The sequence below is a fragment of the Gordonia metallireducens genome, assembly GCF_021245825.1.
Classification (GTDB): domain Bacteria; phylum Actinomycetota; class Actinomycetes; order Mycobacteriales; family Mycobacteriaceae; genus Gordonia; species Gordonia namibiensis.
On the sequence record NZ_JAJQJP010000022.1, the window covers coordinates 1 to 102,056 of the forward strand.

Annotated in this window: 92 protein-coding genes, 1 tRNA gene, 2 rRNA genes, 1 pseudogene and 1 riboswitch; of the genes and pseudogenes, 45 read left to right on the forward strand and 51 right to left on the reverse strand. The window is 68.1% G+C overall.

All coding sequences use genetic code 11. The annotated features are described in order from the left end of the window. Both recC and LQD00_RS06935 read right to left on the reverse strand, forming a co-directional pair. The coding region (recC, locus tag LQD00_RS06930) for an exodeoxyribonuclease V subunit gamma (RefSeq protein WP_232716334.1) at window positions 1–3,097 on the reverse strand (3,097 nt) is incomplete at its 3' end. Between the two features lie 9 nt (window positions 3,098–3,106). Beyond that, window positions 3,107–3,571, reverse strand: a complete 465-nt coding sequence (locus tag LQD00_RS06935) for an acyl-CoA thioesterase (RefSeq protein ID WP_232716336.1) — start codon at window positions 3,569–3,571, stop codon at window positions 3,107–3,109. A 182-nt stretch (window positions 3,572–3,753) separates the two neighbouring features. On the opposite strand from LQD00_RS06935, the gene LQD00_RS06940 reads away from it, so the two are divergent. After that, the gene (locus tag LQD00_RS06940) at window positions 3,754–4,362 is read left to right on the forward strand and encodes a GNAT family N-acetyltransferase (RefSeq protein WP_232716338.1); all 609 of its coding nucleotides are present in this window, start codon (window positions 3,754–3,756) and stop codon (window positions 4,360–4,362) included. Window positions 4,363–4,579: 217 nt separating this feature from the next. Continuing rightward, a complete protein-coding gene (locus tag LQD00_RS06945) occupies window positions 4,580–6,103 on the forward strand; it encodes an NAD(P)/FAD-dependent oxidoreductase (protein WP_232716340.1) in 1,524 nt (507 codons plus the stop codon). 36 nt (window positions 6,104–6,139) lie between these two features. Here the strand turns inward: LQD00_RS06945 and LQD00_RS06950 are convergent, their stop codons facing one another. From LQD00_RS06950 to LQD00_RS06980, 7 genes are all read right to left on the reverse strand, one after another. Continuing rightward, the gene (locus LQD00_RS06950) at window positions 6,140–6,883 is read right to left on the reverse strand and encodes an urease accessory protein UreD (RefSeq protein ID WP_232716342.1); all 744 of its coding nucleotides are present in this window, start codon (window positions 6,881–6,883) and stop codon (window positions 6,140–6,142) included. Between the two features lie 2 nt (window positions 6,884–6,885). After that, complete coding sequence (gene ureG / locus LQD00_RS06955; RefSeq protein ID WP_232716344.1) at window positions 6,886–7,572, reverse strand: urease accessory protein UreG; 687 nt, start codon at window positions 7,570–7,572, stop codon at window positions 6,886–6,888. Between the two features lie 54 nt (window positions 7,573–7,626). Next, the gene (locus tag LQD00_RS06960) at window positions 7,627–8,298 is read right to left on the reverse strand and encodes an urease accessory protein UreF (protein WP_232716346.1); all 672 of its coding nucleotides are present in this window, start codon (window positions 8,296–8,298) and stop codon (window positions 7,627–7,629) included. Then, window positions 8,298–10,016 (reverse strand): urease subunit alpha, encoded by a 1,719-nt coding sequence (locus LQD00_RS06965; RefSeq protein ID WP_232716348.1) that lies wholly within the window; start codon window positions 10,014–10,016, stop codon window positions 8,298–8,300. Before LQD00_RS06965 ends, LQD00_RS06960 begins: the two co-directional genes overlap by 1 nt. Before the next feature lies 1 nt (window position 10,017). Beyond that, entirely contained in the window at window positions 10,018–10,407 is a 390-nt protein-coding gene (locus tag LQD00_RS06970) for an urease subunit beta (RefSeq protein ID WP_232716350.1), read from the reverse strand. A gap of 45 nt (window positions 10,408–10,452) precedes the next feature. Then, on the reverse strand, window positions 10,453–10,755 hold the full coding sequence (locus LQD00_RS06975) for an urease subunit gamma (protein WP_006360919.1): 303 nt from the start codon (window positions 10,753–10,755) through the stop codon (window positions 10,453–10,455). Between the two features lie 193 nt (window positions 10,756–10,948). Continuing rightward, entirely contained in the window at window positions 10,949–11,371 is a 423-nt protein-coding gene (locus LQD00_RS06980; RefSeq protein WP_232716352.1) for a PaaI family thioesterase, read from the reverse strand. 321 nt (window positions 11,372–11,692) lie between these two features. On the opposite strand from LQD00_RS06980, the gene LQD00_RS06985 reads away from it, so the two are divergent. From LQD00_RS06985 to LQD00_RS07025, 9 genes are all read left to right on the forward strand, one after another. Further along, window positions 11,693–12,091 (forward strand): BlaI/MecI/CopY family transcriptional regulator, encoded by a 399-nt coding sequence (locus LQD00_RS06985; RefSeq protein WP_006360917.1) that lies wholly within the window; start codon window positions 11,693–11,695, stop codon window positions 12,089–12,091. 47 nt (window positions 12,092–12,138) lie between these two features. Continuing rightward, window positions 12,139–13,089 (forward strand): M56 family metallopeptidase, encoded by a 951-nt coding sequence (locus tag LQD00_RS06990; protein ID WP_232716354.1) that lies wholly within the window; start codon window positions 12,139–12,141, stop codon window positions 13,087–13,089. A 94-nt stretch (window positions 13,090–13,183) separates the two neighbouring features. Next, window positions 13,184–14,641, forward strand: a complete 1,458-nt coding sequence (gene gndA, locus LQD00_RS06995) for an NADP-dependent phosphogluconate dehydrogenase (protein ID WP_006865019.1) — start codon at window positions 13,184–13,186, stop codon at window positions 14,639–14,641. 16 nt (window positions 14,642–14,657) lie between these two features. After that, the gene (gene guaB1 / locus LQD00_RS07000; protein ID WP_232716356.1) at window positions 14,658–16,091 is read left to right on the forward strand and encodes a GMP reductase; all 1,434 of its coding nucleotides are present in this window, start codon (window positions 14,658–14,660) and stop codon (window positions 16,089–16,091) included. 1 nt (window position 16,092) lies between these two features. Then, window positions 16,093–17,544 carry a hemolysin family protein gene (locus LQD00_RS07005; RefSeq protein ID WP_232716358.1) on the forward strand — a complete coding sequence of 484 codons (1,452 nt, stop codon included), beginning with the start codon at window positions 16,093–16,095 and terminating at the stop codon, window positions 17,542–17,544. Continuing rightward, a complete protein-coding gene (locus LQD00_RS07010) occupies window positions 17,537–18,610 on the forward strand; it encodes a hemolysin family protein (RefSeq protein WP_232716360.1) in 1,074 nt (357 codons plus the stop codon). Before LQD00_RS07005 ends, LQD00_RS07010 begins: the two co-directional genes overlap by 8 nt. A gap of 5 nt (window positions 18,611–18,615) precedes the next feature. Then, window positions 18,616–19,497 carry a 3-methyladenine DNA glycosylase gene (locus LQD00_RS07015; protein ID WP_269784758.1) on the forward strand — a complete coding sequence of 294 codons (882 nt, stop codon included), beginning with the start codon at window positions 18,616–18,618 and terminating at the stop codon, window positions 19,495–19,497. 75 nt (window positions 19,498–19,572) lie between these two features. Further along, the gene (locus tag LQD00_RS07020; protein ID WP_232716364.1) at window positions 19,573–21,765 is read left to right on the forward strand and encodes a malate synthase G; all 2,193 of its coding nucleotides are present in this window, start codon (window positions 19,573–19,575) and stop codon (window positions 21,763–21,765) included. A gap of 135 nt (window positions 21,766–21,900) precedes the next feature. Next, window positions 21,901–23,133, forward strand: a complete 1,233-nt coding sequence (locus LQD00_RS07025; RefSeq protein WP_232716366.1) for a hypothetical protein — start codon at window positions 21,901–21,903, stop codon at window positions 23,131–23,133. Between the two features lie 304 nt (window positions 23,134–23,437). Here the strand turns inward: LQD00_RS07025 and gcvP are convergent, their stop codons facing one another. From gcvP to secA2, 8 genes are all read right to left on the reverse strand, one after another. After that, window positions 23,438–26,308, reverse strand: a complete 2,871-nt coding sequence (gcvP, locus tag LQD00_RS07030; RefSeq protein ID WP_232716368.1) for an aminomethyl-transferring glycine dehydrogenase — start codon at window positions 26,306–26,308, stop codon at window positions 23,438–23,440. A gap of 172 nt (window positions 26,309–26,480) precedes the next feature. Continuing rightward, a riboswitch (glycine riboswitch) is annotated at window positions 26,481–26,580 on the reverse strand. A 95-nt stretch (window positions 26,581–26,675) separates the two neighbouring features. Further along, window positions 26,676–27,317, reverse strand: coding sequence for a MerR family transcriptional regulator (locus LQD00_RS07035; RefSeq protein WP_232716370.1), 642 nt, complete (start codon window positions 27,315–27,317; stop codon window positions 26,676–26,678). Between the two features lie 254 nt (window positions 27,318–27,571). Next, window positions 27,572–28,084: a bifunctional nuclease family protein gene (locus LQD00_RS07040; protein WP_232716371.1), complete on the reverse strand. Its 513-nt coding sequence runs from the start codon at window positions 28,082–28,084 to the stop codon at window positions 27,572–27,574. 157 nt (window positions 28,085–28,241) lie between these two features. Further along, window positions 28,242–28,928 carry a transcriptional regulator FtsR gene (gene ftsR / locus LQD00_RS07045; protein WP_006865029.1) on the reverse strand — a complete coding sequence of 229 codons (687 nt, stop codon included), beginning with the start codon at window positions 28,926–28,928 and terminating at the stop codon, window positions 28,242–28,244. 42 nt (window positions 28,929–28,970) lie between these two features. Then, on the reverse strand, window positions 28,971–29,423 hold the full coding sequence (gene garA / locus LQD00_RS07050) for a glycogen accumulation regulator GarA (protein WP_005199386.1): 453 nt from the start codon (window positions 29,421–29,423) through the stop codon (window positions 28,971–28,973). Window positions 29,424–29,772: 349 nt separating this feature from the next. After that, on the reverse strand, window positions 29,773–30,177 hold the full coding sequence (gcvH, locus tag LQD00_RS07055) for a glycine cleavage system protein GcvH (RefSeq protein WP_232716372.1): 405 nt from the start codon (window positions 30,175–30,177) through the stop codon (window positions 29,773–29,775). A gap of 20 nt (window positions 30,178–30,197) precedes the next feature. Beyond that, window positions 30,198–30,824: a CDP-alcohol phosphatidyltransferase family protein gene (locus LQD00_RS07060; protein ID WP_232716373.1), complete on the reverse strand. Its 627-nt coding sequence runs from the start codon at window positions 30,822–30,824 to the stop codon at window positions 30,198–30,200. Further along, on the reverse strand, window positions 30,821–33,193 hold the full coding sequence (gene secA2, locus LQD00_RS07065) for an accessory Sec system translocase SecA2 (RefSeq protein ID WP_232716374.1): 2,373 nt from the start codon (window positions 33,191–33,193) through the stop codon (window positions 30,821–30,823). Before secA2 ends, LQD00_RS07060 begins: the two co-directional genes overlap by 4 nt. Window positions 33,194–33,374: 181 nt before the next feature. Between secA2 and LQD00_RS07070 the strand changes: the two genes are divergently transcribed. After that, window positions 33,375–34,916 (forward strand): hypothetical protein, encoded by a 1,542-nt coding sequence (locus tag LQD00_RS07070; protein WP_232716375.1) that lies wholly within the window; start codon window positions 33,375–33,377, stop codon window positions 34,914–34,916. Window positions 34,917–34,919: 3 nt separating this feature from the next. Here LQD00_RS07070 and LQD00_RS07075 read toward each other — a convergent pair whose 3' ends face one another. After that, window positions 34,920–36,134, reverse strand: a complete 1,215-nt coding sequence (locus tag LQD00_RS07075; RefSeq protein WP_232716376.1) for a hypothetical protein — start codon at window positions 36,132–36,134, stop codon at window positions 34,920–34,922. 56 nt (window positions 36,135–36,190) lie between these two features. Here LQD00_RS07075 and LQD00_RS07080 point away from each other — a divergent pair, with 56 nt between their 5' ends. From LQD00_RS07080 to LQD00_RS07095, 4 genes are read left to right on the forward strand one after another with little or no spacing between them, the layout of a single operon-like run. Then, window positions 36,191–36,679: an META domain-containing protein gene (locus tag LQD00_RS07080; RefSeq protein WP_406566974.1), complete on the forward strand. Its 489-nt coding sequence runs from the start codon at window positions 36,191–36,193 to the stop codon at window positions 36,677–36,679. Beyond that, complete coding sequence (locus tag LQD00_RS07085) at window positions 36,676–37,659, forward strand: malate dehydrogenase (protein ID WP_232716377.1); 984 nt, start codon at window positions 36,676–36,678, stop codon at window positions 37,657–37,659. The genes LQD00_RS07080 and LQD00_RS07085 overlap by 4 nt, the downstream gene beginning before the upstream one ends. Before the next feature lie 27 nt (window positions 37,660–37,686). After that, window positions 37,687–38,517, forward strand: coding sequence for a polyphosphate kinase 2 (gene ppk2 / locus LQD00_RS07090; RefSeq protein ID WP_232716378.1), 831 nt, complete (start codon window positions 37,687–37,689; stop codon window positions 38,515–38,517). 10 nt (window positions 38,518–38,527) lie between these two features. Beyond that, a complete protein-coding gene (locus LQD00_RS07095; RefSeq protein WP_232716380.1) occupies window positions 38,528–38,824 on the forward strand; it encodes a DUF503 domain-containing protein in 297 nt (98 codons plus the stop codon). A gap of 197 nt (window positions 38,825–39,021) precedes the next feature. On the opposite strand, the gene LQD00_RS07100 is transcribed toward LQD00_RS07095, so the two are convergent. Together LQD00_RS07100 and LQD00_RS07105 are read right to left on the reverse strand one after the other, a co-directional pair. Continuing rightward, on the reverse strand, window positions 39,022–39,585 hold the full coding sequence (locus LQD00_RS07100; RefSeq protein ID WP_006865040.1) for a mismatch-specific DNA-glycosylase: 564 nt from the start codon (window positions 39,583–39,585) through the stop codon (window positions 39,022–39,024). A 30-nt stretch (window positions 39,586–39,615) separates the two neighbouring features. After that, window positions 39,616–39,972, reverse strand: a complete 357-nt coding sequence (locus tag LQD00_RS07105; protein ID WP_232716382.1) for a VOC family protein — start codon at window positions 39,970–39,972, stop codon at window positions 39,616–39,618. Between the two features lie 114 nt (window positions 39,973–40,086). On the opposite strand from LQD00_RS07105, the gene LQD00_RS07110 reads away from it, so the two are divergent. The 11 genes from LQD00_RS07110 (at window position 40,087) to LQD00_RS07160 (ending at window position 53,201) form a co-directional block, all read left to right on the forward strand. Further along, a complete protein-coding gene (locus LQD00_RS07110; RefSeq protein ID WP_232716385.1) occupies window positions 40,087–43,299 on the forward strand; it encodes a BTAD domain-containing putative transcriptional regulator in 3,213 nt (1,070 codons plus the stop codon). 119 nt (window positions 43,300–43,418) lie between these two features. After that, complete coding sequence (locus LQD00_RS07115) at window positions 43,419–44,846, forward strand: FAD-binding oxidoreductase (protein ID WP_232716387.1); 1,428 nt, start codon at window positions 43,419–43,421, stop codon at window positions 44,844–44,846. 75 nt (window positions 44,847–44,921) lie between these two features. After that, window positions 44,922–45,317 (forward strand): PIN domain-containing protein, encoded by a 396-nt coding sequence (locus LQD00_RS07120; RefSeq protein WP_232716389.1) that lies wholly within the window; start codon window positions 44,922–44,924, stop codon window positions 45,315–45,317. A gap of 110 nt (window positions 45,318–45,427) precedes the next feature. Further along, window positions 45,428–47,059, forward strand: coding sequence for an FAD-dependent monooxygenase (locus LQD00_RS07125; protein ID WP_232716391.1), 1,632 nt, complete (start codon window positions 45,428–45,430; stop codon window positions 47,057–47,059). Between the two features lie 61 nt (window positions 47,060–47,120). Beyond that, a complete protein-coding gene (locus tag LQD00_RS07130) occupies window positions 47,121–48,425 on the forward strand; it encodes a polysaccharide pyruvyl transferase family protein (RefSeq protein WP_232716393.1) in 1,305 nt (434 codons plus the stop codon). A 76-nt stretch (window positions 48,426–48,501) separates the two neighbouring features. Continuing rightward, window positions 48,502–49,677, forward strand: coding sequence for a serine hydrolase domain-containing protein (locus LQD00_RS07135; RefSeq protein WP_232716396.1), 1,176 nt, complete (start codon window positions 48,502–48,504; stop codon window positions 49,675–49,677). A gap of 25 nt (window positions 49,678–49,702) precedes the next feature. Next, window positions 49,703–50,188 (forward strand): PPOX class F420-dependent oxidoreductase, encoded by a 486-nt coding sequence (locus LQD00_RS07140; protein WP_232716398.1) that lies wholly within the window; start codon window positions 49,703–49,705, stop codon window positions 50,186–50,188. 69 nt (window positions 50,189–50,257) lie between these two features. Next, window positions 50,258–50,770, forward strand: a complete 513-nt coding sequence (locus tag LQD00_RS07145; protein ID WP_232716400.1) for a GbsR/MarR family transcriptional regulator — start codon at window positions 50,258–50,260, stop codon at window positions 50,768–50,770. After that, window positions 50,767–51,750 carry an ATP-binding cassette domain-containing protein gene (locus LQD00_RS07150; protein WP_232716402.1) on the forward strand — a complete coding sequence of 328 codons (984 nt, stop codon included), beginning with the start codon at window positions 50,767–50,769 and terminating at the stop codon, window positions 51,748–51,750. Before LQD00_RS07145 ends, LQD00_RS07150 begins: the two co-directional genes overlap by 4 nt. After that, the gene (locus tag LQD00_RS07155) at window positions 51,750–52,553 is read left to right on the forward strand and encodes an ABC transporter permease (RefSeq protein WP_232716404.1); all 804 of its coding nucleotides are present in this window, start codon (window positions 51,750–51,752) and stop codon (window positions 52,551–52,553) included. The genes LQD00_RS07150 and LQD00_RS07155 overlap by 1 nt, the downstream gene beginning before the upstream one ends. Before the next feature lie 21 nt (window positions 52,554–52,574). Beyond that, entirely contained in the window at window positions 52,575–53,201 is a 627-nt protein-coding gene (locus tag LQD00_RS07160; RefSeq protein WP_232716406.1) for a GyrI-like domain-containing protein, read from the forward strand. Here LQD00_RS07160 and LQD00_RS07165 read toward each other — a convergent pair. Then, window positions 53,192–53,629, reverse strand: coding sequence for a MarR family winged helix-turn-helix transcriptional regulator (locus LQD00_RS07165; RefSeq protein ID WP_232716408.1), 438 nt, complete (start codon window positions 53,627–53,629; stop codon window positions 53,192–53,194). The two genes, LQD00_RS07160 and LQD00_RS07165, sit on opposite strands and share 10 nt — an antisense overlap. Before the next feature lie 71 nt (window positions 53,630–53,700). On the opposite strand from LQD00_RS07165, the gene LQD00_RS07170 reads away from it, so the two are divergent. Then, complete coding sequence (locus LQD00_RS07170; protein ID WP_232716410.1) at window positions 53,701–54,324, forward strand: maleylpyruvate isomerase family mycothiol-dependent enzyme; 624 nt, start codon at window positions 53,701–53,703, stop codon at window positions 54,322–54,324. Here the strand turns inward: LQD00_RS07170 and LQD00_RS07175 are convergent. Further along, window positions 54,282–55,163: a helix-turn-helix transcriptional regulator gene (locus tag LQD00_RS07175; RefSeq protein WP_232716411.1), complete on the reverse strand. Its 882-nt coding sequence runs from the start codon at window positions 55,161–55,163 to the stop codon at window positions 54,282–54,284. The two genes, LQD00_RS07170 and LQD00_RS07175, sit on opposite strands and share 43 nt — an antisense overlap. 222 nt (window positions 55,164–55,385) lie before the next feature. Here LQD00_RS07175 and LQD00_RS07180 point away from each other — a divergent pair, with 222 nt between their 5' ends. Both LQD00_RS07180 and poxB read left to right on the forward strand, forming a co-directional pair. Beyond that, window positions 55,386–56,240: an SDR family NAD(P)-dependent oxidoreductase gene (locus LQD00_RS07180; RefSeq protein WP_232716413.1), complete on the forward strand. Its 855-nt coding sequence runs from the start codon at window positions 55,386–55,388 to the stop codon at window positions 56,238–56,240. A gap of 229 nt (window positions 56,241–56,469) precedes the next feature. Further along, on the forward strand, window positions 56,470–58,206 hold the full coding sequence (gene poxB / locus LQD00_RS07185; RefSeq protein WP_232716472.1) for a ubiquinone-dependent pyruvate dehydrogenase: 1,737 nt from the start codon (window positions 56,470–56,472) through the stop codon (window positions 58,204–58,206). A 13-nt stretch (window positions 58,207–58,219) separates the two neighbouring features. Here the strand turns inward: poxB and LQD00_RS07190 are convergent. Together LQD00_RS07190 and LQD00_RS07195 are read right to left on the reverse strand one after the other, a co-directional pair. After that, a pseudogene (locus LQD00_RS07190) lies at window positions 58,220–59,814 on the reverse strand (DUF222 domain-containing protein). Between the two features lie 103 nt (window positions 59,815–59,917). Beyond that, window positions 59,918–60,562 (reverse strand): MBL fold metallo-hydrolase, encoded by a 645-nt coding sequence (locus LQD00_RS07195; RefSeq protein WP_232716415.1) that lies wholly within the window; start codon window positions 60,560–60,562, stop codon window positions 59,918–59,920. A 141-nt stretch (window positions 60,563–60,703) separates the two neighbouring features. Here LQD00_RS07195 and LQD00_RS07200 point away from each other — a divergent pair, with 141 nt between their 5' ends. Both LQD00_RS07200 and LQD00_RS07205 read left to right on the forward strand, forming a co-directional pair. Further along, window positions 60,704–61,975, forward strand: a complete 1,272-nt coding sequence (locus LQD00_RS07200) for an oxygenase MpaB family protein (RefSeq protein ID WP_232716417.1) — start codon at window positions 60,704–60,706, stop codon at window positions 61,973–61,975. An 84-nt stretch (window positions 61,976–62,059) separates the two neighbouring features. Continuing rightward, a complete protein-coding gene (locus tag LQD00_RS07205; protein ID WP_232716419.1) occupies window positions 62,060–63,112 on the forward strand; it encodes a fused (3R)-hydroxyacyl-ACP dehydratase subunits HadA/HadB in 1,053 nt (350 codons plus the stop codon). Between the two features lie 61 nt (window positions 63,113–63,173). Here the strand turns inward: LQD00_RS07205 and LQD00_RS07210 are convergent, their stop codons facing one another. From LQD00_RS07210 to LQD00_RS07220, 3 genes are all read right to left on the reverse strand, one after another. Beyond that, window positions 63,174–63,638, reverse strand: coding sequence for a phage tail protein (locus LQD00_RS07210; protein WP_232716420.1), 465 nt, complete (start codon window positions 63,636–63,638; stop codon window positions 63,174–63,176). A 95-nt stretch (window positions 63,639–63,733) separates the two neighbouring features. Next, on the reverse strand, window positions 63,734–64,156 hold the full coding sequence (locus LQD00_RS07215; protein WP_232716421.1) for a nitroreductase family deazaflavin-dependent oxidoreductase: 423 nt from the start codon (window positions 64,154–64,156) through the stop codon (window positions 63,734–63,736). A gap of 28 nt (window positions 64,157–64,184) precedes the next feature. Next, window positions 64,185–64,799 (reverse strand): TetR/AcrR family transcriptional regulator, encoded by a 615-nt coding sequence (locus tag LQD00_RS07220; RefSeq protein ID WP_232716422.1) that lies wholly within the window; start codon window positions 64,797–64,799, stop codon window positions 64,185–64,187. Window positions 64,800–64,949: 150 nt separating this feature from the next. Between LQD00_RS07220 and LQD00_RS07225 the strand changes: the two genes are divergently transcribed. From LQD00_RS07225 to LQD00_RS07235, 3 genes are all read left to right on the forward strand, one after another. Further along, entirely contained in the window at window positions 64,950–65,996 is a 1,047-nt protein-coding gene (locus LQD00_RS07225) for an aldo/keto reductase (protein ID WP_232716423.1), read from the forward strand. Between the two features lie 101 nt (window positions 65,997–66,097). After that, complete coding sequence (locus tag LQD00_RS07230) at window positions 66,098–66,622, forward strand: methylated-DNA--[protein]-cysteine S-methyltransferase (RefSeq protein ID WP_232716424.1); 525 nt, start codon at window positions 66,098–66,100, stop codon at window positions 66,620–66,622. A 73-nt stretch (window positions 66,623–66,695) separates the two neighbouring features. Then, the gene (locus LQD00_RS07235; protein ID WP_232716425.1) at window positions 66,696–67,253 is read left to right on the forward strand and encodes an LppP/LprE family lipoprotein; all 558 of its coding nucleotides are present in this window, start codon (window positions 66,696–66,698) and stop codon (window positions 67,251–67,253) included. A gap of 9 nt (window positions 67,254–67,262) precedes the next feature. Here the strand turns inward: LQD00_RS07235 and LQD00_RS07240 are convergent, their stop codons facing one another. Genes LQD00_RS07240 through LQD00_RS07255 form a run of 4 tightly spaced genes read right to left on the reverse strand, consistent with a single transcriptional unit; the run spans window position 67,263 to window position 72,605 of the window. Beyond that, window positions 67,263–68,984: a dipeptide ABC transporter ATP-binding protein gene (locus LQD00_RS07240; protein ID WP_232716427.1), complete on the reverse strand. Its 1,722-nt coding sequence runs from the start codon at window positions 68,982–68,984 to the stop codon at window positions 67,263–67,265. After that, window positions 68,981–69,922, reverse strand: coding sequence for an ABC transporter permease (locus tag LQD00_RS07245; protein WP_232716429.1), 942 nt, complete (start codon window positions 69,920–69,922; stop codon window positions 68,981–68,983). Before LQD00_RS07245 ends, LQD00_RS07240 begins: the two co-directional genes overlap by 4 nt. Next, window positions 69,919–70,941 carry an ABC transporter permease gene (locus LQD00_RS07250; protein WP_232716431.1) on the reverse strand — a complete coding sequence of 341 codons (1,023 nt, stop codon included), beginning with the start codon at window positions 70,939–70,941 and terminating at the stop codon, window positions 69,919–69,921. Before LQD00_RS07250 ends, LQD00_RS07245 begins: the two co-directional genes overlap by 4 nt. Then, a complete protein-coding gene (locus LQD00_RS07255; RefSeq protein WP_232716433.1) occupies window positions 70,938–72,605 on the reverse strand; it encodes an ABC transporter substrate-binding protein in 1,668 nt (555 codons plus the stop codon). The genes LQD00_RS07250 and LQD00_RS07255 overlap by 4 nt, the downstream gene beginning before the upstream one ends. 231 nt (window positions 72,606–72,836) lie before the next feature. On the opposite strand from LQD00_RS07255, the gene LQD00_RS07260 reads away from it, so the two are divergent. The 10 genes from LQD00_RS07260 (at window position 72,837) to LQD00_RS07305 (ending at window position 82,896) form a co-directional block, all read left to right on the forward strand. After that, window positions 72,837–74,219, forward strand: a complete 1,383-nt coding sequence (locus LQD00_RS07260; RefSeq protein ID WP_232716435.1) for an LLM class flavin-dependent oxidoreductase — start codon at window positions 72,837–72,839, stop codon at window positions 74,217–74,219. Further along, complete coding sequence (locus LQD00_RS07265; protein WP_232716437.1) at window positions 74,216–75,427, forward strand: acyl-CoA dehydrogenase family protein; 1,212 nt, start codon at window positions 74,216–74,218, stop codon at window positions 75,425–75,427. Before LQD00_RS07260 ends, LQD00_RS07265 begins: the two co-directional genes overlap by 4 nt. Before the next feature lie 370 nt (window positions 75,428–75,797). Then, a complete protein-coding gene (locus tag LQD00_RS07270; protein ID WP_232716473.1) occupies window positions 75,798–76,373 on the forward strand; it encodes a recombinase family protein in 576 nt (191 codons plus the stop codon). Then, window positions 76,370–76,672 carry a hypothetical protein gene (locus LQD00_RS07275; RefSeq protein ID WP_232716439.1) on the forward strand — a complete coding sequence of 101 codons (303 nt, stop codon included), beginning with the start codon at window positions 76,370–76,372 and terminating at the stop codon, window positions 76,670–76,672. The genes LQD00_RS07270 and LQD00_RS07275 overlap by 4 nt, the downstream gene beginning before the upstream one ends. Before the next feature lie 23 nt (window positions 76,673–76,695). After that, window positions 76,696–76,983 (forward strand): cupin domain-containing protein, encoded by a 288-nt coding sequence (locus tag LQD00_RS07280; protein ID WP_232716441.1) that lies wholly within the window; start codon window positions 76,696–76,698, stop codon window positions 76,981–76,983. Window positions 76,984–77,080: 97 nt separating this feature from the next. Next, on the forward strand, window positions 77,081–78,169 hold the full coding sequence (locus tag LQD00_RS07285; protein ID WP_232716475.1) for an ATP-binding protein: 1,089 nt from the start codon (window positions 77,081–77,083) through the stop codon (window positions 78,167–78,169). 357 nt (window positions 78,170–78,526) lie between these two features. After that, window positions 78,527–78,958, forward strand: a complete 432-nt coding sequence (locus tag LQD00_RS07290) for a chorismate mutase family protein (protein ID WP_232716443.1) — start codon at window positions 78,527–78,529, stop codon at window positions 78,956–78,958. 1 nt (window position 78,959) lies between these two features. After that, window positions 78,960–81,074: an aminodeoxychorismate synthase component I gene (gene pabB, locus LQD00_RS07295; protein WP_232716445.1), complete on the forward strand. Its 2,115-nt coding sequence runs from the start codon at window positions 78,960–78,962 to the stop codon at window positions 81,072–81,074. After that, complete coding sequence (locus tag LQD00_RS07300; protein ID WP_232716447.1) at window positions 81,071–81,952, forward strand: prephenate dehydrogenase/arogenate dehydrogenase family protein; 882 nt, start codon at window positions 81,071–81,073, stop codon at window positions 81,950–81,952. Before pabB ends, LQD00_RS07300 begins: the two co-directional genes overlap by 4 nt. Beyond that, complete coding sequence (locus LQD00_RS07305) at window positions 81,949–82,896, forward strand: diiron oxygenase (RefSeq protein ID WP_232716449.1); 948 nt, start codon at window positions 81,949–81,951, stop codon at window positions 82,894–82,896. The genes LQD00_RS07300 and LQD00_RS07305 overlap by 4 nt, the downstream gene beginning before the upstream one ends. Window positions 82,897–82,946: 50 nt before the next feature. Here LQD00_RS07305 and LQD00_RS07310 read toward each other — a convergent pair. The 20 genes from LQD00_RS07310 to LQD00_RS07405 form a co-directional block, all read right to left on the reverse strand. Further along, window positions 82,947–83,020: transfer RNA gene (locus tag LQD00_RS07310), tRNA-Pro, on the reverse strand. 129 nt (window positions 83,021–83,149) lie between these two features. After that, window positions 83,150–83,416: a GlsB/YeaQ/YmgE family stress response membrane protein gene (locus LQD00_RS07315; RefSeq protein WP_232716451.1), complete on the reverse strand. Its 267-nt coding sequence runs from the start codon at window positions 83,414–83,416 to the stop codon at window positions 83,150–83,152. Between the two features lie 140 nt (window positions 83,417–83,556). Then, the gene (gene der / locus LQD00_RS07320) at window positions 83,557–84,996 is read right to left on the reverse strand and encodes a ribosome biogenesis GTPase Der (protein WP_232716452.1); all 1,440 of its coding nucleotides are present in this window, start codon (window positions 84,994–84,996) and stop codon (window positions 83,557–83,559) included. Next, a complete protein-coding gene (gene cmk, locus LQD00_RS07325; protein WP_035752244.1) occupies window positions 84,993–85,688 on the reverse strand; it encodes a (d)CMP kinase in 696 nt (231 codons plus the stop codon). Before cmk ends, der begins: the two co-directional genes overlap by 4 nt. Next, the gene (locus LQD00_RS07330; protein WP_232716453.1) at window positions 85,685–86,620 is read right to left on the reverse strand and encodes a pseudouridine synthase; all 936 of its coding nucleotides are present in this window, start codon (window positions 86,618–86,620) and stop codon (window positions 85,685–85,687) included. Before LQD00_RS07330 ends, cmk begins: the two co-directional genes overlap by 4 nt. A 36-nt stretch (window positions 86,621–86,656) precedes the next feature. Next, a complete protein-coding gene (scpB, locus tag LQD00_RS07335) occupies window positions 86,657–87,478 on the reverse strand; it encodes an SMC-Scp complex subunit ScpB (RefSeq protein ID WP_232716454.1) in 822 nt (273 codons plus the stop codon). Continuing rightward, complete coding sequence (locus LQD00_RS07340; protein WP_232716455.1) at window positions 87,475–88,437, reverse strand: segregation and condensation protein A; 963 nt, start codon at window positions 88,435–88,437, stop codon at window positions 87,475–87,477. Before LQD00_RS07340 ends, scpB begins: the two co-directional genes overlap by 4 nt. Next, entirely contained in the window at window positions 88,434–89,375 is a 942-nt protein-coding gene (locus LQD00_RS07345) for a ParA family protein (protein ID WP_232716456.1), read from the reverse strand. The genes LQD00_RS07340 and LQD00_RS07345 overlap by 4 nt, the downstream gene beginning before the upstream one ends. A gap of 168 nt (window positions 89,376–89,543) precedes the next feature. Next, complete coding sequence (xerD, locus tag LQD00_RS07350; protein WP_232716457.1) at window positions 89,544–90,461, reverse strand: site-specific tyrosine recombinase XerD; 918 nt, start codon at window positions 90,459–90,461, stop codon at window positions 89,544–89,546. Between the two features lie 22 nt (window positions 90,462–90,483). Further along, on the reverse strand, window positions 90,484–91,104 hold the full coding sequence (locus LQD00_RS07355; protein WP_232716458.1) for an NUDIX domain-containing protein: 621 nt from the start codon (window positions 91,102–91,104) through the stop codon (window positions 90,484–90,486). A gap of 5 nt (window positions 91,105–91,109) precedes the next feature. Beyond that, window positions 91,110–92,894, reverse strand: a complete 1,785-nt coding sequence (locus LQD00_RS07360; protein WP_083876356.1) for a CTP synthase — start codon at window positions 92,892–92,894, stop codon at window positions 91,110–91,112. Window positions 92,895–93,057: 163 nt separating this feature from the next. Beyond that, window positions 93,058–93,993 (reverse strand): copper transporter, encoded by a 936-nt coding sequence (locus LQD00_RS07365; protein ID WP_232716460.1) that lies wholly within the window; start codon window positions 93,991–93,993, stop codon window positions 93,058–93,060. A 3-nt stretch (window positions 93,994–93,996) separates the two neighbouring features. Continuing rightward, window positions 93,997–95,184, reverse strand: a complete 1,188-nt coding sequence (steA, locus tag LQD00_RS07370; protein ID WP_154884069.1) for a putative cytokinetic ring protein SteA — start codon at window positions 95,182–95,184, stop codon at window positions 93,997–93,999. A gap of 101 nt (window positions 95,185–95,285) precedes the next feature. After that, window positions 95,286–97,040: a DNA repair protein RecN gene (gene recN / locus LQD00_RS07375; RefSeq protein WP_232716462.1), complete on the reverse strand. Its 1,755-nt coding sequence runs from the start codon at window positions 97,038–97,040 to the stop codon at window positions 95,286–95,288. A gap of 2 nt (window positions 97,041–97,042) precedes the next feature. Then, window positions 97,043–98,062 carry an NAD kinase gene (locus LQD00_RS07380; RefSeq protein WP_232716464.1) on the reverse strand — a complete coding sequence of 340 codons (1,020 nt, stop codon included), beginning with the start codon at window positions 98,060–98,062 and terminating at the stop codon, window positions 97,043–97,045. Window positions 98,063–98,145: 83 nt separating this feature from the next. After that, a complete protein-coding gene (locus tag LQD00_RS07385) occupies window positions 98,146–99,006 on the reverse strand; it encodes a TlyA family RNA methyltransferase (protein ID WP_232716465.1) in 861 nt (286 codons plus the stop codon). A gap of 25 nt (window positions 99,007–99,031) precedes the next feature. Next, a complete protein-coding gene (locus LQD00_RS07390; protein WP_232716467.1) occupies window positions 99,032–99,364 on the reverse strand; it encodes a hypothetical protein in 333 nt (110 codons plus the stop codon). Between the two features lie 11 nt (window positions 99,365–99,375). Continuing rightward, window positions 99,376–101,595 (reverse strand): HAD-IIA family hydrolase, encoded by a 2,220-nt coding sequence (locus LQD00_RS07395; RefSeq protein WP_232716469.1) that lies wholly within the window; start codon window positions 101,593–101,595, stop codon window positions 99,376–99,378. Between the two features lie 129 nt (window positions 101,596–101,724). Then, a 5S ribosomal RNA gene (gene rrf, locus LQD00_RS07400) occupies window positions 101,725–101,841 on the reverse strand. A gap of 113 nt (window positions 101,842–101,954) precedes the next feature. Then, window positions 101,955–102,056, reverse strand: a 23S ribosomal RNA gene (locus LQD00_RS07405); the annotation flags it as partial.

Sequence of the window (102,056 nt, forward strand, 5' to 3'; positions counted from 1 at the left end):
GAWMGAGCAGCGGCACCGGGTCCTCCGGGCGTCGGAGCGTGAGCGTGGTGGTGCCGCCCCCGCGGGCGGCGCGACCCACCGACACCGCGGAGCCGACCCGGGCCGCGCCGGCATTGCCCTGGGTCGCGGCCGCCGCGACGGCGAGGAGCGTGATCCAGGCGCTCAGTTGCTGTTTGGCCTTGAGTCGCGAATACGTGGCGCGGACGAGGCGGGCCTGTCCGTCGTCGGCGGTGAAGACGTCGCCGACGGTGCCGTGCACGCGTCGACCGTCGGGCAGCGTGACGAGGATGTCGAGGGTCTCCGGCGTTCCCGGACGCAGTGGCGCGAGGACGCCGTGCAGTCGGGTGACCGCGCGCGAGATGGCCTGCAGCTCCCGGGTGCCGAAGGTGAAGGGCGGCAAGGTACCTCGACGGAGTTCGGCGGCCTCACAGTCGCCGATCGGAACACCCGAGAGCATCCGGGTGAGGAAACGGTCGCCGATCCCCCACTTGTCGAGCGGGTCGAGCTCGACGTCGAGCTGGTCGTCGTGCGGCGTCTCGTCGTCGGGGATCCGGGCGCCGAGCCGTTGGCGGACGAAGGCGGTGATCGGGTCGACGTGGAAGTCGATGAGTGACGCGAGGTCGATGTCGGCGAGCTCGGGGCTCGGCTCGGGTGCGGGGAGGGTCTCCCGGGCCGCGGGGACGACCGGATCGGCCGGACGGCGCAGTGCCTCGGCACCGGCGAGCAGCGATGCGTCGTGGCTGAACGGTCCGGTGATGCCGGGGACACCGCCGTCGACGAAGTTGCGGGCATCGAAGCCGTGCAGGGAATGTCGACGCACGATCGTCGGCCGGTCCGGCCCGGTGAGCCCGTCGAGGGTGTCGATCAGTTCGCTGACCACCACGGCGGGCGGGATGTGCCGCCCCGACACCGGGTCGGCGCCGCTGTAGAACACGAGCAGGTTGTCCTGCGCCGCACCGATCGCGTCGAGGAAGCACTGCCGGTCCTCGTCCCGCGGGTTGCGTTCGCCCACCAGCGGATCGACACCGAGTACGTCGTCCCCGTCGATGCGCTGGACACGCGGGAAGACCTCGGCGTCGATGCCGAGCAACACGATGACGCGGTGGGGCACCGAACGCATCGGGACCATCGTGCACACGGTGAGCTCGCCGGTCCGGAAGTTCGACCGGGTGGGACGTCCCGCGATCAGGGCGGACAGCAGGTCGCGGACGTCGGCGAGACGCAACACCTCCTCGGTGTCGCCGAAGGCGTCCTCGAGCATCCGGATGGCCTGTGCGCGTTGCCAGTCGTCGGCGGGTGCGGTCGCGGTAAGCGAGCCGACCGCCTCGACGAGGGTCTGCGCCCACCGATGAGCGGGTGCGGTGGTGGTCAGCTCGGCGAGTACGCGTCCGAGGCGGTCGAGGAACTCGTCGAGTCGGCCGACCAGGTCGATACCGGTGCTCTCCACACCTGCGAGAGGCAGTGCGGTGCCGAGCCATTCGTCGTCGGTCTCCTCGGCGACCACGCCGAGCGCGATGCGGTCCAGACCGGCGTCGAAGGTCCCCTGACGGAAACGCTCGAGACCGAACCGGGCGCGTTCGGCCGTGCCGAGTCCCCAGCGGACATTGCTGTGGCCCAGCCATTCCCGGACCAGATCCAGGTCGTCGTCGGTCATCGCGAATCGGGTCCGGACGGGTTCGGTGTCGAGGAGATCGAGGACGTCGCCCGCGGTCACCCGGCCGGCCGCGAGTTCGACCACGCCGACGACGGTGTCGATGACCGGGTTGACGTGACGAACCCCGCGGTCGGCGAGGCGCACACGCAGGTCGAAGGCCGGGTGCGGCAATCCGGCCTGACCGAAGGCACCCCGGATGAGCGGGGCGAAGGTCTCGACGTCGGGGCACATGATCAGGACCTCGCGGGGTTCGAGGGTCGGGTCGTCGGCGAAGAGGTGCAGCAACCGGTCGCGGAGCACCTCGATCTGGCGCTCGGGACCGTGGCATGCGTGCACCTCGACGGACCCGTCGTCGGCGAACTCGGCCGACGGTGCCGCACCCGAGTCGTCGACGGTCCCCGCGTCGTCGCGGATACCCGCCTGCAGGGCACCCAGCAGCGTGTCGGGCAGCGGTGTGTCGGGTGGATGGTGGACGTCACGGTCGACGATGTCGTCCAGCCGCAGCTGCAGTTCCTGCAGGTCGCGGGACAGCCCGGCCAGCAACGGGTTCCGGAGTTCGGGGACCGGGCGTTCGCGTCGACGCGGCGGTACGCTCACGCCGGGCGTTGCCCCGGCGGACTCGCCCCCGGAGGCGGCTCGGAGTTCGTCCCAGAGATGGGGACTCGCGTGCGGGACGAACAGATGGACGTCGTGATGCACGCTCACCGCGGAGACGATGTTGCGGAACGACTCGGTGATCCGGGTCGGGCCGAACACCGACAGGCGGCCGGGAAGGTCGGCGACCCCGGGGTCGGACCGCAGCCGGTCGCACACTTCGCCCAGGACCTCCGCCGGATGGGGCTGCCCGATCTCCGCTCGGACGGCACGCCAGAACCCGGCCTGCCAGGCCAGGTCGTCCCGCAGCGGTCCACCCGCGCCGTCGAGATCGTCGCCCGCCGCCCAACCGGCGATCATCGAGGGACGGGACCGCCCGTATCGCTCGAAGAGTTCGGCCAGGTGTCGCGCGGTGGCATAGCGGCGGCCGATCCGGGGTGACGCGTCGTCGCCCGCACCGATGTGCCGCGCGATGACCGTCAGTTCCGGGTCGTCGATCCGTTCATCGAGGACCCGGAGGACCGGCCAGGTCAATTCCGCAGCGCGCCATGGATTTCCGGTCGACAACGGGGTGTCGCCGGTGAAGCGTTCCCCGGCGAGGACCGCCGCCGAGATCGCGTCCGCCAGCCGTCCCGGACCGGTGAAGTCGATGTTGGCCGCGATGCCGTCGGACAGCGCGGGGCCGGAACCGAGCCGGCGGGCGAGGTGCTGGGCGAGCCAGCGTTCGACGCCGGCTGCCGGCACCGAGATGATCTCGGTACGCATCGGATCGTCGAGCGGCGTGGCCAACACCCCGGCCAACGCATCGGCGAGGGTGTCGGTGCGCTCGGCGCGATGAAGGATGAGCACCAGACGCGGTCAGCCCGCGGTGTCGGCGCGTGCCGAATGGAACTTCACCGGTTCGCCCAGGCTGTTGTGGAGGACCTCGCGCAGCTGATCCGGGATCGGGGTCGGCCGACCGACCGCGGGGTCGACGACCACCAGCGTCGTCTCCGCCGTCGCGCAGAGGACACCCTCCTTGTCGAACAGGCGCAGCGCCATCGTGAACGACGAACGACCGACCCGCCCGATGCACGAACGGATGATCACCGGGTGGGTGGAGTAGTGGACGGGCGCGGAGAACTCGATGTCCTGGCGTGCCACGAGGAAGGAGAAGTTCCGCGGCCCGTCGGAGATCCATTCGTGGAAGGAACGGACGCGCGCCTCTTCGAAGAGGCGCGAGATCTGCACGTTGTTGATGTGATTGTTGATGTCCATGTCGCCCCATCGGAGATGGACGGGGATCTCGAGGACGTAATCCGGTGCAGAGGGTTCAGAAGCCACGGCAGCAACCTTAACGGCGGGACACGCCCACCGCGTACTGCGGTACCGACCGTGTCGAGACCGTAGACTCGCCCCCGGGGGAACGGCAGAGATGCGCAGGCAGGCAGTCGCCGCGGGTGTGTCTCGCCAGAGGGTGTGCCCGCGCGATTCGCGGGCTCGAGTCGGGCAGTGAGGGGCCTCGGGTGAACATCGACACGGCACGGGCACGTCTGCGCCCGGTGTCTGCGATGGACATCGACGACCTCGTCCACCTCGACAGCGATCCCGAGGTCATGCGCTTCGTCAGCGGTGGCACCCCGACCCCACGGACCGTCATCGAGGACTGGGTGGTCCCGCGCGCCGAGTCCGAGCGTCGGATGTACGGAACCGGCACCTGGGTGCTGTGCGATCCGGCCACCGAAGCATTCCTCGGCTGGGCGTCGTTGCGGACCCCGCGACACAGCCGACGCCCCGAACTCGAGCTCAGCTACCGCCTCCGCCGAACGGTATGGGGCCGGGGCCTGGCCACCGAGGCCGCCTTCGCCCTCATGGCCTTCGCCTTCGACCATCTCGACACCGAACGCGTCTTCGCCAGCACCGTCGCGGGCAACATGCCCTCGCGGCGGGTCATGGAGAAACTCGGCATGACGCTGTCGGGAATCCATGTGGGTGACGAAACCGTTGGAACAGGCATGCCGACACACCCACTCCATCTCGGTCCCGATCGGTACGAGGTGGAGTACCAGATCCTCAAGACCGAATGGCAGCGACGATCTCTGCGCTGGTCATCGGCGAGCGACCTGACCGCCTGACCGTGGGGCGGCACCATCGGGGCGGCCGTGACCCCGCTCATGGCATCGCGCCACGCCGTCCTGGTCGCGCCCGGTCGCGCATCATTGACTACCGTTGTGGGCAAGTACGGTTTTGCCTCGATCCCCGTCGCACGCGGTTCGGCCACGTGACGACACGAACCCGCACGGTATCGGAGCACAGTCCGTCCCCCATCGAGCGAGAAGGAGATGTCTGGAGATGAGCAGCCCCGCCGCCCAGGCCCCCGCCGTAGCAGCCACCGACCGCAGGAAAGTGGTCATCATCGGCTCCGGCTTCGGCGGATTGTTCGCCGCCCAGCGTCTGGCGAAGGCCGACGTCGACGTGACGCTGATCGCCAAGACCACCCACCATCTCTTCCAGCCGATGCTCTATCAGGTCGCGACGGGCATCGTCGCCGAGGGCGAGATCGCCCCGGCGACTCGCGTCGTCCTGCGCAAGCAGAAGAACACCTCGGTTCTCATGGGCGACGTCTTCGACATCGACCTCGAGGCCAAGACCGTCTCCTCGCGACTCCTCGAGCGCATCACGGTCACCCCGTACGACGACCTGATCGTCGCGGCCGGTGCCGACCAGTCGTATTTCGGCAACGACCACTTCGCCGAGTACGCGCCGGGTATGAAGACGATCGACCACGCCCTCGAACTGCGCGGCCGCATCCTCGGTGCCTTTGAGCAGGCCGAGCTGTCCCACGACCCCGCCGAGCGCGCCAAACTTCTCACCTTCGTGGTCGTCGGTGCGGGCCCGACCGGTGTCGAGCTCGCCGGCCAGATCGCCGAGATGAGCGACAAGACCCTCAAGGGCGCGTTCCGCAACATCGATCCGACCGAGGCGCGGGTGATCCTCCTCGACGCCGCGCCGGCAGTGCTTCCCCCGTTCGGCCCCAAGCTCGGCGGCAAGGCCGCAGCCCGTCTGGAGAAGATGGGCGTGGAGATCCAGCTCAACGCGATGGTCGTCGACGTCGACTACGACGGCCTGGTCGTCAAGGAGAAGGACGGCACCACCCGCCGTATCGAGTCGCAGTGCAAGGTGTGGTCGGCCGGTGTCCAGGCCAGCCCGCTCGGCCAGCAGCTCGCCGAACAGTCCGGCGTCGAACTCGACCGCGCCGGCCGCGTCAAGGTCGGACCGGACCTGACGATCCCGGGTCACCCCGAGGTCTTCGTCGTCGGCGACATGATGGCCGTCGACGGCGTGCCCGGTGTCGCCCAGGGCGCCATCCAGGGCGGTCGGTACGCCGCGGACGCGATCAAGGCCGAACTCAAGGGTCAGACGCCGGACCAGCGCAAGCCGTTCAGCTACTGGGACAAGGGGTCGATGGCCACCATCTCGCGGTACTCCGCGGTGATGCAGGTTCCGGTCCCGGGCTTCAAGAAGCCGTTCGAGACCGAGGGCTACTTCGCGTGGCTCGGCTGGCTCGCGCTGCACCTCGTGTACCTCGTCGGGTTCCGCAACCGCCTGAACACGCTGATCAACTGGTTCTTCGCCTTCACCACCCGAGGCCGCTCGCAGCTCGCCGTCACCGAACAGCAGGTGTACGCGCGCACGGCGATCGGACAGTTGTCGGCGCTGGAGAAGCAGGCCGCGGAGGGCAACGGCAGCGAGCCCGACGCCGAGGCCGCCAAGACCGACACCGGAACGGTCGACTCGAAGGCCACCGACGCGTCGGGATCGGTACCCACCGAAGGCAAGGACGCCGTCGGCAAGGAGTCCGAAGCGGCCAGCTGACGCCGACACCGACAGACCTACAACAGCGCTGGTCCCCTATCCGTTGGGGACCAGCGCTGTTGCGTCCAGCGCGTCGGTGAGGCGGCGCGTGGCCGTCACCGACGCACCGAGCGCACTGGTGAGGGTCGCTTCGCCCGTCAACCGCAGGCGGGCCGCGAACTCGCTCGGGAGTACTTCCTCGGCGCGATCGTCCGGGTAGCGGAAGACGCTGCTCATGGCACGATGACCGATCGCGGCGGCCGGGGTCGACGCACCCAAGGCGACGCGATGGGCCAGCCACACCTCACCGCCGACCGAGACCCGCAGACCGCCGGTCCAGCCGCCGGTGCGGTCACGCTCGATCCGGTCGAGATCCGTGGTGGTGGCCCCGTCGATCTGGTTTGACCGGCCGATCTGCACATGTTCGTACAGATCGAGAACCGCGCTCGGGTCGACGTCGGCGACGATGTCCGAGGTGTGGATCGCGCCGCCGGCGACCACGGTCGGCTGCGGATCGAGGCGCAGGCGGCCACCCGCACCCACCTCGATCTCCCAACGCGCGCGGGAGTCCGGCCGGTCGCGTGCGGGCAACGCGATGGTCGCGGCGACGCTACCCACGCTCAGGTGCGCACCGGGCTCCACCCGGATGCGGACCGTGATCTCGTCGCCGCCCAGCGGTGTGGCCGCGGTGCCGATCAGCTGGGCGTGGCCGGGCGAGGTCACCCGGACGGCGAGACCACCGGTCGCGCTGTGCCGCACACCGCGGTCGGCGGTCGCGATGATCTCGACGTCGGTGCGCATCGCTACCCGGTCGTCACGGGTGCGGCGAGTTGCTCGCGAACCCAGGCGAGCACGTCGGTCGCCGCCGGGTCCTCGGTCAGCGAGATCATCGCCGTCGGCCGCCCCTCGCGAACCTTGTCGGCATCGCGCCGCATGACCCCGAGGTCGGCGTTGACGCGCTCGGCCAGGTCGGTCTTGTTGATCACCAGCAGATCCGAGAAGGTGACGCCCGGACCGCCCTTGCGGGGGACCTTGTCGCCGCCGGCCACGTCGATCACGAAGATCTGGACGTCGATCAGGCCCGTCGAGAAGGTCGCGGTGAGGTTGTCACCACCGGATTCGACGAGGATGAGGTCGAGCGGCGGGTTGGCCTCGACGAGGTCGTCGATGGCGTCGAGGTTGGCGGTGATGTCGTCGCGGATCGCGGTGTGCGGGCATCCGCCGGTCTGCACGGCGGTGATCCGCTCGTCGGGCAGAACCGCGTTGCGGCGCAGGAAGTCCGCGTCTTCGGTGGTGTAGATGTCGTTGGTCAGCACGGCCACCGACAGTTCGTCGCGCAGCTGGCGGCAGAGCGCGGCGACCAACGCGGTCTTGCCGGACCCGACGGGACCGCCGACGCCGATGCGCAGCGCCTCACCGGGTTCGCGTTTACGCCGGGGCCGGTCGTGGTCGTGGCTGTGGGGCTGCCCGTCGATGAGATGCGGGGGCATCGTTGACTCCTCTTGATCGGGACGTGCAGGCAGGTACCTGCAGAACTGGGTTGGTCAGGACATGAAGAGCGGCATCGGTTGCCGCTCATGGCGTTCGGCGAAGATGTCGAGGATCGGGTCCGACAGGTCGGCGAGGCCCACCGCCGCCTCCGCCGCAACGCGTTCACACTCGGCGCCGAGTTCGGCGATCATGATCGAGACATCCGCCGGGTCGAGCGCGAGCAGGCGTTGGCCGGCGGTCGCCGACCCGCTCATCGTCGTGTACACGAGGACCAGTGCGGTGTGGAATCCCGACAGCGACGACGCCGCACCGATCGATCCGCTGATCACCGGAAGATGCGTCGTCGGCTTGTGTGCCGACCAGTCATGGTCGGGGAACATCCGGCGGGCGAGCCGGACCATTCCGCGACCCTGCGCGAGCGACGCCTTCCGGGCTGCGGCCGACGGTGTGCGGGCATCCATCTCACGTTGTGCCGCAGCGACTTCGAGTACCCCGTCGGTCACCGCGGCGGCAATCGAGGCCGCGACGAGACCACTCGTCGTCACACGGCGGTACAGAAAATCCGCGAGATCGGCTGCCGTACGGATGAATCCGTCGGCGATCGCCTGCTCCACACCGCCGGAGTGCACGTGCCCGCCGACAGGCAGCCGGGAGTCGGCCAGCGACAACATCATCGCCAGTGGAGCGTGCGCGGGCGAGGACTGCATCGGAGGACGGTCGGACATCAGAACAGGAAGTATCGCTGCGCCATCGGCAGTTCGGACACAGGCTCGGCATCCCACACCTCGCCGTCGACCTTCACCGTGAACGTGTCGGGGTCCACCTCGATCGTCGGGCACGCGTCGTTGTTCACCATGTCGGCCTTGCCGACGCCGCGGGTGTTCTTGACCGGGACCAGACGACGGTCGACGCCGATCCGCTCGGCGAGGTCGGGGTCTGCGCCGGGAGCGACGAAACTCACCGACGTGGCGGCCGCCAGTTTCGGTGCGGCGCCGAACATCGGGCGCGGCAGGACCGGCTGCGGGGTGGGGATCGACGCGTTCGCGTCGCCCATCGCCGCCCACGCGATCGCGCCGCCCTTGATCACCAGATCGGGCCGGACGCCGAAGAATGCCGGGTCCCAGAGGACCAGGTCGGCCAGTTTGCCGACCTCCACCGAGCCGATCTCGTCGTCGAAGCCGTGCGCGACAGCCGGACAGATCGTGTACTTGGCGATGTACCGCTGGGCACGATTGTTGTCGGCGCGTCCGTCACCGGGAAGTGCACCGCGCTTGCGCTTCATGACGTGTGCGGTCTGCCAGGTCCGCAGGACCACCTCGCCGATCCGCCCCATCGCCTGCGAGTCCGAGCCGATCATCGAGATCGCACCGAGATCGTGGAGCAGGTCCTCGGCAGCGATCGTCGACGGACGGATCCGACTCTCCGCGAAGGCCAGATCCTCCGGCACCGTCGGGTTGAGGTGATGGCACACCATCAACATGTCGAGGTGTTCGTCGAGAGTGTTCACGGTGTGGGGCCGGGTCGGATTCGTCGACGACGGAAGCACATTCGGGTACGCCGCGACCGTGATGATGTCGGGCGCGTGGCCGCCGCCGGCACCTTCGGTGTGGTACGCGTGGATGCTGCGTCCGGCGATCGCGCCGAGCGTGCTCTCCACGAAGCCCGCCTCGTTCAGGGTGTCGGAGTGGAGGGCGACCTGCACCCCGGTCTCGTCGGCGACCCTCAGGCAGGCGTCGATCGCGGCGGGGGTGCTCCCCCAGTCCTCGTGCAACTTGAAACCCGAGGCGCCCGCGCGGATCTGCTCGTGCATCGCGGCCGGGCTGACCGTGTTGCCCTTGCCCAGCAGAGCGATGTTCATCGGCCAGTGGTCGGTCGCGGCGAGGATCGATGCGAGATGCCAGGCGCCCGGTGTGACGGTGGTGGCCTTGCTGCCCTCGGCCGGACCGGTACCGCCGCCGATCAGCGTCGTGATGCCGTTGCCGAGCGCCTCGTCCATGATCTGCGGGCAGATGAAATGCACATGGCAGTCGATGGCACCGGCGGTGACGATCTTGCCGTTGCCGGCGATGATCTCGGTCGACGGCCCGATGACGAGGTCGGGGTGGATGCCGTCCATCGTGTCGGGGTTGCCGGCCTTGCCCATCGCGACGATGCGTCCGTCCCGGATTCCCAGGTCCGCCTTGATGATTCCCCAGTGGTCGAGGATCACGACGCCGGTGATTATCGTGTCGGGCGCCCCGTCGGCGCGGGTCGCCCGGCTCTGGCCCATCGACTCGCGGATCACCTTGCCGCCGCCGAAGACCGCCTCCTCGCCCGCACGGCCGGGGCCGCCCGAGAGGTCGTCGGTGACCTCGATGAGCAGATCGGTGTCGGCGAGCCGGATCCGGTCGCCGGTCGTGGGACCGAAGAGCTGCGCGTAACGGTCGCGTCCGAGTATGGCCATCTCACTTGCTCCCGTCGGCGTCGGTTCCGGGTGCCGACGAGCCCACCGGCCCGCATGCACCCGGCGGATCCATCGAGATCCCGTACACCTCACGTGTTCCCCCGAGCGGCACCAGACCGACGGTCATCTCGATGCCCGGCTCGAACCGCACCGCGGTGCCGGCCGGGATGTCGAGGCGTCGTCCGTGTGCGAGCGCGCGGTCGAAGTCGAGCGCGGGGTTGGACTGCGGGAAGTGGACGTGGCTGCCGACCTGCACCGGGCGATCACCCGAGTTGACGACGGTCAGCTCGACGACGTCGGCGCCGGCGTTGAGCTCGATGGTGCCCTCGGCGGGGATCACCTCGCCCGGGACGAGCGAGGAGCGTGTGGCGGTGGGTGGCGTACCCGACATCTCGGCCTCTCTTCGGCAGCTGGAGATCGGTTGGCGGAGCGGTGTTCAGGCGATCGGGTCGTGGACGGTCACCAGTTTGGTGCCGTCCGGGAACGTCGCCTCGACCTGGACGTCGTGCAGCATCTCGGGCACGCCGTCCATCACGTCGTCGCGTCCGAGCACTTCACGGCCGGAGGTCATGAGCTCGGCCACCGACCTACCGTCGCGGGCACCCTCGAGGACGTGGTCGGTGATGAGCGCGACCGCCTCGGGATGGTTGAGTTTGAGGCCGCGGGCCTGCCGCCGTCGCGCGAGTTCGGCCGCGTAAGAGATCAACAGCCGTTCTTGTTCATGCGGCGACAGTCGCACCGGGTTCGCTCCTCGCAGATGGCCGACGGGTGGTCGTGGTTGTTGGTGGAGTCATCCTGCCACGCCGAGCGGACCTCGGCTCGCCGACGGATGACGGTGGACCGGTGACCGTGTGGCTCAGTCGTCGGGGGTCAGACCGTGCCCACTCGAACGGCGCACGGGAGCCGGGGCCCGGGAGCCGGAGACCGACCGTTTACCGGGCTTCGATGTTCTGGAGACGCACCTGCGTCTTGGCCAGCAGCGTGCCGTTCTGGTCCACCATGTCGACGGCCCACAGCTGCTGACGCCGACCGCGGTGGATCGGCGTCGACGTCGCGGTGACCGTGCCGGCGCTGACCGACTTGAGGAAGTCGGTGTTGTTGTTGACGCCGACCGCGGTCCCTCCGATACCCGTGTCCTGGAGCCAGAGAAATCCGCTCATGCTCGCCACGCTCTCGCCGACCGCGCAGTAGACACCGCCGTGGACGATCCCGAACGGCTGGTGGTGGCTCTCGGTGATCTCCATGGTGGCGACGATCCGATCCGGACCCGCCTCGACGACCTCGAGTCCGAGCACGCCGTCGAGTCCCTTGCCGAAGGAGTTCTGGAGGATCTCGTCCGCACTGTTCGCAGTCATGGCGTCAAGATTGGCACGCCCGTCCGGCCTTGGCGATACCGACCCGGGAACACCGATGCCGCCCCCGACGTTGTCAGTCCAGACAAACCGAAAGGCCCCGCACCTCGATGAGATGCGGGACCTTCCGTGGCGTGGACCGGGGGTCTCTGCAGCCCTCAGGACTCTCGCGCGGTCCGACGTGACACTTAATGTAGGCTAGCCTTACCAACGTGTCAAGGGCTCGGGTGAAAGGCCACGTGAGAGGCGAGGTCGCCGGCGCGGACGCGATAATCGAAGCAATACGTGAGCCGAGGGGCGCACAACGGGAGGCACAGCAGTAAAATGCGAAAGATGAATGGGCTTGGCGACCTCGAGCGCGCGGTGATGGACACGTTGTGGGCGGGCTCCGAACCGAAGACCGTCCGGCAGGTACACGCCGAGCTCTCCCAGGATCGCTCCCTCGCCTACACGACGGTCATGACCGTCCTGCAGCGTCTCGCGAAGAAGAACCTCGTGACCCAGATCCGCGACGACCGCGCCCACAAGTACGTCCCCACCCACCCCCGCGAGGACCTCGTCGCGAGTCTGATGGTCGACGCCCTCAGCGAGGCCGACGCCCCCGGCTCGCGGCACGCGGCCCTCGTCTCGTTCGTCGGACGGGTCGGTGCCGACGAGGCCGCGGCCCTACGTCATGCTCTCGATGAACTCGAAGCCGCACGAGGAACCCGCGACACCGGTTAGATTCGCGGCACAACCCCCAACAGCCCACCCCTGAGGAAGCCCACCGGATGACCGCCCTGCTCTTCGGCATCGTCAGCCTGGTGCTCGCCGGACCCGTACCCGAGGCACTGTCCCGGGCCAGATGGCCGATCCGAGCGCCACGCGCGGCGATGACGCTGTGGCAGGCCATCGCACTCGCCGCCGTGCTGTCGGCGTTCAGCTGTGGCCTGGCGATCGCCGCCAACCTGCTGGTGATCGGGGCCGACGGCACGCCGACGACGCATCCGCTGCACGAGATCGACCGCCTGGGTCTCCCCCTCTGGCTGGCCTGCGTGGGCGTCTTCATCCTCACCCTGCTGGTCGGCGCCCGCCTCTTCTACACGACGATCCGCGTCGGACTGCGCACCCGCGCCCGCCGCAAGGCCCACCGCCAGCTGATCGACATCCTCGATCGCTGCGACCGGACCGACGCCGACGACCCGCTCTATGCCCGCGACGTCCGGATGATCGACGTCGAACAACCGCTCGCCTACTGCCTCCCCGGCCTGCGCCAGCGCGTCGTCGTCAGCGAGGGCGTCGTCCACCGGCTCACCCGCGACGAGCTCATCGCCGTCATCGCCCACGAACGCGCGCACCTGCGGGCCCGGCACGACCTCGTCCTCGAGGCGTTCATCGCCCTGCACGAGGCATTCCCGCGGTTCGTCCGCTCGAGTTCCGCTCTCGGCGCCGCCGAACTGCTCGTCGAAGCCCTCGCCGACGACCAGGCCGTCCGAGCCACCGCTCCCACCACCCTCGGCCGTGCGCTCGTCGCCTGCGCCGACGCGGTCGCTCCCCGCGGCGCGATGGCCGTCGGCGGGCCGACCACCCTCACCCGCGTCCACCGTCTGCGCGACGACCGTCCCGCCCGCTGGATCGCGGTCAGCGCCTACGCGACCGCCGCCGCCATCCTGGTGCTGCCGACCCTCGCGGTCGCGATCCCCTGGCTCACCGAGCTCAACCGCCTGATGTCGGCGTTCTGAGTCGTCCGAACCGGCCGGGTGAACACTTTTCGCGCGTGGCCCGAACGGTGAGGCAGATCGCCCTATCGGATCGTGAGGCAATAGGCTGTCGGGCATGAACAACGTCGAGGCATCGTCACCTTCCGGGAAAGCTCAGATCGGCGTCACCGGTCTGGCCGTCATGGGTTCGAACATCGCGCGTAACTTCGCCCGCAACGGGTACACGGTCGCGCTGCACAACCGCAGCGTCGCCAAGACCGACGCACTGCTCGCCAACCACGGCAGCGACGGCAACTTCATCCGCACCGAGACGGTCGCCGAGTTCGTCGCCGCCCTCGAACGCCCGCGCCGCGTGCTGATCATGGTCAAGGCAGGCGACGCCACCGACGCGGTGATCAACGAGCTCGCCGACGCGATGGAGCCCGGCGACATCATCATCGACGGCGGCAACGCCCTCTACACCGACACCATCCGGCGCGAGGCCGCGATGTCGGCACGTGGACTGAACTTCGTCGGCGCCGGCATCTCCGGCGGCGAGGAAGGCGCCCTCAACGGCCCGTCGATCATGCCCGGCGGACCCGCCGAGTCCTACGAGTCGCTCGGCCCGCTGCTCGAGTCGATCGCGGCCCAGGTCGACGGCGAACCCTGCTGCACCCACATCGGCCCCGACGGCAGCGGCCACTTCGTCAAGATGGTCCACAACGGCATCGAATACGCCGACATGCAGCTCATCGGCGAGGCCTACGACCTGATGCGCAAGGCCCTCGACATGCCCGTCGCCGAGATCGCCGACGTCTTCCGCGAGTGGAACGGCACCGAGCTCGAGAGCTACCTCATCGAGATCACCGCAGACGTGCTCAGCCAGGTCGACGCCGAGACCGGCAAGCCCCTCGTCGATGTCATCGTCGACGCCGCCGGCCAGAAGGGCACCGGCCGCTGGACCGTGAAGTCCGCACTCGACCTGGGCATCCCGACCACCGGCATCGCCGAGGCCGTCTTCGCCCGCGCCCTGTCCAGCGCCACCGACCAGCGCGTCGCGGCCCGCGGCCTGTCCTCGGGCAACCTCGGTGACGCGCCCACCGACAAGGCGCAGTTCATCGCCGACATCAAGACCGCGCTCTACGCCTCCAAGGTCGTCGCCTACGCCCAGGGCTTCGACCAGATCGCCGCCGGCAGCGCCGAATACGGCTGGAACGTCGACCGCGGATCGCTGGCCACCATCTGGCGCGGCGGCTGCATCATCCGCGCGCAGTTCCTCAACCGCATCCGCGAGGCCTACGCCGACGATCCCGAGCTGCCCAGCCTGCTGCTCGCCCCCTACTTCCGCGAAGCGGTCGAGGTCGGCATCGACAGCTGGCGCCGCGTGGTGTCCACCGCCACCCTGCTGGGCATCCCGGTGCCGGCCTTCGCCTCGTCGCTGTCCTACTACGACGCCCTGCGCGCCGAGCGCCTGCCCGCCGCCCTCACCCAGGGTCTGCGCGACTTCTTCGGCGCCCACACCTACCAGCGCGTCGACAAGGAAGGCACCTTCCACACCCTGTGGAGCGGCGACCGCTCGGAAGTGACCGAATAGGAGCCTGCGAGAACCGGTGCGATTCATCGAAGGCCATCGGCCGACCCACGACCTGACCTACGACGATGTCTTCATCGTCCCCAACAGGTCTGATGTCAGTTCGCGATTCGATGTCGACCTGTCGACGTCGGACGGCAGCGGGACCACCATCCCGATCGTCGTGGCGAACATGACCGCCGTCGCGGGCAAGCGCATGGCGGAGACGGTCGCGCGCCGCGGCGGACTCGTGGTCCTCCCGCAGGACCTCCCCATCGAGGCCGCCGCGTCGTCGATCGCGTTCGTGAAGTCGCGCCACCTCGTGGCCGACACCCCGGTCACGCTCACCCCGTCGGATTCGGTGACCGACGCGGTCGCGTTGATCCCCAAGCGATCCCACGGCGTCGCGGTCGTCGTCGAGGACGGACGCCCGGTCGGTGTCGTCACCGAGAAGCGCTGCCGCGACGTCGACCGTTTCGCCCGGGTCCGTGACGTACTCGATCCCGACATCGTCACGCTGCCCGTAGATACCCCGCCGCGCGAGGTGTTCGACGAGCTCGGCGATCTCCACCTCGGAGTCGCAGTTCTCGTCGACGCCGACGGCAGGCTGGCGGGTGTCCTGAACCGCGTGGGTGCGCTGCGCCACGCGATCTACGAGCCGAACGTCGACGCGTCGGGCAAGTTGCGGATCGCCGCCGCCGTCGGGATCAACGGTGACGTGGTCGGCAAGGCCCGAGCCCTCGTCGCCGCAGGCGCCGATGTGCTCGTCATGGACACCGCGCACGGCCACCAGGAGAAAATGCTCACCGCGCTGAGATCGGTCGCCGACGCGGACCTCGGTGTCCCGATCGCGGCGGGCAACGTGGTCTCCGCGGAGGGCACCCTCGACCTCATCGCCGCCGGCGCATCGATCATCAAGGTCGGTGTCGGTCCGGGCGCGATGTGCACCACCCGCATGATGACCGGCGTCGGTCGGCCCCAGTTCTCCGCGGTGGCCGAATGTGCCGGGGTGGCAGCAAGTCACGGTGCGTCGGTGTGGGCCGACGGCGGTGTCCGTCACCCGCGCGACGTCGCCCTGGCCCTCGCCGCCGGCGCGTCGAACGTGATGGTCGGATCCTGGTTCGCCGGCACCCATGAGTCACCCGGCGATCTCCTCGAGGACGAACAGGGCCCGTACAAGGTGAGTTTCGGCATGGCGTCGAAGCGGGCGGTGGCGGCCCGTTCGACCGGCGACAGCCCGTACGACCGCGCCCGCAAGAGCCTCTTCGAAGAAGGCATCTCGACGTCCCGGATCCGGCTCGACCCCGAGCGTCCCGGCGTCGAGGACCTCATCGACCACATCTGTGCCGGGATTCGCAGCACCGCAACCTATACCGGGGCCAGGAACCTGCGGGAGCTGCACGACAAGGTCGTCCTGGGAGTCCAGTCGCCCGCCGGTTTCGCCGAAGGGCGTCCCCTGCCGGGCGGGTGGTGACGTGGAGATCCTCATACTCGTCGCGAGTCTGATCGGCTTCATCGCCCTCACGCTGGGCACCGCGTTGTTCGTCGCGGCCGAGTTCTCACTGACCGCTCTGGAGCGGTCGACGATCTCGGCGGATGTCGCCAAACGCGGAGACCGGCGTGCCCGGCTGGTGCAGCGCGCGCATTCGACGCTGTCGTTCCAGCTGTCCGGCGCCCAGCTCGGCATCACGATCACCACCCTGATCACCGGCTACATCGCCGAACCCGTTCTCGCCCGCATCATCAAGCCGCCACTGGAGGCGGCCGGCGTGAGCCCGTCGGTCGCCTCGGCGACCTCACTGATCCTCGCGCTGGTGATAGCCACCTCGCTGTCGATGGTCCTGGGCGAGCTGATCCCGAAGAACCTCGCGATCGCCAAGTCGCTGGCCGTCGCCCGGGCCACATCGGGCCCCATGACGGCGTTCTCGGCGGTGTTCCGCTGGGCGATCCGGGGACTCAACGGCACCGCGAACTGGATCGTCCGCCGGCTCGGCATCGAACCGACCGACGAGCTCGCCTCCGCCCGATCACCGCAGGAACTCGTGTCGCTGGTCCGTAACTCGGCCCGACGCGGGGCGCTGGACGAGCAGACCGCGACGCTGGTGGACCGTTCCCTGCGGTTCGGTGAGCTCACCGCCGAGGATCTGATGACCCCGCGGGTCACCATCGACACCCTCGACCGCGAGGACACCGTCCGCGACCTCGTGATCGCGTCGTCTCGCACCGGGCACTCGCGCTTCCCCGTCGTCGTCGACGGCGACCTCGACGACCTCGTCGGCGTGGTCCACATCAAACAGGCCTTCACCATCCCGCCCGAGCGTCAGGCCACCACGCGGGTCACCTCGATCGCGCGCAGCGTGCCGCGCGTCCCGGCCAGCCTCGACGGAGACGCGCTGATGCAGCGCATCCGGGCCGACGGCATGGAACTGTGCGTCGTCATCGACGAGTACGGCGGCACCGCGGGCATCGTCACCACCGAGGACCTCATCGAGGAGATCCTCGGCGACGTCACCGACGAGCACGACGACGAACGCGCCGACGTCGCCATCGACGGCAACGGATACCTCTGCGCGGGCCTGCTACGCATCGACGAGCTCTACGACGCGACCGGCTATCACGCACCCGACGGCCCCTACGACACCCTCGGTGGCCTGATCATGTACTGCCTCGGACGCATCCCCACGGTCGACGACGTCGTCGACCTTCCCCGCCGCTCCCCGGTCGGCGACGGCGACGACGACTCACCCGAGATGCCCGAGACCCGTGACGACATCACCTGGCGGGCCACGGTCGCCCAGATGGACGGCCGACGCGTCGACGTCGTCGCACTTCGACCGGCCCCGGCCGGCGAGTTCCTCGGCGACAAGCCCCGAGACGGCGAGTCACGAGACGACGAGCCACGAGACACGGAGGCCGGAAATGGGTGACCTCTGGGCTGTCGTGCTGGCCTTCGCACTGCTGGCCGGCAACGCCTTCTTCGTCGGCGCCGAGTTCTCGCTGATCTCGGCCCGCCGCGACCGGCTCGAGGCGTTGGCCGAGAGCGGCAAGACTCGCGCACGGACCGTCATCAAGGCCGGCGAACACCTGTCGCTGATGTTGGCCGGCGCCCAGTTGGGCATCACGATCTGTTCGATCCTGCTCGGTCGCGTCGGCGAACCGGCGGTCGCACACCTCATCGAGAAACCGCTCGAACTCGCGCACGTGCCGCACGCACTGCTGCACCCGATCTCGTTCGCCATCGCATTGTCGCTGGTGGTGGTGCTGCACATCCTGCTCGGTGAGATGGTGCCGAAGAACATCGCACTCGCCGGACCCGAGTCGGCGGCCATGCTGCTGGTCCCGATGCACCTGATGTTCATCCGCCTGGTGCGTCCGCTGATCTCCTTCTACAACTGGCTCGCCAACATCTCGCTGCGCCTGATGCGTGTCGAACCGAAGGACGAACTCGAGTCCACCGTGTCGCTGGGTGAGCTGGCGCAGATGCTCGGCGAGTCCAAGCAGGAAGGCCTCATCGACGCCGAGGAGCACGAGCGCCTCACCCGTGCTCTGCAGTCCATCGGCCGTACCGTCGCCGAGGTGATGATCCCCCTCGAGAAGATGCGCAGCGTCAAGGTTCAGGTGTCGGCGACCGGCGGGATCGGCCCGACGCTCGGCGCCGTCGAGAAGGCCGTCAGCGAGACCGGGTTCTCCCGCTTCCCGGTCCGCGGATCCGACGGCACCTTCACCGGCTACCTGCATCTGAAGGACGTGCTGGACGAGATCCTCGACGAGCACATCGGCCCGGACACCATCATCGGTGTCGACAAGATCCGTCCGCTGCCGGTCATCGCGTCCACCACGCCCCTCGACGAGGCGACCACCGTGCTGCGCCGCACCAGCTCGCACCTGGGCGCCGTCGTGGACGACAACGGCCGCACGATCGGCATCGTCCCGCTCGCCGACCTCGTCGAGGAGTTCGTCGGCAACGTCCGGGACGAGACCCACCGGGTGTGAGCACCATGTCCGTGCACGTGGAAGAACAGACGGTGTTGACGGGCCAGGAGTGGCGCGCCAGCCGTGACGCCCATCAGCGTCGCGTCGACGCGCTCATCGGCCCGTACCTCGAGGCGCGCCGCAACGGCGGCAAGCACCCCGTCATCGACTTCCTGTTCACCTACTACTCGTCGCGGCCGTCCCACGTGCTGCGCTGGCATCCGGGTTTCGGCGTGCAACTCGAGGACGCCGACGAATTCCTGCCCCTGCGCGGTTACGAACGAGCCGACTCCGGCGTCCACGTGGGCCTCGACTACGTCCTGCGACGACGCGACGCCTTGCAGGCAACCGTGGATCTCTTGGGAGCGACCGCCGCGCGACCGGCCCGGCTGGGCTGCTTCGGACTCCACGAGTGGGCCATGGTCTACCGCACCGACGAGACCCGGCACGACATCCCCCTGCGTCTGGGTGCTGCCGGTACCGACCGGGTCGTCGAACAGATGCCGTTGCGCTGTACCCACTTCGACGCGTACCGCTTCTTCACCGAGCCGGCCCGGCCGCGCAACGAGCACGAATTGAGCCGCGCGTCGCAGATCGACCACGAACAACCGGGCTGCCTGCACGCCACCATGGACCTCTACCGGCACTGCTTCACCCTGGCGCCGCTGCTGCCCGCCGACCTCACCGTCGACTGCTTCGAGCTGGCCCTGCGCGCCCGTGACCTCGACATGCGGGCGAGTCCGTACGACCTACGCCACCTGGGATACGAGCCGGTCCCGATCGAGACCCCCGCCGGACGAGCCGAGTACGTCCGCGAACAATCGGCGATCGCCGACACGGGAACACGACTCCGCGCGGAGGTGTTGGGGCGGTGTACGCACCTGGCCGAGATCGCCCGCCACGCCTAAACAGGACGCCTGTACGGTTCGGCCTTACCGGCTAGTAGCATGGATGTCGTCTTCATTCGCTCGAGAAAGGCAATCATGTCGGACCGGATCACCGTCAACGGGTTGCAGGTCGCTTCCGTCCTGTACGACTTCATCAACAACGAGGCGTTGCCCGGTACCGGTGTAGAGGCCGACGCCTTCTGGTCGGGCGCGGCATCGGTGATCGCCGATCTCGCCCCGCGCAACCGCGAGCTGCTCGCCGTCCGCGACGATCTGCAGACCAAGATCGATGCCTGGCACCGCGACCACAAGGGCGCCGACCTCACCCCCGGCTCCGCCGACTTCGACGCCTACAAGAGCTTCCTGACCGAGATCGGCTACCTCGCCGAGGTGCCCGCCGATTTCCAGATCACCACCGACAACGTGGACCGCGAGATCGCCGAGACCGCCGGCCCGCAGCTGGTCGTGCCGGTCCTCAACGCCCGCTTCGCGCTGAACGCCTCCAACGCCCGCTGGGGTTCGCTGTACGACGCGCTCTACGGCACCGACGCGATTCCGGAGACCGACGGCGCCGAGAAGGGTTCGTCGTACAACAAGGTCCGCGGCGACAAGGTCATCGCCTACGCCAAGGACTTCCTGGACAAGGCCGTCCCGCTCGAGCAGTGCAGCTACACCGACGTGCGGTCCTTCGCCGTGGTCGACGGCGCCCTGCAGGTCACCCTCGACGGTGACGCAACCTCGACGCTGGCCGATCCGGCCGCGTTCGTCGGCTACCGCGGTGAGGCCGGTTCGCCGACCTCGATCCTGCTGCGCAACAACGGACTTCATCTCGACATCGAGATCGATCCGTCCTCGCCGATCGGTTCCACCGACCCGGCCGGCATCAAGGACGTCGTCGTCGAGTCCGCGATCACCACGATCATGGACTTCGAGGACTCGGTCGCCGCGGTCGACGCCGAGGACAAGGTCACCGGCTACCGCAACTGGCTGGGCCTGAACAAGGGCGATCTGTCCGAAGAGGTCACCAAGGGCGGCAAGACCTTCACCCGTGTGCTCAACGGCAACCGCGAGTACACCGCTCCCGACGGCACCGCCTTCGACCTCCACGGTCGTTCGCTGCTGTTCGTGCGCAACGTCGGTCACCTGATGACCAACGACGCGATCCTCGACGCCGACGGCAACGAGGTCCCCGAGGGCATCCTCGACGGCCTGGTCACCTCGCTGATCGGCATCCATGGCCTGAGCAGCGAGGGTCTGCAGAACTCGCGGACCGGTTCGGTGTACATCGTGAAGCCGAAGATGCACGGCCCCGACGAGGTCGCCTTCACCGTCGAGCTGTTCGGTCGCGTCGAGCAGGTCCTCGGTCTGCCGAAGAACACCCTCAAGGTCGGCATCATGGACGAGGAACGCCGGACCACGGTCAACCTCAAGGCCTGCATCAAGGCCGCCTCGGAGCGCGTGGTGTTCATCAACACCGGCTTCCTCGACCGCACCGGCGACGAGATCCACACCTCCATGGAGGCCGGCGCCATGGTGCGCAAGGCCGAGATGAAGAAGCAGAAGTGGATCGCGGCGTACGAGGACTTCAACGTCGACACCGGTCTGCACGCGGGACTGCAGCACAAGGCGCAGATCGGTAAGGGCATGTGGGCCATGCCGGATCTGATGGCCGACATGCTCGAGCAGAAGATCGGTCACCCCAAGGCCGGTGCCACCACCGCCTGGGTGCCGTCCCCGACCGCCGCGACCCTGCACGCACTGCACTACCACCAGATCGACGTCTTCGAGCGTCAGGACGAGATCGCCAAGCGCGACCCGGCCTCGGTCGACGACATCCTCACCGTGCCGCTGGCCGCGAAGACCGACTGGTCCGACGAGGAGAAGCAGCAGGAGCTCGACAACAACTGCCAGTCGATCCTCGGCTACGTGGTCCGCTGGATCGATGCGGGCGTCGGCTGCTCGAAGGTGCCCGACATCCACGATGTCGCGCTGATGGAGGACCGCGCCACCCTGCGTATCTCCAGCCAACTCCTGGCGAACTGGCTGCGTCACGGCATCGTCTCCGAGGCCGACATCGTCGCCTCGCTCGAGCGGATGGCCCCGGTCGTCGACCGTCAGAACGCCGGCGACAAGGCCTACAAGCCGATGGCCCCGGATTTCGACTCCAACATCGCCTTCCAGGCGGCCAAGGAGCTGATCCTCGAGGGCACCACGCAGCCCAGCGGTTACACCGAGCCGATCCTGCATCGCCGTCGCCGCGAGTACAAGGCCGCCAACGCGGCCGGCTGACACCTCGGCCACGACGCACTGATACGACCGTGCCGGTCCCTGATGGACCGGCACGGCGTATCGTCGTACCCTGCGCTGCACATCGACCGGGTGGAGCCTGGGGACAGCACGCTCAGAGCAGGGAGGGCATCGGCGTTGGCACATCATCGGAACCGCGGGGAGAGCATCCGCAACCGTGGCGTCAGCCGAGGTGTCGTCTTCGCAATGCTGTCGATCCTGCTCGTCGCCGCCATCGTCGTCACCTGGCGCGACCTCGGTGATCGCATCAACCGGCAGGCCGACGACGCCGCCGCCCAATGTGTCGAAGGTGCCACATCGGTACCGATCATCGCCGACCCGGACATCGCACCCGGTCTCGCCGCTATCGCGACCTCGTTCGCGAACACGAAGCCGGTGGTCCGCGACCATTGCATCACCATCGCCGTCCGGCCCGGCGACGCGAAGATCACCCTCGACGGTCTGACCGGAGAGTGGGAAGCCGACTCCATGGGCGCCTACCCCGCCGCCTGGGTGCCGCAATCGTCGGTGTGGTCGGCGGATCTCGCCTCGGCCAAACCCGATCTGATCGAGGGCAACTCCCGTTCACTCGTCTCGACGCCTGTCGTTCTCGCGGTCTCGCCCGAACTGGCCAAGGCCGCCGGCGACCAGCTCGACTGGTCGCAGGTCCCGCTCCTGCAACAACGGGACGCCTCGCTCACCGAGTTCGGCCTGCAGGGCTGGGGCTCGTTGCGTATGGCGATGCCGATCGGCGCCCAGTCCGACGCGAGTGCACTGGCGGCACAGGCGGTCGCCACCCGCGTGACGCGGACGACCGGCCCGCTGACCACCGCCGACGCCGAGTCACCGCGCGTGACCTCGAGCGTCAAGGCGATGCTCGGCGGCGCCCCGCTCTCGCCCGACGGAACCCCGCAGGGCGCGGCCACCGCCATCGCCAATGCCGCCGACCCGGCGAAGGCCGGAATCCACGCCGTGCCGATCACCGAGCAGCGGCTGTACCAGATGACCAGGACCGACCAGCCCGCGAAGTTGGCCGAGGTGATCCCGTCCGGGCCGACGCCGATCGCGGATTACCCGATCGTCCGTCTCTCCGGACCAGAGGTCGGCGACGTCGCGGCCGACGCGGTCGCGGAGTTCATCTCCTACGCCTCGCAGCCCGAACAGCTGCAGCTGCTCACCGAGCTCGGCTTCCGCGGCGACGCCCCGATGCCGGCCGCCACCGCCACGGTCACCTTCCCGCGTACCCGCGACCCGATGCCCACGCCGGAGGACGGCGCGATCGTCGCGATCAACCGCGTCGTCTACGGACCGACGAGTGTGCCGGCGAGCTCTGCGGCCTCGCCGGCACCTTCGGGAACCGCGGGCGGATAGCAGACGCCCGAGTCGTTTCGATACGGCTCGTCGCTGCGCTCCTCACCTACTCAACGAGCAGGTGGATGACCCGACGCTGCGCTCCTCACCTACTCAACGAGCAGGTGGATGACCCGACGCTGCGCTCCTCACCTACTCAACGAGCAGGTAGATGACCCGACGCTGCGCTCCTCACCTACTCAACGAGCAGGTAGATGACCCGACGCTGCGCTCCTCACCTACTCAACGAGCAGGTAGATGACCCGACGCTGCGCTCCTCACCTACTCGACGAGCAGATGAGGAGCGGAGCCACGTGCACTCAGGTCAGCTGCTGTAGGCCTCGATCGGCGCGCAGCTGCACACCAGGTTCCGGTCGCCGTACACGCCGTCGATACGACGCACCGAGGGCCACACCTTGGCCCGGGCGCCGGCCGACGGGAGTCCCTGCGGGTAGACCGCGACCTCGCGCGAATACGGGTGGTCCCATTCGCCCACCAGCGCCTCCGCGGTGTGTGGTGCCCCGCGCAGCGGGTTGTCGTCGACCGGCCACTCACCGCTGCCGACGCGATCGATCTCCTCGCGGATCGCGATCATGGCGTCACAGAACGCGTCGATCTCGTCGAGGTTCTCGCTCTCGGTGGGCTCGACCATCAGCGTGCCGGCCACCGGGAAGCTCATGGTCGGCGCGTGGAAACCGTAGTCGGCCAGGCGCTTTGCCACGTCATCGACCGTCACGCCGGTCTCCTTGGTGAGCGCCCGCAGGTCGAGGATGCACTCGTGGGCGACGAAGCCGCCCTCGCCGGTGTAGAGCACCGGGTAGTGGTCGCCGAGACGCTTGGCGACGTAGTTCGCCGCGGTGATCGCCGTGAGCGTCGCCCGACGCAGTCCGGCCGCACCCATCATCGCGATGTAGGCGTAGGTGATCGGCAGGATCGTCGCCGAACCGTACGGGGCCGCGGCGATGGTCGCCGTGCCGGGCAGCTCGTCGGCGAGGGGGTGTCCGGGCAGGAACGGCGCGAGATGTTCGCGCACCGCCACGGGTCCGACGCCGGGCCCGCCGCCGCCGTGCGGGATGCAGAAGGTCTTGTGCAGATTCAGGTGGCTGACGTCGCCGCCGAAGTGCCCCGGACGCGCCACGCCCACCAGGGCGTTGAGGTTCGCGCCGTCGACGTAGACCTGCCCGCCGGCATCGTGGACGGCACCGCAGATCTCGCGGATGTCGTGCTCGAACACGCCGTGGGTGGACGGATAGGTGATCATGATGGCGGCGATCCGGCCCTCGTTCGCGGCGATCTTCGCGCGCAGGTCCTCGAGGTCGACGTCGCCGTTCTCCCGGCAGCCGACCACGACGACGCGCATGCCCGCCATGACCGCCGACGCGGCGTTGGTGCCGTGGGCGCTCGACGGGATCAGGCAGATGTCGCGGTCGAGGTCGCCCCGGCTGCGGTGGTAGCCGCGGATCGCGAGCAGTCCGGCGAACTCGCCCTGGGAACCCGCGTTCGGCTGCAGGCTCACGCGGTCGTAGCCGGTGACGGCGACAAGCCAGTTCTCGAGGGTGGAGATGAGCTCGCGGATGCCGACGGTGTCCTCGACGGGTGCGAACGGGTGGAGGCCCGCGAACCCAGGCCACGTGATGGGTTCCATCTCCGTGGTCGCGTTGAGCTTCATGGTGCAGGAGCCGAGCGGGATCATGCTGCGGTCGAGCGCGATGTCCTTGTCGGACAGGGCCCGCAGGTAGCGCAGCATCGCCGTCTCGGTGCGGTACCGGTTGAATGCCGGATGCGTCAGGTACTCGCTCGTGCGGTTCTCGATGGGCCGCGCGAAGTCGAGCGGCTCCACGCCGCCGGCGCCGAACGCCCGCAGCACGCCGTCGAGGTCGGCCTCGGTGGTGGTCTCGTCGCAGGCGATCGAGACGGTGTCGGCGTCGACGCGGCGGAGGTTGATGCGCTCGCGACGGGCCTGGGCGACGATCACGTCGGCCTGGCCGGGCGTGTGGACCTCCACGGTGTCGAAGAACGAGGCGTGCGCGACCGAGAACCCGCCCGCGGCCAGCGAATTCGCCAGGCGGACCGCGGCGTCGTGGGTGCGGCGCGCGATGGCCCGGAGACCCTCCGGTCCGTGGTACGACGCGTACATGGCGGCCATCACGGCGAGCAGGACCTGTGCCGTACAGATGTTGCTGGTGGCCTTCTCGCGGCGGATGTGCTGCTCTCGGGTCTGCAGCGCCAGGCGGTAGGCGAGGTTGCCGTCGGCGTCCTTGGAGATGCCGACCAGGCGACCCGGCAGCTGACGCGCATGCTTCGAACCGACGGCGAGGTACCCGGCATGCGGACCGCCGAAGCCCATCGGCACGCCGAAACGCTGGGTGGTGCCGAAGCACGCGTCGGCGCCCTGCTCCCCCGGCGGCGTGATCAGCGTCAACGCGAGGAGGTCGCCACCGACGGCGACCAGAGCGCCGCGCTCGTGGGCGGCGTCGATGATCGGGGCGGCGTCGACGATACGTCCCGACGCGCCGGGCACCTGCAGGACGACGCCGAAGAAGTCACCTTCGGGCAGACCGCGGTCGGGCAGCTCCGGGTTGAGGGACGCTTCGACGACCTCGATGCCGAGCGGCTCGGCGCGGGTCTCGATCACCGCGCGGGTCTGCGGGAAGAGGTCGGCGTCGACGACGACACGCGGCGACTTCGACTTGCCCGCGCGCCGCAGCAGCGTCATCGCCTCCGCGGCCGCGGTGGCCTCGTCGAGCATCGACGCGTTCGCCACCTCCATGCCGGTGAGGTCGGCGACCATGGTCTGGAAGTTCAGCAGCGCTTCGAGGCGTCCCTGGCTGATCTCCGGCTGGTAAGGCGTGTACGCGGTGTACCAGGCCGGGTTCTCCAGGACGTTGCGCAGGATGACGCCGGGCGTGTGGGTGCCGTAGTAGCCGAGACCGATCATGGAACGGGCAACGGTGTTGCGGGCTGCGAGTCCGCTGAGTTCGGCGAGCACCTCGCTCTCACCCTGCGGCTGCGGCAGTGCACCCAGGACGTTCGAGTCGAGTTCGTCCGCGATGACCGCGGGGATGACGCGATGAGCCAGCTCGTCGAGGGACGACACACCGATCACCGAGAGCATGCGCTGCGTCTCGTCGGGGTCGGGTCCGACGTGGCGGTCCACGAAGGTGACTGGCGCTGACGACGTGTCGGCTGAGGGCATGGTGAGGGCAACCTCTCGCAGGCGCCGGCGCGGTGCCGGCTGGTTCGCCCTCCCCCTCTGTCATGTCACCGACCGGTGGCCGGGAGACGCCTGAGAGATTCGGTGTCACGCGGCGCTGCGTGACGACCTTTCACCGTGGGCGGACGACGAGTCGTCACTTTCCAGAGACGCCGTCACCACCACGGTCCGGGTGCCTGAGAGTTTGACGGAGAGGTGTTGCTCCTTCGGCGGTCACCTTGGACTGCTCGGTGACGCTCTCCCGCGGCGTAGCGACGCGCGCACCAGTGTACGCAGGTCGACATCGCGTTGGTCCAGACGACATCGGGAGAGTCGTGAGGATCACGTGCCGGTGCCGTGAGGATGCGGTCTAACCGGTGCGGCGGGTGCGGTTCTTGCGGCGTGCCGCGAGTTCGTCCTCGGGCGCCGCCTCGCTGACGCCGCCGTCGGCCCGTTCACCCGGGAAGTCCGCGATGGTGCCGGTGAGTTCGCGCATGGCACCGCTGACGGCGATACCGAAGACGCCCTGTCCGCCCTGGAGGAGGTCGACGACCTCTTCGGCGGAGGTGCACTCGTAGACGGTGGTGCCGTCGGAGAAGAGCGTGATCTTGGCGAGGTCCTCGACGCCGCGCTGGCGGAGGTGGTCGACCGCGACACGGATGTTCTGCAGCGAGATGCCGGTGTCGAGGAGACGCTTGACGATCTTGAGGACGAGGATGTCCTTGAACGAGTACAGACGCTGGCTGCCCGAGCCCGCGGCGCCGCGGATCGACGGGACGACCAGCGAGGTGCGTGCCCAGTAGTCGAGCTGGCGGTAGGTGATGCCGGCGATCTGGCAGGCACTCGGCACGCGGTAGCCGACGAGTTCGTCGGGCACGGTGTCGTCGGGGAATAGACCCGGTGCGATCTCCTCGAGGCTGCCCTGGGTGGGGCCCGCAGGGCGATCGGTCACAGCGTGGTCGGGTGACGGGTCGCTCGACGTCACTTCACTGTCGACCGGACGATCGCCCACTTGATGTCTCCCTCGCAAAGCTCGGACCGGATGCCGCATCAGATGCCTGACATCCACGTCCACAGTACGCGGTCCAGGCCCTGCTCGGGTCAGCCGATCACATCTTCATCGGCCCCTGAGTGGTGCGCGATGTCGAGTTCGACGCTATGCCGAGCGGGACACCGGATCAATGCGACGCGCCATGAGGCTCAACCTCAAGTTGAGATTGAGACAAACGGTGACCTTCCGGTTGCCGTTCCGTGACCGGAACCGCGTCAGGCGCCGCTGGCCTTGAAGTCGTCGGGCGAGACGTTGTCGAGGAATTCCTTGAACTTCTCGACCTCATCCTCTTTGGTCTCGTCGACCGACCCGACGGTGGCGTCCTCGGGCTCTTCTTCCGGGATCAGCAGACCGGCCTCGGCGAGGACCTCTTCGTCGGCGATGATCGGCACCTCGGCACGCATCGCGACGGCGATGGAATCCGACGGCCGCGCGGACACACGGAGATCGCCCGAGAAGATCATCTCGGCGTAGAAGGTGCCCTCTTGCATGTCGACGATCCGCACCTCGAGGAGCGTCTGGCCGAACTCCCGGATGAGATTCACGATCAGATCGTGGGTCAGCGGGCGCGGCGGCTCGATCCCCTTCTGCCGCAAGGCAATCGACGCCGCCTCACTCTGCCCGATCCAGATCGGCAGGTAGCGCTCGCCGTCCACCTCACGGAGCAGGAGCACGGGCTGACTCTGCGGGGGCTCGACCCTGATGCCCACCACACGCATCTCGCTCATCTCGCACCTCCCAGACGCCTCGTAGGGCGATCGATTGATGTCCTCGACGCTACACCGCTCGGACGACGGACGACGGCCGACTCGCTGCTGGTTGATACGACAACTCCAGGCCGCCGGGAACACCCGAGGGCCTGGAGTGCGCTGGTCGAGAAGGAGTTCAGTCGAGCACGTCGCGAACGGCCGCCTTGACCAACTGCGTGTGCAGGGTCACCGACAGCGCGGCGATCTCGCGGACGAGTTCTTCGGCACGGTCCCGCGCGCCGGTCCCCTTGCCCTTGGCGATGGGGTTGGCGATCTGGGCGACCAGGCCGGCCTCCCGGTCCGCGGACACCTTGAAGGCACGCAGATGGCGTGTCTCGAGGCCGTAGCTGGCGAGCGCCGCGGCGGCCTCGACGAGGCGCACCGCGTCCTCGTCGAAGAAACCGGCCGGCCCCGGGGTCAGCAGCCCGTTGCGCTGCAGTTCGGTGACGAACGCCGAGTCGACGCCCGTCCGCTCGATGAGCGTCTCCCGGGACACGCGACCGGCGCGCGCGCCGAAATCGGTGGCGGGTGCGACGGTGCCGCGGGCCGTGGACAGAGCCACGGTCCCGCCGGAACCGAAGCCACCGTTCCCGTTGTCGATCGCGTCGAGTTGTTCCTTGATGACCTTCAGCGGGAGATAACGGTCCCGCTGCGCAGTCAGGACGAAGCGCAACCGTTCACAGTCGGCTTCGCTGAATCGCCGATAGCCGGACGGCGCCCGCTCCGGGGTCACCAGACCCTCCGATTCCAGGAACCGGATCTTCGAGATCGTGATGTCCGGGAAGTCATCACGCAACTGGGCGAGGACCGTGCCGATGGACATCGATCCCTCGCCGCGAGGGGCCGTGGACGCCGTCACGACTTATCAGGCGTCGGCTTCGTCGCGCGGGCCACTCAGAAAGACCAGACGGAACTTGCCGATCTGGACTTCGTCGCCGTTGCTCAGCGATGCGGTGTCGACGGGCTCCCGGTTGACGTAGGTGCCGTTGAGGCTGCCCACATCGACCACCTGAAACTCGTTGTCGCCGAGTCGGAATTCGGCGTGACGACGGCTGACCGTCACATCGTCGAGGAAGATGTCGCTGTCGGGGTGCCGACCCGCGGAGGTCGTCGGCTGGTCGAGGAGGAACCGCGATCCCGCGTTGGGTCCCCGCTTCACGACAAGCAGCGCGGTCCCGGGAGCGAGTCGCTCGACTCCCGTCTCGGCCGGCTCACTCGAGGTGCTGGTTCCGGCATCGAGTTCATTGATGAACTCCTCCCGGAACACCGAGGTGGTCTCCACCGGCGCCTCGAAGTCCCTGTCGTTTTCGCTCACCACTTCTCCTTCGTCGTCGTCAGTGCAATCGCACTGTCAGTGCACACCGCACTGTTCGGCCAACCGCACTGTCCGGCCGTCCACGTCTCCGGACCCGATCGCGGTCTCGCGTCGGTTCGGAATCGGCTCTCGCCACGATGGCCGGTTGAATCTACATGACATGTGCGGACGGGTAGATCTCGGAGCGTGATCGCGAAGTTGGTTCACGTCACGCCTCTTTCCCACTGCCGTAACCGTACCGGTCATGTCGATCGCACCGGCGAGCGAGTCGACTCCGGCACGGTCGATCATATCGTCACCGGGGCGATCAGCCAGGTCGATCAGAGCCACCGGGGCGGATCGGCGGGAACTCTCACCCTTCGATGACGGCGCGGTAGCCCGCGGCGTCGAGAACATCACCCAGTTGCTCTTCGAGGGTCGCCTCGTCGGCGGCCTCGATCTCCACCAGCCAGCCCTCACCGTACGGATCCGAATTGACCAGTTCCGGCGAGGCGTCCAGTGCGTCGTTGACCGCGCTGACGGTACCGGCCAACGGCCCGAAGATGTCGGAGACACTCTTGGTCGATTCCACCTCGGCGAAGGATTCGCCGACGGCGACCTCTGCACCGGAGTCGGGCAGCTGCACGAACACCACGTCGCCGAGTGCATCCTGGGCGAAGTCGGTGATGCCGACGCGCACGGTCGTCGGTCCGATCTTCTCGATCCACTCATGTTCTGCGGTATAGCGCAGGTCTTCTGGCACTTTGCTGTCGGTCACAAGGGCCCCTTTCGTTCCCGTCAGACTCTACTGTCTGGCGAGGTGTCGGCCTGACGGCGCGACGGCATGTGTCGCATCACCAGGATCGTCTGATACCAGTACAGGACGAAGGACCACAGGTAGAGCCCCACACCCCAGATCATGAACGCCCACCCGATCGGGTAGGCGAAGCCGCTCACCGGTTCGAGTTGTCCGGCGAGCAGCCAGGGGAACGCGCTCATCAGCGCGAAGGTCGCCGCCTTGCCGATGTAGAGCACCGGCAGGGCGAACACACCGCGCGAACGCAGCAGCGGTGCCGTCGCGAACAGCAGCACGTCGCGCCCGATGATGATGCCGATGAGCCACCACGGGATGAACTCCCGCACGCCGAAGGCCAGCGGGATGATCACGATGTACAGCCGGTCCGCCGCCGGGTCGAGCAGCGCCCCGATCCGCGAGGACTGATCGAGCAGGCGGGCGAGTTTCCCGTCGAGCCAGTCGGAGACCCCCGAGAAGATCAACACCGCGAACGCCCACCCGTCGGCCTTCTCGACGAGCAGCAGCCAGAGGAAGACCGGGATGAGGACGAGCCGGAGCACGCTCAGCGCGTTCGGCACCGTCACGATCCGGTCCGGAGCCGGCGTGGGTGCCGCCTCCGGTTCGGTCACCGGAAGATCCCGATGATGCCCTGCAGCGTCTTCGCCCCGCCCGAGGAGAAGAGGTTGTCGTGGACCATGTAGGTCCACGTCGTCGTCGAGCGGTGCAGATCCGAGGAACCGAGGTCGACTCCGTCCGCGGTGATCTTCGCCTCCCGGAACGTCTCCCGCGCCTTCTCGAGCGCCTGGGCGGGTAGATCGGAGAACTCCGCGAGGATCATCCGGTGGAACTCGTCGAGCGGGCTCTCCTTGCCCAGCGACCGCAGATGGATGCTGGCCCGGACATCGGAGACGAACGCGAGATGGTCGGCCCACGCACGGTCGAGGTGGTAGAGCACGATCTCGCGGGCCGCCTGGCTCAGCACCTCGCGCGGGACGGCGTCGACGGCGACCTCGCTGTCGGCCTTCGCCGGTTCGTCCGCCTTAGCCGCGTCGCCCGACTCCGCGGGCTTCTCCCCCGCCAGTTCGGCGTAGCGCTCCGGTTCGAGTTCGGCGAGCTCGTCGAGGGCGGTGTCGGTGGTGAGGATCTTCATCCGCCGGTCGACGATGATGTCCCGCTGCTGGTTGACCAGCTTGTTGTAGCGCCAGGTGTTGGCGTGCAACTCCAGGCGGACTCCCTCGGCGATCCGCTGTGCCTGCTCGATGAGGTCGATGCCCTTGCTGCCCATCGAGCCGTCCTCATTGGGCGACACCGGATCACGCTTGAACGCGAGGTTCTTGGTGACGACCGGGTCCTCGAGGCTGGAGAAGAAGACCGACGTGCCGGGGTCGCCCTGGCGTCCGGCGCGACCCCGCAGCTGGCTGTCGAGACGCTCGGTGTCGTGCCGTCCGGTGCCGACGACGCACAATCCACCCAGTTCGACGACCGCGTCGCGGGCGGCGGCGTCATCGGCCGAACCGCCCAGCCGGATGTCGGTACCGCGGCCGGCCATCTGCGTCGAGACCGTCACCGCGTTGCGTGCACCGGCCTCCGCGATGATCTTCGCCTCCTGCGCGTCGTTCTTGGCGTTGAGGACCACCGACTGGACACCCGCCTTCTCCAGGAAGTACGCGAGTTCCTCGGATTCGGCGACGTCGTGGGTGCCGATGAGGACCGGCTGGCCGGTCTCGTGGATCTCCTTGACGTAGGCCACGATCGCCTCGACCTTGTTGGCCTTGGTGTCGTACACCCGGTCGGGCAGGTCGGTGCGGATGTTCTCGGTGTTCGGCGGGATCTGCGACACCCGGAGGTCGTAGAACTGCCGGAACTGTTCACCGGCGGCAAGGGCCGTACCCGTCATGCCGCACACCTTCGGGTAGCGGCCGATGAGCGCCTGCACCGTGATGGTGTCGATGACCTCGCCCGAGTCGGTCTGGGCGAGACCCTCCTTGAGCTCGACGGCCGCCTGGACGCCGTCCGGCCAGCGCTGCAGCTGGGCCACCCGGCCGCGCGAGGCGTTGATCAGGTGGACCCCACCGTCGCGGACGATGTAGTGGATGTCGCGTTCGAGCAGGTAGTGGGCGTGCATCGCGATACTGACGTGCACGAGCGTCGAACCGACGTGCTCCTCGCTGTAGAGGTTGATGCCGCCGAGCTCCTCCTCGACGAAGGCCGCACCCTCGTCGGTGAGCGTCACGTTGCGACCCTCGGCGTCGACCTCGTAGTGCTTCTTCTTCATCCGCGACACGACATCGTGGATGGCCTGGTCGGGAACCTCGGTCTCGGTCGATCCGGCCAGCACCAGCGGAACCAGTGCCTCGTCGACGAGTACCGAGTCGGCCTCGTCGATGATCGCGACGTCGGGCTTCGGTGAGACGAGGTCGGCCTCGGACAGGGCCAACTGGTCGCGGAGGACGTCGAATCCGATCTCGTTGACCGAACCGTAGGTGACGTCGCCGGCGTAGGCGCGTCGACGCTCCTCGCGGCTGGAGCTCTCCGAGATGGCATGCACCGCAATGCCGAAGACGTCGAAGAGAGGCTTCATCCACTCGGCATCGCGGGTGGCGAGGTAATCGTTGACGGAGATGACGTGGACCTGGTGTCCTTCGAGGACGTGCCCGATCGCGGCGATCGCGCCGGCAAGCGTCTTGCCCTCACCGGTGGCCATCTCGACGATGTCGCCCTCGAGAAGACGCAACGCGCCCTGCAGCTGGACGTCGAAGGGGCGCAGGTTGATCGAGCGGTCCGCGGCCTCACGGACGAGCGCCAGGAACTTCGCCCGGTCGCCGGGCTTGGACCCGATGTCGAGCTTCTCGGCCTCACCGACGAAGGCGTCGTCGGCGAGTTCGGCGGCCCAATCGGTGTGGGCTTCGGCCTCCTTGATCACACTCAGCGACTTCGACTGATTGCGAGTCGACTGGGCGCCCAGAAGTCGCCACATGCTGTTGGTCAGCTTTCCCACCGAAACACTTCTCCTGATCGTTTCCCGGCCAACTACAAGACCCGTCGGGCCTCGCGGCGCCGTCAGGTCAGCAACAACGGTACGCGGCACCTGGTAGAGCGGGGTCGGCGACATTATGATCAGTCCACCTATTTCGCCGACGGCGCATTTCGCCCTTGCTCCCCTCACCCTAGGACGGCCGATGAGCGCGACCTTCCCGAGCAGGACACGCCGACGACTGATCCGCGCCGCCGTGGCCGGGTTGCTGGTGGCGACCGGCGTCGGGCTCGGCGCGTTCAACGCCTGGTGGGTCGCCCTGTTCTTCGGCGTTCCGCTGGTCGTCCTGGGGATCGCGATCAGTCCGCGCGCGTCGCGGGTCTCGGAACTGCCGGAGTTCCGGCGCGGCGTCACCCGGGACGCCCCGCAGATCGAGGTCGGGGCGCTCACGCGCAGCACCCTCACCGCCGAGGACATGCAGCCCACGATGGTGACCGCGACCGTCAACCCGCCGAATGACACCGCCTACGAGGCGCGGTGGATCACCTCGATGAGCAAGGGGCATTTCCAGGCACTGGCGTCGAACCCGTTCACCACGCTCCCACCCGATCAATTGCCGCCGCGCGATCAGACCGACACCCCCGAGTTCGACGACCATCCCGGCCGGTTGGCGGTCATCTACCCGGCGGTGACGCTGGTGACGGCCGCCGCCCTGCTGTTCGGTGTCGCCGAGAGCTGGACGATCTCGGTCCCGTCGTTGCCGTCCTTCGGTTCGGCCGTCGACATCCCCGGCCGCGACGACGCGGAGGCCTCACTCGCCGAACGCCACCAACGGCTCCTCGACGAGATCGTCGACCACCTCGGACCCGGCGCAACCCGAAATGTGTTGCGCCTGGGCTACAACCTCGACTCGACCTCCGACCAGGCCATCGTGTTCGATCCCTCCAACGGGCGCGCAACGAGCATCAGTGTCTGGGACGGCGGTTCCAACGCATCCGCGACGCCCACCATGGACCGGGCGGACAAGACCTTCGACGCGGCCACGATCAACCCGGGTTCGCTGGGCGACATCGCCGGCTCCATGCAGGCCGAGGTCACCCCCATCGTCTCGGACGCCCGACTCGACAGGTTCGAGATCCGACGCCCGACGGCGAACGAACCCGTCGTCCTCACCGGCTCGTTCGATCCCGGGGACGCCTTCATCCGCGACATCGAGATCGAGGCCCGGACCGACGGCACCGTCGCGAAGTACTTCGACCCAGCGGATTTCGACACCGCCTTCACGATCGCCCGCTCCGCACTGCCGCTCGCCGGGATCGCCCCGAACGCACCGGTACTCGACGACTTCGTGATCCGCGGCATCGCCGACAACACCCCCATCATCAGCGCCAGCAGCATCCAGAACAGCGGCGGTGTCCTCGTCCGGTATACGACCCCGGCCCGCAGCGGGCAGATCGTCATCGCGCCGGGCACGTTCCCGGACGTCTCCGGCAGGGAGGGACGCCACCGCCCGGACGGCTTCGCCTTCGACGCGATCTCACCGCAGTTGTTCGATCGCGTCCGCGACGACGCGATGAGGCGCGGCTCGATCCCCGAATACGACCGCAGCGCGGTCGCCATCGACGTCACCGAGCCACACCTCCACGACGACACCGATTTCGTGATCCGCGTCGAGATGGCCAGGGTCGACGCGTCGAAAGGCATGTACACCCTCGACGGACAGTTCATCAAAGCGGCGCACTACTGATCGTCACGCATTGGAGGTCCCGGCCTCCAGCGCGCGACGCGTGACCGCGTTCAGTTCCGCGACCGCCGCCTCCGGCGGATGCAGGACGCCGCGATCGGTCATCGTGGTGACGATGTCGCGAACGCGCCCGTAGTACGTGGCCTGCTCGGCCGGGGTGTTGCTCGCCTCGGCGTGGTTGTACAGCTTGATTGCGGTGTCGAGGGCGTTCTGGTCAGCGGGTTCGAGGTAGCCCGCGCCGATGCGTCGTCCGTGCTTCTCACACGCGATCCAGGCTCGCCGGAGTGCGGCCACGGACTGTTGGTAGGCGTCGGCGCGACCGCGGTTACCCGGGTAGGCGTCGGTACGCAGGGCGGTGGCCTCATCGAGCGCGAGGTGGAAGGTCTGGGTCTGTTCGACCGTGACGTCGGTGACCGCCGGGTACTTCAGCAGCAGCGCCGGGTCGAGTTCGTAGGTGCCGTAGGCGGTGAGCACCTCGTCGTGGCGGCGGGTCGCCTCTTCCCACAACCGTTGCGCGGCCTCGTCCGAGCCCGCGTCGGCGATGCGGGGCCGGCGTAGATCGACCGGTGTGTGCTCGCGATCCGAGGAGTCGTGGTCGAGGTGCATCTGCCCCACCGACACCGTCGCCGGCCGGTCGGCAGCCTGCTCCTGACCGGACTTGCGTCCCGCGTCCTTGGTCGTCGAAACACGTTGCGGCGCATGCGCTCGCAGCCGGTCGATCACCGCGGTCGCGGCCGGATCGCCCTCGACGATCGCAACCTGCCAGAGGTCGGGGTCGCGGTCCTCATCAGACCCGGCGCCGGAGCCTGGTTGTGGACGCGCGAAGGTCAGCTTCAGGTACTTCTGCCCGAGGACGGTGAGGTGCTGGGCCTGCCTGCCGGTCATCGCCGAGGTTTCGTAGGCCGGACCACCGATCGCGAACGACCGCAGCGCGCTCAGCGGGTAGGACACCAAAGTGTGGTCCTCGTCGCCGAAGTAAACGGTGTCGTCGTCGACGGTGAGCAACACCGCTCCCCGCTCGCCCAGTCGGCCGTATGCTGCCGCGAACAGCGACAAGGCGAGGAGTCCGGCAACCACCGCCGCGATAAGCAGACCATCGACGCCGGCGATGTTGAGCCCGACGAGTGCGACGAGCGCGACCATCATGACGATCCACGCGGCACCTGCGGAAGCGTGGTGGCGTCCCGTCAGGTATTCGGTCCGGCAGGTCACCGAAACCACATCTCACCTCCGATGGCCATATCGCATTCCCCACCCGGTCGGCTACCGTAGTGAACGTGAGCCTCGGGGATCGCCGTCAGACGGCACGCGTACTCCACCCAGCCCGCGAACATCGCATCAGCTTACGCATTGTTGCTCTGGTCAGCGCGGTGTTGTTCGTGTCGGGTCTCGGTGCGTTCGCGGCCGGTCCGGGTGTCGCCGCGCCGGCGGTTCCGCCCTTCGTCGGCAAGTCCTACTCGTCGACGGCGGTGACCGGCCCCCAGATCCCCGGTGGTGGCCCCCTTCAGCTGACCTTCACCGCCGCCAACCGCATCTCGCTGTTCGCCGGCTGCAACCGGCACGTGGGCGAGATGACGGTCGAGGGCTCGGTGCTGCGCGTCGGCTCGCTCGCCTCGACGATGATGGCCTGCCCCGGTCCCCGAGCGGGCGCCGACGAGTGGATCACCACACTCACCAGGGAGCCCATCACCTGGTACTCGGTGGGTCACGCACTCGTGCTCTCCGGGCCGGGAGTCCAGGTCCTGCTGACCGAAAAGTACTCGTGAATCGTCCCGCACCGGCCGTCGTCACCGTGACCGGTGCGGCCGGGAGCATCGGATACGCCAGCGTCTTCCGCATCGCCGCGGGCGCGATGCTCGGTCACGACCAGCCCATCGCCCTCCGACTCCTAGAGCTGTCCCAGGCGGTCCCGGCCGCCGTGGGTACCGCGATGGAACTCGACGACGGCGCCTTCGGCCTGTTGAAGTCCGTGGACGTCTTCGACGACCCGCGCAAGGCCTTCGACGGTGCGAGTTTCGCCCTGCTCATCGGTGCGCGTCCGCGATCGAAGGGCATGGAACGCGCCGATCTGCTCGCGGCCAATTCCGACATCTTCGCGGCACAGGGAGCGGTCCTCAACGACGTTGCCGCCGACGACATCCGGGTGATCGTGGTGGGTAACCCCGCCAACACCAACACCGCGGTGGCCGCCGCTCATGCACCCGAGGTCCCGCCGCAGCGATTCACCGCGCTCACCCGCCTCGACCACAACCGCGCGATCGCCCAACTGTCCCACCGCGCCGGGGTCGAGGTCGGCGAGATCAGCCGGGTCACCATCTGGGGCAACCACTCGGCGACGCAGTACCCCGACATCTTCCACGCGCGCGTCGGCGGCCGCACCGGCGCCGACCTCGCCGCGGACCGCGAATGGCTCGTCGACGACTTCATCCCCACCGTCGCGCGCCGCGGCACCGCGATCATCGAGGCGCGTGGCACCTCCTCGGCGGCATCGGCGGCCAACGCGACCATCGACCACGTGCACGACTGGGTCCACGGAACCGCCGCCGACGACTGGACCTCCACCGCGCTGCCGTCACCGGGCGCGTACGGCGTGCCCGAGGGCATCGTCTGCTCGTTCCCGGTGCGCTCGGTCGACGGTCAGTGGGAGATCGTCGAGGGACTCGAGATCAACGACTTCTCTCGGGAACGGATCGACGCCTCGGTCGCGGAACTCGAAGCCGAACGCGACGCCGCTCTGACCTCCTGAACGGTCGTCAGCCCGTAGGCTCTTCCCATGGCCAAGAAGGACAAGAAGAAGCCTCAGAAGATCTCGAACAAGGTCTACGAGGCCGAGCTCTTCCGGCTACAGACCGAGCTGGTCAAACTCCAGGAATGGGTGCGCGAGACCGGCGCTCGCGTGGTGGTGGTCTTCGAGGGCCGCGACGCCGCAGGCAAGGGCGGCACCATCAAGCGGATCACCCAGTACCTCAGTCCTCGCGTCGCACGTGTCGCCGCGCTGCCCGCGCCGACCGACCGTGAACGCGGCCAGTGGTACTACCAGCGCTACGTCGCGCACCTACCGGCGCCGGGCGAGATCGTGCTGTTCGACCGGTCCTGGTACAACCGTGCCGGAGTGGAGAAGGTCATGGGGTTCTGCACACCCGAGGAACACACCCGATTCCTGCGGCAGACACCGATCTTCGAGCAGATGCTCATCGACGACGGCATCATCCTGCGCAAGTACTGGTTCTCCGTCTCCGACGACGAGCAGCTCAAGCGTTTCCGCCAGCGGATGAAAGACCCTGTGCGACAGTGGAAGCTGAGCCCGATGGATCTCGAGTCGGTGTACCGGTGGGAGGACTACTCGCGCGCCAAGGACGAGATGATGGTCCACACCGACACCGCTCTGAGCCCCTGGTACGTCGTCGAATCCGATATCAAGAAGCATGCGCGGCTCAACATGATCTCGCACCTGCTCAACAGCATCGACTACGACGAGGTGCCCCGCCCGGAGGTGACTCTGCCGAATCGGCCGATCGAGTCGGGCAACTATCGCCGGCCGCCTCGATCGCTGTCCAAGTACGTTCCCGACCATGTGGCGACGCTGATCCGCACCGACCACTGATCGCGTTCTGATGTGGATCGGGTTCGCCGAGTTCGATTATCGCCTGGGCGATGTGCACTCGCTGAAACAGAAACGGTCGGTTGTCCGGCCGATCGTCGCCGAACTCCGTCGACGGTTCTCGGTGTCTGCGGCCGAGGTCGGTCACCTCGAGATGCATCGGCGCGCGGTGATCGGCACGAGCGTGGTGGCGGCCGACCGGAGCCACGTCGTCGACGTGCTCGACGCCGTCGAACGATCCGCCGCCAACCATCCCGAGGTGGAACTGCTGTCGGTGCGACGCCGGATCATCACCTCCGAGGACCTCTGAGACCCGACCCGCGTCGTCCGACTGAAAACCACCCCTGAAGTGCACCCCCCAGAGGGCGACCGTTGACACTATGTCGCCGGCGGAGCTGTCCAGGGTGCAAATCGGGGGCGGTTTGCTGCGGGCGGATCTCGGGGGCGGTTTGCTGCGGGCGGACCTCAGGGCGGTTTTCAGCAAGGGCGGGGGTCAGCGAAACCCGCTCACACCACACCCGCCGCGACCGCGGCCTCCCGGTATGCGGCGGCCAGCGAGTCGACGGTCTCGTGCGCGTTGAGTCCGCTGGGGTTCGGGACCACCCAGAGCTGGGCACCATCCCAGGTCTCCTCCTGGCGACCGGACACCGCGTCGCGTCGCCCGAAGGCGCTGCGGTAGGCGGTGATCCCGGCGACCGCCACCACTCGCGGACGGATCTCCCGCACGCGTTCCCGCAGCCGACGACCGCCGTCCCGGAACTCCTCGACCGTTAGTTCCGCGGCGGTCGCGGTGGCGCGGGCGACGACGTTCGTGATGCCGATCCCGCGTCCGGTCAGCAACTCGGCGTCGGCCTCGGACATGCCCCGTGATGCGTCGATCACCCGGTCGACGATCCCCGCGCGTGCCAGCGCCGGGTAGAAGCGGTTGCCGGGCCGCGCGAAATGGGCGCCGGTGGCGGCGGTCCACAGGCCGGGGTTGATCCCGACGAACAGCAATCGGCAGTCGTCACCGACGAGGTCGTCGACGGTGCGGTCCCGGTATTCGAGGAGTTCGGCCCTGGTGAATCCCATCCCCCGAGGCTAGACGTCGGTCGGGGGCACCTAGGCCTCGTGCTGCCCGGCGACACAGAACTGGTTGCCGTCGGGATCGGCCAGCGTCACCCAGCCGAAGCCGGGCATCTCGCGGTCGGCGATCTTCGTCGCGCCGGCGGCGATGAGTCGTTCGACCTCGGCTTCGCGGTCGTCGGTCGTGAGGTCGAGATGGATGCGGTTCTTCCCCGGCGTCGGGTCGTCTACCTGCTGGAACGCAAGGAGGGGTGCACCCTCTGCCAGCGAGAGGACGACGAAGAAGCCGTCGTTCTCCTGGACGATCCGGCCACCGAGCGCCTCGGCCCACCACGTGGCGAGCGGCATCGGCTGGAGGGTGTCGACGGTGATCATGCCCACTGCGAGACTCATGCGCACCAACCTATCGCCGGCCACCGACATCCGGCGCCGGCGTCTGTCGGATGAAGGACCGGACCTCGCCCACAACCCCTCCCCGGTGGGGTCCGGAGCACTACACTCACGTTGATGCTCGGACTCTCTTACACGGTCTTGGGCGGGCTCGGCGCCCAGATCGGTTCCGATCCCGTCGAACTCGGCACCCGCAAGCAGCGGGCCACACTCGCGCAGCTCGTCCTCGCCGAGGGTGCGCCGCTTCGTGCCGACCGGCTGATCGAGGGCATCTGGGGCGACTCACCACCCGATCGCGCCGAGGTGTCGTTGCAGTCCTACATCTCGGGCCTGCGCAAGGCCCTCGAACCCGACCGCAAACCGCGCAGTCCGTCGACCGTGCTGCTCACACACGGAACCGGCTACAGCCTGCCGACGACGCCGGATCAGGTCGACCTGCGCCGGCTGACCGCGGATCTGACCTCGGCACGAACCCTGATGCAGCAGGGCGACACCGCCGCCGCGGCCCCGCTCCTGCAGAAGGTCCTCGACGCCTACCGGCCGATCCTCCCGGAGTTCGAGGGACTGGCGTTCCGCGACGAGGCCGCCGACCATCTCGACCGTATGCTCGGCGCGGCGCGCGAGATGTCCTTCGAGGCACGCATGGCCGCTGGTGACCATCATCTGCTGGTCACCGAACTCGACAGTGCCGTCGAGAGATCACCACTCGACGAAGGACTCTGGGTTCTGCTCGCCACCGCGCTGTACCGGCTCGGCCGGCAGTCCGATGCACTCGGCGCGATCGCCAATGCCCGACGCATCCTCGCCGACGAGATCGGCGTCGACCCGGGCCCACGGCTCCGAGAACTCGAACGCGACATCCTCGATCACGCACCGCACCTCGATGCTCCACTCACTCCGCGCGAATCCCTCACACGCGAATCCCTCACGGTGGCAACCATTCCCCCGAGTACCGGTCGCGTCGAAGCCACCGAGACACCACCGGATCGGGAAGCCCTCGACGACGCGCCGACGCTCGTCGGGCGAACCGACGAACTGGCCGCGCTGCATCGCGCGGTTCTCGCCTCTATGACCGGACACGGTGGGGTCGTCGTGGTGGAAGGTGAACCGGGAGCGGGTAAGACCGCCCTCATCGACGAGGCGGGACGACGCGCGGCCGGCGCGGCCGACCTGCGGGTGTTATGGGGGCGGTGCGTCGACGATCCCGCGGCACCGTCGATGTGGCCGTGGGTCCAGATCCTCGGCACGGTACTCCCCCAGCTCGATCCGGCCGACCGGGAACGACTCCTCGACAGCGCTCTGGGCCGCATGGTCACCGAAGGCGTCAACGTCATCCCGCCGCCGCGTCAGATGCCCGACGCCGCAGCGCGTTTCCAGTTCTATGACCAAGCCGCCGACCTCCTCGACGGCGTCGCCGAGACCTCGAAACTGATCATCGTCCTCGACGACCTCCAGTGGGCGGACGGCGCCTCGTTGGAACTGTTCGCGCACATGGCCTCTCGACGGACGCCGGGCGTCACGTTCTTCGCCTCGCTGCGGTCACCGACCCACCGACCCGTCGTCGCGTCGACCCTCGCCACGCTGGCACGACTCCCCGAACACCGCCGTCTCCACGTCGGTTCCCTCCGCGGGGACGACATCTCCGAGCTGATCCGCCGCGAGACACAACAGTGGCCCGAGGTCGCGACGGTCAGTTCGATCGAGCGCCGCACCGGCGGCAACGCCTTCTTCGTCCGCGAACTGGCACGCATTCTCGCCGATCAGGGTTCGATCGCGGGCAACGCCGTGCCGTCCGGAGTACGCGACGTCGTGCGTCAACGGCTCCTCGGACTGTCGCGGGAGACAACCGAACTCCTCGACATCGCCGCCCTCATCGGCACCCGGGTGGACCTGGTGTTGCTCGCAACCGCGGCCGGACGACCCGTGGACGAGGCGCTCGACACCCTCGAACCCGCCTCCGCCGCCGGGGTCGTCGACCTCGGTCCCGACGACCCGTTCGGATTCGGTTTCAGCCACGACATCATCCGCGAGGCGATCGCCGACGGTATCCCGTCGAGGCGCGCGCGGCGTATCCACCTCGCCATCGCCGACGCACTCGCCGGGAACTCCTCACCGCATGCGGTCAGCCGGGTCGCCCGCCACCTGTGGTCGGCGGGGCCGCTCGCCGACCGGGCGCGCACGACCAGCGCCCTGCTGACCGCGGGCGACATCGCCCTCCGTACCTACGACTTCGACGGTGCGAAACGGCATTTCGGTGACGCGTCGACACTCGCACGGGCCACCGGCGACCAGGAGGCCGAACTGCGGGCGATCGCCACACAACTCGCCGGTGAGGTCTCCGTACACGGCTACTTCGCCGCCGATCCCGATCTCCAGGAACGCGCCCGCACACTGGCCACCACGCTCGGTGACCGGCGGCTGCTGGCCTCCCTCGACTACGCGCGCTGCGCCGCGCACATCCAGGTCGCCGACGCGCACACCGGACACCGGCTCGCGAATGATCTCCGCGCCCGCGCCGAACGGTCCGACGATCCCGTCGTCGTCCACCTCGGCATGCAGGCCGCCGGCATCGACGAGTTCACCCGCGGCAACTACGGTGCGGCGCATCGCATCCTGGACACATACGGACCGCTCGAGGACGTCGAAGGACTCCGTGACGACCAACTGACGATGGCGCGCGGTTTCCGGGCCTGGGCGGCCACGGTCCACCTCGGCCGGGATGCCGGTCGCGCGCTGTTCGCCGCCATCACCGACGCGCGTCCGGACCCCAGGTCCCGGTTGGGCACCGCCATCTTCGCAGTCGGCGCCGCGGCGACGATCGGCGATGCGGAGTGGGCACTCGACGCCGGACAGATCATCGACTCCGAGAGTGCGGGCCCGCTCGCCTATCTGCGTCGTGGCGGCGAACGCATGTATTGGTGGGCTCGTGCCATGGCCGGCGACATCGACGACGCCCTGGTCCGTATCGACCGGTTGGAGACCGCTGACCCCCGCCCCGACCGGCCCGGCAACACCGACCAGGCGCGCACCGGCGACGGATTCTGGCTCGGACTACATGCCGAGATACTGGTCACCGCCGGAAAGCTGACCGATGCGGCCGCCCTCCTGGATCGAGCCGACGAGTTCGCCGAACGGACCGGGGAACACTACGGGGACGCTCACCGTCTGCTCGTCCGCGCCCGATACGAGTACGCCAACGGACGTCCGGCGTCGAAATTCGGGACGACGCTCGCCCGCGCCCGCGCCATCGCCGTGGCGCAGGAGGCAAAAGCGCTGGTAGAACGGGTCGACGGATTCGCCGCGGCATGGGGCGTCTCGCCGACGGCGTAGTCCCAAGTCCGCCTCAAGTCGCCCTCAAGAACCGTCGGTGAATCTGGTGTCCGAACCCGGCCCGCCCGGACACCTGACCGACCGCCCGGCGACGCCGGCCACATCCGAGGACTCACCGTATGACCGCGACCCCCACCTCACCGACCGGCCGCCCCGAACGGCTGATCGTACGCACCCGCACCTCGGTGCTCGCGCAGCTGCGCGACCGGATGGCCGGCGAGGTCCTCGGCCCCGGGGATGCCGGTTTCCGCGAGGCACGGGCCGGCTTCAACCGGCTCGTCATCCATCGGCCGTCGGTGATCGCCATCCCCGAGAATCACTTCGACGTCGTCGAGGCCGTGCGGTTCGCCGCCGAGGAGGATCTGCGGATCACGGTCCAGGCCACCGGTCACGGGACCGGGGTGCCGGCCGACGGCGGCCTGCTCATCAACACGTCCCGTCTCACCGCGGTGACCGTCGACCCGGTCACGAGGACCGCCCGGGTCGCCGCCGGTGCCACCTGGAAGGCGGTGCTCGACGCCGCGGTTCCGTACGGCCTCGCGCCGCTGATGGGTTCGGCGAGCATCGTCGGCGCGGTCGGCTTCACCCTCGGCGGCGGTTTCGGTTGGCTCGGGCGCCGCTTCGGGCTGGGTTCGGATGCCGTGCTGGCCTTCGATCTCGTGACTCCCGACGGCAGGCCGATCCGCGTCAGCGAGGCGAGTTTCCCGCACATCTTCTGGGCGCTGAGGGGTGGTGGCGCGGGCAGCGTCGGCGTGGTCACCTCGATGGAGATCGCCCTCGTCGACGTGACCACGGTGTACGCGGGCAACCTCTTCTACCCGGCCGACGACGCCGAGGAGATCATGCGCCGGTTCCGCGACTGGGCACCGGCCCAGCCGGAGGCCCTGACCTCTGCGGTCACCATCCTGAACCTGCCGCCCACCGACGACGTCCCGGAGCCGTTGCGCGGCGGGAGTTTCGCGGTGGTGCGCGGATGCTGGTCCGGCGACATCGCCACCGGCCGGGTGATCGTCGACGAGTGGCGGAACTGGCGGACACCCCTGGTCGACCTGTGGGACGAGATGCCGTTCGACGCAGTGGACGCGATCAGCATGGACCCAACCGAACCGATGCCGGTCATGGTCACCACCGAGTGGTTCGACGAGCTGCACGACGAGGCCATCGATGTGGTCGCCGGTCGCGCTCGCCCGGAGCCGGGCTCGGCACCGCTCATCGTCTCCGCCGAGATCCGCCACGCCGGCGGCGCGATCGCACGTGGTGCGGCCGGCGCGGCGAACGACCGGGCACGCTCCGGGCAATTCCTCCTCGAACTGATCTCGGTGGTTCCCGACCCGCATGTGGCGCTCGCCGTCGAATCGACGCTGCGCGTGACCCGCACCGAGCTCGCGCCCTACGTCACCGGTGCCACCTACCTGAACTTCACCTCCGGTGCCGAACGTGCCGGCCGCGCCGCCGACGCATACAGCGCCGAGCACCGCCGTCGGCTCCTGGACATCAAGGCGACGCTCGACCCGCACGACCGCTTCTGTCACGGCGACATCGCCTGACACCCGAGCCGGTGCACACCGAGTAGCCGCGAGAGGGCTTGCGCGACAACGCCTACGTGTGGGCTGATGGGTGACATGACCGATCCGAACCCGTCCCACCTCGACGTCCCGCTGCTCGTCGTCGACGGCGCGAACGTCGTCGGTTCGGTACCGGACGGCTGGTGGCGGGATCGGAGGGGTGCAGCGCAGCAGCTGAGAGACCGCCTCGCGCTACTCGCCGAGCCGGGTCTCGAAGCGTTGACCGGACCGATCGAGGTCGTGCTCGTCGTGGAGGGCAGAGCGCGCGGGGTCGCGTCGGTTCCCGACGTGACGGTCGTCGAGGCCGCGGCGTCGGGGGACGACACGATCGTCGACGTCGTCGGCGACCACCCTGATCGTCGTCGCGTGGTCGTCACCGCCGATCGCGAGCTGCGCGCCCGGGTCACCGCACTGGGCGCCGAGATCCTCGGACCGTCGTCGATCCCGCGCTGAGTCCGCGACGATGCCGTGCCACATTTCCCGAGTACCGCACCGGTACCGGTCGTTCGGCGAATAATCCGGTCCGGGAACACCTCAGACGCCGGACGACGAAGGGTCTCTGTATGCACGACGTCGATGTACTGGTCGCGGGCGCCGGTCCGATCGGGCTGACCGCCGCCATCGAACTCCGCCGACGAGGTGTCCGGGTCCGGATCGTCGACCCGCTCCTCGAGCCTCCCCAGTACGCGAAAGCCGTTGGCATCCAACCTCGCACCCTCGAGGTCTTCGAGGGCATGGGGGTGATCGAACCGATCCTGGACGCGGGCATGGAGATGCGCGGACAGTTCGTGTTCGTCAACGGCGCCCAGGTGTCACGGATCGACCTGGTCACGCCGGCCGACGTGCCCTTCCGCTTTCACCTGCTGCCGCAATACGCCACCGAGCGCGTCCTGCGAGACCGTCTGACCGACCTCGATGCCGAGGTCGAGCGCGGCGTGCGCGTCTCGGCGTTCACCCAGGACGACGACGGGGTCACGGTCACCCTGACCGACGCGGCCGGCGTCGAGACCTCCGTCCGCGCGGGCTATCTGATCGGAGCCGACGGTGCGCACAGCACGGTCCGTAAGGGTCTGGGCCTGAGCTTCGAGGGTGGCGCCTTCGCCGAGCAGTACATGCTGGGCGACGTCGCCGTGGACTGGTCGATGCCCCGCGGGTACGCGATCCGCGCCATGCACCAGGCCGCCGACGGCACCACCGACGATCTGCTGGTGTGCATCCCCCTGCCGGGGCGGGGTCGGTATCGCATGTCGATGCTCGTGCCCGACGAACTCGCGATCGGCCCGGCCTCCGGCGGTGACGGCGTCGCCCACGGTTTCGAGGGCACTCGCACACCGGAGCTGTCGCACATCCAGGCCGTCGTCGACCGGTTGTCACCCGAACCCGCCACCGTGTCGGACCTGCGGTGGTCGTCGGTGTTCCGCATCAGCCACCGGATCGTCGACTCCTACGGTCGCGGAAGGGTGTTCGTGGCCGGGGACGCCGCGCACATCCATCCGCCGACCGGGGCCCAGGGCATGAACACCGGCGTGCAAGACGCTCACAACCTCGCGTGGAAGCTGGCCCTGGCCGTCTCCGGTGACGCGGCTCCCGGCCTGCTCGACACCTACGACCTGGAACGACGCCCGGTCGGCGAAGAGGTCGTCGGCCGAACGGTCCGCGACGCGCGGGAGGGCATCGGCTCCGATTCCGCCGACGTGGAGTTCGTGACTCGGCGCGAAGCCCAACTGCTGATCTCCTACGCAGACAGCCCGATCACCGCAGGTTCGACGATCCCCTCCGCGCCCGCCGCACCGCGGGCGGGTGAACGGGCCCCGGATGCCGCCGGGCTCGGTCGTGACTCGGTGAATCATCCGCTCCGGTTGTACTCGTTGCTGAGCGGCGTCGACCACGCTCTGGTGCTGTACGCCGACGCCACCGCGGGAGCCGAGGACGTGGCCGTACTCGAGAACCTCGCCGCCGAGGTGACCGAGGCGGCGCGCGGGCACATGAGCGCCCACGTGGTGGCGGCGCCGACCGCGCAGGTCGGCAGCACCGACCTGCCACTGCTCCGCGACACCGAGAGTCGCTTCGCCGCCGGGTACCTTCCGGATGGATCGACGGCCTTCGTCATCCGCCCCGATGGCCATCTCGGGTACCGCGGCCCACTGGACGACACCGCCGCAGTACTCGCCTACCTCCGCGCGACGTTCGCGTGACGTGACCCTGGTCTTTCGACCGCCGAGTGGCACCGCTTGGTCGCCACCGTAATCTCTCACCATGACGAAATGGGGGCAGGTGGAGCGTGTTCGCGCGCTGGCGAACCGTGTGGAGGCATCGGCGCGACGCCGGGCGAGTGACTCCTCTGTCGGTCGCGCCCTGGGTTCCGGCGAGGTCATCTACCTGATCGCACCGACCGGCTATCCCAACTACGGCGACGAACTCATCGCGCGCACATGGTTGCGCCGCCTTGCACGCATCCGCCCCCAGGCGACCGTGATCCTGGACTGCCACAGCCCCGGATCGGCGAGCGCTCTTATGGGCGACGCACACCCGAATCTGCGTGTCGTCGACACGCTGTGGCAACTCTCGAACTACGCCTCCGACACCGAACCCGCCGCCCCGTGGTCGTGGGTCGGACGCGCGGTCCTCGATGCCGGCCTGGCGCCGCGTCTCACGGCCGGCATCGATCTGCTGCACTCGGCGACCACCATCCACCTACTCGGCGGCGGGTACGTGAACAGTGTGTGGCCGCACCATGTCTCGCTGCTCGTGGCAGCCGCCGCGGTGTCGGGCCGATCGGGCGCGAAGCTCGTGGCCACCGGTCAGGGCCTCGTGCCGACGGTCGAGGAACCGGCATGGACGGCCCTGGTCACGGCGTTGGGCGCGTTCGACATCGTCGACGTGCGCGACACCGCGTCGGCGCAGGCGCTCGAGGGCGCGGTCGGCGTGCGGCATTCCGGGGACGACGCCTGGCTCGCGCTACACCGGCCACAGCCGGCGGTCTACCGCGACGAAAGACCCGCCGACACACCCGGGAAAGGTCGCGGCGTAGTGCTCTGCCTGCAGTCGGACCTCACCGAGAAGTTCACCGGGCCAAATGGTTCCGGGGTCGAAGCGCTCGCTGCGTTCGTCCACGACACCCTCGACGCCTGGGAGGTCCCGGGATCGGCGGTCACCGTCGTCGAGGGAATCCCGGGTCACGACTATGAGGTGCCGTTCCGTCTCGGCTCGCGTCTGGACGGCGCGCGTGTTCTCAACTTCCGCGATGTCTGGTTCGGGGGCCTGCCCGCTGGGCAGGGCAACACCTGGATCAGCACCCGTTTCCACCCGCATCTCATCGCGGCTGCGGCGGGAGACCCGGGTGTGGCGATCGTGCCGATGCCGGTCTACTACTCGACCAAGCACCGATCCCTCCTCGAGGCCGGATCGGCCTGGAGCATCGTCGATTCGGGAGACACGATCCCCGATCGCCCCACCGCCGGCGGATTCGGCGCGGGAGATCGTGAACGCGCCATCGAGGCCAAGGTCGCCACCGCACTCGACATCTACCCGGTGGCCCCGTTCCTGGCGCACCGCGCCTGACACCCGCCGGCGCGAATTCTGCGCCGGATTGTCCGAGGAACTGGCTGTTCCGGTCGCCGCACGGGAGGATCGCAGGATGACCCGTCGGCCTGCGCGCCCCTCTGTCCTGCGAGTTCTGGTGTGCGGCGTGGCCGCGGTGCTGGGCATCGCCGCCTGTTCGCCATCCCAGTCGTCCTCACCAGGGTCGAGCCTCACCCCGACATCGGTGTCTGCCGAGAGCGGCGCGGCCTTCCAGCAGGTGCTCGACGACCTCCGATCGTCCGGCGGCTTCCCGGGCGTCATCGCTCGCGTCATCTCGCCGGCCGGCATCTGGACGGGCACGGCCGGCACCGCGGTCGAGGGTCAGGACCGGCAGATCACCGCATCCGATCACACCCGCATCGGGTCGCTCACCAAGACGATGACCGCGACGATCCTGCTGCAACTCGTCCAGGACGGACGCGTCTCGCTGGACGATCCGATCAGCGAGTACGTCCCCGAGGCTCCCAACGGAAATGCCACCGTCCGTCAAGTCGCGGACATGACCAGCGGCATCCCGTCGTACACCCTGTCCGACACCTTCACGCAGAGGTTCTTCGCCGATCCCGGATACGACTGGGCGCCACGAGAACTCGTCGACGCCGCGAAGTCGTTGCCGCCCGCCTTCGTACCCGGGGCGGGCTGGCAGTATTCGAACACCAACTACGTGCTGCTGGGACTCCTCATCGAAAGGGTGCTGCGACAACCGATTCGCGACGCCTTCGACGAACGGATCTTCCGACCGCTGGGCATGGCAGCTTCGTCGTGGCCGGGCGGGTCCGTCGAGATCCCGGACCCGCATCTCGACGGAGTGACCAGCCAGGGGCAACCGGCCGGCCAGACGGTCGACTCCACGAACTGGAACCCGTCCTTCGCCTTCACCGCCGGCGCGGTGATCTCGACCCTCGACGATCTGCAGCGCTGGGGCGACGCCCTGTTCACCGGTCGGGGCGTGCTCGATCCTGCAACACAGCAACTACGGCGCGATTCGATCCTGACGTCTCCCCCGCCCAACACCGCCAGCGCCGGCTACGGCATCGGTATCGGCAACCGGGACGGCTGGTGGGGCCACGACGGCGATTTCCCCGGCTTCAACTCATCGTTGTTCCACGACTACGACTCCGATACGACGATCATCATCCTGGTCAACAGTGACGACGACATCACCGTCGACGGGAAGCAGGAGTCGCCGGTGTCGGCGATCCTCGCCGGTCTGATCTCCGCACTGCCCTGAAGCGTTGCGGCGTAGGGTCGTCGGCATGGCCAGAACCGTTGCGAAAGCCGATGCCGTCGACCGCGAAGCGCTGCTGGAGTTCATCCGGCCGCGGCACCAGATGATCCTCGCCACCGTCCGGTCCAACGGCGGACCGCAACTCTCCCCGGTCACGGGCGGAGTCGACGGCGAAGGTCGGATCGTGATCTCCACCTACCCCGGCCGCGCGAAGGCCACGAACCTCCGCAACACCCCCGTCGCGAGCGTCGTCGTACTGTCCGACGAGTTCAACGGCGCCTGGGTCCAGGTCGACGGAGACGCCGAGGTGCTCGACATGCCGGACGCCGAGGACGCCCTCGTGGACTACTTCCGGAGCATCTCCGGCGAGCACCCCGACTGGGACGAGTACCGCGCCGCGATGCGCCTACAGGGCAAGTCGCTGATCCGCATCACCCCGACTCACTGGGGTCCGATCGCCACCGGCGGCTTCCCCGCCGACGTCGCCGCGAAGTTGGACGCGCAGGACGGCTGACCCAGCCGGGTAGTTGCTTCAGATGACACATATTTGTGTTAACTCAGTCATGCGCGCACACTGTGACGCATGGCACTCGATGCTCAGCTGACGTTCGCCGATCACATGGCGCGGTTCTGCGCGCGCCGGTACAGCTATCCGCCGATGGTCGGTCGTGTCCTCGGCTACCTGGCGGTGTGCGATCCGCCGGCACCGACCATCGCCGAGCTGAGCGACGCGCTACTGGCGAGCCGGTCGGCGATCACCAACGCCATCACGACGCTGGAGTCCGTGGGTCAGGTCAAGCGGACCCGCACCGCCGGCGAGCGGATGGACCGCATCTCGATCGACATCACCTCGGCACGCGGCCTCGGCATGGACAACGCGGAGTACGAGGAACTGGGAGCACTCGCACGCGAAGGACTCGAGGTCCTCCGCGACGCGACGCCGGAACGTCGGGCAGTGCTGAGCGAGATCGCGGCGTTCACCGAGTTCCTCACCACCCGGATCCCCGCCCTGTACGCCGAGTGGCAGAAAGAACGCCAGGTACTGATCGCGGCCGGCGAGATCCCTGCGGCCACAACGGAAGGGGATCGCGCATGACCCGCAGCAACGCCGGCGGCGCCGAGATCCGCATCCGAGGACTCACGAAAAGCTATGGCGAGCACCAAGTTCTGGACGGCATTGATCTGACCGTCCCGCCCGGATCGGTGACCGCACTGCTGGGCCCCAACGGCTCGGGCAAGACCACCACCGTGTCCATCGCCTCGACCCTGTTCACCGCCGACTCCGGAAGTGTGACCATCGACGGTCACGACACGGTGACCGCAGCCAGGGCGGTGCGATCGATCATCGGCGTCACCGGCCAGTACGTCGCCATCGACGACCTGTTCACCGGACGCGAGAACCTGACCCTCATGGCAGATCTCCGTCACCTCGGACGCACGGCGGGCCGGCGGCGCGCCGAGGAACTCCTCGAACAGTTCGACCTCGCCGGCGCCGCGGATCGGGCGGTGTCGACCTATTCGGGCGGCATGCGACGCCGCCTCGATCTCGCGATGACCCTCGTCTCCACCCCGCACGTCATTTTCCTGGACGAGCCGACGACCGGGCTCGACCCGCGCAGCCGACGCGTGCTGTGGGACATCATCACCGGCCTCGCCGGGAACGGGGTCACGATCTTCCTCACCACCCAGTACCTGGAGGAGGCCGACCAGCTCGCCGACCGCATCGCCGTGCTCGATCACGGCCACATCGTCGCCGAGGGCACCGCCGCCGAGTTGAAGAAGCGAGTTCACGATTCCGAGGTGCGGCTGGCGTTCGGTGACGACCATGCCTTCGACTCGGCCCGGCGACTTCTCCCGTCCGCGCGGCCGGTCCACGAGTCACGGCGGCTCGACATCTCCACCGACGACACGGTTTTCACCATCCGCACCACTCTCAACCTGCTCGACTCCGCGGGCGTCGAGGTGGTCGACGTCGACGTCCACACCCCCACCCTCGACGACGTCTTCTTCGCTCTGACCGGCTCGCCGGCCGAGGACCCCGCCGAGTCCGACACCAACACATCGGGAGCCGCGTGATGAGCACCCTCACCTATGCCGTGTCCGACTCCCGGGTCATGTTGCGCCGCAACCTCCGACGACTCGTCAAGTACCCGTCGCTGACCATCATGCTCATCGGCCTGCCGGTCGTGTTCCTGCTGCTGTTCGTCTTCGTCTTCGGCGGGCAGCTCGGCGCCGGGATGACCACGTCCGGCTGGGCCACCGGGCGTGCCGCGTACCTCGACTACGTCGTCCCCGGGATCATCCTGGTGACGATCGCCTCAGCCGTCCAGGGCTCGGCGATCGTCGTCGCGATGGACATGACCTCCGGCATCATCAACCGCTTCCGCACCATGGACATCGGACGGTCGTCGGTACTCGTCGGCCACGTCCTGGCCAGCCTCATCCAGGCGCTGTTCAGCATCGCGGTCGTTCTCGCGGTGGCGATCGCCCTCGGCTTCCGCCCCACCGTCGACCCGCTCGGATGGCTCGGCGCACTGGGCATCACCGTGTTGTTCTCGATCGCCCTGATCTGGCTCGCGATCTACCTGGGCCTCGCCGCGGACACCGTCGAGACCGCCAGCAACTCGCCGATGTTCCTGACGATCATGCCGTTCCTCAGTACCGGTTTCGTCCCCGCCGACTCGTTACCCGTCGGGGTCAAGCAGTTCGCGGAATACCAACCGTTCACCCCGGTGATCGAGGTTCTCCGCGGAGCCCTCACCGCTGCAACGGTTTCCACGGGCAGTGTGATCGCCGCGATCGCCTGGAGTCTGGGGATCGGCGCGGTATCGTACGGACTCGCCCTGCGCACCTACGAACGCCGGGCCATCACCTCCTGACCGACGACCGGAGCGAACCCTGTGAGCGACAAGGTCGACTTCAAGAAGACTCTCGACTCCTACCGGGCGAGACGCGGCGAGTTCCGCATCCTCGAGGTCCCGGAGATGCAGTACCTGATGATCGACGGGACGGGCGACCCCAACGACTCCCCCGACTTCGCTGCCGCGATCGAGACCCTGTACCCGGTGGCCTACAAGCTCAAGTTCGCGAGCAGCCGCGGACTCGCACGCGACTATGTTGTTCCACCGCTGGAAGGTCGGTGGTGGGCCGAGGACATGAGCGTGTTCACCGGCGCCCGTGACAAGTCGCGATGGAACTGGACACTCATGCTCATGATCCCGGAGTGGTTGCCCGACGACATGGTCGCCGCGGTGATCGAGACCGTGGGCGCGAAGAAGCCACCGCCCCGGCTCGACGACCTCCGCACCGGAGTGCTCGACGAGGGACTATGCGTTCAGACCCTGCACGTCGGTTCCTTCGACGACGAGGCACCCGTCCTCGCACGAATGCACGAGGAGTTCATCCCGGGCAACGCCCTCCGGCTGGCTGGGCGACACCACGAGATCTACTTCAGCGACTTCCGCAAGACCCCGCCGGAGAAACTCCGCACGATCCTGCGCCAACCCGTCGAGAGGACTCAGCGGTAGGGGTCGGTGACCTCACGCAGACGGACCAACGACTTCTCCAGAGCGGCGAAGTCGTCGGCGCCCAGATGATCACGCCATTCCTGTTCGATGGCCTCGACCTCCTGCGCCGCGATCTCACACAGTTCGACGCCACGGTCGCTGAGGGTCACCAGTCGGGCCCGACGGTCCGACGGATCGGGAACGCGTACCAGGTATCCCGCGGCCTCGAGCTGATCGACGATACCGCCGGCGGTCTGCTTGGTGACCCCCGCCTGCTCGGCGAGGTCGGTCAGCCGCATCGGCTCGGGCGCGAGCCGCTGCACCACGCGACTCTGCGCGAGGGTGATGTCGTCGGCCCCGACGGCGGCGAGCCGGGCCATGACCCGCCGTTCGATGGACCGGTGGGCCACGAACATCAGGACACCGAGGGCGGGTCGTTCGTCGGTCATACCGTTGACTTTAGTACGGAATCCTGACTAATATTGTCAGGCATCCTGACCATTCGGAACGGGAGCCCGTCATGGACAGCGACACCCTGTGGAACCACGTCGACGAGCAGCGGATCGACCTGGCCGCGCTGATCGAATCCCTCTCCGACGAACAGCTCGCGACACCTTCGCTGTGCGCCGGATGGACGGTCCGCGACGTCGCCGTCCACCTCACACAAAGCCACGCGGACGCACGACAGGTGATCACCTCGGCCCTCCGGTACGGCTTCCGCTTCAACACCATGATCCGTGAGATGGCCCTCCGCGATCCGACGACGCCGCCCGAGGCGGCAGAGAAACTTCGCGCGATGGTCGGCTCACGGCGCCACCCGTTCGCGACCAATGAACGTGCGCCCCTCCTCGACTCCCTCCTGCACGGCCAGGACATCGCCGTGCCACTCGGTATCGCTCGTCCGATGCCGGTCGACGCCGCCGCGGCCGCAGCGCAGGAGATCTGGGATGTCGCCTTCCCGTTCTTCGCCCGACGCCATAACCGCGGCCTCCGGTTCGTGGCCACCGACGTCGACTTCGCAGCCGGGTCGGGCCGGGTCGTCGAGGCCCCGATTCGCGACATCCTGATGGTCTTCGGCGGGCGTGTACCGGCGAGCGCGCTTCAGCCGTCTGACGGTTCGGACTCGGGTTCACGCACGGGCTGACTCCAGCTGGCCAGGATCGAGATCGCCTGCCGGGACGCCGATCCCGGCTCGGTGGTGTAGAGGTAGAGAGCCTGCTCGTTGTCTCCGGGCAGCACAAAGGTCTCGAAGTCGACGGTGACCTCGCCGACGACCGGGTGGACGAGCCGCTTCGAACCGAAGGTGCGCTGGTGTACCTGATGCTCCGACCACCACTGCCGGAACTCCGGGCTCGACACCGACAGCTCCCCCACCAGTTCGATGAGGTCGCGGTCCTCCGGTGCTCGTCCGGCCTCGAGCCGGAGTGCCTCGACGGCGTTGCGGGCCTGCACCTCCCAGTCGAGAAATAGGTTGCGCGCGTCGTCGGAGAGCAGCATCCAGCGAGCGTAGTTCCGTTCGCGTCCGGGCATGCGCTCGAAGTCGGCGAACAATGCGCACGCCATCCGGTTGGCCGCCAGCACCTCGGTCCGAGGGCCGAGGACCAGCGCGGGGTGCGCGTCGAGTGAATCGAGCAGCTGGCGCAGTCCCGGTCGCACCCGCTGTACCGCAGAGCGCGAGCGTGCGGCGGTGCGCGGAGTTCGAGTCGCCGAAACCAGGTCGTGCAGATGGGTGCGGCCTACGTCGTCGAGTCCGAGGGCACGCCCGATCGCGTCGATGACCTGCGTCGACGGGATGATGCGCCGGCCCTGCTCCAGGCGCGTGTAGTAGTCGGTGGACACTCCGGCCAGCACTGCCACCTCTTCGCGCCGCAGTCCCTTGACGCGGCGAACCCGCCCGTCGTCGGGGAGGCCGGCCTCCTGCGGGTCGCGCGCGGCCCGAGCACGGCGGAGGAAGTCCGCGAGTTCTCGATTCAGATCGGCCATGCCCACCATCATGCGCGCCCGGTGCGGACCGTGCCTGGGTCTGTCGGTCCCAGGTTGCCGGGTCCTGGGTTCGAGGTGGTCAGTTATGGCGTCCCACAGCGCCTTTCGGAACGCGATTCTGCTGTCACCGGTTCGACAGGAGAACCGCGATACCGCTGATCGAGTAGGCGACGAGCTTGCGAGGAACCGTATCGAAATCAGCCCTACCCACAGGAGGCAATCATGAACTACCCCACCGATCGTCCGGCCACCTGGTTCGTCACCGGCGCCTCGCGCGGCCTCGGCCTGGAGCTGGTCACACAACTGCTGCAGCGCGGTGACAACGTCGCCGCCACCACCCGCTCGACGGATCGACTGATCGAGGCCCTGGCCGATGTCGACACGAGCCGCATTCTCCCCCTGCAGGTGTCGCTCGCCGACGAAGCCGAGGTCACTGCTGCGGTCGCGGCCACACAGGATCTGTTCGGCGGCATCGACGTGGTGGTCAACAACGCGGGCTACGGCTTCCTCGCCGCAGTCGAGGAGGTCACCGACGCCGAGGCCCGTGACATGTTCGACGTCCAGATCTTCGGGGTCTGGAACGTGCTGCGGGCAGCGCTTCCCCACATGCGGGAACGCCGCAGCGGGCACATCATCAACGTGTCGTCGGTGCTCGGCCTGACCACATTCCCCGGCTGGGGACTGTACTGCGCCGGCAAGTTCGCGCTGGAGGGTCTCACCGAGTCGCTGGCCGCCGAGGTCGCCGAGTTCGACATCGCCGTCAACCTGATCGAACCCGGCTACATGCGGACCGACTTCCTGCGTCCCGCCTCGCTGGGCCTGCCGGAGTCCACGGTCGACGCCTACCCCGCCATCCGCGAGATGACCCAGGCGCATCAGGCCATGCCCGGCACCCAGCTCGGCGATCCGGCACGCGCGGCGTCGGCGATCATCACCGTCGCCGTCGAGGGCAACGCACCGTTGCACCAGCTCCTCGGATCGGACTCGCTCGAGTTCGCCGACGCCCGACTGAGCACGCTACGCGCGGAGTTCGACGCCGCGAAGAACCTCGCGGTGACCTCGGATCATCAAGGCTGATCCATGCAACCTCACTTCGGCGATGCGATTTCGGTCGAGGTCGCATCGCCGAAATGGCCTCTGCCGGTGACCGACTGGATACTCCGGTCGCCGAAATGCACGCCACTCGGTCGCTCGTCGAGTGCCCCGGGCAGGCTCTGACGTCTTCGTGCCCGAAGCCGAACCGGGTCGGCACCACTCGCGTCACGTCTATAGTCGGGTGGACACGGACTCGACCGAACGGATCACCATGTCGACAACAGTCGCCGAGCGGATCGTCGAAGAGCTCGAACGTGCCGGAGTGCAGCGTGTGTACGGGCTTCCGGGCGATTCCCTCAACGGTCTCACCGACGCCCTGCGCACCACCGAGGCCATCACCTGGCAGCACGTCCGCCACGAAGAGGCAGCCGCCTTCGCCGCCTCCGCCGAAGCTGCTCTCACCGGCGAACTCGCGGTCTGCGTGGGCAGTTGCGGTCCCGGCAACCTCCATTTGATCAACGGTCTCTTCGACGCCCATCGCAGTCGCGTCCCGGTGCTCGCGATCGCGGCCCACGTCCCCGGACCCGAGATCGGCAGCGGCTACTTCCAGGAGACCCACCCCGAACGGCTCTTCCGCGAATGCAGCGCCTTCTGCGAGATGGTCAGCACCCCCGACCAGATGCCGCGACTGCTCGACGTGGCGTTGCGGACCGCAGTGGAGCGACGCGACGTGGCGGTGCTCGTGATCCCCGGCGAGCTGTTCCTCAAACCGTGCCCCAAACGCCGTGCGGGAGCCCCGATCCGGCACGTGCCGCGCGTCGTGCGGCCCACCGATGCCGACCTGGCCCGCACCGCGGACACGCTCAACGCTGCCCAGCGCGTCACCATCCTTGCCGGTGCCGGCGTGCAGGGCGCCCACAATGAGGTCGTCGGGCTGGCCCGCGCGCTACAGGCCCCGATCGTGCATGCGTTGCGGGGCAAGGAATTCATCGAGTACGACAACCCGTACGACGTGGGAATGACCGGGCTGCTGGGCTTTTCGTCGGGCTATCGCGCGATCGAGAAGTGCGACACCCTGCTGATGCTGGGCACCGACTTCCCGTATCAGCAGTTCTACCCGTCCAAGGCGACCATCATCCAGGTCGACATCCGCGGCGAACAGATCGGACGTCGCTGCCCGGTCGACGTACCGCTGGTCGGCGACGTCGGCGACACCGTGCGCGCGCTGCTTCCGCTGATCTCGACCGGCCGCGACCCAGAACACCTGACGACGTCGCTCGCCCACTACACCAAGGCACGTCGGCGTCTGGACGAACTGGCCGACAACGACCGTAACCGGGCACCCATCCACCCCCAGTACCTCACCCGGCTGATCAGCGAGAAAGCCAGTGCAGACGCCGTGTTCATCCCCGACGTCGGCTCTCCGGTCGTGTGGGCGGCGCGGTATCTGGTGATGAACGGCGCCCGCCGCCTGATCGGTTCGTTCACCCATGGGTCGATGGCGAATGCGGTCTCGCAGGCCATCGGCGCGCAAACCGCCTTTCCGGGGCGCCAGATCATCGCACTCGCTGGCGACGGCGGACTCGCGATGCTTCTGGGCGAGCTTCTGACCATCACCCAGAACAAACTGCCGGTGAAGATCGTCGTCTACAACAACTCCTCGCTGAACTTCGTCGAGGTGGAGATGAAGGCGGCCGGGTTCGTCAACTACGGGACAGATCTGGAGAACCCCGATTTCGCGAAACTCGCCGAGGCCGTCGGAATCCGTGGACGCAAGGTCGAGCAGCCCGACGATCTCGCCGGTGCCATCGACGAGTTCCTGGCTCACGACGGCCCGGCGCTGCTCGACGTGACGACGGCCCGACAGGAATTGTCGATCCCGCCGACCATCACCGCCGCGCAGGCCAAGGGATTCACCCTCTACGCCCTGCGCACTGTGTTGTCCGGCCGCGGCGACGAGCTGGTCGATCTCGCCGAGACCAACGTGTTCCGGCGGCTGTTCGACTGACGGCCACCGGTTCTCAGTTCCGGTAGGCGGCATCGAGTAGCGCCGAGGCCACGACAAGTTCGGCAGGAGTGGCATCGCGCAGGTCGATGACCTGCCGCAGTTGTGGGCGTGTTGCATCGACGGACAACGGTTCGGGTTGTCCGTGGACTTCGTCACGAATGACGGTGAGGACTTCGTTGAACCGTCGGGCTATGTCGGGTCGTCGGTTGATGCGTTCGGGGTTGGGTGGCGCCCCTGGTTCGGCGTTCAACTGCCAGGCACATCTGCCTTCGTCGGACCCGTCGGCGATCATCCTGGTCGAGTATTGACCGGGCTGGTCACCGACCATGTGGTGGTGGCGGGTACAGGCGGGAGTGAGGTTGTCGATGTCGGTGAATCCGCCATCTCCCCAATCGGTGTGGGCGTGATGCATTTCCACGTGTGTGGTGGGTATGTCGCAGTCCGGGCTGGAGCACATCTCGCCGTCAGGTCGGGCGAACGAGACGAGCCGCTGTTCCATGGTGGCGAGTCGTTTGCCGCGTCCGAAGTACAGCGGGACCGCCGTGGCGTCTTTGAAGACCGCCAACCAGGGCTGCACGTCGGCGCCGATGGCGATGAGGTCTGCGATGGGGACGAGGGTGCCGTCGGCGCTGGTGGCGAACCCGGTTTCGCGGATGAGGTCGTCGAGTTCGGCTTTGGCGATCAGCTGGACCGGCAGGCCTCGGTGGGTCTTGCCGAGCATTCCGTCGTCGAACACCGCTTTCAACAGCGCGTCGAAGGCGTCGTGGTTGCGCTGGGCCGGGGTGCGGTGGTCGCGGTCGGCAGCGGCCGCGACCGCCTCCGGGTCGGCGTCCTCGATCGATCCGCTCGGCGATCCGGGATCGGTGGGGTTGTTCATGCCGGGCCGGGCCCAGACGGCCAGGAAGGTCATGATCCGCGCCCGCGCCAGAGGCGTGAGGTTGGCGATGAGTTTGGAGGTCCCGTCCGCGCGTTGCCGGTTCACCTGGAGGTTGCGGCGGCGTGCGCGGTCGTCGTGGTCGGTGAGGGTGCCGTCGGGATCGAGATGGGCCAGCAGGCGGGCACCGACCTGACCGATCTCGGCAACTGTGAGGGTGGCGGCGTATTCGGCCAGGGTCTGTTCGGCGGCGGCCCGCACGTCGTGTGGGATGGCATGCGGGATCTGGTCCATCACGTCCATCACCGCATGAACATGGGCAGACCCCACCCGGCCGTCGGCCAATTCCCGGGCGAGCGTGGGAGTTCGGGTTCGAGGGGTTGTCCGGTGGTGAGGTCGGCGTAGGTGGCGGTGGCTTTCACCTCGGCATGGCGCCTACCGGGGAAGGTGATCCGCAGGCGGTGTTGCATGTACTGGATGATGCTGCGGTGACCGGTCTTTCGGGCCAGGTTGCGGTTCTCGGCCTCGACGATCTGCTGGTTGCCGGCGTAGGTGAGGCGGACGATCAAACGCTCGTTCTCGGCAGCCACCTTGGCGATCTCGGCATCCGACAATCGAGAGAGGTCAGTGTTCTGCAGCCGGTTGGTGAGGGCGTGCATCTGCTCGATGATCTCGACCGCGTCTGACGGTACCGAGCCTTCGGCGTCGACGGTTGCAGTGGCGGCCACGATCATCACCCCCAAGATTCCGTGGCTCGAATGTATGTTCGATACTACACGCGGATCCGGCGTCGCGCATGAGAACTCCACAGGGGTCGCGTCGCCGATAGGCTGCACATCAACGCGTTTCGGACGCGGTCGCCAATCCCTCGAGCGCTTCCTCCAGATGACTCGGCCACTCGCCTTCGGCGACCTGATGCACCGCCGACTCCCCGGCGAACGCGCTCGAGATGACCACGTCGGGGTCGACGTGCGCCAGCAGATGCAGACTCTCCGCGAGAGTCGACGCATCACTGAACGGTAGGTAACCGGCTGTCCATCTCCCGGACGCGTTGACGTACAACGTGTCCCCGGTGAAAAGATACCGGAGCCCATCGTCGCCCGGCACCAGATAGCAGGTGCTGCCGGGCGTATGCCCCGGCGTCGGGATCACCTCGACCCCGTTGTCGTCGACGTACCGTTCCGCGATTGCGATGTCCACGCGCGCGAAGCGGCCGATCCGCTCGATCTCGGGTGCCGGCGCGTGCAGCGTCGCCCCGAACCGATCTTCTACGCGGCCGAGGATCGGGCCGGCCTCGTCCTGATGCGACAGGTACTGGTCGTCCACACCACCCAGCTTCTCCAGATCGTCGAACTCGGCGTCCGACGCCATCGAGTAGAACAGCGCGTTGCGGTCGGACATCCACAGATAGGCATGGGTGGTGAGGCCGGGGAACGGGTTGTCGGTGGTCGTCTCCCAGAGGTCGGGTAGCACCTGGCGCATCAGATCTCCTCGTCGAGCGGTGATGGTTACGCCTTCACCGTGCAACTTCAAGTGAACTTCAGGTCAAGGGGCGGGACGTGCGAAGCGTGACCCCCGAGTGATACACATGAATCAATTCGTCTCAAACGGTTGGGGGTTCCCGTGTCCGCAGTGCTGCCGAGTCGCTCGACCGACGACGCCCCCGCCTTCCCGAGTGGGGTCACCTACGAAGCCGCGATGTCGAACCGGAAGCTCCGCCGTGCGCGCGCCCTCGTCCGCAGGATCACCGGCAAGGACCTCTACCCCGAGCCCGAACACCTGCGCACCTTCGCCGAGGACATGTTCCGCACCGACCCGGTGGCCGAACGGTTCGTCGACGAGGTCTACGGAGCGCTCGGCCCCGAAGCGGCGCGCGCACTACTGGACAAGGCCCTGACCGACGGACTCGACAGCGTCGAGAACCCGCCACCCGCCCTCGTCGAACTGTTCGAGGAGTTCGAGACCGTTCCCGACTGGGTCGACCCGCAGCTCATCGCCGAGGGCGAGGCGATCTGGCGCCGCTGGGGCACCGGCCTGTTCAGTGTCGCCGGCGGGATCACCCTCGAGATGTACACCGAGGCCGCGGTCGCCAAACCGCTGTCCCTGGCGGGCGGATACGCGGGCGACAACGCGCTGCGACGCTTCCTGGAGACGGCCCGGTTCTGGATCGACGTCTCCCAACCCGGCGCGCTGCTGACCCCGGGATCGGCCGGCCGGGCCACGGCGATGCGGGTCCGCGTGATGCATGTGTGGGTTCGACGCACCGTCGCCGAGCACCCGGAGTGGGACGTCGAACGATGGGGCGAGCCGATCAGCCAGTCGTATCAGCTGCTCACCCTGCTCGGCGGTAGCGTCGTGCCGGCGTCGGCGCTGTGGCTCACCGGGGTCCAGACCACACCACGCGAGATCCGCGTCCTGCTGCACTACCAGCGCTACCTCGGGCACCTCCTCGGCGTGCGGACCCAATGGTTCCCCGAGACCATCGCCGACTCGCTGCGACTCCTGGCGTTCGTCAACACCACACGCAGCTACGACGCGGGAACCGACGGCGCCGAACTCATCGAGTCGTTTCCCGCCGCGTTCGCCAATGAGAACGCCACGGGCCTCAAGCGGATCCGCGGCCGATACAACGCGATGATGTACGCCGCCTACTCGACGATCTACATGATGCCGACGACGCGCTTTCGCTATGACATGCCCAACCCGGTCCCGGGACTCGCACTGATCCTGCTGCGGTTTCCCGCCGTGACACTCGTCGAGACGCTGCGGCGGATCTCCCCGACGTTCCGTCGTCTGCACGAGAAGGCGATGTGCCGGCACCGGGAGAACTGGCACGACTGGCAGTCCTCGGGACGCCCCGCAGAGTTCGCACACGGCAAGGGGCTGCGACGCTGACGCCCACCCGACATCGTCTCGAGTACGGGACAGGACACCGACCACGGTTTTGCCAGTGGAACCGGCACGATTAGCGTTGTCGAAATGACCCAACCCCCGATCACGGAACCGACGGCAGCCGGCGAGGCGCCCGACCTCGAGACGCGCGTCGGCCACTACTACGTCCTCGACGGCTCCTACGAGGTGGGACGCGAGAAGGTCCGCGAATACGCCCGCGCGGTGCAGGACTACCACCCCGCGCACTGGGAGCCCGAAGCCGCTGCCGCACTCGGGTATTCGGGACTCGTCGCACCGCTGACGTTCACGTCCATCCCGGCGATGGCGGCGAACCGCGAGCTGTTCGAGTCCGTGATCGTCGGCTACGACACCTACGTGCAGACCGAGCAGGTCTTCGAACAGCACCGGCCGATCGTCGCCGGTGACGAACTCGTGACCGACGTCGAACTGTCGGGCGTGCGCAAGGTCGCGGGCCGAGAACTGATCACGGTGACCAACACCATGACCGACGCCGCGGGCGAAAAGGTGCACACGATGCACACCACCGTCGTTGGCGTGACCGCCGAAGAGGTCGATCCGGGCCTCAGCGCCGCGGTGCGCAAGGTGATGATGCACGACGTCAACATCTTCAGCCACGAGGACACCCACCACCTGTACGAGAAGACCGTCCGGCCCGAGGGCGAGATCCGCGTCGCCGACGGCTCGACGCGCCCGTCCGGCGCCCGGTCCTTCGACGAGCTGTCAGTCGGCGACGAACTGCCGGTCCACACTGCCCGGATCTCCCGCGGTGATCTCGTCAACTACGGCGGTGTCGCCGGCGACGCCAACCCCATCCACTGGGACGAGGCGGTGGCCAAGCTCGCCGGTCTGCCCGACGTGATCGCGCACGGGATGTTCACCATGGGCCTCGGTGCGGCGTTCGTCGCCTCGTGGTCCGGCGACCCGGGCGCCGTCACCCGCTATTCGGTCCGCCTGTCGCAGACGGTTCCCGTGTCGGCCGTCGACGGTGGCGAGATCGAGTTCAGCGGGCGCATCAAGTCTCTCGACCCGGAGACCCGGACCGGCGTCGTCATCATCGTCGCGAAATCGGGCGGCCGGAAGGTGTTCGGTCTCGCGACCATGAACATCCGCTTCGCCTGACCCTCCGACTCGTCCACGACGACGCGCCGGATCGCGTCGTCGTGGGGTCGGCGCAGGTCTGTCAGTACTCACCCTTGATGACGAAGTACGAGCCGCGAATCGTGCCGGCGAGTTTCGACTTCTGCCGCGCGAACTTGAACTTCGACTCGAGTTCCACGGGCACGTCCATGCCGTCGGACAGTTTGAAGCCGACGGCGCGTTTGCCTGCCGGATCGATGCTGTACATGACGTTGACCGCGAGCCCCGACTCGTAGAACACGTACGACATGTGGAGGCCATCGACCTCGAAGTCGCTGACCTCGAGCGGGCGTGAGGCGATCGCGATGTCGCGTTCCTCGGCGAGGATGCGGGTGACCCGCTGGAGAACCTCAGGCGCCTCGACGGCAGGGACCACGGTGAAGTCGTGTGCGTATTTCGTTTTGTAATACCGGGATTCGTTGGCTCTCAGGCCGGCGAGGGCGTCCGTCACCGGTGAGGACTCGAGGCCTTGTGTAGAGACGTGCTTGAAATCGACGACGTGTCCCATGTCTACTCCCGCTTCGCTGTCGCACACCCGGTGGCCACAACACTAGAGCCCCCGACGGGTGTCGGGGGCTCTGGTGCCTGCGGGCTGCAGAAGGATCACTCCAGGATGAAGACCGGGATCTCTCTGTCGGTCTTGGTCTGGTACTCCGCGTAGGGCGGGTAGGCCGCGACCGCGATCTCCCACCAGTGGGCGCGCTCGTCGCCGCTGATCTCACGCGCGGTGAGTTCCTTGACCTCGGTGCCGTCCTGCACGGTCACCTGCGGGTTGGCCTTGACGTTGAAGTACCAGGCCGGATGCTCGGGAGCACCGCCCTTGGACGCCACCATCGCGTACTTGCCGTTCTCCTCCACCCGCATCAGCGGGACGTACCGCTTCTTGCCGGACTTCGCGCCGGTGGTGGTGAACAGGACGATCGGGCGGTCCATGACCTGGACACCCTCGGTGGTGCCCTGCTCGAGGATCTTCTGGGTCTGCTCGCGGACCCAGCCTTCAGGACTCAATTCTGCGTTGGCACTCATGGGGGCGATAACACCTCGCCACGCGTCTTTATTCCGCGACACCCTCGGGCCGACGGTACAAACCGTCGACGAACACACCCGCCAGCCGTTGGTTGTAGTCGAGTTCTCGCCCGGGCACGCGCTGGCACAGCAGCGCGACCGCGTGCAAGAGCTCGGTCGCGCCGACGTCCGCACGGAGGTCGTCGGCACCGGCCGCCAGCAGTGAGGCAACTGCCGGCTCGAGCCGATTCGCGAAGTGATCCGCCAGAGCATCGAACGCCGGATCCCCCGAGTGCAGCGCCGAGGCGAGTCCTCTCTTGGCGCCGACGAACTCGGTGTACCGCTGTACCCATTCCCTCAGCGCCGCGGCCGGATGATGAGAATTCCGTAACTCGTCGGCCAGATCCACGCAGGCGTCGATCTCCTTCTCGAGTACGGCGGCCACGAGATCAGAACGCTTCGGAAAGTGGCGATACAGGGTGCCCACGCCGACTCCGGCGAGATCGGTGATCTCCTTGGCCGGCGCGTCCACCCCCGCCTTCGCGAAGACCGATTTCGCCGCATCGACCAGCGCGACGACGTTGCGTTGCGCATCTGCCCGCTTCGGGCGCGGTCGCAGTCCGCCGTCGGCCACCGCCGCCGTGTCGGCCTCGTTCAAGTCCACGCCACCACCCTTTCACGACACGACGTTCCGGAAAAGCATTCCGGAAACCCTTGTGTACCGGAACACCGTTCCGTATATTAGCGGAATAGCATTCCGCTTAGGGGCAACGGCCGTCGGCCGACTCCGAACCCACCCTTCAGGGAGAGTCTCATGCAATACCGCCCACTCGGCCGGACCGGGATCAAGGTCAGCCCCTACGCGCTCGGCACGTTGTTACTCGGCGCGTCAATGGGAAACGCCGACCACGACGAGTCGGTCCGCCTCATCCACACCGCCCTGGACGCCGGCATCAACTTCGTCGACACCGCGGACGCCTACTCGCTGCCGCCGCATGGCGCGTCTGAGGTCGTCGTCGGCAAGGCGCTCCGCGGTCGCCGTGACAACGTGGTGCTGGCAACGAAATTCAGTCGCCCGATGGGTGACGACCCGAACCGTCGGGGCGCCTCACGTCGGTGGATCGTGACCGCGGTGGAAGAGTCCCTGCGTCGCCTCCAGACCGACTACATCGACCTGTACCAGGTCCACCTCCCCGACCCCGACACCGATCCGGAGGAGACCCTCTCCGCCCTCACCGACCTGATGAGCAGCGGCAAGATCCGCGCCATCGGTTCCTCCAACACGCCGGTCTCGGACATCGTCGACCAGCAGTGGATCGCCGATCGACACGGCCTGCGCCGGTTCCGCACCGAGCAGGCACCGTATTCACTCCTCAACCGGGGCATCGAGACCGAAGTACTGCCGACCGCGCAACGTTTCGGCATGGGCGTCATCGCCTGGGGCCCGCTCGGCCAGGGGATGCTCACCGGCCGGGTCCGCCGCGGGCAGACGAACGACCTGGTCCGCTCCGGCATGATCAAGGCCCTCGACGACGAGAACCGGCTCGACGCGGTCGAGGAACTCGCCGCGCTGGCGGCGGAATCGGGTATTCCGATGACGCACATGGCGATGTCATTCGCCATCACCCACCCCGGTATCACCAGCGCCCTGATCGGGCCGCGCACGATCCCGCAGCTCGAAGACCTTCTCAAAGGGCTCGACGCCGCGCTGCCCGACGATGTTCTCGACCGCATCGACGAGATCGTCCCGCCGGGAACGGACATCGGCCGACTCGATCAGACCTACCTACCCCCGGCCATCCTCGACCCAGCCCTGAGACGTCGTCCTGTCCACGCTCGTGCCGGTCGCACTGCCGCCTGATCCGAACCGGTCTCGCGGCCCGGTGTCTCCACCACCAGGGTGTCAGACCGTGCCGCTACCGTGGTGACACCGGACCCCCCGCACGAGCGACAGAGACGCCGATGACCGCAGCACACGATCCAGATGCCGAGACGACGAGCACCGTTCCCATCTCGACACCGGTCGGGCGGCTACTGATCACCGGAGACGACGCCTCGATCGTCCGCGTCGCCTGGAGCGACGAGGACGCACAGTCCGATCTCTCGTCCGCGAAACCGGTTGTCGCAGAAGCGGTACGCCAGCTCCACGCCTACTTCGACGGTTCGTTGACGACGTTCGATCTCCCGATCGAACTCTCCGGGGTGTCCGCATCGGCCCGGGCGGTCCTGACCGCCCTGCACCGCGACGTTCCGTTCGGCGCAACTGTCACCTACGGGCAACTCGCGACGATGAGTGGGACCGGCATCCCGGCGCGCAGCGTCGGCTCGATCATGGGCGTCAACCCGACTCCCCTGCTGATCCCCTGCCACCGCGTCGTCGCAGGTGACGGCCTGGGCGGATTCTCCGGCGGCCTCCCCGGTGAAGGTCTGGCGACCAAACGGTGGCTCCTCGAGTTCGAAGGTGCGCTCCCGCCGACGTTGTTCTGATCTGGGGGCAGAGCCCTCTCGATCTTGTTAGCGTCCCCGCAGGGGCACCTTCAGGGACGAACCGAGGAGACTCATGCGGACCAGACGATCACGCGTCGCCACTTCTCTCATCGCCACCGCGTGCGCTGTCGTCACCGCACTAGGCGTCGCCACACCCACGGCAACCGCCTCCCCGAGCACGCCGCATCAGGCGGCCACCACTTCGGGCAACGGGCTCTGTCTGGACCTCGGCTCACCGGAGGCCAAACGCGCACTCCGGGTGATCGGCCCGCCTTTCCGCGGTAGCGATGCGACGTGGGTCGCGCGGAAGGGGCCGTTGAGCCGATCGCTCAACCGCACGCCCAACTGCCCGCCCCTGCTGTGGGCCGTCTTCGACACCTCACGCGGAACCGTGTCCTCCCCGGTCGCCGTTCTGCTGTTCCGGCCTGGCAAGTTCCTGGGCCTGACGACCAAGCCCACCGGATACACCCGGGTCACCGGTTCGACGCCGGTGAGCGTCACCGTCGCCTACCGGTGGCCGCGCGGCACCGATGCGAACGCGAACCCGTCGGGTGGCCCGGTGTCGTCGATCTTCGTGCCGATCTTCGACCGCGTCTACCGGTTCGGGGACCTTCCGCCCGGAGTGCACTGACCGGGAGGCTCACAAGATGCGCTCCCCGGCCCCGATCGTCGGGACCGCGGCAAGCAGTTCACGCGTGTAGGGATGCTCCGGGTCACCGAAAACGCGGTCGGCCTCGCCGTACTCGACGACCTCTCCCCCGCGCATGACCAGGATGTCGTCGGCGACGTGGTGGATGACGCCGAGATCGTGCGAGATGAAGACCAGCGAGACACCGGTTTCCACCTGCAGCATTGCGAGCAGGTCGAGGATGCGGGCCTGGATGGAGACGTCGAGAGCCGACACGGGCTCGTCGCACACGATCACCGACGGTTCCGGCGCCAGCGCGCGGGCGATGGCGACTCGCTGGCGCTGTCCGCCGGACAGGTGCAGCGGGTGACGCCGGCGGAACGCATCCGACAGTCCGACGCTGTCGAGCAGCTCGGAGATGCGGTCGTCGACCGCTGTGCCGTGCAGGTTCCTCGAACGCAGACTGTCGCGCAGGATGCGTTCGACGTTCCACCGGGGATCGAAGGAGCTGAGCGGGTCCTGGTAGATGACGGAGATCTGGTGACGGTTCGCGCGTCGTTCGACATCGGACAGTTCGCTCCACGGGCGCCCGTTCAACTCGACGGTCCCCGAATCCGGGTCGGTGAGCCCGAGGACCATGCGGGCCGTCGTCGTCTTACCCGACCCGGATTCGCCGACGATGCCGAGTGTCTTGCCGGGTAGGACGTCGAAACTGACGCCGCGCACTGCCGGCCGCGCCGTCTTGTCCTTGCCGTGGAACGACTTCCGGAGATCCTGGACACGCAACGCGGGGGGCGCCTCGGCACTCGACGGCACCAGGGTTTCCGGGAGCGTCTCGCCACTGGTCAGGAGCGTGCCCTTGGAGGTTCGCGACGGCACCGACGCCAGCAGGCTCTTCGTGTAGTCGTGCGTCGGGTTGCGCAGCACGTCGTCGGTGGACCCGTACTCGACGATCTCCCCGTGCCGCATCACCGCGACGCGGTCGGCGAGACGCGCGACGACCGCGAGGTCGTGGGAGATCAGGATGACCCCGTTGCCGCGGTCCTTGGCCTCGCCGAGGACGTCGAGGATCTGGGCCTGGACGGTGGCGTCCAGGGCCGTGGTCGGTTCGTCGGCGATGAGTAGCTTCGGGTCCTGGGCGAGGGCCGAGGCGATCAGTGCCCGCTGGCGAAGACCCCCGGAGAGTTCGTGCGGGCGTTGCGCCGCTCGGACACCGGGCTCGGGGACCCCGACCAGTGTCAGCAGTTCGACGATCTTCTCCTCACGTTCGGCACGCCGGAGTGGTGATCGGCGCCGGAAGACCCCGCCGCCACGACTATCGGGGTGGGCGGTCAGGGCCTCCCCGATCTCGCTTCCGACGGTGCGCAGTTGGTCCAGCGAGACCAGGGCGTCCTGGAGGACGAATCCGATGTCCCGGCCGCGTAGCCGCCGCCAGTCGCGGTCTTTGTACCCGAGGAGCGACCGACCGTCGAAAGCGATGGTCTCGGCGCTGATCCGGGCCCCCTCACCGGTGAGTCCGATGAGCGTGCGGGCGGTGACAGACTTCCCTGACCCGGATTCGCCGACGATCGCGAGGCATTCGCCCGCGTTCACCGAGAAGGAGACGCCTTTGACCACCTCGCGGCCGCCGAAGGCCACGTGCAGGTCGCGGATCTCGGCAAGCGGGGTTGTGGAGTCGTCGGTGCCGGCGGAGTCGACGCTCCGGTCCTCGAGGGGAGTCGCAACTGCGGTCATCGGGTGGTTCCTTCCAGACGGGCGCCGAGGTGGCGTCCCACGGTGGTGAATGCCAGGGCGGTGATCACGATGACGAGGCCCGGGAAGATCTCGAGCCACCAGGCCACGGTGATGTAGGTGCGTCCGGCGTCGAGCAGGGCACCCCACTCGGGTGACGGAGGTGCGACGCCGAGACCGAGATAGGCCAACCCCGAGGCCCAGATGATCGCCTGACCGACACCCAATGTCGCGGTGACGATCATCGGTCGTAGTGCATTGGGAGCGATGTGCTGCACGAGGATTCGCGTCCGCGAATGCCCGAGCGCCGTCGCCGCCTCGATGTAGGCAGCATTGCGGACGGTCAGGACCTGGCCGCGGATGATGCGTGCATAGCCCGGGGCGATACCGATCCCGATCGCGAAGATCAGCGTATACGGGCCGGGCCCGAACACCGAGGTCAGAAGGAGCCCGAGCAGGATCGTCGGGAAGGCGAACAGGACATCGATCCAGCGATTGGCCAGGGCCTGCGCGATCCGTCCCGACAGGCCGGCCGTGATTCCCAGCGCCACGGCGAGGACCAGTGCCACCGCCACCGCGCCGAGCCCGATGGCGAGGGACTGTTTGGTGCCGAAGATGATGCGACTCAGCAGGTCTCGACCGGACAGGTCGGTACCGAACGGATGTGCCCACGTCGGGGGCGACAGCGTCGCGTCGAGGTCGATGGCGAGCGGGTCGTACGGCGCGATCAGCCCGGGCACGACGGCCGCCAGGAGCAACAGGACGAGCACGCCGAGCGCGGCGATCAGGGTGGGTGGCAGCGCCCACGGCCGGCGGGAGGTCTCCGGTAGCGCGGTGACCGTGCTCCGTGACGTCTTGATGGATCGGTGTTTCTCGGAAGACGACGTGTGGGACGACGTCGTGTCGGGTGCCGTCCCGGTGGACGGTTTCTGGATGGTCACGGGACCTCGATCCGGGGGTCGATGACGGTGTAGAGGAAGTCGACCAGCAGGTTGGCGACGGTGTAGATCGCGGCGACGAGCACGACGATGCCGCTGACCAGTGGCACGTCACGGGAGCCGGCCGCTGCGACGAGGGTCTGTCCGATACCCGCACGGGCGAACACGGTCTCGGCGATCACCGCACCGGAGAGCAGCGCACCCATGGCCCAACCGGAGACCGTGACGGCGGGAATGACCGAGTGCCGCAGCACATGTCGAGCACGCACCGAGAGGTCGCCGAGGCCACGGCTCCGCGCGGTGAGAACGAACGGCTGGTCGAGTGCGCGGGCGAACTCGTCGCGGGCGATGCTGCCGAGGAATCCGGCCAACGGAATCGCGAGCGTGAGCACCGGCAGGACCAGTCCGCGCAGCGAGTCACCGCTCTCGACCGGGAACCAGGCCAGGTTGATCGCGAAGACCACCAGCAGAATCGAACCCAGCCAGTACTGCGGGAGCCCGGCGCTCACGGTCTCGAGCAGGGCGCCGAGCGCTCCGCCCGGACCGCGGCGGCCGGCGGTCAGCGTCGTGGTCACCAGGACCAGCAGCCAGGCCACGATCAGCGCGCTGATGGTCAGCACCAGAGTGGGTCCGAGCTGGGCGGCGATCACCTCGGTGACCGGTTCACTCAACTGGTACGACGTCCCGAGGTCGCCGCGCAGCAGACCCTGCAGGTAGTGCAGGTACTGCTGCCAGATCGAATCGGTGAACCCGAACTGGTCGTTGACCGGGCCCAGCTCGTCGGGAGTGCGTTCGCGGCTCTCCCCCGACGACAGGTTCAGCAGCAGCGTCGCGCGGTCGCCGGGCGCGAGCACCTGCAGGAGGAAGGTGATCGTCGCGGCAGCCCACAGTACGAACACGGCCGAGCCTAGTTTGCCGAGCCATCGCAGCCAGGCCGCGGAACCCCCGCGGCGTCGACTCCGGGTCGGCTCGGTCGCCGACTCCGGGTCGATGATCGTCGTCTTGTCGACCTGGATCGTCATCGCACAAACCTCGCATCCGCGAACACCGGTTCACCCTGGGATTTCTCGACCCACACGTCGTGCAGCCTGGGGTTGGCCGCGATCGAGGTCGTCTGTGTGTAGAGGCCGATCGACAGAGCCTGGTCGCCGATCAGTTTCTGGGCCTTGCTGTAGAACTCGCGCTGCTCTGCCGGGTCCGCCGAACTGTTGGCCTTCTCGATGAATCCCTGCAGGACCGGGTCGTTGTAGTACGCCGTGTTGTGCGGGTTCGGCGAGTCCTCCAGCCGCTGACGCCAGTTGATGTGGAGTAGCCCCGGGGTCGGACTCGTCCAGTAGCCGACGTAGGCGTCGTAGGTGGGCGCCTTGGCGTAGTTGCCGCCGAAGTACTCGCTCTGCGTCGCCGGGACGAGTTCGATGTCGAAACCGACGTCGCGCGCCTGGTAGGCGATGTTCTGCAGGATCGCCGCCCCCTCGGGTCCGACGATGGCGTCGGCGGCGTACACCACGCGGGCGGTGAGACGCCGACCGTCCTTGGTGCGGATGCCGTCGGAGTCGCGGGCAGTCCAGCCGGCCTCGTCTAGCAGTGCATTCGCCTTGTCCGGATTCCGGACGTAGGCCCCGGCGGCCGGGTCGTAGTCAGGAGTGCTCTGACTCAGCGCGCCGTTCGAGTTGAACGGCACGACGCCGAGAAATGCTGTCTCGACTGCCTTCTCGCGGTCGGCCGAGTAGGCGAACGCCTGACGCACCCGGACGTCGTCGAATGGTGCGTGGTCGACGTTGAGAGTGATCGCGTTGGGTCGTCCCGGCGTCACGTACTGCCTGGTCTGGAACCGTGTCGTCGCGTCGGCCCAGTTGATGGCCGGGACGTTGTAGATGACGTCGGATGATCCGCTGGTCAGCGAGCCGTACCGCAGCACCGGGTCCTTGAGGAACTTCCAGATCACCTTGTCGACATAGGCGGGTCCCTGGTGTTTCGCGTTGGCCGGCGCCGAGTTGTAGTCCGGGTTCCGCACGAAGGTGATGCTGCGGTTGCGATCCCAGCGCTCGATGATGAACGGTCCGGACCCGACCGGTTTCGAGCAGTTCTCCTTCTTCCCCCGCGCGAGAGCGGTCGGCGACTGAATCCCGAAGTAACCCTGGGTCAGAACCGTCAGAAGCGGGCTGTACGGCTGCTTCAGGTGCAGGGCGTAGGTGTTGCGATCGAGAACCTCGCCGCCGGCGTAGTACTGCCCGATGTAGGCCATCACCGTTCCGTTGGGGGCGTCCGGATCGAGGTACTTGTCGAAGTTGGTCTTCACCGCGGTCGCGTCGAGATCGGTTCCGTCGCTGAACTTCACACCGGGCTTGAGATGGAAGGTGTAGGTCTTGCGATCCGGGGAGATCTCCCAACTCGTCGCCAGCCACGGCACCGGCGTCCCGTCGTCGTCGAGCGAGACGAGGTTGTCGAGATATTGCCGTGCGAGGTAGGCGTTCTGCACCCAACCGCCATGGATGCACGGCGGTTCCTGCTCGTGTCCATACTCGATGACGCCGCCGTCGAGGTAATCGCCGGCCGCTGCGGGAACACCCGTCGACGTACCGTCTCCGGTGGCCGGGCGATCGCCGCACGCCGACAGCAGCGCAGCGGCCGACAGGCCGACTGCCAGTAGGGCTCGAGTCCGTCTGGAACGGACAGATCTGAACACGCCAGGTACTCCTCGATATCGAGAGTCGTGAATCGACAGTGGTGGAAAGCCGATTGAACAAGTTCGGACCGCGGGATCGGCGGGTCGGCGCCGATGTCGCGACACACTGAAACGGCAGCGGTGACCCGCGGTCAGCTCGTACGGTAATGATCGGCGGCGTCGGCGTCAGTCTTTGGATTCACCCTGAGCACAACGACGCACGGGACGAGGGGCGAAAGTACCGTCGTCCGGGTGTCAGAGCCAGAACCCTTGCGTTTCGCAGCATTCGTGATGAACACGACGTCCCACATCCTGCACGGGGCATGGCGTGCTCCCGATGCGCGACAGACGGACTTCAACTCCCTCCAGCACTGGATCGACCTCGCAAAGACGTTGGAAGAGGCCAGATTCGACTTCATCTTCTTCGCCGACGTCGTCGGACTCTACGACGACTACCAGGGCGACTGGAAGAAGTTCGTCGACACCGGCCTGCAGATCCCGAGCAACGATCCGCTGGTTCTCGCCTCCGCGCTCGCATCGCACACCGAGAACCTGGGCATCGCGATCACCAGCTCGATTCTGCAGGAACATCCCTTCGACTTCGCCCGCAAGATCTCCACACTCGATCACGCCTCCAACGGGCGCATCGCGTGGAACATCGTCACCAGCCTGTCCCAGAATGCTTGGCGCAACTTCGGATACGACGGCATCACTGCCCACGACGATCGCTACGCGTGGGCCGAGGAGTACGTCGACGTCGTCTACAAACTCTGGGAGGGCAGCTGGGATGACGGCGCCCTGATCCAGGACAAGGTCCGCGGCATCCACGCCGATTTCGACAAGGTGCACAAGATCCATCACGTCGGCGACCGGTACCGCGTCGAGGGTCCGCACCTGGTGGCCCCCTCGCCGCAGCGCACACCGGTGCTGTTCCAGGCCGGTTCCTCGCCCACGGGCCGACGGTTCGCCGCCCGCAATGCCGAGGCGCAGTTCATCGTGTCGCCCACGCCGCAGGCGGCGAAGGGCCTCGTCGACGACACCCGCCGTCTGGCCACCGCGGCCGGCCGCGATCCGCAGGACATCCAGTTCTTCCAGGGACTCTCCTTCGTCATCGGCAGCACCGAGGAGGAGGCGCGGCGGAAGGCTGCCGAGCTCGACGAGTACATCGATCCGAGCACGATCATCGCCCACTCGGCGGGTGGTCTGGGGTTCGATCTCGGGTTCTACGACCTCGACACCCCGATCGGCGAGATCAAGACCGAAGGCACGCAGAGCACCCTGCTGTGGCTGCGCGAGGCCGTGCCCGACCGTGAGCCGACCGTCCGTGACCTGGCCGAACTGCGCAGCCGCAGTGGACGCGTCGTCGGCACGCCGGAGCAGATCGCCGATCGCCTCGCCGAGTGGCGCGACGCGGGTGTCGGTGGCATCAACGTCATCAACGCGACGATCCCGAACAGCTACATCGAGTTCGCCGAGCACGTCCTGCCGGTATTGCGTGAGCGCGGACTGGCGCAGCACGAGTACGCGCCGGGCACCAGCCGGCGCAAGCTGACCGGCCGGGACACCCTTCCGGATTCACATCCCGCCGCGGCCTACCGGGGCGCGTTCGCGGAGAAGGTCGAGGTACCGGCATGAGCGTCCTGACCCGTGTGGTCTCCGATCGTTCCACGATCCTGGCCGAGATCGCCGCCGAGGCCGCCGCGCGCGAACTGACCGGCGTCGACCCGCACGCCCAGGTACGTCTGCTGAGTGAATCCGGTTACACCGCGCTGACTCTCGACGACGCATCTGGCCCCGGTGCCGGTGCGCCCGAGCTGTTTGAATTCCTCATCGACCTCGCCCGCGCCGATCCGATCGTCGCCCACATCCTGCGGGCACACTTCTGGTTCGTCGAACAGATCCGCCGACTCCCCCGAGGACCCGTCCGCGACCGCTGGGTCGCCGAGATCGCGGCGGGAAAAGTGTTCGGCAACGCGACCAGTGAACGCACCGGAAACGCCGGCTCGCTCTCCTTCCGGACCGAACTGCGTGCCGTCGACGGCGGATGGGTGCTGACCGGGGCCAAGTTCTACAGCACCGGCACCGCATTCTCGGACTACGTGTCGGTGACCGCGACGGTACGCGGAGGCCGGTTCGACGGCCGGGTCGACGGCCGGGTCGCTCGAATCGTCCTGCCCGTCGGCCGCGACGGGGTCACCATCGTCGACGACTGGGACGGGATCGGCCAGAACCGCACCGGTACCGGAACCACCACCCTGGACAGTGTCCGGGTGACCGCCGACGACGTCCTGGCCTTCACCGACCCCGCGTCGACCGCCGCGGTTGCCAACGACGGACCGTTCCTGCAGCTCTACCTACAGGCGCTGATCACCGGAATCCTCTTGTCGGTCGGCGATGATGCGACCGCACTCCTGCGGTCACGGACACGGACCTTCGACCACGCTCCCGCCGAGTCACCGCGTCACGACCCCGTGCTGCTCGGCACCGTCGGTGAGATCGACGCTGCCGCCCACGTCGCGCGAGCGGCAGTCCTCGACGCCGCACGGACCATCGAGGAGGCGTTCGCGCCGGCACGCAGCGGCGTCATCGAGACGGATCTGTTCGTCAAGGCGTCCATCGCAGCAGCACGGGTGAAGGTCCACGTCGACCGCGTCGGACTGCGTGCCGCCGCCGACCTGTTCGACGTCGGCGGCGCGTCGTCGGCCAGCCGGGCCAAGAACCTGGACCGCCACTTGCGCAACATCCGCACCGTCACGCTCCACAACCCGACGTCGTACAAGGCGATCGCCCTCGGCGACCTGCTCGTCAACGACACTCCCCTCCCGGCGAACGGTTACTTCTGACCCCTCGCTCCCTGAGGTGTGAGGAGCGACAGCGACGCTCCCCTCGCTCCCTGAGGTGTGAGGAGCGATAGCGACGAACCACGAAGGGCCTGGCGACATTCCGTCGCCAGGCCCTTCGTGCTGCGTTACCGGATGAGTTCGATCCGGTTGTGTTCTGTGTCGGCAACCGGGACAGAACGCAATCCGGCGCGCCGGAAGGTCTCGAAACTTATGAGACCCTGTTTTGAGACTTCAGATCTCGAAAGTCCGCTATATTCTGGAATTCCCGCAGAATTCGTCTCGAATCTCGGGCGCGTCTCAGAATCTGTATCGATACTTTTGAGATAGAGTCCTCCTCGTGACGGACGAAGCGAGAGGTGGCGCACCGGGGATGTCCCTCGGATACGCGCGCGAGACCCCGGGAGCGCATGCTCTCGGACCACAGATCGATGCACTGACCGAGGCGGGGGTGGATCCGGGTCGGATCTACACCGATGCCGCCGACCGGACGCAGCCCGCGGACCGTCGGGCGGGGATGGTCGCCTTACTCGACTACGCGCGAGCCGGCGACACGACGGTGGTCGTGGGCATCGACCGACTGGGCCGTAACATCCGCGAGGTCATGGCCATCACACGGGAACTCGCGAAACGACGGATCGGTCTCCGTTCGTTGCGCGAGGGCATCGACACCGATGATCCGACCGGCGCGATGGTCGTCGGCGTGCTGGCGTCATTGGCCGAACTCGACGACCCCTCCCCCGCACTCAGCTCGGCGAGGCCACTGACCACGACCCACCGGCGATCGGCGTCGACGGTCGGCCGACCCCGCGTCCTCGACGACGAGCAGGTGCTCCGCGCCGAACAGATGCGCGCCGCAGGTGAATCCGTGCCGCGGATCGCCCAGGCGCTGGGGGTCAGCCGGGCAACGCTCTACCGCACCCTCGCCGAAAGGCGTACGGTCCGTTGACGAATCACGAGAACGATCTCCCCGACCTCGACATCGTCACCGAGTACGGCGTCGTCACCCGGCTACCCACCTCCTTCCCGATCTACGATGCCGACCTCGACGAGCACCTCGATCCCGACCTGTTCCAGAAGGGGTTCGAGGATGCGGAGGCCGCGTTGTGCGCGCTCCCGGCACCGTGGGCGCGTCAGCTCGCGTCGTCGACACTCGCCTGCCCGCCGGACCCGGACGACGAGGAGCCCAGCTACACCCGCGGTTACCGCGCTGCGCTGTACGGGCACCTGCGTCACGCCGGCAAGTGACCATCGACAACACGGAGGACGCCATGAGCACGGGTTCGCACGGCGAGGTGCAGCAGGACGACGGCCGGTTCCGGGTCACCCGGTGGACGATCGAGCCGGGTGGAGCCATTCCCATGCACCGGCATGAGCACGATTACGTCGTGGTGCCGCTGGTCGACGACACGATGTACGCCGTCGCACCGGACGGTTCGGAGATCGCCGCGGAACTCCGGATCGGCGAGAGCTACACCCGAAGCGCCGGTGTCGAACACCGCGTAGAGAACCGGGATTCGACGAACACCATCGTCTTCGTCGAGGTCGAACGGATCTGACCGCCGTCCGGACGTGAATCCGGCACACGTCGTGCGGCGCTTCGGGTCGATGCCAAGTCCGTCCACGCCGTATTCTTCAGGCGTGGTTCAGCTGACAGTGGGAAGTCATCGCGACGACGCGACGTCTGACGTCGTCCTCTCCGCGCACAAGTTCAACCGGCACACCTTCTGGTGCGGCCAGAGCGGTTCGGGGAAGACCTACGCGCTCGGGGTGGTGCTGGAGCAGTTGCTGCTGAACACGCGGCTGCCGCTGCTCATCCTGGACCCGAACGCCGACTTCACCCGGCTTCCGGAGACGCGGGACACCACCGACCCCGAGCTCGCCGCGGCCATCGCCGCATCCGACATCCAGGTGTTGCATTCGACCCGACGCGATCTCCCGCAGTTACGGGCGCGGTTCACCGATCTGCCGCTGACCGCGAAGGCCGCCGTCCTGCAGTTGGATCCGATCGCCGACGCCGACGAGTACAACGTCCTGCTGCACGCCGACGCCACCCTCAGCGGAGGCGGCGCCGACGACATACCCGACCAGGACAGCTACATCTCGGCGCTACGCGCATCCGACGAGCCCGGTCACCAGCGACTGGCCAAGCGGATCGAGAATCTCCAGGTCCTCGACTGGGATCTGTGGGCCCGAGGCGAGGTCGCCGCCACCGACATCATCGACGACCGCCCCCAGGCCACTGTGCTCGATCTGGGCGGGTTCGCCCACCCGGCAGAACCCAAGGTCGCGGCGCTCTCCGTGCTCGAACACCTGTGGGCGCACCGCGAGGAGCGGCGGCCCGTCCTCATCGTGATCGACGAGGCCCACAACATCTGCCCACCCGTCGCCACCAGCGCGGTCGAGCAGGCCCTCATCGACCGCGTCGTGCAGATCGCGGCCGAGGGACGCAAGTTCGGACTCTGGCTCCTTCTGTCGACGCAACGCCCGACGAAGATCCACCCCAACGTGCTGTCCCAGTGCGACAACCTGTGCCTGATGCGGATGAACGCGCCGCGCGATCTGGCCGAACTCGCCGACACCTTCGGCTTCGTCGGCGAACACATGCTGGCCGAGTCGCCCGACTTCCGCCAGGGCGAGGCCCTCTTCGCGGGCGGGTTCATCGCCACACCCACCTTCACCCGAATGGGCGCGCGGATCACCGAGGAAGGCGGCGCCGACGTCGGGGTGCCGCTGCTCGCCTGAGCCGCCCCGGTATCGGCACCTCGGAGGGGATACGCGTTCGGAGCCGGATCCCGGGTTGTGGCACAGCCGTTGCCCCGGCCGCCGGGCAGACGGAAACGTGAAGCCACAAGTGCGAAAAACCGGACGCACGACCATCCGAACGGATGACGGTGACGGCGCGGTCGTTGGCGAATTGTGATCTCCCGGTGACGCTTACGCCCTCGTGGTGCGCATGGTCGGTGCGACCATGGACCGAGTCGGGGGTTGCGGTTCGCGAGCGCGGACCGGGCGCAGTGTCAGTTCGGGCCCGCGTCGCGTTTCCAGCGGTTCAAGTCGGCGGGCCGCACTTTCCTTCGGACAGTGCAAGGTGGTCGAGCGGTGAACGAATCGACGGACAACAACGGTCAGATGATCACCGAGGGCAACCCCGGTGAGCGTGAACTCGCGACCTTCCGTGCGGAATTGGACAAGATCGACAATCGGTTGCTCGACGATGTCCGCGCCCGGATCGAGGTCTGCACCCGCATCGCGTATCTCAAAGAGCGCCACGCCATTCCCGTGATGCAGCCGCGTCGCGTCGGAGCGGTGCACGATCGCGCCCACCGTTACGCCCTCGATCACGGACTCTCCCCACAGTTCCTGCACGACCTCTACGACCTGCTCATCTCGGAGACCTGCCGGGTGGAGGATCTCATCGTGGCGACCGACGAACTGCGGACGCACGGCGTTCCGGTCGACCACGAGGGTCGCGATCGCGTCCTCGTCCGGCCGACAGCCGCGGGCGGCACCACCGACACCAGCGTGGGCTGAGGTGGACGCGGTGCGCACACTGCTGATCGACAACTACGACTCGTTCACCTACAACCTCTTCGCCCTGTTGACGGAGGTCAACGGCCAGGAGCCGGTGGTCGTCGCCAACGATGCGCCGTGGTCGTCGGTGAACCTCAAGGCATTCGACAACGTGGTGGTCTCCCCCGGCCCGGGGCGCCCGGACTGCGCCCGCGACTTCGGGATCAGTGAACGGGCCCTGACCGACAGCGGACTTCCCGTACTCGGAGTGTGCCTGGGACATCAAGGCTTGTGTCACCTGTTCGGCAGTCCGGTGGTCTCGGCTCCGGAGCCTCGGCACGGACGGATCAGCGAGGTGCACCACGACGGCCAAGGCCTGTTCGCGGGTCTGCCCTCCCCGTTCCGGGCGGTGCGATACCACTCGCTGGCGGTCCGTGAGGTCCCGGACGAGTTGGAGGCCCAGGCGTGGTCGGACGACGGCGTACTGATGGCGGTGCGCCACCGGGAACTCCCGTTGTGGGGGGTGCAGTTCCACCCGGAGTCGATCTGCACCGAGTACGGGCGCGAACTGCTGTCGAATTTCGCTGCGGCCACGCCTGAGCGGGCGCGGCGACCGCGCCCTCTGACGTCGAGAACCACCTCCGTGGCGCAGCCGGCACCGCTGGAGCCGACACACGACTTCCGGGTGCGCTCGGAGCGGGTCGACCGGGTCGTCGACCCATCAGCGGTGTACGAGCGTCTGTTCGCCGACGCACCGAACAGCTTCTGGCTCGACGGGTCGGCGGCGACCGAAGCGGCGAGCCGGTTCTCGGTGATGGGTGACTGCTCGGGCCCGCGCGCCGAGTACGTGACCTACCGGGTCCCCGAAATGACTGTGCGCGTCGAACATTCGAATGGCTCCGGGGAGGAGATCCGTAGCACCTTCTTCGACTATCTCGACGCGCGGTTGCGGGAGCGGTCGGTGGCGCCCCGGCCGGATCTGCCGTTCGGGTTCTGCCTCGGCTACGTCGGTTATCTCGGCTACGAACTCAAGGCGGACACCGGCGGCCAGTTGGCGCACGCGTCGGAACAGGCGGATGCGGCACTGGTCTTCGCGGATCGGGCCGTCGTGATCGATCACGAATGCGGGTGCGCCTATCTCCTCGCCCTCGAACCGGTCGACGCCGCGGAGCCCGGCACCGCGGACCCGGCGACGGCTCGGTGGTTGCGCGAGACGGCGTCGGCCATCCGAGAGCTGCAGGACCATGCCTCCGAACCTGTCGTGCCCGCTCCCCCGCTGGTCCAGGAGTCGCACGAGGTGCCGATCCTGTTCCGGCACGACCACCCGACCTACCTGAGGCTCGTCGAACAGTGTTTGGCGGAGATCCGGTCCGGAGAGTCGTACGAGGTGTGCCTGACCAATTCTGCGACCGTGCACCGCAGCCTCGACCCGGTCTCCGGCTACTCCTGCCTCCGCGAGATCAGCCCGATGCCCTACAGCGCCCTGCTCCAGTTCTCGGGGTTGTCGGTGCTCAGCGCGTCCCCCGAACGGTTCCTGAAGGTGGGTGCCGATCGCACGGTGGAGTCGAAGCCGATCAAGGGCACCCGGCCACGGTCGGCGGATCCCGTGCAGGACGAAGGGTTTCAGCACGACCTGCGCCACAGCGAGAAGGACCGGTCGGAGAATCTGATGATCGTCGACCTCGTCCGCAACGACCTGTCGCGGGTCTGCGAACCCGGCTCCGTGCACGTGCCGTCGCTGTTCGACGTCGAAACCTATTCGCCGGTGCACCAATTGGTGTCGACGGTGCGTGGGACGTTGCGCGAAGGAGTGTCCGCGGTGGACTGTGTGCGGGCGGCGTTCCCGGGCGGTTCGATGACCGGCGCGCCGAAGATCCGCACGATGGAGATCATCGACAAACTCGAGGCCGGTCCGCGAGGGGTGTATTCGGGGGCGATCGGCTACTTCTCGCTGACCGGGACCGCCGACCTGTCGATCGTGATCCGCACCATGGTGGCCACCGAATCCGAGGTGACCTTCGGGGTCGGGGGTGCGATCGTCGCGCTGTCGGACCCGGAGGACGAGTTCGAGGAGACGATGGTGAAGGCGCTGTCGATGCGACGCTGCCTGTCCGTCGCCGACGAGAGCGAACCGTGACCTCGTCATCGACACCCGACTCCCGGTCGGTGGTCGTGGCCGGCGGAGCGGGGGCGGTCGGCACGATGCTCGCGGACCTGTGGCGCGGTGACGGGGACACCGTGCACGTGCTCGACGCACGCTGCGGTGACGATATCCGATCGCCTGGGCCGGAGGCATCCGCACTGTTGGGCGAGGCCGACGTGGTCGTCCTCGCGGTCCCGGAGGACGTGGCGTTGGCGGCCGTGAAGTCGATGAGCACGCTGTTGCGGCCGACAGCGCTGCTGGTGGAAACGCTCTCGGTGAAGTCCCGGTTCTCCTCCGCCGTCGCCGAACTCGCCGGGGACGCCGTCCACGGGGGCGGTCCGATCGTCGGGATCAACCCGATGTTCGCGCCGTCCCTGGGCCTTTCGGGCCGGACGGTTGCAGTCGTCGTCCATCAGGACGGTCCTGGTGCGGGTCGCCTTCGCGACGACCTCGCACGGTGGGGCGCACGGGTTGAGATGACGACCGCGGACCGGCACGACCACGTGTGTGCGGCGGTGCAGGCCCTCACCCACGCGACGATCCTGGCGTTCGGGTGCGCGCTCACCGACCTCGGGGTCGACGCCGACGAAACGGCCGCTCTGGCCACACCTCCCTTCGCGACGATGTCGGCACTGCTGGCACGGGTCACCGGCGGCACACCCGAGGTGTATCGGGACGTGCAGGCGTCGAACCCGTGTGCACCCGCCGCGCGAGAGGCGTTGGCGCGGGCGGTCTCCCGGGTGTCCGCTGCGTCCGCGGGCGACACCGAGGATTTCGCGGCATTGCTCACCGAGGCGGGTGGATCGTTGGGCGGTTACGCAGACGACTACGCGCGACTGTGTGCGCAGATGTTCGAGGGGCTGTCACGATGACCGGTCACCTGCCCGAGCACGACGCGTCCGACCCGGTGGAGTCGGCGGTCATCGAGGGTCTGGTGCGGAGCTGGCCGCGGCGGGCGACGGTGCGGCGCACCGAACCCGAACTCGACGTCCCCACGATGGACGACCTCTACGACGACACCCGCGACGACTATCCCGAGGTGCTGCTCCCGTTCGCGGGGCATCCGACCTGGGAGCAGCTCGACGAGGACGTCCGGGCCCGGATCCTGGCATGGGCGTGGATCGCGTACAACAGAAACGTTGTCGACATCGAACAGGACGTCGTGACACCCGGATTCGGGCTGCTGTTCCGGGACGTGTTCGGCACCGGCTTCTCGGATGCGGACCGGGCAGCGGTGGTGCAGTCGATGGTCGACGAGGAGTACCACACGCTGATGCACCTGAATGCGTCCGCGCTGACCCGGCGTCGACGCGGCTGGGCGTTGCCGGACGTGACGTTGCCGGAGTCGTCGACGGTGCGGCGACATCGGGAGGCGCGCACACAGGCAGAGTCTCCACGAGAAGCGGCCCTGACCACGCTGGCGTTCGCGACGGTCGCGGAGACCTCGATCGCGGACTACCTGAGCCTGATCGCCGGGGACCGGACGATCCAGCCGGTACACCAGGCCACCATCGCGCTCCACCGCCGCGACGAGCGCGCCCACGCCTCGGTGGCCATCGAGATGATCGCCGCGGTCCACGACAAACTCGATGCCGAAGACCGAAGCTTTCTGGCGCGAGCGCTGCGCGACGGCGTCGACGCGTTCACCGCCACCGACGGGGCTGTGTGGTCGGCAATCCTGGCCGCAGAGCAAATCCCGGACGCAGATCAGATGCTGCGCGACGTGGCCGCAGATCCCGAGCGCCGGCGATTCCTCCAGGACTGCAGCGCGATTGACCGGTTGCTCGCCCGGTTCGGGGAGCTGGAACATCGCTGACGGCTGGGAGTAGATACAACAATGGCCAGCACATTGTGCTGGCCATTCTGTCGGGCTGACAGGATTTGAACCTGCGACCACTTGACCCCCAGTCAAGTGCGCTACCAAACTGCGCCACAGCCCGTTGTCTTTGGACCTCTCGGTCTTCCGACTGCCCACCGGAGCGGGCGGATTAAAGACTAGCCGACGAGTGCTGTCCTGTACCAATCGCCTGGTCAGAAGGGGTGTTCCCCGACTCGTCGGCTGTCGCCGGTCAATTGGTCGTGGAACGCTTCTTGAACCAGATCCAGCCGCCGGTGACGATCAGGGCGCCGACGAGCGAACCGATGATGCCGCTGGGGTGGATCTCGATGCCGTGACCGGTGATCAGGCTGATCAGCAACCCGCCGATGAAGGAGCCGACGACGCCGGCGACGAGCGCCAGACCCCAGTCGATGCTCCACATGTTCTTGCCACCGATGATGAGCTGAGCGAGGGCACCGATGACCATTCCGAAGACGATGATTGCCAAGATGAGCACGAGAGGCAGTATCTCACAGCGCCTCCCACAACCGTCACAACCGCACCAGGAATGCACAAACCCACCCTTTTTCGGCAGATTCACCACCCGGCGAGGGGTGGGTTTGCCGAAAAGGGGTGGGTTTGTGCCGGCGGCGGCGGTCAGCGCTTGCGGCGCTGCTCCCGCTTGTCGCGGACACGCACGTTGATGCGCACCGGCGAACCGTCGAAGTTGAACTCCTCGCGCAGACGACGCTCCAGGAAGCGGCGGTAGCCGGCTTCGAGGAAGCCCGTGGTGAAAAGCACGAAGGTCGGCGGACGCACCGACGCCTGGGTCGCGAACATCACGCGCGGCTGACGACCGCCACGCAGGGGCGGCGGGTTGGCCGCGATGACGTCCTTGAGCCAGCTGTTCAGCGGTCCGGTCGAGATGCGCTTGTCCCACGCGTCGAGCGCGCTCTCCATCGCGGGCACCAGCTTCTGCACCGAACGACCGGTCGACGCCGAGATGTTCACCCGACGCGCCCACGGCACGCGGGCGAGCTCACGGTCGATCTCCTTGTCGAGCTGGTAGCGACGATCCTCGTCGACCAGATCCCACTTGTTGAAGGCGATGACCAGAGCGCGACCGCTCTCGATGATCAGCGAGAGCACCCGCAGGTCCTGCTCGGTGATCGGTTGCGAGGCATCGATCAGCAGGATCGCCACCTCGGCGGCGTCGAGGGCTGCCCGCGTGCGCAGCGACGCGTAGTACTCGTGACCGCTTGCGGTGCGCACCTTGCGGCGCAGACCGGCGGTGTCGACGAAGTTCCAGACCTTGCCGCCCAGTTCGACGATCTCGTCGACGGGGTCGACGGTGGTCCCGGCGACGTTGTCCACCACCGAACGCTCGGTGCCGGCCAGCTTGTTCAGCAGCGAACTCTTGCCCACGTTCGGCTTGCCGACCAGCGCCACACGACGCGGGCCGCCCAGCACGGGCGCCTCACGCGGAGTCGCCGGCAGCTTCTCCAGGATGACGTCGAGCAGGTCACCGGCACCGCGGCCGTGCGCCGCCGACACCGGATGGGGCTCACCGAGTCCCAGCGACCACAGGGCGGCCGTGTCGGCCTCCATGCGCTCGCTGTCGACCTTGTTGGCGCACAGGATCACCGGCGTCTTGGACCGGCGCAGAACGCGCGCCACGGCCTCGTCGGTCGCGGTGGCACCGACCGTTGCGTCGACGACCACGACGATCGCATCAGCGGTCCGCATCGCGAGTTCGGCCTGCGCCGCGACGGCCTGCTGCAGGCCCTTCGCATCGGGCTCCCAGCCGCCGGTGTCGACGACGGTGAAGCTGCGTCCGGACCAGCTCGCCGAGTACGACACGCGGTCGCGCGTGACGCCCGGGATGTCCTCGACGACGGCTTCGCGCCGGCCGAGGATGCGGTTGACGAGGGTGGACTTGCCCACGTTGGGGCGTCCGACGATCGCCAGCACCGGCATGTGTTCGACCTCGGCGGCGCCGTCGGCGCCCTCGACATCGGCCAGCTGCCAGTCGGATTCGTCCGACCAGATGCCGTCGCCGGGCAACGCCGCCAGGTCGGTCTCGAAGTTGTCGCTCACCGTTCTGATACTCCGATCCGGGTCTCGACGAGGCCGCTCAGTTCGTCGAGCACCTCCATGAGGGTTTTGTCACTGGTGTCGACGACGACGGCGTCGTCGGCGGCACGCAGCGGCGACACCGCGCGCGTCGAATCCAGATGATCGCGACGGTTCACGCTGTCGAGGACCGCTGCGTAATCGCTGTCGCGTCCCGCGGCCAGGTTCTGCTTGTGCCGCCGGTCGGCTCGGGCCTCCGGCGTCGCGGTCAGGAAGATCTTGACGTCGGCCGCTGGGAACACCACGGTCCCGATGTCGCGACCCTCGACCACCACGAAGCGTCCCTGCGCGTTTTGCCGTTGCAGCGCAACGAGTTTGGTGCGCACCTCGGGAACCGCGGACACCGCGGACACCGCACTGGTGACGTGGTCGGTCCGGATGGGGCCGGACACGTCGCGGCCGTCGAGCAGCACCGTCGACGACCCGTCGCCGTTGGGGATCAGCTCGATGTCGACCGCGTCGACGACCCGGGCGATACCGGCCGGATCGTCAAGGGCGACACCGGCGTCGAGAACCGCCAGGGTCACCGCGCGGTACATCGCACCGGTGTCGAGGTAGCTGGCGCCGACCTTGTCGGCGAGCAGCTTCGACACCGACGACTTGCCCGTACCGGCCGGCCCGTCGATCGCGACGACGCGCGTCGTGCCAGCGGTCACAGTCCGACCGCCTTGTACAGGCCGCCGACCTCGTCGTTGCCGAGGACACGCAGGCTACCGGGCCGCTGCTCCCCCAGCGCGACCGTACCCACATGGGTGCGAACGAGTTTCGTGACCGGGAAGCCGACCTCGTCCATCATTCGGCGCACGATGCGGTTACGTCCCTCGTGCAGCGTGATCCGCACCAGCGACTGTCCCTCGTGGACCTCGATGACGGTGAACTTGTCGACCTTGACCGGGCCGTCCTCGAGCTCGATGCCCTCGCGGAGGTGACGGGCGATGCCACGCGGCACCTCACCCTTCAGGGTCGCGAGGTAGGTCTTGGGCACCTCGAACGACGGGTGCATCAGCCGGTGGGCCAGCTCGCCGTCGTTGGTCAGGAGCAGCAGGCCCTCGGTGTCGGCGTCGAGCCGGCCGACGTGGAACAGGCGCTGCCCGGCCATCACGCGTTCGGCGACCACGTCACCGACGCACGGGCGTCCCTGGTCGTCGGCCATGGTCGACTGCCAGCCCTTGGGCTTGTTGAAGGCGAGGTACTGCTTGGTCTCGTCCATGATCACGCGCGCATCGTCGACGTGGATGATGGCGGTGTCGGGGTTGATGCGCAGACCCTGCTCGGTGACGACCTTGCCGTCGACCTTCACGCGTCCGGCGGCGATCATCTCCTCGGCGCCGCGGCGCGAGGCCACACCGGCCTGGGCGAGGACCTTCTGGAGTCGGACACCGTCTGCGACGAATTCCGGCCCGTTGCCGCTCACCTGGTCCGGTGCCACCTGGTGGCGTGCGGGCCGGGCGTTGTTGAGCCGGATCTTCCCGACGTCGGCATTGGGTTTCGACGACCCCTTGCGGTGCGTCTTCTTCGTTCGCGGTTGCTGTGCGGGGGCGCCCTTACGGCGTTTTCCCGGTGAGCCATCTCGGCCAGCGGAAGCCATTGTTCTCAATCCTGTGTTCGTCAGATCCGTGCGGATCTAGTCATCGTTCAGGTCACCGTCGGTGACCAGTACCTTCGAGTCTGACGCCTGAGGCGACAGTTTGGCGAATCGGGGATCCGACAGCAGCTCGTCGTCGAGGCTGTCGATGAGGTCGACGTCGGGTAGCAGGGGCGCCAGATCGGGCAGTTCCGACAGCGATGCGAGGCCGAGTCGTTCGAGGAACAGCTCGGTGGTCGCATAGGTCGTGGCGTTGGTCTGCGGGTCCTGGCCGACCTCGTTGATCAGGCCACGGGCGACCAGGGTCCGGATCACGCCGTCGACGTTCACCCCGCGGATTGCGCTGACCCGCGCGCGGGTCACCGGTTGCCGGTAGGCGATCACCGCCAGGGTCTCCAGTGCCGCGCGCGTCAGCTTCGACCGTGCCCCGTCGAGGAGCAATCGCTCGACGTACGGCGCGTAGTCCGCGCGGGTGTAGAACCGCCAGCCGTCGCCGGCGAACCGCAGGTCGATGCCGCTGCGCGCCGCGGTGAGCTCGGACGACATCGCGTTGAGCATGTCGCGCACCCGGGACCGGTCCTGGTCGACGGCGTTGGCCAGTTCCTCGGTGGTCACCGGGGTGTCGACGACGAGCAGCACGGCCTCCAGCGCCGCCCGCAGTGTCGCATCGTCGAGGACCTCGACCTCGTCCTCCCCCGTCAGCGCCGTCTGTTCGGGATCGGCCGGGCCGGGATCGCTCGAGGCATCTTCTGCCGGGACGGCCTCGGGTACCGCGCCCGACTCATAAGCGTCCACCTCGTCCGCGTCCGCTACCGCCTCGTCGTTCACGTCGTCGGCGTCGTCGATCGGTCCGTCGGTCATCCGTAATCCTCTGCCTTGTCGATGCGCAGGTCGTCGATCTGGCGTTCGCCGGTCCACATGACCGCGAGATCGCCGAGAGCCTCGGGTTGTTCGAAGGTGATGGCCGCCTCGCGGTAGAGCTCGAGCAACCCGAGGAAGCTGCCGACTATCTCGAGGCCGGTCTCACAGTCGGCGGTCAGCACGCGGAACGTGACCCATTCGCCGGTCGATGCGCTGAGCAGCGCGGCCATCCGACGCGCCTGGCCCGGCACGGACACCGACTGCACGTCGTGGAGATGGTCGAGTCCGACGGTCGGCACCGGCCGAGGGGTCAGCGCCGTCGCGGCGACCTGCACGAAACCGTCGGCATCGACGCCGAGTGTGACCTCCGGCAGCAGGTCCTCGAACCGCTGCTCCAGGGAGACCGCACGCGGATAGCGTTGCAGTGCAGCGGCTTCCAGCTCCCCGAACAGCTGCGCCACCTGCTTGTAGGCGCGGTACTGCAGCAATCGCGCGAACAGCAGGTCGCGGGCTTCGAGGAGTGCGAGGTCCTCGGGGTCGTCGACCTCGCCCGACGGCAGCAACCGTGCCGCCTTGAGGTCGAGCAGCGTGGCCGCCACGACGAGGAACTCGGTGGTCTGGTCGAGCCCCATTTCGGGACCCATTTCACGGGTATAGGCGATGAAGTCGTCGGTCACCTCGTGGAGCGCGACCTCGGTGACGTCGAGCCGATGCTGCGAGATCAGGTTCAGCAGCAGGTCGAACGGGCCCTCGAAGTTGCGGAGCTTGACGCGGAAACCGGATTCGGCGGCCTCGTCGTGCTCCCCTGGTGCATCACCGGCCGGCTCCGACACCTCGATCGGAGCGGCCGCCCCGGGCCCGTCCACCTCGGGTCCCTTCACTTCGGGTCCCTCCACTTCGGGCGCAGAAGGATCGGACACAGAAGGATCGGACACAGTCGGGTCGGTGTCGACGGTCATGCGCCCTTGAGGTTGCGCGCGATCACCTCACGCGCCAGCGCCCGATACGCCTTCGCGCCGGCCGATCGGGGCGCCCAGGACGTGATCGGCTCACCGGCGACGCTCGTCTCCGGGAAACGGACGGTACGGGAGATCACGGTGTCGTAGACGGCCTCGCCGAACACCTCGACGACACGTGCCATCACCTCGCGGGAGTGCAGCGTGCGGGCGTCGAACATGGTCACCAGGATGCCGCCGAGGTCCAGGCGCGGGTTGAGGCGGTCGCGCACCTTGTTGATCGTGTCGGTGAGCAGCGCCAGGCCGCGCAGCGAGAAGTATTCACACTCCATGGGGATCAGCACGGTGTCCGAGCAGGCGAGGGCGTTCACGGTGAGGAGGCCCAGCGACGGCTGGCAGTCGATGAGCACCACGTCGTAGCGGTCCAGGACGGGGTGCAGCGCACGGCCCAGGGACTGTTCGCGACCCACCTCGGTGACGAGCTGGATCTCCGCGGCCGAGAGGTCGATGTTGCTGGGCAGCAGGTCGAGTCCATCGACGCGCGTACGCATGAGCACGTCGTCGGTCGCCACCTGCGGCGGGACGAGGAGGTTGTAGACCGTCTGCTCGAGTTCGTGGTGGGGCACACCCAGACCCGCCGACAACGCACCCTGCGGGTCGAGGTCGACGAGCAGGACGCGACGGCCGTACTCGGCGAGCGCGGCGCCGAGGTTGATGGTCGAGGTGGTCTTGCCGACCCCGCCCTTCTGATTGCAGACCGCGATGACGGTCGCCGGACCGTGACGGTCGAGGGGTCGCGGTTCGGGAACCTCGCGATAGGGCCGTCCGGTGGGGCCGATCTCGTCGGCCGCGTGGTGGTCGACCTCGTCGGCGTCATGACCCGGTGAGACCTGGATGCTGTACTGGTCCCCCGCGGAGGTCACGACCACGTCCCCGAACACTCGAGGCGGGTGCCAGACCGCGGTGCGCTCGGAGTGGTCACGTGCCCGCCGCTCCCTTCACTCTTCGGTGTCCGATGCGTGTCGGCCCGGGCGGCGGATGCCGGTCCCTGGTCGACGACTCGTATCAGCCTAGGACATGGCGGACGTTCTCCCGCGGTCGGCGCGCGGTCAGCGGGCACGCGGATGTGCGACGGCATAGACCTCACGCATCGTGTTCACCGTCACGAGTGTGTAGACCTGCGTGGTGGTCACCGACGCATGTCCGAGGAGTTCCTGGACGACGCGGACGTCGGCTCCGCCGTCGAGCAGGTGCGTCGCGAAGCTGTGCCGCAGGGTGTGCGGGGAAACGGCCTTGTCCAGCCCAGCCCGTTCGGCGGCGGTGACCAGCACCTGCCACGCCGACTGCCGCGAGAGTCGCCCGCCCCGGGCGTTGAGGAACAGTGCCGGGGTCGCCTTCGACACCAGCGCAGGACGACCGCGGACCAGGTAGGCGTCGATGGCGTCGATCGCCGGCCCGCCGAGCGGGACGAGACGTTCCTTTCCGCCCTTGCCCCGCAGACGCACGGCCCGGGTGTCGAGGTCGAGGTCGTCGATGTCGAGTGAGGTCGCCTCGGAGATGCGGGCCCCGCAGCTGTAGAGGAATTCCAGCAGGGCACGGTCGCGCAGAGCGCGGGGATGGTCTTCGGCGCCGGCGGCCTCGAGGATCGCCAGCACCTCCTCCACCGGCAGCGACTTGGGCAGGCGCCGCGCCGGACGAGGCGGGCGGACCGCATGCGCGACATCGGTCGCGACGATCCCCTCCTCCACCGCGAACTTGTGGAAACGCCGGGTGGCGACCAGGGTTCGGGCGATCGAGCTGTCGGCGAGCGGCGTGTACCCGGCGTCCGGATCACCACGTCGCAGGTCGACGAGGAACTCCCGGACGTCCTCCTCGGTGACGGCGTCGGTCGACTCGATGTCGCGCGACTCGAGGTACCGCCGGTACCGCTCGAGGTCCCGGCGGTACGACGAGACGGTGTTGGCCGCCGCACCCCGCTCGACGGTGAGATGGTCGAGGAAGCGCGAGATGTCGGCGGCGATCGTCACAGGCGACCCACGACTGACGAGCTCACGAGCGCCGGCGATCGCGCAGCGCAGTCGGTTCGTCGGTCCATGGCGCGTCGACGTCCCGCAGCGCGATTCCCGTCCGATCCGCCGCCGAGGCGGCCAGGATGCCCGCGACGCTCGTGGCGTTCACGATCTCCCCGGACAGCACCATCGCGACCGCGTCGTCGAGGGACACCCACTCCACCGTCATGTCGGCTTCCTCGTCGACGCGCTCCGCCTCGTCGAGGTGATGGAGGCCCTCGGCGAGGTAGAGCCGGAGCGCTTCGTCGGAGAATCCCGGGGACGACGCCAGGTCGACCAGGACGTGCCAGGTGTCGGCGGCCAGGTCGGCCTCCTCGGCCAGTTCGCGCTGCGCCGCCGTCAGTGGCGCCTCACCGTCCTGGTCGAGCAGACCGGCGGGCAGCTCCAGAAGGCGCCGGCCGATCGGGTGGCGGTACTGCCGCACCATGGCGACGCGGCCGTTCTCGTCGCGGGCGAGGATCGCCACCGCACCGAAATGCTCGACGACCTCCCGCTCCGCGACGCGACCGCCGGGCATGGCCACCTCGTCGACGCGCAGCGTGATGATCGCCCCGTCGTAGACGGTGCGGGTGCTCTTGACGTCGAACTCGTGGCCGCCCAACCCGGTCAGCCCTCGGCGCCGGTCTGGTCGATCCCGGCGACCGGTTCGACGGTGACGTCGTTGACCGCCGCGACGGTGTCGGCCGGCGCGTCGTTCGACTCGTAATCGTCACCGAGATCCACCGGAAGCCGTTCGGCCGCCTTGTATTTCAGTGCGGCCTCGATGAACGAGCGGAACAGCGGATGCGGGCGCGTCGGCCGGCTCTTGAGCTCCGGGTGCGCCTGGGTGGCGACGAAGAACGGATGCACCGACTTCGGGTACTCGACGAACTCGACGAGGTGCCCGTCGGGCGAGGTGCCCGAGAACACCAGACCCGAATCGGCGATCTTGTCGCGGTAGGCGTTGTTCACCTCGAAGCGGTGACGGTGACGCTCGGACACCTCACGGGAGCCGTACGACTCGGCCACGACCGAACCCGCCTTCAGGACGGCGTCGTAGGCGCCGAGGCGCATCGTGCCGCCCAGGTCCGCCTCGCCGGCGACCGCGTCGGCCTGGTCGGCCATGGTCGAGATGACCGGATGCGGGGTGTCGGGATCGAATTCCGTCGAGCTGGCCTCGTCGAGACCGACCGAGCGGGCGGCCTCGATGACGACGCACTGCAGGCCCAGGCACAGACCGAGCAGCGGGATGCCGCGGCGCCGGGCGTACGAGATCGCGCCGACCTTGCCCTCGATGCCGCGGATGCCGAAGCCGCCGGGGATCAGGATCGCGTCGACGTCGCCGAGGGCGGCCTGCGCACCCGCCGGGGTGTCGCAGTCATCCGACGGCACCCACTTGATCTCGGTGCGCGCCTTCCAGGCGAAACCGCCGGCACGGATGGCCTCGGTGACCGACAGGTAGGCGTCGGGCAGGTCGACGTACTTGCCGACCAACGCGACCCGCACCGTCTCGCGCGGCTCGTGGACGCGATGGAGCAGCTCGCCCCAGACCGTCCAGTCGACATCGCGGAACGGCAGCCCGAGCTTGCGGACGACGTAGGCGTCGAGGTGCTCGTTGTGGAGCACCTTGGGGATGTCGTAGATCGACGGTGCGTCGGGGGTGGAGATCACGCCGTCGAGCTCGACGTCGCACATCAGCGCGATCTTCTTCTTGAGCCCCTCGGGCACGTCGCGGTCGCAGCGCAGGATCAGCGCGTCGGGCTGGATACCGACGTTGCGCAGCGCGGCGACCGAGTGCTGGGTCGGCTTGGTCTTCAGCTCACCCGACGGCGCAAGGTACGGCACCAGCGAGACGTGCAGGAAGAAGACGTTGTCGCGGCCCACCTCGTGGCGCACCTGGCGTGCGGCCTCGATGAAGGGCAGCGACTCGATGTCGCCGACCGTGCCACCGATCTCGGTGATGACGACGTCCGGGACCTCGCCGTCGGCGTCGGGCTCGCCCATGGCCAGCACGCGGGCCTTGAGTTCGTCGGTGATGTGCGGGATGACCTGCACCGTCTCACCGAGGTACTCGCCGCGTCGCTCCTTGGCGATGACCGTCGAATACACCTGTCCCGTGGTCACATTCGCCGACTGCGAGAGGTTGCGGTCCAGGAAGCGCTCGTAATGCCCGACGTCGAGGTCGGTCTCGGCGCCGTCCTCGGTCACGAAGACTTCTCCGTGCTGGAACGGATTCATCGTGCCGGGATCGACATTCAGATAGGGATCGAGCTTCTGCATCGTGACCCGCAGGCCTCGAGAGGTGAGAAGTTGACCCAGGCTCGAGGCCGTGAGGCCCTTACCCAGTGAAGAAGCGACGCCACCAGTGACGAATATGTGCTTGGTGTCGTGAACGTGTCGCAAAGGTCGCAAAAGCGTGTCTCCCGTCGGCCGAATCGGAGCGGATGCCCTGATTACCTACGGGACTCCAGGGTAACACCACTGTGCCGCCACGCCGTACCGCCACACCCGGGCGCGGCGTGGCGGTACTCACTCCGATGGCGGAGTCGGCTGGATTGTGGCGGTTCCGACGCGGTCAGGCAGCCGGCTTGCCGTCGGCCCCGACGGTGACCGCGGTGGCCCCGGCGCCGGTTCCGTACGACCCGGTCGCACCCTTGCCCTCGGCGGCGAGCGCCAGGACGGTGGTGATCAGGCCGGTCGGCTGGTCGACGTTGTCGACGGTGGACACGGCGTTGGCCAGCGACGGATCGGCCCGGACCACGGCGATCGGCGAGCCGCCGTTCGCCGATCCGGTACGACCGACGAGAACCCCTCCGACACCACGCACGGATGCCGCGGCGGCCAGGCGTGCCACGAGCGCGCCCTGGGCGCCCGATTCGGGTCCGAACTCGTCGCCGGTCACCACGACCATCAGATCGGCGGGCGTGACGGCGTTGTTGGCGTAGTCGATGAATCCGCCGTCGCGCAGCGCGGCAAGCCCGGTCCGACGGTCCGTGGACGACGCGGGGCGGGTCGATTTCCCGGACAGCACCAGCGTTCCGAGCAGATCACCGGCCCGGCTGCCCGAATCGGTCAGCTCGGCTCGCAGGATCGCTCCCGGCGGGATCGTCTGGTCGACGATGGTGCGCAGCTGCTCGGCGTTCTGGTCGCTGAGAAGAGACTCCGACAGCGCGATCTGACCGGCGAACCGCGCGCCGGCGCCCGAGATGTTCTCCTTCACGGCGTCGACGTCGGCCTCGGCCGCATTCGGCGCGGTCACCACCAGAACCGACTGTCCGCGCAGGGTGTTGGCGATGAGCCGCGGCCCGATCGCGAGGTCGAAGCTGTTGGCCGCATTCAGTTTCGCGTTGAGGTCGTCGCGCTGCTCCTCGAGATCACCGATGCGGTCCCGGCTGGTGCCGGTCATCGAGTTCACGCGATCACCGACGAACCCCGAGCCGAGGAACAGTCCGAGCGCCAATGCCAGGAATACCGCGACCAGTGAGATCGCATGTTGTCGTAGCGAAATCATCGCCTATCGGTTCCAGACCTCTCGTGCCCAGTCGAGCAGCGCATTCCACTGCGTGACGATCCAATCGGTGACGTCGGTGCCGGTGTTCGACAGCAGCAGCGCCGCGATCACCGCGACGAGTGCAGCCAGGACGACACAGGCGATCGCGGCACCGGAGACGCGGCTGCGGTACAGGGTCGCAACGGCTTTCGCATCGACGAGCTTCTGGCCGACCTTGAGTCGGGTCAGGAACATCGACGGGTTGCTCTCCCGGCGCGAACGGTCGAAGAAGTCGTCGAGCGTGCCGGGGTAGCCGACGGTGACGATCAGGTCGGCACCGTGGTAGTCGGTCAGCAGCAGAGCGAGGTCTTCCGCGGAACCGGCTGCGGGGAAGGTGGTCGCACCGATGCCGAGATCCTGGATGCGCTCGAGTCCCGCGGCGTGACCGTCGGTGTCGGCCGGAAGGACCAGCTGCGCACCGGATTTCAGTGTCGGGGTCTTGATGTTCTCCGGATCGCCGACGATGATCGCGGGCTTGTAGCCGGCCTTCGTCAGGGTGTCCGCGCCGGTACCGACGCCGACCATCACCGGCTGGTACTCCTTGATGAACGGCTTGAGCGCGCGCAGATCTGCGGCACGGTCGGCGCCTTCGCCGACGATGATGACGTGCCGGCCGGCGAGGTCGACGTCGATGTCCGGCACGCCGACACCGTCGATCAACAGCGGGGACTCGCTGCGGATGAACTCGATCGTGTTGCCCGAGAAGGCTTCCAGGTGATCGACGAGGCCTGCCTTGGCGCCGATCATGATGTCGGCGATGTCGCGCTCGTCGAGCTCGGTGCCCAGGGCCAGACGACGCTCACCGACGAACAGACGGTCGTCGTGGACGCGCACCTTGGCGCCGTCCTTGACGCGCTTGAAGATCTCCGGGCCCACATCGTCGAGCAGCACGATGCCCGAGGCGACGAGCACCTCCGGACCGAGGTTCGGGTAGCGGCCGGTGATCGAGCGGGAGGCGTTGACCACCGCGACGACGTTGGCCTCGACGAGGGCGTCGGCGGTGACGCGGTCGAGATCGACCTCGTCGAGGATGGCGATGTCACCCGGGCCGACCCGACTGAGCAGCCGCTTGGTGTTCTTGTCGATCCTGGCGATACCGGTCACGCCAGGCAGTTCTTCGGTGTTACGCGCGAGCAGTGCAGGCATCTTCATGTCCGCAATGATTGACCGAACACACGACGGAGCCCGGGAGGCGCGCCGTAACACGAGAAACTTTTGTCACACAAGTAACACGGGCACCAGCCCGTCCGAGGTCAGTGCGCGGCCCGCTCCGCCTCCGCGGTCGCAAGCAGTTCCTCGGCGTGGGCGCGTCCGGTGTCGGACTCCCCCAGGCCGGCGAGCATGCGTGCGAGCTCGGCGACACGCTCGTCGCGGTCGAGGGTCCGCACGCTGCTGGTGACCAGCGCACCCTTCTTGGACTTGCCGATCACGAGGTGGTTGTCGGCGAACGCCGCGACTTGCGGCAAATGCGTGACGACGATGACCTGATGGGCTCGGGCCAGCCTCGACAGGCGCTTGCCGATCTCCACTGCCGCACGACCGCCGACACCGGCGTCGACCTCGTCGAACACCATGACCGAACCGGAGGTCGGCGCGGCGAGCACGACCTCCAGTGCGAGCATCACGCGTGACAGCTCGCCGCCCGACGCCGACTTCGCGATCGGGAGCGGCGTGGCCCCGGGGTGCGCGACGAGCGCGAACTCCACCTTGTCGGCGCCGTCGGCCCCGGCGTGGGCGCGGGTCCCGTCGACCGTGATCGCGAGCCGGTCCTCGGGCGAGGCGGGTTCGGGGCTGACGGAGACCGCCAGGGCCGAGTCGCCCATGGCGAGGCCCTTCAGCTCCTTGGACACCTTGTCCGCCATCGACGACGCCGCCTTGACGCGCAGCGTGTGCAGTTTGGCCGCGGCGGCCTCGACCTTCTCCAGCGCCGCTGCGGCCGCGGACTCGAGCTCCTCGATCGACGCCCGCGGGTCCTCGATCTCGGCGAGCCGGGCCTGTGCCTTGTGCCGCCAGTCGATGACGCCGTCGACGTCGGGTGCGTACTTGCGCACCAGGGACTTCAGTTCGGCCTGGCGTGCCAGCAGTTTGTCGAGTTCGTCGGCATCCGCCGGGAGGCTCGAGGTGAACGCGGTCAGTTCGGCACCGACGTCGGTGATGACGGTGAGCGCCTCGGAGACGCGTGGCACCAGTCCTCGCAGGGTGTCGTCGGCGGCGCCCTCGAGGAGCGTGCGCACCGAGCCCAGTCCCTCGATGACCGACGATCCCGAGTCGCCGGCGACGATGTGGTGGGCCTGATCGGCGGCCCCGCGGATCGACTCGAGGTCGGACAGGCGCCGGATCGTGGCGGTGAGTTCCTCGTCCTCGCCCGGGAGCGGGTCGACCGCGGTGATCTCGTCGATGCCGAAGCGGAGCCGGTCGGCTTCCTGGGCGAGCTCGCGGTAGTTGGCACGACGGGCATCGAGTTCGTCGAGGATGTCGACCCACGCTGTTCGTGCCTTGCGGTAGACCTCGAGCGCGGACGCGGCCTTCGATCCGCCGAACGTGTCGAGCGCGGCACGCTGATGCTCCGGACGCAGCAGGCGCAACTGATCGTTCTGGCCGTGGATGGCCAGGACCGCGGTGGTGAGTTGACCCATCACCCCCACGGGCACCGAGCGGCCACCCAGGTGAGCGCGGGAGCGTCCGTCGGCGCTGACCGAGCGCACCGCGATCACGGTGTCGTCGTCGTCGAGTTCGGCTCCGGTGGAGTCGAGGATGTCGGCGACCACCGGATCCTTCTGCACGCCCTCGGCGTTCGCCAGCCGGAAGCGGCCTTCGACGATCGCCTTGGCACTACCCGTTCGGACGCGGGTCGCGTCGGCACGCGCACCCGACAACAGGTGCAGGCTGGTGACAATCATCGTCTTGCCCGCGCCGGTCTCGCCGGTCAGCACCGTGAAGCCCGGATGGAAACGCGCCTGCGCCTCCTCGATGACACCGAGTCCGGTGATCGACAGTTCTTCGAGCACCCCTATGCCTGCCTCCCTCGCCATCCCGTGACCGGGAGGGCGAACTTGGTGACGAGCCGGTCGGCGAAGGGATCGGAGTCGATCCGGATCCAGTTCACCGAACGATCGCTGCGTACGACCTCGACGCGGGCGCCGGCCGGCACGTCGAGTGCCCGACGGCCGTCGCACAGCGCCACCGCCGAGCGTCCGTTCTTGTCCACTTCCACCGCGATGCGCGACCGCGGGCTCGTCACCATGGGCCGCGCGAACAGCGCGTGTGCGTTGTTGGGCACCACGAGAATCGCTTCGAGGTCGGGCCACATCACCGGGCCGCCCGCGGAGAATGCATAGGCCGTCGACCCGGTCGGGGTCGCGACCAGCACGCCGTCGGCGCCGAATGCCGACACCGGTCGGCCGTCGACCTCGGTGACGAGTTCGAGCACACCGTTCTTGCTGGTGTTGAGGATCGCGACCTCGTTGAGCGCCCAACTGCTCGCCGTCGGCGGGTCGGGGTCGGCCGGGTCGACGATGTCGATCTCGAGGGTCATCCGCGGTTCGATGCGGTAGTCGCGGGCGATGAGCTGAGCCATCACCTCGTCGACCTTGTGCGCCTCCGACTCCGCCAGGAAACCGATGTGCCCGAGGTTGATGCCCAGGACGGGCACCCCCGCCGGACATGCCAGCTCGGCGGCACGGAGGAAGGTGCCGTCACCACCGAGGACGATGACGAGCTCACATCCCTCGGCCGACGCGGACTCGGCGGTGGTCACCTCGACGACAGCGCCCAGGGACCGGAGGTACTCGGGATCGACGGGCACGTTCCCGGGCCGCGACTGCTTGTCGTCGCGGTTGCGGTAGATCACGTCGTGATCGGGGGCGTCACGGTCGAGGGTGTCGTGGTCGACGACGCGCAGCGCGACACCGGCGGCACCGCAGTGGCGGGCGATGGCCTCGATCGTCTCGAGGACGTTCTCGCGTCCGGTGTGGGCGACCACCAAGAACTCGCGGGCACCGGCGGACTCGGCTACCGAATCGTCGGTCACTGGTGGTTCCCTCCCAGAGAAGTGTGGTCGGACGTGTGTGGTCGAGCAGGAACGAGATGAGCGGGCGCCGGCGGATCCACCGATCAGCTCGGCCCCTCCGCGACCGCACGCTCGATCATGGAGCGGAGTTCGTCGGTCGAGGCCGACGGGTCGACCCTATCGCTCTCCCCCGACTCCTCGCCCGCCCGGCCACCGTGCTCCTTGCGCAGCCAGAGGAAGAACTCGACGTTTCCCGACGGGCCCGGCAGCGGACTGGCCACCACACCACGGGTCTCGAGCCCGAGCGCGGCCGCCTCTGTCGCCACACCCAACACGGCCTCGGCACGCAGAGCGGGATCACGCACGACGCCACCCGAACCGACGCGGTCCTTCCCCACCTCGAACTGCGGCTTGACCATGGGCAGCAGATCGGCACCCGGCACCGCGCACCGAGCGAAAGCCGGCAGGACGAGTCCCAACGAGATGAAGGACAGGTCGGCGACCACGACGTCGACCGGGCCGCCGATCGTGCCCGGTTCGAGGTGCCGGACGTTTGTGCGGTCGTGCACGTGTACGCGATCGTCGTTCTGCAGACGCCAGATGAGTTGTCCGTAGCCGACATCCACGGCGACGACCTCTCGGACATCGCGACGCAGCAGAACGTCGGTGAACCCTCCGGTCGAAGCACCTGCGTCGAGGCACCGGCGACCTGCCAGGGTCAGCCCCTGTGGCTCGAACGCCTCGAGAGCACCGAGCAGTTTGTGGGCGCCGCGTGACGCCCAGTCGTCCTTCGGTGTCTCCACCACGACGATCGGGGTGTCCCGGGTGACACCGGTCGCGGCCTTGGCCGCCACCGTTCCGTTGACCTTCACGACGCCGGCATCGACGAGTTCGCGTGCCTGCTCCCGGGATCGGGCCAGGCCGCGCCGGACGAGTTCCGCGTCGAGTCGTGCTCTGGTCGCCATCGTCAGCGCCGCGTCCGGAGCCGGATCATCGGCGGTCCACCGCGTCGAGCGCCGCGGTGAGCGCGTCGTGGGCCTGCTCGAGGAGGTTCGCCTGGCGCTCGAGCGCTGCGAGCGAAAAGGTGTCCCCGACGGACTCCCGGAGTTCGTCGACCTGCGCGAGAAGCTCCGAGACCGTGGCCTCGACGTCGGGCAGATCGATCTCGGTGTCCGCGCCCGACGACGGGGCGTCGTGTAGCGCCGCCATCGGGTCGTACTGGCGACGCGGCATGGCGCCCGGACCGGGTCGGGGCGCCATGCTGCTCGGTGTCGGACCGCTGCTCAGGTCCGAACGACTGCTCTCGTCACTCGGATAAGTCATCGTGGACCACGCTAGCCGACGAGGGTGACACCCAGCGACGCCAGCTTGTCCCGCGCCGTGCCCTCGGCACGGATCCGCAGTTCCTCCGGATCGGCGGTACCCGTGTCGACCGCGGCCCAGGTGGCAGCTGCCAGGGCAGGGACGAGACCGATCTCGTCACCCGAGCCGGAGACCGTCACGGTGGATGCGTCCACGATCACGGTCCACCCGGGCTGGTCGGCCACGCGAACCGCGTCGATGTCGTCGAACACACCGGCCAGATCGTCGATGACGTAGGTGGGCCGCTGTTCCGGCGGTGCGGCCAGCAGGTCGGTGACGGTGCTGACGCCCGTCAGGACGAGTGCGCTCTCGATGCCGACGGCGTGTGCGCCCTCGATGTCGGTGTCGAGACGGTCTCCGACGACGAGCGGCGAATTCGCCGCCGCACGGGCGATGGCGTCTGCCATCAGCGGGGCGGCGGGCTTGCCCGCGACGAGCGGCTCCTTGCCGGTGGCGTTGCGCAACGCGGCGACCATCGAGCCGTTGCCGACCAGCAGACCGCGCTCGGACGGCAGGGTGGCGTCGACATTGGTCGCCACCCAGAGGGCACCGGCACGTATCGCCAACGCAGCCTCGGACAGCTGCGCCCAGCCGGTCTCGGTCGAGTGGCCCTGGATGACGGCTGCGGGACGGTCGTCGGCGCTTCGCGTGACACCGATGCCGACCTCGCGGACCTCCTGCGCCAGACCGTCGGTGCCGATGACCAGCGCCCGCGATCCCGGCGGGAGATGCTCGGACAGCAACCGCGCTCCCGACTGCGCACTGGTGACGACGAGGTCGTCGGTGGCGTCGAAGCCGAGATCACGGAGATGTGCCGCGACCTCGGCGGGCCGACGACTCGCGTTGTTGGTCACGAAGAAGCGCGGGATGTCGAGCCGGTCGAGGGTGTCGACCGCGTTCGGCAGCGCTTGATGGCCCGCGAAGACGGTCCCGTCGAGATCCAGCAGCAGCGCGTCGTATTTATCGACGAGTGCCTGCGACCCGGTACTGCCCTCGTCGACGTAGCTCGACGTCGCCGACAGATCGGCGGTCCCTTCCAGACTGTCGATCGTGTCGGCGGGCTCCGGTGAAGAAACCGGCGCAGAAGTAACCGGCTCAGGTGCAGAAACCGGTGCGGGAGTGACCGGCTCAGGTGCAGCAACCGGTTCGGGTGCAGTCACCGGCTCCGGAGTCGCGATCGACTCTGCCGGCGCGGGTTCGGCGGTGACAGGCTCTGCCGTGCCGGGCTCCGGCGTTGCCGGCTCGGCTGCCGGCGGAACCTCAGACACCGCGCTGTCGGACAGAACATCCACACCGTCGACAGGGGGCTCGTCGTTTCCGACGGGGGCGTCGTCGTTCGCGAGCTCGGTCAGGCGGAACTCGGCGTCGGTCACATCGTCGATGTCCGCGGCTGCCGCGTTCATGAACCAGGTGATGGCCTCATCGCGACGACCGGACGCGTACAGCGCCGACGCGTAGGCGTAGTAGAGGCGTGCGGGCCCGGTTCCCACCTGGCCCGGCTTGAGGTTCTCGGCCTGCAGGGTGACGACCGCCTTCTCCGGCTCACCGAGGTCGATCCGTGCGCCGGCTTCGACGATCCGCATCTCGGTGGCGTCCTCACCGGTCAGTGATCGACCTTCGTCGCCACGGGCGATCTCGACGGCGCGTTCTGGACGTCCGAGCCCGCGCTCACAGTCGGCGATGAGGGGCAGCAGAGCATTGTTACCGGTGATACGACGGGCAGCACGCAGCTCGGTGGCGGACTCCTGCCACTCACCGGCGTTGTAGGCGGCGATACCGGTGGTCTCCCGGACCACGCCCACACGAGACGCACGGCCCCGTGCGGCGCGAGCATGTTCGAGGGCGAGGGCCGGCTCTTCGAGCAGCAGCCGCGAAACCATCACCAGGTGTTTGGCGACGATCTCGGCATTCGCCTTGTCGAGGGTCAGGAGGTCGCGACGGACTTCGGGATCCAGGTCCGAGGCGTTGACGTCATCGGGCAGCGGCGGCCCCTGCTGCCGGCGACCACCGTCGCCGCGCTCGCGCCCCGGACGGTCCGGGCGACGGCCCCGACTCGAATCACCACGGTTGGAGTCGCCCTGGCCGCGGGATCCCCGCTGACCTCGGGGGCCACCCTGGCCCCGCGACTCCCGCTGATCTCGCGTATCACGTTCACCACGTCCGTCACGACGCGGACGATCACGATCACTCATAGCTGCCAATCTATGCCCTTGAACCTTGATGGGAAGCATCGCCGGCCACGTCGATACGACGTGCGCGAACGAGAAAAGCCCCGTATTCGACGAAAGAAATCATCGAATACGGGGCCCTTCTGAAATTGTGTTCGGCGGTGTCCTACTCTCCCACACTGATTAAGGTGCAGTACCATTGGCGCTGGAGGGCTTAGCTTCCGGGTTCGGAATGGGGCCGGGCGTTTCCCCTCCGCTATGGCCGCCGTAACTCTATAAAACAACCAACAAACAGGTCATTTGTTTGTTTGTGTGTTGTTTCAGAAGTGTCATAGTGGATGCGAACACACCAGAAAAACGGGTTTCTGTGGTGTGTGGGTGTTGTTGGTAAGTCCTCGGCCGATTAGTACCAGTCACCTGAACACATTGCTGTGCGTACAGTTCTGGCCTATCAACCCCATGGTCTGTAGGGGGCMTTAACCCTG

Bases quoted from the DNA above. Each gene is read 5' to 3' on its own strand.
- LQD00_RS06945 (WP_232716340.1), top strand. From the start codon at position 4,580: ATGAGCAGCCCCGCCGCCCAGGCCCCCGCCGTAGCAGCCACCGACCGC.
- LQD00_RS07265 (WP_232716437.1), top strand. From the start codon at position 74,216: ATGAGCGTCCTGACCCGTGTGGTCTCCGATCGTTCCACGATCCTGGCC.
- LQD00_RS07230 (WP_232716424.1), top strand. From the start codon at position 66,098: ATGACCGCAGCACACGATCCAGATGCCGAGACGACGAGCACCGTTCCC.
- LQD00_RS07330 (WP_232716453.1), bottom strand. From the start codon at position 86,620: ATGGCTTCCGCTGGCCGAGATGGCTCACCGGGAAAACGCCGTAAGGGC.
- LQD00_RS07215 (WP_232716421.1), bottom strand. From the start codon at position 64,156: ATGAGTGCCAACGCAGAATTGAGTCCTGAAGGCTGGGTCCGCGAGCAG.
- LQD00_RS07155 (WP_232716404.1), top strand. From the start codon at position 51,750: ATGAGCACCCTCACCTATGCCGTGTCCGACTCCCGGGTCATGTTGCGC.
- poxB (WP_232716472.1), top strand. From the start codon at position 56,470: ATGTCGACAACAGTCGCCGAGCGGATCGTCGAAGAGCTCGAACGTGCC.
- LQD00_RS06980 (WP_232716352.1), bottom strand. From the start codon at position 11,371: ATGACTGCGAACAGTGCGGACGAGATCCTCCAGAACTCCTTCGGCAAG.
- LQD00_RS07210 (WP_232716420.1), bottom strand. From the start codon at position 63,638: ATGGGACACGTCGTCGATTTCAAGCACGTCTCTACACAAGGCCTCGAG.
- LQD00_RS07020 (WP_232716364.1), top strand. From the start codon at position 19,573: ATGTCGGACCGGATCACCGTCAACGGGTTGCAGGTCGCTTCCGTCCTG.
- ppk2 (WP_232716378.1), top strand. From the start codon at position 37,687: ATGGCCAAGAAGGACAAGAAGAAGCCTCAGAAGATCTCGAACAAGGTC.
- LQD00_RS07365 (WP_232716460.1), bottom strand. From the start codon at position 93,993: ATGATTTCGCTACGACAACATGCGATCTCACTGGTCGCGGTATTCCTG.
- LQD00_RS06985 (WP_006360917.1), top strand. From the start codon at position 11,693: ATGCGAAAGATGAATGGGCTTGGCGACCTCGAGCGCGCGGTGATGGAC.
- LQD00_RS07205 (WP_232716419.1), top strand. From the start codon at position 62,060: ATGACCCAACCCCCGATCACGGAACCGACGGCAGCCGGCGAGGCGCCC.
- LQD00_RS06960 (WP_232716346.1), bottom strand. From the start codon at position 8,298: ATGTCCGACCGTCCTCCGATGCAGTCCTCGCCCGCGCACGCTCCACTG.
- LQD00_RS07095 (WP_232716380.1), top strand. From the start codon at position 38,528: ATGTGGATCGGGTTCGCCGAGTTCGATTATCGCCTGGGCGATGTGCAC.
- gcvP (WP_232716368.1), bottom strand. From the start codon at position 26,308: ATGCCCTCAGCCGACACGTCGTCAGCGCCAGTCACCTTCGTGGACCGC.
- LQD00_RS07150 (WP_232716402.1), top strand. From the start codon at position 50,767: ATGACCCGCAGCAACGCCGGCGGCGCCGAGATCCGCATCCGAGGACTC.
- LQD00_RS07305 (WP_232716449.1), top strand. From the start codon at position 81,949: ATGACCGGTCACCTGCCCGAGCACGACGCGTCCGACCCGGTGGAGTCG.
- LQD00_RS07105 (WP_232716382.1), bottom strand. From the start codon at position 39,972: ATGAGTCTCGCAGTGGGCATGATCACCGTCGACACCCTCCAGCCGATG.
- LQD00_RS06990 (WP_232716354.1), top strand. From the start codon at position 12,139: ATGACCGCCCTGCTCTTCGGCATCGTCAGCCTGGTGCTCGCCGGACCC.
- LQD00_RS07130 (WP_232716393.1), top strand. From the start codon at position 47,121: ATGACGAAATGGGGGCAGGTGGAGCGTGTTCGCGCGCTGGCGAACCGT.
- LQD00_RS07235 (WP_232716425.1), top strand. From the start codon at position 66,696: ATGCGGACCAGACGATCACGCGTCGCCACTTCTCTCATCGCCACCGCG.
- LQD00_RS07145 (WP_232716400.1), top strand. From the start codon at position 50,258: ATGGCACTCGATGCTCAGCTGACGTTCGCCGATCACATGGCGCGGTTC.
- LQD00_RS06965 (WP_232716348.1), bottom strand. From the start codon at position 10,016: ATGGCCATACTCGGACGCGACCGTTACGCGCAGCTCTTCGGTCCCACG.
- LQD00_RS07195 (WP_232716415.1), bottom strand. From the start codon at position 60,562: ATGCGCCAGGTGCTACCCGACCTCTGGGAGACGACCACCGACAACCCG.
- ftsR (WP_006865029.1), bottom strand. From the start codon at position 28,928: ATGTCCATCGGCACGGTCCTCGCCCAGTTGCGTGATGACTTCCCGGAC.
- LQD00_RS07180 (WP_232716413.1), top strand. From the start codon at position 55,386: ATGAACTACCCCACCGATCGTCCGGCCACCTGGTTCGTCACCGGCGCC.
- LQD00_RS07390 (WP_232716467.1), bottom strand. From the start codon at position 99,364: ATGACTTATCCGAGTGACGAGAGCAGTCGTTCGGACCTGAGCAGCGGT.
- LQD00_RS07395 (WP_232716469.1), bottom strand. From the start codon at position 101,595: ATGAGTGATCGTGATCGTCCGCGTCGTGACGGACGTGGTGAACGTGAT.
- LQD00_RS07040 (WP_232716371.1), bottom strand. From the start codon at position 28,084: ATGAGCGAGATGCGTGTGGTGGGCATCAGGGTCGAGCCCCCGCAGAGT.
- LQD00_RS07240 (WP_232716427.1), bottom strand. From the start codon at position 68,984: ATGACCGCAGTTGCGACTCCCCTCGAGGACCGGAGCGTCGACTCCGCC.
- LQD00_RS07340 (WP_232716455.1), bottom strand. From the start codon at position 88,437: ATGACCGTCGACACCGACCCGACTGTGTCCGATCCTTCTGTGTCCGAT.
- LQD00_RS07125 (WP_232716391.1), top strand. From the start codon at position 45,428: ATGCACGACGTCGATGTACTGGTCGCGGGCGCCGGTCCGATCGGGCTG.
- LQD00_RS07270 (WP_232716473.1), top strand. From the start codon at position 75,798: ATGTCCCTCGGATACGCGCGCGAGACCCCGGGAGCGCATGCTCTCGGA.
- LQD00_RS06950 (WP_232716342.1), bottom strand. From the start codon at position 6,883: ATGCGCACCGACGTCGAGATCATCGCGACCGCCGACCGCGGTGTGCGG.
- LQD00_RS07135 (WP_232716396.1), top strand. From the start codon at position 48,502: ATGACCCGTCGGCCTGCGCGCCCCTCTGTCCTGCGAGTTCTGGTGTGC.
- LQD00_RS07225 (WP_232716423.1), top strand. From the start codon at position 64,950: ATGCAATACCGCCCACTCGGCCGGACCGGGATCAAGGTCAGCCCCTAC.
- LQD00_RS07110 (WP_232716385.1), top strand. From the start codon at position 40,087: ATGCTCGGACTCTCTTACACGGTCTTGGGCGGGCTCGGCGCCCAGATC.
- LQD00_RS06970 (WP_232716350.1), bottom strand. From the start codon at position 10,407: ATGTCGGGTACGCCACCCACCGCCACACGCTCCTCGCTCGTCCCGGGC.
- ureG (WP_232716344.1), bottom strand. From the start codon at position 7,572: ATGCCCCCGCATCTCATCGACGGGCAGCCCCACAGCCACGACCACGAC.
- LQD00_RS07280 (WP_232716441.1), top strand. From the start codon at position 76,696: ATGAGCACGGGTTCGCACGGCGAGGTGCAGCAGGACGACGGCCGGTTC.
- gndA (WP_006865019.1), top strand. From the start codon at position 13,184: ATGAACAACGTCGAGGCATCGTCACCTTCCGGGAAAGCTCAGATCGGC.
- LQD00_RS07120 (WP_232716389.1), top strand. From the start codon at position 44,922: ATGACCGATCCGAACCCGTCCCACCTCGACGTCCCGCTGCTCGTCGTC.
- LQD00_RS07115 (WP_232716387.1), top strand. From the start codon at position 43,419: ATGACCGCGACCCCCACCTCACCGACCGGCCGCCCCGAACGGCTGATC.
- LQD00_RS07010 (WP_232716360.1), top strand. From the start codon at position 17,537: ATGGGTGACCTCTGGGCTGTCGTGCTGGCCTTCGCACTGCTGGCCGGC.
- LQD00_RS07170 (WP_232716410.1), top strand. From the start codon at position 53,701: ATGGACAGCGACACCCTGTGGAACCACGTCGACGAGCAGCGGATCGAC.
- LQD00_RS07385 (WP_232716465.1), bottom strand. From the start codon at position 99,006: ATGGCGACCAGAGCACGACTCGACGCGGAACTCGTCCGGCGCGGCCTG.
- LQD00_RS07165 (WP_232716408.1), bottom strand. From the start codon at position 53,629: ATGACCGACGAACGACCCGCCCTCGGTGTCCTGATGTTCGTGGCCCAC.
- scpB (WP_232716454.1), bottom strand. From the start codon at position 87,478: ATGACCGACGGACCGATCGACGACGCCGACGACGTGAACGACGAGGCG.
- steA (WP_154884069.1), bottom strand. From the start codon at position 95,184: ATGAAGATGCCTGCACTGCTCGCGCGTAACACCGAAGAACTGCCTGGC.
- LQD00_RS07070 (WP_232716375.1), top strand. From the start codon at position 33,375: ATGAGCGCGACCTTCCCGAGCAGGACACGCCGACGACTGATCCGCGCC.
- LQD00_RS07140 (WP_232716398.1), top strand. From the start codon at position 49,703: ATGGCCAGAACCGTTGCGAAAGCCGATGCCGTCGACCGCGAAGCGCTG.
- LQD00_RS07175 (WP_232716411.1), bottom strand. From the start codon at position 55,163: ATGGCCGATCTGAATCGAGAACTCGCGGACTTCCTCCGCCGTGCTCGG.
- LQD00_RS07100 (WP_006865040.1), bottom strand. From the start codon at position 39,585: ATGGGATTCACCAGGGCCGAACTCCTCGAATACCGGGACCGCACCGTC.
- LQD00_RS07015 (WP_269784758.1), top strand. From the start codon at position 18,616: ATGTCCGTGCACGTGGAAGAACAGACGGTGTTGACGGGCCAGGAGTGG.
- LQD00_RS07250 (WP_232716431.1), bottom strand. From the start codon at position 70,941: ATGACGATCCAGGTCGACAAGACGACGATCATCGACCCGGAGTCGGCG.